This window comes from Xanthomonas sp. LMG 12459 (assembly GCF_009192905.1).
GTDB lineage: Bacteria > Pseudomonadota > Gammaproteobacteria > Xanthomonadales > Xanthomonadaceae > Xanthomonas_A > Xanthomonas_A sontii.
In genome coordinates, this window is sequence record NZ_NSGT01000004.1 from 1 (window position 1) to 115,343 (window position 115,343).

Sequence of the window (115,343 nt, forward strand, 5' to 3'; positions counted from 1 at the left end):
TTCCTGGTCGCCGCGCCGGAAGGCCTGCAGGCGCTGGAAGCGGCGCACCCGGACGTGGAGGTGTACACCGCCGCCATCGACGACCATCTCAACGAGAAGGGCTACATCCTGCCAGGCCTGGGCGACGCCGGCGACCGCATCTTCGGCACCCGTCTGGGCTAGGGCGTGTCACCGATCCCCGAGCATGCCGCGCCGCGGTTGCGCGTGCTTGTGGCAAGGAAGAGCGAGGAAGTGGACGTGCGTCCACGCCCGAGCGATGACGCGGCCACGGGCACGCGCAACCGCGGCCCTTCGGGTTGGGTCTGGCAGGCGCGCTGCCGACGCCGCGCGGCTTGACCTGACGGCCAGTCAGGCGCTGCGCCACGCAACGCCGGCAGCGCGCCTGCCAGACCCAACGCGGCGTACTCGGGGATCGGTGACACGCCCTAGACTAGGCGGATGCCCTCCCCCGCCGCCACGCTCCGCGTCGCCCTGCCCGTCCCCTTGCCGCAGCTGTTCGACTACCTGCCGCCGCCCGGCGGCACGGTCGCCGACGGCGACGTCGGCCGCCGCGTGCAGGTGCCGTTCGGCAACCGCGAACTGAGCGGGGTGGTGGCGGCGATCGGCCAGGTCGAGGATGCCGACGGCCTGCGCGCGGCGTTGGCCTGGCTGGACCCGGTGCCCCTGCTCCACGGCGAACTGGCCGAGTCGCTGCGCTGGCTGGCGCGCTACAGCCACGCGCCGCTGGGCGAGGTGCTGGCGACCGCCCTGCCGGTGCCGTTGCGCCGCGGCGAACCGCTGCCCGACACCCACGCCTGGGCCTGGCGCCTGACCGAGGCTGGCGCCAGCCACCGCGCCCGCGCCGGCACCCGCCCGCACCGCTTCGCCGCGCTGCTGGCGGACGGCGCCATGGACGAGGACCGGCTGGACCAGGCGATGGACGACTGGCGCAGCGCCGCGCGCGCGCTGGCCAAGCGCGGCCACGCCGAGCGCATCGCGGTGCCGGCCAGCGCTGCGGCGCCGCAGCCACAACCCGGTCCGATCCCCAATGCCGAACAGCAGGCCGCCATCGACGCGGTGGTCGCCGCCGCCGGGTTTGCCCCGTTCCTGCTCGACGGTGTGACCGGCAGCGGCAAGACCGAGGTCTACCTGCAGGCGATCGCCGCCTGTCTGGCGCGCGGGCGCCAGGCGCTGGTGCTGGTGCCGGAGATCGGCCTGACCCCGCAGACCCTGGCCCGCTTCCGTGCCCGCCTGGGGGTGCCGGTGCACGCGCTGCATTCCGGGCTCAACGACAACGAACGCGCGCGGGTCTGGGCCGCCGCCTGGCGCGGCGAGGCGCGGGTGGTGGTCGGCACCCGCTCGGCGGTGTTCGTGCCGCTGCCGCAGGCAGGATTGATCGTGGTCGACGAGGAACACGACGGCAGCTACAAGCAGCAGGACGGCATCCGCTACCACGCCCGCGATTTCGCCCTGGTCCGCGGCAAGGCGCTGGACGTGCCGGTGCTGCTGGGCAGCGCGACGCCGTCGCTGGAGAGCCTGCACAACGCCGCCAGCGGCCGCTACGCACACCTGCGCCTGACCCGCCGCGCCGGCGACGCCAAGCCGCCGACCGTGCGCGTGCTCGACGTGCGCAAGCGCCCGCTGCAGGACGGGCTGTCGCCCGAGGTGCTGGCCGGGATCGGCACGGCATTGGCCGACGGCGGCCAGGTGCTGGTGTTCAAGAACCGCCGCGGCTATGCGCCGGTACTGCTGTGCCACGACTGCGGCTGGACCGCGCCGTGCCAGCGCTGCAGCACCCCGCTGCACGCCACGCCGATGACCGTGCACGCCGGCGGCCGGCGCCTGCAATGCCACCACTGCGGCGCGCGCCAGCCGGCGCCGCTGGCCTGCCCGGACTGCGGCAGCCTGGCCCTGCAGCCGCAGGGCATCGGCACCGAACGCCTGGAGGAGCGCCTGGTGCAGGCATTCCCGGACGTGCCAGTGCTGCGCATCGACCGCAGCACCACCCAGCGCCGCGATGCGCTGGAGACGCAGTTGGCCACGCTCGGCACTGCGCCCGGCATCCTGGTCGGCACCCAGATCCTGGCCAAGGGCCACGACCTGCCGCAATTGAGCCGGGTGGTGGTGGTGGGCATCGACGAAGGCCTGTTCTCGGCCGATTTCCGCGCCAGCGAGAAGCTTGCGCAGCAGCTGATCCAGGTCGCCGGGCGCGCCGGCCGCGCCGCGCGCCCGGGCGAGGTCTGGCTGCAGACCCACCACCCCGCGCATCCGCTGCTGCAGACCCTGGTGCACGGCGGCTACCACGCCTTCGCCGCCGCGGAACTGGAGCAACGCGAGGCCGCCGGCTTCCCGCCGTTCGCGCACCTGGCGCTGCTGCGCGCCGAGGCCAAGCAGGTCGAGCACGCCAACACCTTCCTCGCCGCGGTACGCGCACTGCTGCCGGTGCAGGACGAGGTGCAGCGCTTCGGCCCGATGCCGGCGCCGATGCCACGCCGCGCGGGTTTCCAGCGCACCCAGTTGCTGCTGTCGGCCAACACGCGGCGCGCGCTGCACGCGTTGCTGGACGCGGCGGTGCCGGCGATCCACGCGCTGCCGCAGGCACGGCGGGTGCGCTGGTCGCTGGATGTGGATCCGCAGGATCTGTACTGACACGGCGAGTGGTGGCAGCTCGGCAGAACCGACGCGCTGTCCAATGCCGTAGAAACGGCTTCAGCCGCGATGAGGCGTTACCGGGAGTGCTTCGTCGCGGTTGAAGCCGCTGTTACGAGGCATGAGGCAATGGCGCGTATCGCGACACCACCCGTATTCCCCCCGGAGCCGCTCTAGAGGAACAGCGCATCCGCTTGACGCGTAGCGAGGCAGGCGGGCAACGCGCCAGCGGCCGTGACACCTCGTGCGTTGCTCAGCCCGCCAGACCCAAGGCGTCGATCACCTGCGCGCGCAGCGCAGCACTGTCGCCGGCCTCCACGCAGCGCCACGCGCCAGCGTCCGCGGACAGGCCGCAGGCGGCGGTGGCGATCACCGGTTTGCCCAGCGCCATGGCCAGCAACAGGCCGCGCGGCTGTTGCTCGATCCACGCCGGCAGCAGCACCAGGCAAGCAGCGTGCACGCCTTCGGCCATCGACGCGACCCGCTGCACCGCGATGCCGCTCCAGAAGTCCGGCGTCTCCTGCGCACCGGGCGGCAGCAGCAACACCAGCGGCAAATCACGCACCGCCTCACGCAGTTCGTAGGCGCCCTTGCGCGCCAGCGCCGAGGCCGCCAGCAGTACCCGCGGTACGGCGTCCGCCGTGATGGCCGCATGCTCCGCCGCGGCTGCCGGGAGCGCCGGCCGTTGCCATTCCAGCGCGAGGCCACGGCTGCCGGCCAGCGCCAGCAGTTCGCGGTGCGGGGTGATCCAGCGCCGCGCCTGCGCCAGTGCCGCACGCTCGGCGGCGACCAGCGCCGGATCGGCGCGGAAATCGCGCAGGGTGGGACTGTGCGGATGCCGCTGCGCGGCCACGTCCAGGCGCGCCTGCAGCAGATGCATCGGCAAGGCGGTCATGTACACGTCCCAGCGCCGGCCCTGCAACTCGCCGGCCAGCCATAGCTCCGGCAACAGGCTCTGCGGCACCACCAGGTCGACATCGCGCGCGCCCAGGCGCCGCCGCAGCGCCTGCAGGCGGATGCGCTGCGCGCGCTGGCGCGCCTGCGGCAACGGCATGCCGCGCCACAACCACCAACGCCGCAGCAGCGCCGCGCGCAAGGCCGCGACGCTGGTCCGCGGCAGCGCCAGCACGCGGTCGCCGGGTTGCTGCCGGCGTCGGCGGTCCGTGGCGAACTCCGGCCAGTCCTCGTCGACCAGCCAGGTGCGGTGCAGCCCATCGGGCACCGCTGGCACATGGCGATGGCAGGCGCTGCGGCCGCAGCGGGTGCAGTCGTTGGCGGCGTCGACACCGGCCGGCGCGGTGGGTCGCTGCAGCGGCGGCAACGGCAACGCCGCCGGCGCCACGGCACCGCCACGGATGCGCACGTGCAGCGCTTCGCCGTCCAGCCACACCTCCAGCCGCCACGGCGCGGCGGCGCGGCGGCGCGCAGGCGCAGGTCCACGTAGTTCCAGAACACCACCGCGTCGCGGTCGCGCTCGGCCAGGGAGCCGGCAATCACCTGGGTGTGGCGGTGCCGCTCGACGATCTCCAGGCCCTGCCGCAGCGCCGCGTCGTAGATCGCATTGGACACCTGGCACAGGCCACCGCCGATCGACGGCACCAGGCAGCCCTCGCGCAGTTCGCGGCCGGCGACGAAGCCGCGACGGCCGGTGGCGCGGCCGAGCTGGCGCCAGAAACCGAAGGTCGCCCCGGCTGGCACCTCCACGCCGTGCAGCGCACGCGCGGCCAGGCGCAGGTTGTGGATCTTGCCGGCCACCAGCTGCGGCGCGGTCTCCTCGCGGTCGGGCCACAGCGCGGTGACGGATTCGGCACAGGTGCCGTCGGCGATCGCCAGGCCGGCGTCGCGCCGATGCCGACGCGGTCCGCCGCGCAGATCGTGCAGCGCGCGGCGCAGTTGCAGCGTCCGCGTCTTGGCCCAGAACAGCAGGCTGCGCCAGCGCGACGGCAGCGGCGCCGGCGGCGGCGCCGATGCGCGCGCCTTCACTGTCGCTGGCATGAGCGTGCGTCCTCCCTGTCGCTGACCGCGCTTGGCATCGCGCTACTATACGGACATGCAGGTCCGGCCCTCGACGAGCGCGCAGCGCCTTTTCGGCAGCGCGCGTTCCGGCGGATCGGTGCGCGCGCGACTGCGAGGCGACCGCCGCGCCGATACCGGACGCTCTCCTCTTTCTCCCGCTCCTGGAGTCCTGCATGAACGACACACCCGTGCCGCACCTGATCGTGGTCGGCGGTGGCTTCGCCGGCTTGTGGGCCACCCGCGCCCTGGCCAGGACGCCGCTGCGCATCACCCTGATCGACCGCCGCAACCATCACCTGTTCCAGCCGCTGCTGTACCAGGTCGCCACCGCCGGCTTGTCGGCGCCGGACATCGCCGCGCCGCTGCGGCAGATCCTGCGCCACCAGGACAACGTCGAGGTGCGCCTTGGGGAAGTTGTCGACATCGACAAGCAGGCGCGGCAAGTGCGCCTGGCCGATGGCCAGGCGCTGGCCTACGACTACCTGCTGGTCGCCACCGGCGCCACCCACGCCTATTTCGGCCACGACGACTGGGCCGCGCACGCGCCGGGCCTGAAGACCCTGAACGATGCCCTGCAGTTGCGCCGGCACCTGCTGCTGGCGTTCGAGCGTGCCGAGGCGGAAACCGACCCCGCCGCGCGCGCGGCCTGGCTCAGCTTCGCCATCGTCGGCGGCGGCCCCACCGGCGTCGAACTGGCCGGCACCCTGGCCGAGATCGCCCGGCACACGCTCAAGCATGAGTTCCGCCACATCGACCCGGCCGAGGCGCGAGTGCGGCTGATCGAGGCCGGCCCGCGAGTGCTGTCCTCCTTCCCCGAACATCTCTCGGCCAAGGCGCAGCAGCAGTTGGAAAAGCTCGGCGTGGAAGTACTGACCGGGGTGCCGGTCGCCGACATCGACGCCCATGGTTATCGCCTTGGCGACGCCTTCGTGCCGGCGCGCACCGTGGTCTGGGCCGCCGGCGTGGCCGCCTCGCCGCTGGCGAAGACCCTGCAGACGCCGCTGGACCGCAGCGGCCGCGTGCAGGTGCAGCCGGACCTGAGCGTGCCCGGCCATCCGGAACTGTTCGTGGCCGGCGACCTGGCCGCGCTGCAGCAGGCCGACGGCCGCCCGGTTCCCGGGGTGGCACCGGCCGCCAAGCAGATGGGCCGGCACGTCGCCGACACCCTGCGCCGGCGGCTGCGCGGCGACACCGCCAGCGTGCCGTTCCGCTATGCCGACTACGGCAACCTGGCCACCATCGGGCGCATGGCCGCGATCGTGCACCTGGGCCGGCTGCAGCTCTCCGGGGTGCTGGCCTGGTGGTTCTGGCTGGCCGCGCACGTGTTCTTCCTGATCGGCTTCCGCAACCGCGTGGTGGTGCTGCTCAACTGGGCCTGGGCGTACTGGAGCTACCAGCGCGCCGCGCGCATCATCCTCGGCGACCCGCCCGCGGCGGAGGACACGCAGGCGCAGCCCTCACCGCCCGTGGACAGGTGACACTGCAAGGCCGGGCTGCGATCCTAGCCGGCCTTTTTGCTGCAGCGCAGTGCCGTTTTGGCCACCTTCCTGTTCCTGCTCGACCTGCTGGGCACCTTCGTGTTCGCGATCAGCGGCGCCACCGTCGGCGTGCGCCACCGCCTGGACCTGTTCGGGGTGCTGGTGCTGTCGTGCGCGGCCGCGGTCTCCGGCGGCATCGCCCGCGACGTGCTGATCGGCGCCACCCCGCCGGCGGCGCTGGCCGACGTGCGCTATCTCGGCGTCGCCTGCCTGGCCGGGCTGCTGGCTTTCTACAGCCACCACACGGTCGAGCGCCTGCGCAATCCGGTGCAGATCTTCGACGCGATGGGCCTGGCGCTGTTCGCGGTCTACGGCACCAGCAAGGCGCTGGCGTTCGGCCTGGGCCCGCTCAGCGCGCCGCTGCTGGGCATGCTCAGCGGCATCGGCGGCGGCATCGTCCGCGACCTGCTGGTGGCGCGCACGCCGGTGGTACTGCAGGCCGAGCTGTACGCGGTGGCGGCGCTGCTCGGCGGCGGCGTGGTGGCCGCGGCGCAGGTGCTGCACCTGCCGCAGCCCTGGGGCCTGGGGGTGGGTGCGGTGCTGTGCTTCGGCCTGCGCTTCATGGCGATCCGCTACGGCTGGCACCTGCCGGTGGCGCGTCCGCCGGAGTCGTGATCCAGCGGCGTGCGGACGGACTTCCGCAGCCGGCAGTCGCCAATCCGCGGGCAGCCCAGGACAAGAAAAAAGGCCCGGCAATGCCGGGCCTTTTCGCACGTTGCAATCGATCGCCGCAGGCGACTCAGGCGACGAACAGCGCCTTCATTTTCTTCAGCGCGTTCGCCTCGATCTGGCGGATGCGCTCGGCCGACACGCCGTACTCGTCGGCCAGTTCCTGCAGGGTGATCTTGCTGTCGGCATCCAGCCAGCGGCGCTTGATGATGTCGCGCGAACGCGCATCCAGTTCCGCCAGGCCTTCGCGCAGCAACTGCAGCTGGTTGTCCTCGCTGTCGGCGCGTTCGTAGGCCTGCGAGGGATCTTCCTCGTTGGCCATCAGATACGCGGCCGGCGACGGCGGCGCGTGGTCGTCGTCCTCGTCGGACGGCGCATCGAAACCGATGTCGCGACCGGACAGGCGCGACTCCATCTCCAGCACCTCGCGCTCGGACACGTTGAGGTCCTTGGCCACGGCGGTGACCTCGGCCGCGTTCATCCAGCCCAGGCGGGTCTTGGACTTGCGCAGGTTGAAGAACAGCTTGCGCTGCGCCTTGGTCGTGGCGACCTTGACGATGCGCCAGTTCTTCAGGATGTACTCGTGCATTTCGGCACGGATCCAGTGCACCGCGAAGCTGACCAGGCGCACGCCCATGTCCGGGTCGAAACGCTTGACCGCCTTCATCAGGCCGATGTTGCCTTCCTGGACCAGGTCGCCCAGCGGCAGGCCGTAGCCGTTGTAGCCGCGAGCCACGTGCACCACGAAGCGCAGGTGGGAATGGACCAGTTCACGGGCCGCGTCCAGGTCTTCCTGGTCGCGATACCGCACCGCCAGTGCACGTTCCTCGTCGGACGTCAGCACCGGGATCTGATGCACGGCGCCGATATAGGCATCCAGCGAACCGAGCGGACTGGGAATCGGGAGGTTGTTGGCAACCAATGCGTTGGAAGTAAGCGTCTGGCTCATAGGGCTCATCTTAGCAGTCTACTAATTGGACTGCTGGGTACAGTAAAAAGTTCCTGTGTTCTGTTTATGCAACATATGAATCAGGAATGACACTGCAGCACAAGCCACTGAAACAATCGGGACGCATCGTCATCCCGTTCTCTGACCGCAAAAGTAGCAGCCGGTTCGCGAAAATGGCGTCCACGTCAGGCGACAGCGTCGCCCTGTCCAACCACGGTTCAGGCGCCGCCCAGCGCCGCTTCCAGCTCCGCGCGCGGCGGCAGACTCCAGTCGATGGGGGCGGCACCCCGGCGCTTCAAGTACTCGTTGGCAGCGGAGAAATGCTTGCAGCCGAGGAAGCCGCGGTGCGCCGACAGCGGCGAGGGGTGCGGCGCCTTCAGCACGCGGTGGCGGCGGGTATCGATGACCTTGCCCTTGGCCTGGGCATAGCTGCCCCAGAGCAGGAACACCAGACCCTCGCGCTCCCGGTTGAGGGTCTCCACGACGTGGTCGGTGAAGCCCTCCCAGCCCTTGCCCTGATGGGCGCCGGCGCGGCCCTCCTCCACCGTCAGCACCGCGTTGAGCAGCAGCACGCCGCGCTGCGCCCACGGCAGCAGGCAGCCGTGGTCCGGCCGGCGGATGCCCAGGTCGTCCTCCTCGATCTCCTTGTAGATGTTCAGCAGCGACGGCGGCACCGGCACCCCCGGCAGCACCGAGAAGCACAGCCCGTGCGCCTGGCCGTAGCCGTGGTACGGGTCCTGGCCGAGGATCACCACCTCCACCTTTTCGAACGGGGTAGCGTCGAAGGCGGCGAAGATCTGCCGCCCCGGCGGGAACACCCGCGCGCCGGCGGCCTTGCGCTGGCGCAGGAAGGTGGCCAGTTCGCGCATCTCCGGACGCAGCAGCCAGTCGCCGACCTGAGCCTTCCATGACGGCTCCAGCTGGATCCGGCTTTCGTCTTCGTTGTTGCTCATCGCTTCCAGGCTCGGGACATCACATCGGTCAGAAGGTCACCGCGATCTCGTCGAGCCGCGCCAGGCGCAACTGGAACAGCACCTTGGTGACCAGCAGGCGCTCTTCGATCGGTTTCTGCACCAGGTCATTGGCGCCGGCGCGCAGCAGCTCGGACTGGGTGTGCGGGTTGCTGTCGCCGGTCATCACCAGCACCGGCATGCGTCGCTTGCCGTAGGCGAAGTCGACGCGGATGCGCTGGACCACGTCGCGGCCGTTGAGCTCGCCTTTCAAGGTGACGTCGGTCAGCACCAGGTCGATGCGGCGGGTGGTGCGGCCCAGCGACTCGGCGGTCAGCAGGGCGAACGCGTCCTCGGCGCTGAGCACGTGCACCACGTGCAGCTGCTGGCGCTCGAGCATGCGCTTGGTGGCTTCGGCCACCACCCGGCTGTCCTCGACGTAGAGCACGGTGGCGCCGGCCACCGGCTGCGGCTGCACGTAGCCGCGGATGAAGGTGGCCAGCGCCTCGTGGCCGAGCGCCTTGTCGAAGTAGTCGGTGACGTACTCGGTGAAGCGGCGCTCGACCAGGTGCTGCTGGGCGTCGCCGGAGACCACGATCACCGGCACGTAGGCCTGGCCGGCGGCCTCGCGCACGCTGCGGGCCAGGGTCAGGCCGTCGCCGTCGGGCAGCCCCAGCGAGGTGGTGACCAGGTCGACCGGGCCGGCCTCCAGCGCGGCGCGCGCCTCGGCGATGCTGGCGCAGCCGACCACGGTCACGTCGGGCAGTTCGCGATGCAGCACGTCGGCGATCAGCTTGCGCACCAGCTTCGAGCCATCGACCACCATCACCCGGGGGGCGGCGCTGATCAGATGCTTGAGCTCGTGCCCGGCCATGTGCGCCTCAGGTGTCGGTGGGCCGCGTCTGGCGCAGGAAGTGGCCGGTCACCAGCCAGGCGCCGAGCCAGCCCAGCAGCAGAGTGCCGAGCAGCACGAAGCCGGCGTGCAGCGCGTCCAGCCCGTGCAGCACGAAGTGGCTGCCGTAACTGTCGGCCAGCGCCGCCAGCGGCTGGCCCAGGGCCATGCCGGAGGCGGCGAGCAGGCCCAGCGCCAGCACCCCGGCGCCGAAACCGTACCAGGCGCCCAGGTACAGGAACGGGCGGCGGATGAAACCGTCGCTGGCGCCGAGCAGCTGCAGCACGCCGATCTCCTCGCGTCGCGACTGGATGTCCAGGCGCACCGTGTTGCCGACCACCAATACGGCGCCGGCGCCGAGCAGCAGCGACAGCACCTGCACCAGGCGTTCGCCGAAATGCAGCCAGCCGTCCAGGCGCTTGCGCCACAGCGCGTCGTGCTGGACCAGATCGGCCTGCGGCAGCGCGGTCAGCGCCGTCGCCAGCGGGGTGTCGTCGGCCGCGGCCGGGGTGACGATCAGCAGCGTCGGCAGCGGGTTGTCCTGCAGCGCATCCAGCGCTTCGCCGAGGCCGGCGCTGTCGCGCAGCTCGGCCATGCCCTCGGCCGGCGTGCGCAGCGTCACCGCGGCCACGTCGCCACGGCCGCGCAGGGTCTGCGCCAGCGCCTGCGCCGCGGCGGCGTCGACGTCGGTCTTCAGGAACACGTTGATGTCGCGCGACTGCTGCACGCTGCCGGCGAACTGCTTGAGGTTGTCCAGGGCGATCGACAGGCCCAGCGGCAGGGTCAGCGCCAGCGCCATCACCGCCATGGTCAGCAGCGTGGCCCACGGCTTGCGCATGGCGCGGCCGAGGCTGTAGACGATGCTGTGCAGGTGGTGGTCCCACCACACGCCCAGCCGCGAGGGCGCCGCGGCGCCGGCGTTGCGCGCGCTCATTCGGCCAGGTCCTGCGGCGAGATGTCGTCGATCAGGCGGCCGTGGTCCAGGATCAGCACGCGCTTGCGCATCTGCTTGAGCAGCGCCAGGTCGTGGCTGACCACCAGCACGCTGGTGCCGCGCGCCGGCAGTTCGGCGAACAGCTGCATGATCTCCGCGGCCAGGGTCGGGTCGAGGTTGCCGGTGGGTTCGTCGGCGACCAGCAGCCGCGGCTCGCCGACCATCGCCCGGGCGATGCCGACGCGCTGCTGCTCGCCGGCCGACAGCTGCGAAGGCAGCGCCTTCTCGCGATGGCCCAGGCCCATGCGCTCGAGCACCGAGCGCACGCGCTTGCCGATCTCGGCGCGGCGGGTGCCGCGCAGGATCAGCGGCAGCGCGACGTTTTCGGCGATGCTGCGGTCGGTGAGCAGACGGTGGTCCTGGTAGACCGCGCCGACCTCGCGCCGGTGCAGCGGCACGCGGCGGCCGCGTACCTTCAGCAGGTTGCGCTCGCCGAACAGCACCGCGCCGCGCGAGGGCCGCTCGCTCAGGTGGATCAGCTTGAGCAGGGTGCTCTTGCCGGCACCGGAATGGCCGGTGACGAACAGCATCTCGCCCTCCTCGACCTCGAAGCTGACGTCCACCAGCGCCGCGTGGCCGCCGGCGTACTGTTTGCTGACATTGTCGAACCGCAGAACGCTCATCCGGCGATTATGCCGGAGCGGCTGGGGTGTTCGTCCACCGCGCGCGTCGCACGCGGCGGACGGCCGGTCCGGCTCAGGAGCTGGACACCAGCGAGCGCAGCTTGCGGCCCAGGCGGGTCAGGAACGAATCGTTCTTCGCCGCCGCACCACGCTCGGCCTGGCGCGCAGCCTTGACCGGGGTGGCCACGACCTGCACCGGCTTGGCCGGGGCCGCGGTCGCCGGGGCGGCGCTGCCGTTGCCGGCCGGTGCGCCCTCGGCACCTTCCAGCGGACGCCCGCCGCGACGGCGACGGCGCTTGCGCGGCGCACGCTCGCCCTCGACCGCGGGCGCTGCGCCCTCGGCCGGCGCGGCACGCGGCGGCTTGGGGGCAGACGCTGGCGCGGCGGCAGCCGGCGCAGTGCCGTCGGCCGCCGCGGCGGTGGCATCGGCCGGACGCGGCGTGCGCGGACGCCGCGGCTTGCCGTCGGCGCTGCGCGACTCGCCACGGCCGCCCGGGCCGCTGCGACCGCCGCCGGGCTTGCCGCGACCGCCGCCGCGACGCTGCTCGTCGGCCTCGCGCTGGGCGCGGGCCTCGCGGAAGATCTCGCCGATGCTCTCGTCACCCTCGGCCTCGGCGGCCTCGCCCTCCACCGGCGCGCGCGGGGTGCGCGGCAGCGCCACCAGCAGCTCGGCGGTGACCGGCTCGACCGGGATCTTCTGCTCGATGTAGGCCTCGATGTCCGGCAGGCTCATCGCGTAGCGCTCGCAGGCGAAGCTGATCGCGTCGCCCTCCTCGCCCAGCCGCGCGGTGCGGCCGATGCGGTGCACGTAGTCCTCGGCGTCGAACGGCAGGTCGTAGTTGTAGACGTACTTGACCCCGTCGATGTGCAGGCCGCGCGCGGCCACGTCGGTGGCCACCAGGATCTCCAGCTGGCCCTTCTGGAAGCGGTTGAGCAGGGTCTCGCGCTTCTTCTGCGGCACGTCGCCGGACAGCACGCCGACCCGGTAGCCGTTGCGCTCCAGCGCCCGCGCCACGCGCTCGACGAACGCCTTGGTGTTGACGAACACCATGGTGCGCGCGCCCTCGCTGCGCGACAGCAGGCCCAGCAGCAGGGTCAGCTTCTCCTCGTCGGAAGGGAAGTAGATGCGCTGGCGCACGCGCGCGGCGGTGATGCTCTCGGTCTCGACGACGAGCTTTTCCGGCTCGTTCATGTGCTCGTAGGCCAGTTCCAGCACGCGGTGGCTGAGGGTGGCCGAGAACAGCAGGGTCTGGCGGGTGCCGCGCTCGGGCATGCGCCGCAGCAGGAAGCGGATGTCCTTGATGAAGCCCAGGTCGAACATGCGGTCGGCTTCGTCGAGCACGCAGATCTCGCAGGCGTGCAGCGACACCACCTTGTGCTGCTTGACGTAGTCGATCAGGCGGCCGGGGGTGGCGATGATCACGTCCACGCCCTGCTGCAGCAGTTCGCGCTGCTTGTCGTAGTCCACGCCGCCGTAGACCAGGGCGAAGCGCAGGCCCAGTTCGGAGCCGAACTTGACCGCGTCCTTGTGGATCTGGATCGCCAGCTCACGGGTCGGGGCCAGGATCAGCGCGCGCGGATCCTCCGGCTTGCGGTCGGCCAGCGCCGGGCGGCTGAGCAGGCGGTTCATCACCGCCACCAGGAACGCCAGGGTCTTGCCGGTGCCGGTCTGGGCCTGGCCGGCCACGTCGCGGCCGGGAAGGGCCACCGGCAGGGTCAGCGCCTGGATCGGGGTGCAGCGGGTGAAGCCGGCGCTTTCGAGGCCTGCGAGCAGCGCGGGCTGCAGGTCGAACGCGGAAAAAGTCACATCGGTCAGCGGTTTGTCGCTCATCATTCCATCTTCGTGAGGCCACCCCGCCCGAAGCGTAAGGTCGCGGCTTGCATCGGTCCCGGCAGCGTCGCACACTGGCGTCTTCCATGCCGGGTCGCGCGACAGGGGGAATCCCTTGAGATCGCCGCGCAATGCCCCAGTTTACCGCAATGCGGCGGCCACCCGGTCCGGCCAGTCGCATTGGCCCAGGAGAACCCCCAAAGTGAGCGACAAGGTCCTTTACGTCGGCGACGCCGATTTCGATGCCACGGTGCTGCAGTCCGACGAGCCGGTCCTGGTGGACTTCTGGGCCGAGTGGTGCGGCCCGTGCAAGATGATCGCGCCGGTGCTGGACGACCTCGCCGACGCCTACGACGGCCGCCTCAAGGTCGCCAAGGTCAACGTGGACGAGAACCGCGCCACCGCGATCAAGTACCACGTGCGCTCGATCCCGATGCTGCTGCTGTTCAAGAACGGCCAGATCCAGGCCACCCAGATCGGCGCGGTCGGCAAGGGCCAGCTGACCCAGATGATCGACAAGACCCTGGGCGGCAGCGCCGCCTGACGCCCGCTGCCGGCGTCCGCTCCGCAACCGGGGCGGCGCCGCGGCAGCCCGGCCGGCGCAGCATCGCCGGCGGCTGAATCGCCCACGAACGCCTGCTTGCCGTGCCTGCGTGGCGGTGATAGTGTCGATACATCCGGTGGCATTCGCACACCGCACCCCCTCTGGAAGATTCTCTCCCAGACCTCCTCCCAACCCCGTATGCCCCCACGCTGGGCGCTCGCACTCTTAGCGAGGAACACCACTTGTCCGATCACACCATGTCCGAACCCGGGAGCGCCGACGCCCCCGCCGAGAAGCGCGTGCGCAAGCCGCGCGTCAGCAAGGCCGCGAGCGGCGCGGAAGGCGCCGCCGAGCACGGCGCCCCGGCACAGCCGACCCTGCCGCTGAATCCCGCGCCCGCGCCTGCTCCCGTCCAGACCGAGGCGCCGCGCGCCGCGGCCCCGGAGTCGGCTCCGGCCCCGGCCTCAAGCGGCGGCCAGAGCCACGGCGGCGGCGACGCTCCGGCCCAGCAGGGCGGCGGCCAGGCGTCCGAAGGCGGAGAACCGCGCGAAGGCCGTGAGCCGCGCGACGGCGGCAACAACAACCGCTTCAACAATCAGAACCAGAACAACCAGAACAACCAGCAGGGCAACCGCCGCGATCGCTTCCGCAATCGCCGCGACCGCGACCGCAATCAGCGCGGCGGCGACCGCTTCCAGGACAACGGCCTGCCCAGCGACAACGGCGGCAACGAGCCATTCGTGCCGCGCCCGCACGCCAGCGTTCCGGAAGGCTTCCCGATCTACTCGCTGAGCGACCTGAAGAAGATGCCGGCGCAGAAGCTGCTGGACATCGCCGAGCAGCTCAACATCCAGGACGGCGTGGCCCGCGCGCGCAAGCAGGACGTGATCTTCGCCCTGCTGAAGGTGCTGACCCGCCACGGCGAAGGCGTCGCCGCCGACGGCGTGCTGGAAATCCTGCCGGACGGCTTCGGTTTCCTGCGCGCGGCCGAGGCCAGCTACCTCGCCGGCCCGGACGACACCTACATCTCGCCCAGCCAGATCCGCCGCTTCAACCTGCGCACCGGCGACCACCTGTCCGGCCGCATCCGCTTCCCGAAGGACGGCGAGCGCTACTTCGCGCTGTCGATCGTCGACACCATCAACGGCGAACCGCTGGAAGCGAGCAAGAACAAGGTCCTGTTCGAGAACCTGACCGCGCTGTTCCCGCGCAAGCGCTTCACCCTGGAGCGCGGCAACGGTTCCTCGGAAGACATCTCCGGCCGCATCCTCGACCTGATGGCGCCGCAGGGCAAGGGTCAGCGCGCGCTGATCGTGTCCCCGCCGAAGGCCGGCAAGACCATGCTGATGCAGCAGGTGGCCACGGCGATCACCACCAACCATCCGGACGTGCACCTGATCGTGCTGCTGATCGACGAGCGCCCGGAAGAAGTGACCGAAATGCAGCGCACCGTGCGCGGCGAGGTCATTTCCTCGACCTTCGACGAGCCGGCCGCGCGCCACGTGCAGGTCGCCGAAATGGTGATCGAGCGCGCCAAGCGCCTGGTCGAACACAAGAAGGACGTGGTGATCCTGCTCGACTCGATCACCCGCCTGGCCCGCGCCTACAACAACGTGGTGCCGTCCTCCGGCAAGGTGCTCAGCGGCGGCGTCGACGCCAACGCCCTGCACCGCCCGAAGCGCTTCTTCGGCGCGGCGCGCAACGTCGAGGAAGGCGGCTCGCTGACCATCATCGCCACCGCGCTGGTGGAGACCGGCAGCAAGATGGACGAGGTGATCTACGAAGAGTTCAAGGGCACCGGCAACAGCGAAGTGCACCTGAACCGCCGTATCGCCGAGAAGCGCGTGTACCCGGCCATCGACATCAACCGCTCCGGCACCCGCCGCGAGGACCTGCTGATCGAGCCGGAACTGCTGCAGAAGATCTGGATCCTGCGCAAGCTGCTGCATCCGATGGACGAGATCGCGGCGATGGAATTCCTGCTGGACAAGATGAAGAACACCAAGTCCAACGACGAGTTCTTCGGTTCGATGAAGCGCTGAGTCCAGCGCCGGCTCGACCGCAACGCCCCGCTTCGGCGGGGCGTTCGCGTTTGTGGCCATAGGCCATGCCCGGTGACGGGCCGATACAGGTTCCGACGGTCTTTCGACTTAGACGCGGGTGAGATGTGCGGCATTCGCCCCGCCGTGCCCGCCGCCATGCCCGTCACCGCCAACGCCGCCGTCAGCAAGGTCGCCCCGGTCACCCTCGGTTTCTGGGTGATGAAGATCTGCGCGACCACCCTGGGCGAGACCGGCGGCGATCTGCTGTCGATGACCCTGGATGTCGGCTATGCGCTGAGCAGCGCGCTGCTGCTGGCGGTCTTTCTGGTCTCGCTGTGGGCGCAGCTGCGCGCGCGCCAATTCCAGCCGTGGCGCTACTGGTGGGTGATCCTGACCACCAGCACCGCCGGCACCACGCTGTCGGACTACATGGACCGCAGCCTGGGCCTGGGCTACGCACAGGGCGCGCTGCTGCTGGTGAGCCTGCTGGTCACGGTACTGGCGACGTGGTGGCTGTGCGAACGCAGCCTGTCGGTCGCGCGGATCGGCAGCGTCCGCGCCGAGGTCTTCTACTGGCTGGCGATCCTGGTCTCCAACACCCTGGGCACCGCGCTGGGCGATTACCTGGCCGACAGTTCGGGGCTGGGTTTCGCCGGCGGCGCGCTGCTGATCGCGGCGCTGCTGGCGGCAATCGCCCTGGCCTACGCGTTCACCCGGGTCTCGCGCACGGCGCTGTTCTGGGCGGCGTTCGTGCTGACCCGCCCGTTCGGCGCGACTCTCGGCGATCTGCTCAGCAAGCCGGCCGGCAAGGGTGGCCTGGACCTGGGTACGGTCGGTGCGTCGCTGCTGCTGGCCGGACTGTTGCTGGCGGTGCTGGTCGTCTCGACGCGACGCCGCGACGACGACCGCCGCGCGGCGCGCTAACGTCGGCGGGTGGTCTACGCGGGGCAGCCCGGCCTGTAAGACCGGGCGAACACCGTCGCCGATCAACCGCCCTGCAGCGGCGTCAGCAGGCGCGGGCCGCCGTTGCCGGCCATGTACACGCCACCGGCCGGCAGCAGGTCCGGCGAGAAGCCGGCAGCATCCTCGTCGGCACTCCACGGCGCGCGCTGGCGCGGGCCAGGCACGTAGCTCATCCAGCGGCCGTAAGCCGACGGCGCACCCTGACGGGGCTGGTCGAGCAGCGCGTAATCGACTGGCACGCGCACGTTCCAGTACGGCGCATCCACGTGCTTGCCTTCGCTCGGAGGGCGGAAGGTCCACTTGCGCGCCGCGCCGAGCGCGCTCTTGCCCAGCAGGTCGCGCAGTTGCTGCATCTGCTGCTCGGACGCCACCACGCGCAAATTGACCTGCTCGACAACGGCATCGGCCACGCGGCCATCGCGGCCCACCTTGAGCACCAGATACGCCGAGCCCGCGGCACCGACGCTGTAGGCCGCTTGCGGATAGGCCGGCGGCTTCATCTGAATCGCGGTCACCACGCTGTGATCGCTCGGATCGTAGCGGGTAAAGTCGGCACTGCGGATCTCGATCTGATAGTCGTCGCCTTGCAGGCGTTTGGCGACCAGTCGCAGGGTCATCGGCGCGCGCGCCGGCACCGGCTTGCCATCGCGCATGCCCGGCTCGAACTTCCACTGCATCACGCTGTTGCGGACGAAGCCAACCACGCCCTCGGGCAGACGCTCCTGCTGGTCCAGCGCCAGCGCCGACACCGCGCCGCTGGGCTCGATGTCGATGGTGCCGCTCACCAGCATGCTGCTCTCGATCTGCTTGCGCACCGCGCCGGGGCCGACCCCGTCGGCGGCAACGGCAGTCGATGCCAGCAACAGCGACAGCACGGCGCTCCAGCGCCACCACGAACGGAGGGATCGACGGTGCATCGCGCATTCCTTTGCCTGAGATGAGGCGCCGATTACAACGCACTGGCGGCCCGCCGGCAACTCAGGCAAGGCGCAGCGCGTCCGGGTACGGCGGCGCGTCCGGATAATCGTCCTCGCGCAGCCGTGCCTGCAGGTCGCGCCACCACTGCGGATCGAACAGCTCGCCGTGCGCATGCCGTACCGCCTCCAGCGAGGCCGCGGGCAGGCCCATGAACATCGCGAAGCGCTCCGGGAACACATCGCGCGGGGCGACGTGGAACCATGGTTCGGCGGACATCGCCTCTTCCTCGTTGCGCGGCTGCGGCCAGTCGCGGAAGTTGCAATCGGTGACCAGGCACAGTTCGTCGTAGTCGTAGAACACCGCGCGTCCCTGCCGCGACACGCCGAAGTTCTTCAGCAGCATGTCGCCGGGGAAGATGTTGTTGCGGGCCATGTCCTTGATCGCCTGCGCGTAGTCCAGCGCGGCCTCGCGCGCGGCCTCGGCGCCCTGCTCGCGCAGGTACAGGTTCAACGGGCGCAGGCGCCGCTGCACGTAGCACAGCTCGACGATCAGGTCGTCGCCATCCTCGCGCAGGCTGCGCGCGCAGCCCTCCATCAACTCTTTCAGCAGCGCCGGCGCGAAACGCGTGCGTGGGAAGCGCAGCGAGCGGTACGGCTGCGCGTCGAGCAGGCGGCCGACGCGATCGAGGTTGAACACCAGCGCGTACTTCTCCTCCACTTCCTCGCGGCTCATCGTCTTCGGGTAGGCGAAACGGTCGCGGATCAGCTTGAACACCAGCGGATAGCTGGGCAGGGTGAACACCGCCATGACCATGCCCGGCGTGCCCTCGGCGTGCACCAGTTGTTCGTTGGGATGGGCCTGGAAGTGGCGGAAGAAGGTGCGGAAGCGCTCGGTCTTGCCCTGCTTGGCGCGGCCGAGCATGGTGTACAGCTCGTCGATCGGCTTGTGCGGCAGCAGGCTGCGCAGGAACACCACCGCATCGCCGACGGTGGCCAGGTCGGCCTGGAAATAGCTGCGCGAGATGCCGAACAGCTGCGCCACGTCGTTGCGCTTGGTCAGCACCGCTTCGGCGCGCAGGCCCTGTTCGTCGTTGACCAGGGCGATCACGCACGGCGAGAAGCGGTGTTCGCCGAACACACGGCCGATCAGGTAAGCGCGGCGCTCGCGATAGAACACCGTCTCCAGCAGTTCGATGCCGCGCACCGGGTTCTCGCCCCAGTGGGCGAGGTCGTCCTGCAGCCGCACCGCGATGGCCGCCGCGCAGCGCGTGCGGTGCGCGTACGGCATGTCGAAGCGGTAGTCGCCGAGCACACGCACGAACGCGTCCACCGGCCGCGCCTCGGACACCACGTAGTTGTGCCGCGCCACCGGATGGGTGATGGCGTCGGTGGGCTCGATGTCCAGCGCCACGAACTCGATCTGCGCGTCCACGCCCTGGGTGCGGAAGAAGCGCCGGGTCAGGGTGTTGTAGAAGGTCTTGTACAGCTCCTGGTCGATCAGCGCGGCGATCAGCTCGGCGTAGTGGTCGCGCGCACGGATCCACAGCGCGCGATCGTGCGCCTGGCCGAGCAACACCGCGCGCAGGCGCAGCATGCACTCGGCGATGCACTGGTCGTACAAGGCGATGCGTTCGATCGCGTCTTCGCGTGCCGCGCTCCAGTCGCGGGCCTCGAAGCGCTGGCGCGCACGCGACGAGATCTGCGCGAAGCGCGCGTGGTAGTCCTCGAACGCCTCGAAGACGATGCGGCCGATGACCAGGGCACGGCGTTCGGACGGCAGCGGCAGCGGTGTGGAGGGCATGCCCGCAGTGTACCCAGGTGGTGGCGTCGCGCGGGTGTCGGGCACCCTGCCACGCTCCGTCTCGTGCGCACATCCAGCGACCTGCTTCGCCAGGATCGAGCCGGACGCAGGTCGGCCGTAGAAGCGGCTTCAGCCGCGACCGGCCGTACCGGGAACGCCCTGTCGCGGCTGAAGCTGCTCCTACCGGACGCTTCCTGCGCCGGAAACGCAAAGGGCCGCCCCGAGGTGCGGCCCTTTGCGTCACATCCAGTTGGGCGATCAGGCGTTCAACGTCGCCAGGGCGTCGTTGAGGGTCTTGCTCGGCCGCATCGCCTTGCCGATCAGCTCCAGGTTCGGACGGTAATAGCCCTGGATGTCGACCGGCTGGCCCTGCACGCCGTTGAGCTCGGCGACGATGGTCGCTTCCTGCTCGGTCAGCTGCTTGGCCAGCGGGGCGAAGCGGGCCTTCAGCGCGGCGTCCTCGTCCTGTGCGGCCAGCGCCTGCGCCCAGTACATGGCGAGGTAGAAGTGGCTACCGCGGTTGTCCAGCCCGCCGACCTTGCGCGAGGGCGACTTATCGTTGTCCAGGAACTGGCCGTTGGCCTGGTCCAGGGTGCGCGCCAGCACGCCGATGGCGGCATCGTGGTGGCGCTGGCCCAGGTGCTCCAGCGACGCGGCCAGGGCCAGGAACTCGCCCAGCGAATCCCAGCGCAGGTAGTTCTCTTCGACGAACTGCTGCACGTGCTTGGGCGCCGAACCGCCGGCACCGGTCTCGAACAGGCCGCCACCGGCCATCAGCGGCACGATCGACAGCATCTTGGCGCTGGTGCCCAGCTCCATGATCGGGAACAGGTCGGTGAGGTAATCGCGCAGCACGTTGCCGGTGACCGAGATGGTGTCCTCGCCCTTGCGGATGCGCTGCAGCGAGAACGCGGTGGCTTCCACCGGCGGCAGGATGCGGATGTCCAGGCCGTTGAGGTCGTGGTCCTGCAGGTAGCGCTCCACCTTCTGGATCATCAGCGCATCGTGGGCGCGCTGCGGATCCAGCCAGAACACCGCCGGGGTGGCGCTCAGGCGCGCGCGCTCGACCGCCAGCTTGACCCAGTCCTGGATCGGCGCGTCCTTGGTCTGGCACATGCGCCAGATGTCGCCGGCTTCCACCGCATGCTCCAGCAGCACCGTGCCGCCGGCATCGGTGACGCGCACGCTGCCGTCGACCGGGATCTGGAAGGTCTTGTCGTGCGAACCGTATTCCTCGGCCTTTTGCGCCATCAGGCCGACGTTGGGCACGCTGCCCATGGTGGCCGGGTCGAACGCGCCGTGCAGCTTGCAGTCCTCGATCACCGCCTGGTACACGCCGGCGTAGCAGCGGTCCGGGATCACCGCCTTGGTGTCCTGCAGCTTGCCTTCGGCGTTCCACATCTTGCCGGAGTCGCGGATCATCGCCGGCATCGACGCATCGACGATCACGTCGCTGGGCACGTGCAGGTTGGTGATGCCCTTGTCGGAGTTGACCATCGCCAGCGCCGGACGCTGCGCGTACAGCGCCTGCAGGTCGGCCTCGATCGCAGTACGCTGCGCTTCGGGCAGGCTGGCGATGCGCGCGTACAGGTCGCCGATGCCGTTGTTGGCATCGAAGCCCACCTGCTTGAGCGTGGCGGCATGCTTGTCCAGCACGTCGCGGTAGAACGCTTCGACGACCACGCCGAACATGATCGGGTCGGAGACCTTCATCATCGTCGCCTTCAGGTGCAGCGAGAACAGCACGCCCTGCTGCTTGGCATCGGCGATCTGCGCCTGCACGAAGGCGGCCAGCGCACGCTTGCTCATCACCGCCGCGTCGATCAGCTCGCCGGCCTGCACCGCGGTCTTTTCCTTCAGCACGGTCACCGCGCCGTCCTTGCCGACCAGCTCGATCTTGACGCTGCCGGCCTGTTCGATCAGCGCCGAACGCTCGCTGCCGTAGAAATCGCCGGCGTCCATGTGCGCCACGTGCGACTTGGACTCGGCGCTCCATGCGCCCATGCGGTGCGGGTGCTTGCGCGCGTAGTTCTTCACCGAGGCCGGCGCGCGGCGATCGGAATTGCCCTCGCGCAACACCGGATTGACCGCACTGCCCTTGACCTTGTCGTAGCGCGCCTTGGCCTCCTTCTCCTTCTCGTCCTTCGGCTCGTCCACGTAGTCCGGCAGCGCATAGCCCTGCTGCTGCAGTTCCTTGATCGCGGCCTTGAGCTGCGGCACCGAGGCGCTGATGTTGGGCAGCTTGATGATGTTGGCTTCCGGCGTGGTCGCCAGCTGGCCCAGCTCGGCCAGGTCGTCGGCGATGCGCTGGTCGTCGCGCAGGTATTCGGGGAACTGCGAAATCAGGCGGCCGGCCAGCGAGATGTCGCGGGTCTCCACAGCGATGCCAGCAGTGCCGGCGAACGCGGCGACGATCGGCAGCAGCGACTGCGTCGCCAGGTACGGGGCTTCATCGGTGAGCGTGTACAGGATCTTGGGCGTATTCGACATGACGCGACGGATGACCTCTGGCAGGGGGAAATAGGCAGCACCGACAGTACGGCGGCGTATGTTTTCTTGTAGTTTCGCGATGCCGCCAACCGCCGGACATCGGCCGTCCATTGTCGCGTGTCTGCCGGCTGCGGGCAAAGCGCGGGGTCCGCCGTCCGCCAGCGCGGTTCATGCGCGCTCCATCACTGGGAGGGCGCTTCAATCCGCGGGGTGCCGATGGACGCCGTGCGTGGATCGACACCTGCGGCTCACGCCGCCGGACGAATGCCGGGAGCGGGCGTGAGCAGTAATGCGGCGCCACCCGTCTCTGCCGAATGACAGCACACCATGCGGCCGGGCTTTCTCTCTCGGCGCCCAAGATCATCTCCGCGATGACGCGCCGCCTGTGTAGATCGGATTCGCTCTACAGCTCGACCGCCAACCGGCGTGGCCGCGCTACGCCTTCCTGGGAGTCATCCGCCTAACTGGATAGCCGACCTCAGACGTACCCGAGCCCGCGCCAGTAGTCCAGCGGACGCCTGGCGGGCACGCCCAACGACGCCGCAATCTCGAGAATGCGCGGCACGTCGCGCCGGTAGACCACAAACAGGTGATTGTCTTCGGTGGTCATATCGTCGATTTCCACCACGTCGTAGCCGTCGCCTTCGTCCGTCCACTCGGCAAGGTGGCGGTCCAGCCAGGTGTAGTACTCGGTCTGCGTCCCCACGTTCTTGGGAAAGGCAGGGAATGCGTCGCCCATCATCTGGCAGAGCTCGTGGTGGACATCGATCATCTTGTCGCCGTTGGCGGAGTAACGCTCCATCGCCGCGGTGATCGCGACTGCATACGCCTGTTCCTCGCACTCGGTCCACTCCAGCTCCGGCAGGAAGGCTTCGATGTCCCGAACGATCTCGCTTCGTTCGTCGGGTTCGGTGCTGCCGGAAGAAAGAAGCTCGACGAGTTCCAAGAGGGGTGCGTTCATTGCGCTCACTGACGGCTAAAGGATGATCGACGCCCAGCCCAGGCCGGCCATCCACCCAAGGCGAATCGGCCCGACCGCAACACTGGACACGCAGAAAAAAGCGCGCCGGAGCGCACCACGCGCGGCACTATAGCCGCTGGTGTTTGACATGCAAGTGTCCGTGGAGCGAAACACCCGGCCGCCACCCGGCACGGATGCAAGGCGTGGAGTACCGGGGCGACCGCGCTCAGTACGTGCCGTCGAACGCAAAGATCGGCGTGCGCTGGCGCCACGCGCCCGCGGTGAAATCCGGGAATGCGACGGTCTGGAAGCCGCTGGCGATCGACTGTTCGGACAGCGGGGTGATCGCGCTCCAGGTCACGGCGTCGTAGATGTCGATCGGCATCGGTGCCCTCGCCTTCAGTGCTTCGACGAAGGCGTGGATGACGAACCAGTCCATGCCGCCGTGGCCGGCGCCGGCCGCGGTGGCGGCGTAGCGCGTCCACAGCGGATGCTCGTACTGGTCCTGGTAGGGCTTGAAGGCTTCCCATTGGTGCGGCGGGCTGCGGCCTTCGAGGTGGATCGACTGGTTGAGATCCATCCACAGGCCCTTGGTGCCCTGCACGCGGAAGCCCATCGAGTAGGGACGCGGCAGCGAGGTGTCGTGCTGCAGCAGGATGGTCTCGCCGTTGGCGCAGGCCAGGGTGGTGGTGACGACGTCGCCCAGCTTGAACGCCACCTTGGTGCTGGGATGGGTGTTGCCGCCGCTCTTGGCCACGGTGTAGTCGTGCAGGCCGCGGGCCTTGCTGGCGAAGGCGTTGAGATGGGTGATGCGGTTGCCGCGGTTGATGCCGGCGTACATCGCGCACGGGCCGATGCCGTGGCTGGGGTACAGCTCGCCGTTGCGCTGCACCGAATGCGCGGTACGCCAGCGCGCTTCGCTCCAGCCCTTGGCACCGAACTCCACGCCGCTGTCGTAGGGCTGGTCCGGGTCGCCGGAGTTGAACTTCACCCCGCGCAGATCGTGCTGGTAGCCGGCTTGCAGATGCACCAGTTCGCCGAACAGGCCCTGCCGCACCATCTGCAGCGCGGCCATCACGTCGCGGCGGTAGCAGACGTTCTCCAGCAGCATGTACGGGGTGCCGGTGGCGAGCTGGGCGTTGAGCACGTCCCAGTGGTCCTGCAGGGTGATGCCGGCCACCACCTCGCAGCCGACCGCCACGCCGGCCTGCATCGCCGCGATCGCCATCGGTGCATGCCACTCCCAGGGCGTGGCCACGATCACGCCATCCAGGCCCTTGTGTGCCAGTACGCGCTTCCATGCATTGGCGTCGCGGTCCTGGCCGTAGGCGGTGGGTGCGGGCTTGCCGGCCTTGGCGACCATGGCCATGGCGCGGCCGAGCATGATCGGCTCGCTGTCGCACAGGGCGACCAGGTCCACGTCGTCGCGGCGCAGCAGTTCGGTCAGCAGCACCTGGCCGCGCATGCCGGTGCCGATCATGGCCAAACGCAGGGTGCGCTTGCGCGCCCAGGCCGGTGTCTGCGGCAGCAGGCTGCTGGCGGCGATGGCGGCGCCAGCGGCGATGAAGTCGCGTCGTTTCATGATGTGCGGTCTCCTCTTGGATGCGCGCCGGCGTCGGCCGGCACGCATGCTGCTGCGGGTGCGCTCACTTGAAGCGGTAGCCGATGGTCACGCTGTAGCCGCGGCCGAAGATGGTGGCGTAGTCGCTGGAATCGCCCAGGAAGCTGTTCGGATCGTAGAACGGCAGGCGGTCGAACAGGTTCTTGACGGTGAAGCTCAGGTTCCAGGCATCGTCCGGGCGCCAGGTGACGCTGAGGTTGGCGGTCCACCACGACGGCGCGCCATCGCACTTGCTCGGCTGCAGCTTGAGGTAGCCGGCGGTGCAGGTTTGCGGGTTGTTGTCCTCGGCGTCGATCCGGTCGGTGGCCCACTTGGTGCCGCCGACGTAGTTGACGAACATGCTGGTGGTGACCTGGCGGTAGGTCCAGTCGGCGTTGAGCGTGGCGCGCAAGCGCGGGTTGTTGTAGTAGCCGACCACGTCGCCGTAGTACCAGCCGCTGTCCTGGTCCATGTAGAAGCGGTTGCGGTTGGCGATGGTGGCGGCCAGGCCGATGTTCAGCCCGCCCCACTGGCCGAGCGAGAAGCGGCTGCGCGCGTCGATGTCGAAGCCGTCGACCAGGGTCTTGCCGCGGTTGCGGTACTGCCCGACCACACTGGCGACATTGCCCACGCTGTAGCCCGGCAACGTGCCCGGGCAGGCCACGCCGCTGGCCGGATCGGCGCACATCGCCGCCAACTGCGCGAGGTTGGCGCGGTCGCTGTCGGTGATCGGCGAGCGGGTCATGGCGGTGATGTCGCCGGCGCGGCGGTAGTCCGGGGCGACGATCTCGTTGTCGCGGTAGATGAACCAGTAGTCGGCCGAGACCGACAGCCAGTTGGCCGGCTCGTAGACGAAACCGAGCGTGGCGATCTTGGCCTTCTCCGGCTTCAGGTCCGGGTTCGGCTGGGTCATGCGCGCCACGGTGCGGCTGCAGTCGGCATTGAGCAGGCTCTTGCCCAGATCCACGTCGCCGCTGCGGCGCGACTGCAGCAGCAGGTTAGCGATGGCATTGGTCTCGCCGCAGCGCACCTCGTCGCGGTAGCCGCCCAGCTGCGCATAGACGCCGCCGCTGCCGGACTCGGCCAGGCTGGGCGCGCGGAAGCCGGTGGAATAAGTGCCGCGCAGCAACAGTTGCTCGAAGGCCTGGTACTTGAAGCCGACCTTGGGCGCGAGGTTGGTACTGAAGTTCGGGTACTTGTCGGCGCGCAACGCGGCGTCGAGTTCCAGCTTGTCGGTGATCGGCGCGACGGTCTCGGCGAACAGCGCATAGGTGTTGCGCTTGCCGTCGAACCAGGAGCCGCCCTGCTGGGTGATCAGGCCGTTGGCCGCGTCCGGGTTGCCGGGGGTGTAGAAGGTCTCGCGGCTGGCGTTGAAGCCGAACGCGGCGCGCATCTCGCCGGCCGGCAACTGGAACAACGGGCCTTCGATCTTGCCGTCGAGGGTGTGCAGGCGCGTCCACGATTCGATGTCGAAGGTGGGGAATGCTTCGCGAATCAGCGCGGCGTTGGCGGCGCTGATCTCGCCGAACCTGTACGCCGGGTGGTCGGAGATGATCACCCGGCCGGTGCCCGGGTCGATGGTGAACGGGCCGAACGCCTTCTCGAAGCCTTTCACGTTGACGTTGACGGTCTGGTAGGTGACCGAGTGGGTACCGGCGGTGGCGAAGGCGGTTTCCCAGTTCCAGTCGCCGAGGCTGCCGCGCGCGCCGCCGAGCACGCGGTAGCTCTTGTCGGTGTTGCGCTGGCCGAAGTAGTCGGGGCCGGCGTCCTGCAGCAGGTACTGCAGGCCGACCACCCCGCCCATCATCGCCTTCAACTGCGGGCTGGCATGGTTGTACTCGTTGTTGGGCCCGAGGAACGGATACAGGAACTGGTTGACGGTGTTGCCGGTGTTGCGCGAGAACCAGCTGGTGGGGTTGCCGGTGGTGGTGTTGAACGCGCGCGGGGTGCCGCCGTTGGCGCGCAGGTCGATGTCGGTGTAGGTGGCCTCGGCGAACAGTTCGGTGCTGGCGCCGACCAGGAAGGTGCCGTTGAGGTAGGCGGTGTTGCGTTCGGACTTGGCGCCGGCGTCGATCTCGTTGTTCAACCAGGTTTCCCACACGCAGCGCGGGCCGGCGGCCTCGCTGGTCAGCACGTTCTGGCAGCCCGGTGCGGCTTCCTGCACGCGGCGCCCGGTGACCGGGTCGAAGGCGAAGTAGCTGCCCGGGTTGAACTGGCCCGGCTTGCTGCCCACGCCCAGGCGCAGGTTGGTCAGGTAGTTGGGATTGTTGACGTAGTACTGCGCCGGGCGCTTGTCGTAGAAGTCGCGCAGCGGGATCGCGTCGCGCCGGTACACGTTGACCGCGCCGTAGACGTTGAAGCGGTTCTCGGTGAGGTCGCCGAAGCCGGCGGTGATGCTGGCCTGGTGTTCGCCGTAGGACTCGATGCGGCTGGAGGTGTCGTTGCTGAAATTGATCTCCGCGCCCTGGAAGTTGCGCTTGGTGATCACGTTGATGACGCCGGCCACCGCGTCGGTGCCGTACACCGCCGAGGCGCCGTCGGTGAGCACTTCCATGCGCTCGATCGCCGCGGCCGGGATCGCATCGATGTTGACGAACTGGGTCTGGAAGCCGGCCGGCGCGCCGTAGTACGACAGGCGGCGGCCGTTCAACAGCACCAGCGTGCCCTGCGCGCCGAGGCCGCGCAGATTGGCCTGCGAGGCGCCATCGGAACCGGTGAACAGCGAGCGCGCGTCCTGTTGCGCCGGGCGTGCCGCGGGCAGGTTGTCGAGCACCTGCAGCAGCGTGCGCGCGCCCATCGCCTGGATGTCCTGCTTGCTGATCACCTGCACCGGCGAGGCGGTCTCCACGTCGGTACGGCGGATGTTGGAGCCGGTGACCTCGACCCGGGCCAGGTCGGTGGCGGCCTGACTGTCCTGCGCGGCGGCGGGCTGCAGGGCGGCGAGCAGGACACCGGCGATGGCCAGGGTCAACGGAGCGAGCGGGCGACAGCGGGGATGGCGGTGACGGGCGGGCAACATCGGGGTTCTCTCCTGGCAGGGTGCGGCGCGAACGCGGAATCGGCGGGCAAAGCGCTCCCGGGCCGCGGCCAGGCGGCCGCAGTCGGGAAAGGCGGGGGAGGAGCGGTGTTACGGGGCGGTCATGGGGCGACGAAGCTGGCGGTGTCGCCCTCCTGACCGATCAGTACGGCGTTGGCCCAATTGGCGCAGACCTGGGCAGGCTGCGGACCCTGCGCGCCGAGCGTGCGCAGGCTCAGCGTGGACAGGCCGCGGATATCCAGTTCCGGCTTGACCACGCCGGGCGCGCTGACCAGGCCGCTGTCGTAGAGCAGGCGGCCATCGCCCCAGACCTGGAACTGCAGACCGCCGGCGCTGCGGCAGGCGTCGTCGATGCCCAGGTCGGCGCGCAGCAGGCGCCAGTCGCCTTGCAGGCGCAGGTCGAGGCGGCTGTCGGCGCCCACGCCCAGGCCGCGGCGGAACTGCAGGCCGTTCATGCGCATGCCGGCATCGCCGTGCAAGGCCTGGTCGGCGCGCACGCGACCGGCCAATGCCGCCGGCAACGCCAGCTCGGACAGATAGCGCTGCTGCGCCGGCCGTTCCGGCGCCGGGTGCTCGAGGATGTGGAAGGTCGACAGCGCAATCGGGCCGACGTCGCGCGGCTGCAGCGCATCGAAGGCGCGCGGTCGGCGCTGCGCGGCGGTGACCATCGGATCGTTGCTGTCGGCGCCGTCGCCCTCGGGGTTCTGCACGCTCAGCACGCGGAAGCGCAGCAGGCGGCCGGCATGCGCCGGGAAGTCGATGCGCTGCACGCCTTCCTGCAAGCGCAGATGGCCGCGCGCCACCGGCTCGCCCCACTCGCCGTTGCTGTCGCCCAGGTAGACCTCGTAGTCGCGCACCTGGCCGTGCTTCCAGTTCTTGTCGTTGCGCGGCGCCAGCTCGATGCCGTCGATCATCTTGCGCTCGCCGAAACCGATCACCCATTCGTGCGCACCGGTGCGCACGGCCTGGTTGCGCACGCTGCGGAACCAGGTGCCCGGGTCGTCGTCGAAAGCGTTCTCCAGCGGGTGCCCGGGCTCCTCGGCCGGGCGGTTCACCACCAGCAGGCTGTCGGCGGGCAGCGCGCGGCCCAGCTCCGGCGCAGCCGGATAGGCGTCGTCGGCCGCAGCGGCGGCGACCGGGAAGTCCAACCGCAGCTGCAGCGGTTGGCGGATGTCCTGCACGGCGGTGCGCACGTGCACGGTGCCGCGGCGCTCCTTGGCGTCGAAGTACCAGCCTTCGCTGGCCTGGGCGAAGGCCGCGGCGTCGGCAACCGTCGGCAGCGCGCGTTCGCCGACCTGCACCGACCGCGGCGCCTGCCGCGCGAGCACGCGCAAGGCATAGCGGCGCTGCGGCAGCTGTCCGGCGTAGCGGCCTTGCACCGGATCGATCCACACCTGCACCGGGCCGCTACCCTGCGCCGGCGCCTGCATGCGCACCACCTGCGTGCTGGACTCGCCCTGCTGGTAGCGGCGGGTGTTGCCGTCGTCCTCGTACAGCGTGTACTGCGAGGCCCCCTGCGGATACAGGTCGAAGGTCACCTCGTCCAGCGGCTTCTCGCCGTCGTACAGCATCGCCGGGTACATCGGCAGGATCGCGCCGGCACGCACGAACAGCGGCAGCGTGGCCAGGTCGACCTGGCGGTCGAGCTGGCGGCCATCGGCGCCGGCCTGCACGCGGCGGCCGTCCCAGTAGTCGATCCAGCCGCCGGCCGGCAGATGGATGTCGCGCCGCCAGCCGCGGCTGGCCGCCTGGCTGCGGTACACCGGCGCCACCAGCAGGTCGCGGCCGAGCAGGAACTGGGTCTTGTAGGTCTCGTCCTGCGCGTGCGGATCGCGCGGGTCCTCCCACATCAGCCCGCGCACCGGCGGTGCGCCGGTCTGCGCGGCATCGTGCACCAGGCCGTACATGTACGGGGTCAGGCGCATTTTCAGCTTCAGGTAATCGCGGTTGATGCTGCGGTACGGCTCGTCGTACCACCACGGATGCTTGCGCGCGTTCGACGACCAGCCGCTCATGCCCATCAGCACCGGGGTGAAGGCCTTCCACTGCAGGTCGCGGGTGAAGGTCTCGGCGCTGCCGCCGAAGATCGCATCCACGTCGCCGGCGGCGTAGGCCATGCCCGACAGGCCGGAGCCGATCAAGGTCGGCACGTGCCAGCGGATGTAGTCCCAGCTACTGCTCTGGTCGCCGGTCCAGGCCACCGCGTAGCGCTGGATGCCGGCCCAGCCCATCACCGTCCACAGGAACGGGCGCGCATCGGAATTGGCGAGGATGCCGTCGTAGGCCTGGTGGTTGGCGTCCATCGCGAACTGGTAGCCCTTGCCAGTCCAGGCCACGTCCAGCTTCTGCACGCGGCTGCCGGCCTTGCCGACTTCCCAGGCGATCTTGTCCACGCCGTTCTCGGTCCACAGGCCGGTGCGGAAGCCATAGCGGGCCAGGCCCTGCACGGTCTCCGGCAGCCTGGTGTAGCCGCAGCCGTAGCCGTCGTTGGGCAGGATCCAGCCGCCGGGCATGTCGTGCTCGCGGTATTGCCGCGCCACGCTGTCGACCACGTCCGGGGTGGTGCCGGTGGGGCCGTCGTGCCAGCCGTCCGGCACGGTGCCGGGCTTCTTGGCGTTGTCGCCGTCGTTGTAGCAATCGGCATCGCCGTAGGACAGCGACCAGCGCGCCAGCATGCTCGGGCGGCCGGTCAACCGGGTATAGCGCTCGATCAGGGCCGGCAGGTCGGCGCCGACGAAGTAGTAGGCGTCGAAGCGGTCTTCGCGGTGCAGCAGCGTGGCCTGGTCGGGCTGGCGCAGATCGTAGCTGCCGTCGCTCCAGGTGTTGCGCAGCATGCCCCAGCCGCGGCTGCTGAGCAGCATCGGCGCCGGGCTCGGGCGATCGCCCTCCTCCCAGCCGCCGGAATACGACACTTCCAGTTCACGGCCCTTGAACTGATAGCGCCCGTTCTGCTGGCCGCCGCCGTAATAGGCTTCATCGGCCTGCGAGGACAGCACCTGCACGCTCTGCGTGGCATCCAGGTCAAGCGGCTGCAGTTCCTGCCACAGCGCGACGGCGCGGCCCTGTTCCAGCCGCTCCAGGCGCAGCCGCAGCGGTTGCCGCTGCACGTGCAGCACCAGCGCATCGGTACGCACGCGCAGTTCCTGCGCGTCGTCTTCCAGTTGCGCCTGCACCGCGGCCTTGGGTTGCGGCAGCACGATCGGGGTGGCCTTGTCGCCGGCGCCGGTGAGCGTGCCGTGGCGCCCGGCCTGCACGCGCACGATGTCCGCCGCCGGCAGTTCGATGCGCAGGCGCACGCCGCGGTCGGTCTGCAGGTCCCAGCCCTGCACGCCGTCGCGGCTGGTGCCGGCAGCGACCGTGCGCAGGTTGCCGACCGGCTCGGCGACGACGGTGGCCGCCACCAGCAGCAGGGCCGGCAGCGCGATCGCCGGCAACAGCGACGAGCGACGAACGCGGTTCTCCACACGACCCCCAAACCCGTTTCCCCGGGCGTTTCGAAAGCGTTGCGCCGACTCTAGGCCAGGGATTTGAAAGATGTCAATAAATTGAAAGCAAAAAACAAGATTTATTTTGGCAAAACGAAAGATATTGCCTCGCATGACTTTGCTTTCATATCACCGGAATCGGCTGATACGGCTTGCCATAGCGACATCCACTTGCACCTTTCGTTTTAGCGAGGGCGATCCGCAGACACATTGGGCACAGGTAAATACTTTCTTTTTTCTTTCGATGTTTGACATTTCGAAAGAAAAGCCGGATGGTGCGCTGGCCCAACAGGAACCACCGCATGGACCTCCTTCCGCTTTCCGATGCATCCGCCTGGCAGCGCCTGGGCGGGGCCGATACCGCCCGCGAGATCGCCCAGCAGCCGGCGCTGTGGCGGACCCTGGCGCAGGATCTGGCCCAGGCCGGCGGCCGCCTGCAGGCCTTCCTCGGCGACCGCCTCGCCGATCCGAACCAGCGCGTGCTGTTCACCGGCGCCGGCAGTTCCGGCTTCATCGCCGAGATGGTGGCCGACGCGATCAATGCGCAGTGGCCGGCCGAGGTGCGCGCGGTGCACACCACCAGCCTGCTGACCCATCCGGCGCTGTACCTGCAGCGCGCGCGGCCGACCCTGCTGGTGTCGTTCGGGCGCAGCGGCTCCAGCCCGGAAAGCGTGGCCGCGGTGGAGCGCGTGCGCAGCGACGTGGACGAGGCGCGCTTCCTCGACATCACCTGCAACGCCGATGGCGAACTGGCCCGCCGCGGCGCCGGCCGCACCGACACCTGCACCCTGCTGATGCCGCCGGCCAGCTGCGATCGCGCCTTCGCCATGACCAGCAGCCTGACCTGCATGCTGCTGGCGGCGCTGAGCGTGTTCGACCGTGCGCCGTGGGACGCGCGCAGCGCGCGCCTGCAGCGGCTGGCCGAACTGGCCGACCGCGGCCTGGCGCAATGGGATGGCGCGGTGGCGGCGCTGGCGCAGCGCCCGTTCGCACGGGTGATCTATCTCGGCAGCGGCCCGCTGGAAGCGCTGGCGCGCGAGGCCGCGCTGAAGGTGCTGGAACTCACCGCCGGCCGCGTGCTGGCGCTGGCCAACACGCCGCTGGGCTTCCGCCACGGCCCCAAGTCCACGCTCGACCGCAGCACCCTGGTGGTGATGCTGCGCAGCGTGCAGCCGCTGGCGCGCCGCTACGAACAGGACCTGCTCGACGAACTGCGTCGCGATGGCGTGGCCGGCCAGGTGCTGGCGATCGGCCCGCATGCGGACATCGGTGCCGGCGACGACCACACGCTCGCCGTCGCCGGCCTGGACGATCCGTGGCTGGCGCCGCTGTGGCTGGGCTTCGCGCAGCTGTTCGCACTGCAGCGTTCGGCCGCGCTCGGCCTGACCCCGGACAACCCGTTCCCCGACGGCACCGTCAACCGCGTGGTCCAGGGCGTCACCATCCACCATGGCTGAGCCCGGCGCGCCCACCTGCTACGGCCTGGACGTCGGCGGCACCAAGATCGAACTGGTGGCCTGCGACGCCGCGCTGCAGGTGCTGTGGCGGCGCCGCGTGGCCACGCCGCAGGGCGACTACGCCGGCTTCCTGCAGGCGGTGGTGACGCTGGTGGCCGCGGCCGATGCCGCGCTCGGCCACCACGACAGCCCGCTCGGCATCGCCCTGCCCGGCGTGCGCGACCGCCGCAGCGGCCGCCAGTTGAGCGCGAACGTGCCGGCGCTGACCGGCCAGTGCGTGGCGCAGGACCTGCAGGCGCGGCTGCCGCGTCCGCTGCGCATCGGCAACGACCTGCAATGCTTCGCGCTGTCCGAGGCGCACGGCGGTGCCGCCGACGGCTACCCCAGCATGTTCGGCGCCATCCTCGGCACCGGCGCCGGCGGCGGCTTCTGCGTGCAAGGCCGCCTGCTCGCCGGCTGCAACGGCATCGCCGGCGAATGGGGCCACTGGAGCGTGCCCGGGCACCTGCTGCAGCGCCACCGCCTGCCGCTGCTCGCCTGCGGCTGCGGCCTGCAGGGCTGCGTGGAGCGCTACGTGTCCGGCAGCGGCGTGGCGGCGATCGCGCGCCATCTCGGCAGCGACGCCGCCGACGCCAGCGCGGCGATCGCCCTGGCCGAGGCCGGCGATGCGCGCGCGCAGCAGGCGCTGGACATCCACCGCGACCTGCTCGGCCACAGCCTGGCCGCCGTGGTGCTGGCGCTGGACCCGCACGTGATCGTGCTCGGCGGCGGGCTGTCGCAATACCCGCCGCTGTACCGGCAACTGCCCGACGCCATCGCCGCGCACCTGTTCGCCGGCGTGCAGGTGCCGCCGATCGTGCCGCCGCGCTTCGGCGATGCCGGCGGCGCCCGCGGTGCCGCGCTGCTGGCCTGCCATCCCGCCTATTCCTGATCCGCCGGAGTGTCCATGTCGCCCTTGCAGACCCTGCTCGCCTCCCATCGCGCCGGCGCCAACGTCGGCCTGTACAGCGTCTGCTGCAGCAACGAACAGGTGCTGCGCGCGGCGATGCAGGTCGCGCTGGCCCACGACACGCTGCTGCTGGTGGAGGCCACCTCCAACCAGGTCGACCAGTTCGGCGGCTACACCGGCATGACCCCGGCGCAGTACCGCGACTATGTCGGCGCACTGGCCGACACGGAAGGCTTCCCGCGCGCGCGGCTGATCCTGGGCGGCGATCACCTGGGCCCGAACGCCTGGCAGAAGGGGCCGGCCGCCGAGGCCATGACGCATGCGCGCGTGCTGATCGAACAGTACGTCGCCGCGGGCTTCCACAAGATCCACCTGGATTGCAGCATGGCCTGCGCCGACGATCCGGTGCCGCTGCCCGATGCCATCGTCGCCGCGCGGTCGGCCGCACTGGCCGAGATCGCCGAGCGCACCGCCGCCGCGCATGGGCTGCCGCCACCGGTGTACGTGATCGGCACCGAGGTGCCGATTCCCGGCGGCGAAGCCTCGCTGGCCGGCGGCCTGCAGGTGACCACGCCGGCCGCGGCCGCGCAGACCCTGGCCATCCACCGGCAGGCCTTCGACACGCCGCCGCTGCGCGCCGCGTGGCAGCGGGTGATCGCGCTGGTGGTGCAGCCGGGCGTGGATTTCGACCACAGTAGCGTGCACGACTACGATCCGGCCGCCGCCGCCGCGCTGGCCGATTTCCTCGAGCAGCAACCGCGCATCGTGTTCGAGGCGCACTCCACCGACTACCAGCGCGAGGACGCGCTGCACGCGCTGGTGCGCGACCACTTCGCCATCCTCAAGGTCGGCCCGGCCGCCACCTTCGCCTATCGCGAGGCGCTGTGCGCGCTGGCCGCGATCGAAGCCGAACTGCTGCCCGCGGCGCAGTGCTCGCAACTGCCGCAGGTGCTGGACGCGGCGATGCAGGCGCAACCCGGATATTGGCAGTCCTACTATCCGGGCGACGCCGCCGCGCAACGCCTGCTGCGCCGCCATTCCTTCAGCGACCGCTGCCGCTACTACTGGGGCGAGCCGACGGTGCGCGCGGCGGTGGACACCTTGTTCGCCAACCTGGAACGGCATGCGCCGCCGCTGGTGCTGCTCAGCCAGTTCCTGCCCGAGCAGTACCGCGCGGTGCGCGCCGGCCAACTCGCCACTACCCCGGCGGCGCTGGTCCAGCACCGCATCGGCCTGTGCCTGGGCGAATACGCCCGCGCCTGCAACGCCAACCGCGCCGGCGCGCGCCGGCCACACGCCGAAGCGGCTGCCGGCGTCGCGGCGAACGGCTAATCTTCCCGGTCGCCCGCGAATCCGAGAATGGCCATGCGCAACACCCGCTCCCGCCGCCAGCAGATCCTGCAGTCGCTGCTCGAACACGGCACGGTGCAGGTTGCCGATCTGGTCGAACGCTTCGACGTGTCGGCGGTGACCATTCGCGCCGATCTCAACCATTTCGAGGCGCAGGGCCTGGCCACCCGCACCCACGGCGGTGCCACGCTGGTGCGCACGCCGCCGCAGGAGCAGGACATCCATGAAAAGGACGCGCTGAACCTGCCGCTGAAGGAATCGATCGGCGCCTGCGCCGCGCGCATGGTGCAGCCCGGCGCCAACATCATCATCGACTCCGGTTCTACCACGATGACCCTGGCCCGCCACCTGCGCGCGCACCGCGACGTCACGGTGATGACCAACGGCCTCAACATCGCCTGGGAACTGGCCAACGCGCCCGGCATCAACGTGCTGCTCACCGGCGGCCAGTTGCGCCAGCAATCGCTGTCGCTGCAGGGCAGCCAGGCCGAGGCCAGCCTCAACGCCTACGGCTTCGACACGCTGTTCCTGGGCGTGGACGGCCTGGACCTGCAGTTCGGCCTGACCACCCACGACGAGGCCGAAGCGCGGCTCAACCACCGCATGGTCGAGCGCGCGCGGCGCATCGTGGTGCTGACCGACGCCTCCAAATTCGGCCGGGTCAGCCTGCACCGCATCGCCCGCCTGGACCAGATCCACGCCATCATCACCGACGCCGGCATCGACGAAGCCACCCGCGAGGGGCTGCAGCGGCTGGGCATCGAGGTGATCGTCGCCGAGCCCGCGCCATGACCGACACCAATTCCCTGCACGGCCGCCTGCTCACCCCGCTGGGCTGGCGCCGCGGCCACGTCCACTTCGACACCCACGTGCGCCGGCTGCAGGTGGACGACCACAGCGGCGGCGACGATCCGCAATTGCCGCTGATCCTGCCGGGCTTCGTCGACCTGCACGTGCACGGCGCCGCCGGCGTGGACCTGATGCAGGGCGGCGACGCGGCGCGGCGCATCGCCCGCGCCCACCTGCGCTTCGGCACCACCACCCTGCTGGCGACCACCATGACCGCCGGCGTCGAGGAGATCGCGCACGCACTGCGCGGCGTCGCCGCGGCCATGGCCGCGCCCGATGCCGACGCCGCCTGCATCGCCGGCGTGCACCTGGAAGGCCCCTTCATCAGCCCGCAGCGGCTGGGCGCGCAACCCGACCGCACGATCGAGGCCAGCCTCGCCCAGGTCCAGCAGTGGCAGGCGCTGGCGCCGATCCGGGTGCTGACCCTGGCGCCGGAGATCGGTGCGCACACCGCGCTGATTCCGGCGCTGACCGCGCTGGGTATCCGCGTGCAGCTCGGCCACAGCGCCGGCAGCTACGAGGACGGCGTGGCGGCGCTGCAGGCCGGCGCGGCCGGCTTCACCCACCTGTTCAACGGCATGACCGGCGTAAACCACTACCGCCCCGGCATCGCCGCCGCGGCGCTGGCGCATGCGCAGTACGCCGAACTCATTCCCGACCTGCAGCATGTGCATCCCGGCGTGATTCGCCTTGCCGCGCGTGCGATCCCGCGCCTGTACGCGGTGACCGACGCCACCGCCGCCACCGGCATGCCCGACGGCGAATACGCACTGGGCGAGCAGCGCGTGCACAAGTGCGGCGGCTGCGTGCGCCTGGCCAGCGGCTCGCTGGCCGGCAGCGCACTGACCATGGACCAGGCGTTGCGCAACCTGGTGCAGGTGGGTCTGGAGCTGGCCGATGCCGCGCAGCGCGTGTCCACCTTCCCGGCCGACTACCTGGGCCTGGGCGACCGCGGCCGCATCGCCCCCGACGCCCGCGCCGACCTGGTGGTGCTGGACAGCGAGCTGCGCCTGCGCCAGGTGGTGGTGGGCGGACGCATGCTGGATCTGCACGTGCCGCACTGATCGCCGTGCGCGGCTGCGCGGTGCTGGCCAGCGGTGGTGCGCGCAGACGCCACCGAGTGGACGGCAAGGCATCGCCCAGGACGTGCGTCGGGATGGAAGAGCGCCGCTGATCCGCCGGATGCAGCTTGCGCCTCCGTGGTAGGAGCGGCGTCAGCCGCGACGGGCGTCCCGGTAAGGCCGGTCGCGGCCGAAGCCGCTCCTATGCCGGGTTTCCGGGCGATGGGAGTGTCCTGAAGCCCCCCACATCTTCTTCATCCACCGCATCGGCAGTACTGTCGGAGCATCGGGCCACGCATAAAAAAGGCGCAGCCTCGCGGCTGCGCCAGCGTGTCGCACGTGCCGGGAGAGAGGCGGCGCGTGCGACCCGTGACCGGGCCTCAGCCCTGGATCACTTCACCTCGAACGTCTGCGGCGTGCCCGCCGCCTGGCCGTTCACGGTGACCTCGGCCTTGTACTGGCCAGCCGGCCAGCCCTTGGGATTGGTGAACTCGAAGTTGGTGGTGTCGGCACCGCTGGTATTGAGCGTCTCAGTGCGCTCGCCGGCGGTCTGGCCGTCCTGGAACACCAGCTTGGCGCCGACGTTGGCGTTGGTCGCCGAGCCCTCGGTCTTCACCGAAACGATGATCTTGTCCTTGCTGGCGAGCGTGGTCATCGGCGCAACGGACTTGTCCGCGGCGGCGGTGTTGCCGACAGCGACGGCGGCCACGTTCACCGCATTGGCGCCTGCGGCGGCCGGCGCCGGCTGCTCCGCCGGGGCTGCGGCCGGACCCGGCATCTGCTCGGTCGGCGCGGACGAGGTGGGATCGGGCGACACGGTCTGTTGCTGCTCCTGCTTCTTGCAGCCGGCCAGCGCCAACGCGCCGACCAGGGCGATCATCAGGGGCGAAAACGCGGAGATCGAGCGGGTCTTCATCGGTGGGGACTCCTGTCGGAATAACGAAAGGTGGTGGTGGCGGCGCCTCAGGCGCCGGCGGGCAGCTTGAGGGTCTGGCCGGGATAGATCTTGTCGGGGTCGGCCAGCACGTCGCGGTTGGCCTCGAAGATGCGCGTCCAGGCGTTGCCGTCGCCGTAATGCAGCTTGGCGATCTTGGACAACGAATCGCCAGGCTTGACCACGTACACCTGCTGCACCTGCTCGGCGGTGCTGTCGACCTTGCTCTGCACGGCGGAAAAATCCGCCTTCTGTACGACGTCGGCGGTGGTGTCCACCTTGGCGGTGACCGCCGAGAAATCGGCGCGCTTGTCACTATTCATCGCGTGGCTTCCTGCGTGATGGGACACTGCCACGGTGTCACAGGATTTGTTAAAAAAGGATCGCGCGGCCGTGAACCGCGCGGCTGCGGTTCAGGCGCGCCGCGCGCATTGCAACGCGGCGAAATGTGTCGCTCGCACGCTCGGGACCGTGCATGCCAGCGGGACCGCGGGCACGCGCCACCATCGCCATGTGGGCGCATCGTCCAGGCGACGACTGCGCGAACCCCGGTCTGCCGCAGAGACGCTGACGACAGCGCTCCCCCCAGGGCGCTTCTTGTGGGAGGGACTTCAGTCCCGACTGCAGCACGCTCGGCCGCGTCGATGAAGTCGCGCGTCGCGGCCGATGGCGCAATCGCGGTGTCAGCGCTGGCCTACTGACGCAGATCGCGCAGGAAGCTCAGCGGCTCGGCCACGTCCGCGGTGGCGCGCCAGGGATTGATGTCCAGCCCGCCGCGGCGGGTGTAGCGCGCCTCCACCTGCAGCGACTGCGGCCGGCAGCGGGTCATCAGGTCGTGGAAGATGCGTTCCACGCACTGCTCGTGGAAGCCGGCGTGCTCGCGGAAACTGATCAGGTAGCGCAGCAGGCCTTCGCGGTCGATGCGGCCGCCGCGATAGCGCACATGCAGCGAGGCCCAGTCCGGCTGGCCGGTGACCGGGCAGTTGGATTTGAGCAATTCGCTGGTCAGGGTTTCCTCGACCACATCGCCATCGGCAGCGGACAGGAAGTCCGGACGCGGCGGACCGTAGCAGTCGATGGCGATGTCCAGCGCATCGAGCGACTCGCCCTCGCCCAGCGTGTCCATCGGCGGCAGGCCGAATTCCATCGCCACGTCGGCGCCGGCGCGCGCCGACAGATCGGTGACGATAAAACTGCGCAGCGCTTCGGCGCTGTTGAAGCGCATCGCATTGAGCGAGTTGAGATAGAGCTTGAGCGATTTGGATTCGATCAGGTTGGGCGAGGCGCACGGCACGTGCAGGGTCGCGGTGGCGACACAGGGCTTGCCCTGCGCATCGAGCCAGCTCAGTTCGTAGGCGTGCCAGCGGTCCACGCCGAAGAACGGCAGCGCCGCGGGGTCGAGACCGATCTCGGTGCGCGCCGCAGCGCGCGGGATGGGAAACAGCAGCGCGGGATCGTACTGCGACGGGTAGGCGACCTCGCGGCCGAGACTGGAATCCTGGGGGGTGTTCATGCCGTGCAGTGTAGCGGGCGCGTTCTGGCTGGGAGGTGTATGGGGCGGGGATTCGGGATTTGGGATTCGGGATTGGCAAAAGCAAAATCTGGCTCACTTGGATCGACGTGCTTGCGTCGATGCGAGGCGTTGCACGTCGCGACCGAGGTCGCTCCCACAAAGGCTCACCGCGAGCCCGCCGGATGCACTGTGGGAGGGACTTCAGTCCCGACGCATTGCGCCATCGGCAAGCGCGCCACATCGCGCCTCGCGCCTGCATGACGATTGACTCACCGGGGACGATCGAGCGCCGCTCCAACGGATATGCGATGGAGCAGCACCGATGACGATTCCCTAAGCCGCCGCACCCATGCGCTTACGAATCCCCAATCCCGACTCCCCAATCACTGCTTCAAATAATCCAGCGTCACCTGCAGCATCGCGCGCAGGCCGACGTCCAGGGCGGTCTCGTCGAGCAGGAACTGCGGCGAGTGGTTGCTGGGCGCAGTCGCCGGGTCGATGCCGGGGCCGGTGGCGCCGACGAAGAAGAACATCGACGGCACCTGCTGCGCGTAGAACGAGAAATCCTCCGCGCCCATCTGCAGCGGCGGTTCGTAGACGTTGCCGGCGCCGACCACCGCCTGCAGGCTGGGCAGCATGCGCGCAGTCAGCGCCGGGTCGTTGACCGTGGCCGGGTTGCCGTCCTGGTCGGGCACGTGCGCCTCGGCCTTGGCGCCGTGCGCGGCGGCGGTGTGCTCGGCCACGGTCCTGAGGTCGGCGAAGATCTGCTGGCGCATGCCCTCGTCGAAGGTGCGGATGGTGCCGACCATCTCCACGTCGTCGGGAATGATGTTGTAGCGGATACCGCCCTTGATCGCGCCGAAGCTGAGCACCGCCGGCTGCCTGGACAGGTTGGCGCGGCGGCTGATCACCGTCTGCGCCGCGCCGATCAGGTCGGCGCTGGTGACGATCGGGTCGATGCCGTTCCACGGCGCCGAGCCATGGGTCTGGCGGCCGATCACCTTGATGCTGAAACGGTCCGAGGCGGCCATCAGCGGGCCGCCGCGCACCGCGATCTTGCCGACCTGGACGCTGGAGAACACGTGCAGGCCGAACATCGCCTGCGGCTTGAAGTCGCGGAACAGGCCTTCCTTGAGCATCAGCGAGGCGCCGCCCTCCTCGTTGCCCGGGGCGCCCTCCTCCGACGGCTGGAACACCAGCATGACCTCGCCCGGCAGCTGCGCGCGCATCGCCACCAGCGCCTCGGCGACGCCGAGCAGGATCGCGGTGTGCGCATCGTGGCCACAGGCGTGCATCACCCCCACGGTCTCGCCGCGGTACTCGCTGGTGGCCTTGGAGGCGAACGGCAGGCCGGTCTGCTCGGTCACCGGCAGCCCGTCCATGTCCGCGCGCAGGGCGATCTTCGGCCCAGGCAGCGCGCCTTTGACGATCGCCACCACGCCATGATGGGCGATGCCGGTCTGCGGCTTCAGGCCCAGCGCGCGCAGCCGCTCGGCGACCTTGGCGGCGGTGCGCTCCTCGCGGTTGGACAGCTCCGGGTGCTGGTGGAAGTCGCGCCGCCACTCCACCACCTTGGCCTGCAGCCTGGCCGCGGCGGCCGTCACCTCCGGGCGCTCGGCGCTCTGCGCCCAGGCCAGGGCGGGGACGGCGAACAGCATCGCGGACAGCAGGCGGGACAGGCGCGGCATGGCAAGGCTCCAGATCGGGACGCAACGGGCGTTCAGTCACTGTAGTGCATCGGCTGCCGGCGAGGGGCGGCCACGGATCCCGCTGCGGACAAAAAACCCTTGCGAATCCGTGTCAACCGATGCGCCGCCTGCGCGTTGCGAGAGCGGACGACCGGCCTTGCCCGCCCGCAGGGTCTGTCCCTTCAGTCATGGTCCAATCGCAACGCGCCGGCGATATGCTTTCTCGCTCGTCACCAGCCACTGCGGGAGGGCCCTCCACCCCGCCTCGCCACAGGAGTTTCCCCGGATGTCGCGTTTCTGGAAGATTGCGCTGCTGATCCTCGCAGCGGTGGCCGTGGTGGTGGTAGGCATGCGCGTCATGCGCGGCGGACATCACAAGGGCGGCGGCCCCGGTGACGGCATGGGCGACGACAGCGACAACACGCCGGTCCCGGTGACCGTCGTCGCCGCCACCCACCAGGCGGTGCCGATCTACGCCACCGCCACCGGCACGGTGACCGCGCTGAGCACCGTCACGGTCAGCCCGCAGGTCGGCGGCCAGTTGATGAGCCTGAATTTCCGCGAAGGCCAGGAAGTGAAGAAGGGCGAGCTGCTGGCGCAGATCGACCCGCGCTCGCTGCAGGCCAGCTACGACCAGGCCGCGGCGAGCAAGCGCCAGAACCAGGCGCTGCTGGCCACCGCGCGTTCCACCTTCCAGCGCTCCGACTCGCCGGCCTACCGCCAGTACGTGGCCAAGACCGACCTGGACACCCAGCGCAACCAGGTGGCGCAGTACGAAGCGGCGGTCGCCGCCAACGACGCGCAGATGCGTGCGGCGCAGGTGCAGTTGCAGTACACCCGCATCCTCGCCCCCAGCGACGGCATCGCCGGCATCCGCGGCGTGGACGTGGGCAACATCGTCAGCACCAGCAGCACCATCGTCACCATCACCCAGGTGCACCCGATCTACGTGACCTTCAACCTGCCGGAGATCCAGCTGCAGGACGTGCGCCAGGCGCAGGCGGCGGCGCCGCTGCCGGTGACCGCGCTGGACCGCACCGATGCGCATCCGATCGCCAGCGACGGCCAGGTCGACGTGATCGACAACCAGATCAGCGCCGACACCGGCACCTTCAAGGTCCGCGCGGTGTTCCCGAACGACGACCGCGCGCTGTGGCCGGGCCAGTTCGTCAACGTGCGCCTGACCCTGCGCACCGTGGCCGACGGCGTGGTGGTCCCGACCCAGGCGGTGCAGCGCGGGCCCAACGGCGACTACGTGTACGTGGTGCAGGCCGACAACACGGTCAAGATGCAGACGGTGAAGCAGGGCGCGGAAGTGGGCGACAGCCACGTGCAGCTGACCGAAGGCCTGAAGGCCGGTGAGCGGGTGGTCACCGAAGGCCAGTTCCGGCTCAAGCCCGGCACCAAGGTGAACGCGCTGAAGCCGGGCGAAGCGCCGCCGGAGCCGACCGAGGCCGAACTGAAGGCGGCCGAGGGCAAGCAGCAGCAGCGCGGCGGCGGACGCCGCGGCGGCGGGCCGCGCTGAGCGTGCCGCGCACGCGGCGCGCGGCGGCAACGGCCCTGCCGCGCCTGCGTGGCGGGCGGCGGCCGGATCGCGCGCAGGCGGCGGCGTTCCCGCCCGGCGTCGCGATCGCGGCGCAGGGCCACGGCCCCCGCTGATTCCGCCGTCTTTCCCGGAGCCGGCCTGGCCGCGCCGGACTCTCACCAGCAAGGATCTTCCCCGTGGGCTTTTCGACGATCTTCATCCGCCGCCCGATCGCCACCACCTTGCTGATGGCAGGCGTGCTGCTGCTCGGCATCCTCGGCTACCGGCAGCTGCCGGTGTCGGCGCTGCCGGAAATCGACGCGCCCAGCCTGGTGGTGACCACGCAGTATCCCGGCGCCAACGCCAGCACCATGGCCTCGCTGGTGACCACGCCGCTGGAGCGCCAGCTCGGGCAGATCTCCGGGCTGCAGATGATGACCTCCGACTCGTCGGCCGGCCTGTCCACGATCGTGCTGCAGTTCGCGATGGACCGCGACATCGACATCGCCGCGCAGGACGTGCAGGCGGCGATCCGCCAGTCCACCCTGCCCTCCTCGCTGCCCTACCAGCCGGTCTACAACCGGGTGAACCCGGCCGACGCGGCGATCCTCACCCTCAAGCTCAGCTCCGACACGCTGCCGCTGCGCGAGGTCAACAACTACGCCGACTCGATCCTGGCCCAGCGCCTGTCGCAGGTGCCGGGCGTGGGCCTGGTGTCGATCGCCGGCAACGTGCGCCCGGCGGTGCGCATCCAGGTCAATCCGGCGCAACTGTCGAACATGGGCCTGACCCTGGAGGCGCTGCGCAGCGCGCTGACCCAGACCAACGTCAACGCGCCGAAGGGCTCGCTCAACGGCAAGACCCAGTCCTACAGCATCGGCACCAACGACCAGCTGTCCAGCGCCGCCGAGTACCGCGACACCGTGATCAGCTACCGCAACGGCGCGCCGGTGCGGCTGTCGGACGTGGCCAAGGTGGTGGACGGGGTGGAGAACGACCAGCTCGCCGCCTGGGCCGACGGCAAGCCGGCGGTGCTGCTGGAAGTGCGCCGCCAGCCCGGCGCCAACATCGTGCAGACGGTGGAGCAGATCCGCGCGATCCTGCCGCAGCTGCAGGGCGTGCTGCCGGCCGGCGTGCACCTGGACGTGTTCTCCGACCGCACCGAGACCATTCGCGCCTCGGTGCACGAGGTCAAGTTCACCCTGATCCTGACCATCGGCCTGGTGGTGGCGGTGATCTTCGTGTTCCTGCGCAGGCTGTGGGCCACGGTGATCCCGTCGGTGGCGGTGCCGCTGTCGCTGGCCGGCACCTTCGCGGTGATGGCCTTCGCCGGCATGTCGCTGGACAACCTGTCGCTGATGGCGCTGGTGGTGGCCACCGGCTTCGTGGTCGACGATGCGATCGTGATGATCGAGAACATCGTGCGCTACATCGAACAGGGCAAGAGCGGCCGCGAGGCCGCGGAGATCGGCGCGCGCCAGATCGGCTTCACCGTGCTGTCGCTGACCGTGTCGCTGGTGGCGGTGTTCCTGCCGCTGATCCTGATGCCCGGTGTCACCGGCCGCCTGTTCCACGAGTTCGCCTGGGTGCTGAGCATCGCGGTGGTGATCTCGATGCTGGTGTCGCTGACGCTCACGCCGATGATGTGCGCCTACCTGCTCAAGCCCGACGCCCTGCCCGAGGGCGAGGACGCGCACGAGCGCACCGCGGCGGCCGGCAAGACCACGCTGTGGTCGCGCACCGTGGGCGTGTACGAGCGCAGCCTGGACTGGGTGCTGGGCCACCAGAAGCTGACCCTGCTGGTGGCGCTGGCGACCATGGTGCTGACCGTGCTGCTGTACGTGGTGATCCCCAAGGGCCTGCTGCCCGAGCAGGACACCGGGCTGATCACCGGCGTGGTCCAGGCCGACCAGAACGTGGCGTTCCCGCAGATGGAGCAGCGCACCCAGGCGGTGGCCGAGGCGCTGCGGCGCGACCCGGCGGTGACCGGCGTGGCCGCCTTCATCGGCGCCGGCTCGATGAACCCGACGCTCAACCAGGGCCAGCTCAGCATCGTGCTGAAGCCGCGCAGCGACCGCGACAGCCTGGAAGACCTGCTGCCGCGGCTGCAGAAGGCGGTGGCCGGGCTGCCCGGCGTCGCCCTGTACCTGAAGCCGGTGCAGGACGTGACCCTGGACACCCGCGTGGCCGCCACCGAATACCAGTACTCGCTCTCGGACGTGGACAGCGCCGAGCTGGCGACCCAGGCCACGCGCCTGACCGAGGCGCTGCGCAAGCGCCCGGAACTGGCCGACGTGGACAACAACCTGGCCAACCAGGGCCGTGCGCTGGAACTGCACGTGGACCGCGAAAAGGCCAGCACCCTCGGCGTGCCGATGCAGACCATCGACGACACGCTGTACGACGCCTTCGGCCAGCGCCAGATCTCCACCATCTTCACCCAGCTCAACCAGTACCGCGTGGTGCTGGAAGTGGCGCCGGAGTTCCGCACCAGCACCGCGCTGCTCAACCAGCTGGCGGTGGCCAGCAACGGCAGCGGCGCGCTGACCGCCAGCAACGCCACCAGCTTCGGCCAGACCACTTCCAGCAACTCCTCCACCGCCACCGGCATCGGCGCGCAGAACACCGGCATCACCGTCGGCAGCGGCGGCACCGTGCCGCTGGCGGCGGTGGCCGAGGCCAAGCAGTCGACCACGCCGCTGGTGGTCAGCCACCAGCAGCAGCTGCCGGCGGTCACCGTGTCGTTCAACCTGGCGCAGGGCTACTCGCTGTCGCAGGCGGTGGCGGCGATCGAGGAAACCCGCGCGCAGTTGCAGTTGCCGCCGCAGCTGCATGCCGAGTTCATCGGCAAGGCCGCCGAGTTCACCGGCAGCCAGACCGACGTGGTGTGGCTGCTGCTGGCCTCGGTGGTGCTGATCTACATCGTGCTGGGCGTGCTGTACGAGAGCTACATCCACCCGCTGACGATCATCTCCACGCTGCCGCCGGCCGGCGTCGGCGCGCTGCTGGCGCTGATGCTGTGCGGGCTGAGCCTGTCGGTGGACGGCATCGTCGGCATCGTGCTGCTCATCGGCATCGTCAAGAAGAACGCGATCATGATGATCGACTTCGCGATCGACGCACGCCGCGAGGGCGCCAACGCCCACGACGCGATCCGCCGCGCCTGCCTGCTGCGCTTCCGCCCGATCATGATGACCACCGCCGCGGCGATGCTGGGCGCACTGCCGCTGGCGCTGGGCGACGGCATCGGCTCGGAACTGCGCCGCCCGCTCGGCATCTCCATCGTCGGCGGCCTGCTGCTGTCGCAGCTGGTCACCCTGTACACCACCCCGGTGATCTACCTGTACATGGAACGCGCCTCCGAGCGCGTGCGTCGCTGGCGCGAGCGGCGTGCGGCGCGGCAGGCGACGGCGGCGGAGGGAAGGGCGTGAGGGGCCGGGAATCGGGAATGGGGAATCGGGAATCGGAGAGCGCCGAGTCCGCGCGCTGCCGACTCGTTCACTCCATGCCGGATCCTCGAAAGACTGACACCGGGCGCGTACTGCGATTCCCGATTCCCCATTCCCCATTCCCGGCCCCATGAACATCTCCGCGCCCTTCATCCGCCGTCCCATCGGCACCGCGCTGCTGGCCATCGGCCTGTTCGTGATCGGCATGATGTGCTACCTGCGCCTGGGCGTGGCGGCGCTGCCGAACATCTCGATCCCGGTGATCTTCGTGCAGGCCAGCCAGGCCGGCGCCGATGCCTCGACCATGGCCGCCACGGTCACCGCGCCGCTGGAGCGGCACCTGGGCCAGGTGCCGGGCATCGACACCATGCGCTCCTCCAGCTCGGAGGGGAACAGCCAGGTGTTCATGGTGTTCCAGAGCAGCCGCAACATCGATTCGGCGGCGCAGGACGTGCAGACCGCGATCAACGCCGCGCAGGCCGACCTGCCCTCCGGCCTGGCCACGCCGCGCTACCAGAAGGCCAATCCCAACGACGACCCGGTCATCGCCATCGCCCTGACCTCGGACACGCAGTCGGCCGACGAGCTGTACAACGTCGCCGATTCGCTGCTGGCGCAGCGCCTGCGCCAGATCACCGGCGTGGCCTCGGTGGACATCGGCGGCGCCTCCACGCCGGCGGTGCGGGTGGACGTGAACCTGCGCGCGCTCAACGCCATGGGCCTGACCCCGGACGATCTGCGCAACGCGGTGCGCGCGGCCAACGTCACCTCGCCCACCGGCTTCCTCAGCGACGGCGCCACCACCACGGCCATCGTCGCCAACGACGCGGTGGCCAAGGCCGCCGACTTCGGCCAGGTGGTGATCAGCCAGCAACAGGGCCGCGCGGTGCGCCTGCGCGACATCGCCAACGTCTACGACGGCCAGCAGGACGCCTACCAGGCGGCCTGGTTCGGCGGCAAGCCGGCGGTGGTGATGTACGTGTTCACCCGCGCCGGCGCCAACATCGTGGAGACAGTGGACCGGGTCAAGGCCGAGATCCCGATGCTGCGCACCTACCTGCAGCCGGGCACGAAGATGACGGCGTACTTCGACCGTACCCCGACCATCCGCGCCTCGCTCAACGAGGTGCAGGCCACGCTGATGATCAGCCTGGCGATGGTGGTGCTGACCATGGCGCTGTTCCTGCGCCGGCTGGCGCCCACGCTGATCGCCGCGGCCACCGTGCCGCTGTCGTTGGCCGGCGCGGCGCTGGCGATGTACGTCATGGGCTTCACCCTCAACAACCTGAGCCTGCTGGCGCTGGTGATCGCGATCGGCTTCGTCGTCGACGATGCGATCGTGGTCATCGAGAACATCATGCGCCACCTCGACGAGGGCATGTCGCGGCTGGACGCGGCGCTGGCCGGCGCGCGCGAGATCGGCTTCACCATCGTCTCGATCACCGCCTCGCTGGTGGCGGTGTTCATTCCGATCCTGTTCGCCAGCGGCATGATCGGGGTGTTCTTCCGCGAGTTCACCGTCACCCTGGTCGCGGCGATCTGCGTCTCGGCGGTGGTCTCGCTGACGCTGACCCCGGCGCTGTGCAGCCGCTTCCTGTCCGCGCACGCCGAGCCGGAGCAACCCGGCCGCTTCGGCGCCTGGCTGGAGCGCATGCACGATCGCATGCTGCGCCTGTACACCGTGGCCCTGGACTTCTCGCTGCGCCACGCGCTGCTGCTGGCGCTGACCCCGCTGCTGCTGATCGCGGCCACGGTGTTCCTGGCCGGCGCGGTCAAGAAGGGCTCGTTCCCTGCGCAGGACACCGGCCTGATCTGGGGCCGCGCCACCTCCAGCGCCACCGTGTCCTTCGCCGACATGGTGAACCGCCAGCGCCGCATCACCGACATGCTGATGTCCGACCCGGCGGTGAAGATCGTCGGTGCGCGCCTGGGCAGCAGCCGCCAGGGCTCCAGCGCCAGCTTCAACATCGAACTCAAGCGCCGCGACGAAGGCCGCACCGATACCACCGCGCAGGTGCTGGCGCGGCTCAGCGCCAAGGCCGACCGCTACCCCGACCTGCAGCTGCGCCTGCGCGCGATCCAGGACCTGCCCAGCGACGGTGGCGGCGGCACCAGCCAGGGCGCGCAGTACCGCGTCTCGCTGCAGGGCAACGACAACGCGCAGTTGCAGGAGTGGCTGCCCAAGCTGCAGGCCGCCCTGAAGCAGAACCCCAAGCTGCGCGACGTCGGCACCGACGTGGACAACGCGGGCCTGCGCCAGAACATCGTCATCGACCGCGCCCTGGCCGCGCGCCTGGGCGTGTCGATCGGCGCCATCGACGGCGCGCTGTACGGCGCGTTCGGCCAGCGCCAGATCTCCACCATCTACTCCGACCTCAACCAGTACAGCGTGGTGGTCAACGCGCTGCCGGACCAGACCGCCACGCCGGCGGCGCTGAACCGCATCTACGTGCCCACCCGCAACGGCACGATGATCCCGCTGACCGCGGTGGCGCGTCAGGTGCCGGGGCTGGCGCCGTCGCAGATCACGCACATGAACCAGTACACGACCATGGACCTGAGCTACAACCTGGCGCCAGGCGTGAGCACCGGCGAGGGCGATGCGATCATCGCCGCCACCGTGGCCGGGCTGCGCATGCCCGGCGATATCCGCATCGCCGACGGCGGCGGCTTCGGCGTGCAGCTGCAGCCGAACTCGATGCTGGTGCTGGTGCTGGCCGCGATCGTGGTGGTCTACATCGTGCTGGGCATGCTCTACGAGAGCCTGGTGCACCCGGTGACCATCCTCTCCACCCTGCCGGCCGCCGGCATGGGCGCCCTGCTGGCGCTGTGGGTCACCGGCACCGAGCTATCGGTGATCTCGATGATCGCGCTGGTGCTGCTGATCGGCATCGTCAAGAAGAACGCGATCATGATGATCGACTTCGCCCTGGTCGCCGAGCGCGAGCACGGCAAGACCCCGCTGGAGGCCGCGCGCGAAGCCTGCATCGTGCGCTTCCGCCCGATCATGATGACCACGATGGTGGCGATCCTGGCCGCGGTACCGCTGGCGGTGGGCCTGGGCGAAGGCTCGGAGCTGCGCCGCCCGCTCGGCATCGCGATGATCGGCGGCCTGCTGATCTCGCAGAGCCTGACCCTGCTCAGCACCCCGGCGCTGTACGTGATCTTCTCCTGCCTGCGCGAACGCTGGTACGCCCGGCGCGCGCGCCGGCGCGAGCGGCGGCAGCTGCGGGTGGCCTGACGGCCGGGAATCGGGAATAGAGAATGGGGAATCGGAAAAGCGAGGAGCAAAGAGCGGTCATGCGCCACTGAGGCGAAAGCGGCACCAGTTGCCTCAGTCACTCGACCCTCATGCTCTTCCCATTCCCCACTCCCGATTCCCTATTCCCGGCTTCTCAGCCACACCCTTCCACGTAATCCACCTGCGGCGGCAGGCCCACGCGCCAGGCGACGGCCTTGCTGGCTGCGTCGGTCTCGAACACCAGCACGCCAGGCTGGCCGGACTCGCCGCGCACGCGCAGCACCTTGGCGCCTTCGACGTACTTATGCGGCTGCTCTTCCACGCGACCGGCGTACAGCGCGCGCAGTTGCGCCAGGTCCATGCCGACCTTGCCGCCGCCGGGCGCGGTCTCCTTGGGGGTGCGCACGTCGTAGCGCACCAACTTGTCGTCTTCGATCATCAGGCCGAACCGGTTGTTGCCCTTGGCCCAGCGCGGACGCAGCACGTAGCAGCTGCTGCCGGCGCTGGGCTGGCCGTCGAGCTCGCCGCCCCAGGCGGCGCGTGCCTGCGCCGCCGACATGCCCAGGCGCAGGTCGCCATAGCCATCGATGCGGGCCAGTTGCCGGTCGTCCGCGGCCAGTTCCGGCGGCAGCGCCGAGGCCGGCGCCTGTGCCGGCGGCACGTCGCTATCGGGCTGGTCGATGTCCGGCGGCGGCAAGGCGCCGTCGTCGGCCGTGACGGGTGCCGCGGTCGGCGCCTGCGCCGGCTCAGAGGGTGCGGGAGGCGCGGCCGGCGGCGCGGGCGGCTGCCGGTCGCAGGCGGCGAGCGCGAGCAGCAACACCGCCACGCCTGGTTGAATCGGCTTCATCGCACTTCCTCGCTGGACCAGCGCATAGGCTAGCGTGCATGCGCTTGCGCTGCACGGCGCTGCGGCGACGACACGCAGCGCGCAGCCGCGGCTCGGCACAGCGCCCTGAACCGGGCGTTCGATCACGCAGATGACAAGACGGCTGCAGGCACCGACACGCCGACGCATCGCCCCTGTCATCGGCATTTCACCGCACTGCGCCACGCTGCGCGCCTACCGACCCCGCCGCCATGCACCCGCGCAAGACCGCCCTCGCCCTTGCGGCACTGCAATCGCACGATGCGCCGCTGGACATGCGCCAGCGACGCGTGCTGATCCTGGCCGACGGCCAGCGCAGCGTCGAGGAACTGGCCACGCTGGGCGGCCGCGGCGCCGATGCGATCGTGCAGGGGCTGCTGGAGCAGGGCTACCTGGACGATGGGCGCGGCGTCGCCGCCGCAACGGTGGCCGCGAGCGCGCCACCACCACCGGCCGACCCGCGTCGCGCCCTGCTCAATGCACGCATGTATCTGCTGGACCTGCTGCAACTGCAGCGGCATCCGGCCTCGCCTGCCCTGCAGCTGCAGTTGCGCGCCGCGCGCGAGGAGCAGGACACCCTGCGCGCGATCGCGCTGGCGCTGCGCGCCATGCCGGAGATGACCTCCGAGCGCTACGCGCAGCGCATCCGCGAGCGCGTGTTGGAGATCCTGCCGGCATCGCTGCACGGCGCGCTGACGGCCGCGGCGGAGGCCGCCTGACGGGCAGCGCCGCCGTGCGTGGCAGCGGCAGCCCCGACACCAGCCTGAGCGGCGCGGCCGCGCCGGCGCCCGCTCAGGGCGCGCGGAAGTGCCGGCGCAGGCCCTGCCAGCACTGCTGGTAGTCGCGCTGGCGATGCGCGGCGTCCAGCGCCTGTGCGGTCGGGCGCAGCACCGCACGGGTCTCGAACATGAAGGCCATGGTGTCGGCGATGACGTCCGGCCGCGACAGGTCGGCCTGCGAGGCCTTGTCGAAGGTGGCCGCATCCGGGCCATGCCCGCTCATGCAGTTGTGCAGCGACGCGCCGCCCGGGGCGAAGCCGTCGGCCTTGGCATCGTAGACGCCGTGCACCAGGCCCATGAACTCGCTGGCCACGTTGCGGTGGAACCACGGCGGCCGGAAGGTGTGCTGCGCGACCAGCCAGCGCGGCGGGAAGATCGCGAAATCCATGTTGGCGGTGCCGGGCGTATCGCTGGGCGCGGTCAGCACGGTGAAGATGCTGGGATCGGGATGGTCGAAACTGATCGAGCCGATGGTGTTGAAGCGGCGCAGGTCGTATTTGTACGGGGCGTAGTTGCCGTGCCAGGCGACCACGTCCAGCGGCGAATGCCCGATCGGCGCGCGCCACAGATGGCCCTGGAACTTGGCGATCAGTGCGAAGTCGCCCTCGTCTTCCTCGTAGGCGGCGACCGGCGTGAGGAAATCGCGTGGGTTGGCCAGGCCGTTGGCGCCGATCGGCCCCAGGTCCGGCAGCCGCAGCAGGCCGCCGAAGTTCTCGCACACGTAGCCGCGCGCGGGGCCGTCGGGCAGTTCCACGCGGAAGCGCACGCCGCGTGGGATCACCGCGATTTCCTGCGGCGCCACTTCCAGCGTGCCCAGTTCGGTGCACAGGCGCAGTTGCCCGAGCTGCGGGACCAACAGCAGTTCCGCATCGGCGTTGTAGAAGAACCGGCCCTGCATCGACGCGTTGGCCGCATACAGGTGCACCGCCACGCCATGCTGCGCTTCGGCCGAACCGTTGCCGGCCATCGTGTACAGGCCATCGACGAAGTCCACCGGCGTCTCCGGCAGCGGCAACGGGCTCCAGCGCAACTGGTCCGGCGGCACCGGGCCACGCTGGAAGTCGTTGTGGAACGCGCCGGCACGGTCGTAGGCGACGAAGCCGCCGTGCATCACCGCCGGGCGGATGCGATACAGCCAGCTGCGCCGGTTGGCGCCGCGCGGCGCGGTGAACGCGGTGCCCGACAACTGCTCTGCGTACAGGCCGTGGGCCACGCGCTGCGGCGAGTTCTGCCCGACCGGCAACGCGCCGGTCACCGCCTCGGTGGCGAATTCGTTGCCGAAGCCGGACATGTAGCCGTTGGGTTGGATGTTCATGACGAAGGCTCTTCTGCTTGAAGCCCCTCTCCCGCCGGGAGAGGGGTTGGGGTGAGGGTACGGGCACCGACGAAGTACAGAATCGTCTCCAGGACCGCATCAGCTTGCAGCATCACATCGTTGTTCCAGAAACGCAGTACGCGCATTCCTTGCGACTGCAGGTAACGAGTTCGCTCGGCGTCGGCCGCTTCCGAATGTTGCGAGCCATCCAGTTCAACGACAAGCTTCAAGGCCTCGCAATAGAAATCGACCACGTACGGCGGCATTGGGTGCTGCCTGCGGAACTTCAGCCCAAGCAGGCCTCCGTTTCGCAGGTGTCGCCAGAGTTTTCTTTCCGCATCGGTCATGTCACGGCGCAAACCGCGGGCGTTTCTCAATGTGGTTGTGGGCAATGGCGGCCTGAGTTCCATGCCCCCACCGTACCCTCACCCCAACCCCTCTCTCCCACAGGGACTTCCTTCGGTCGCCGATGGGAGAGGGGCTAATGCCGCTGTCCGGACTCTCCGCGCTGCGCTGTCAGCATCTGCCCTCAGAGCACGCCACGCTTCATCTGGTCGCGCTCGATGCTCTCGAACAGCGCCTGGAAGTTGCCTTCGCCGAAGCCCTCGTTGCCCTTGCGCTGGATGATCTCGAAGAAGATCGGGCCGATGCAGTTCTGGGTGAAGATCTGCAGCAGCTTGCGCTGCTTGGTCTCCAGGTCGGCGTCGATCAGGATCTTGTTGCGCGCCAGCCGCGCCACGTCCTCGCCGTGATTGGGGATGCGCTGGTCGATCACTTCGAAATAGGTGTCCGGCGTGTCCAGGAACTCGACACCGGCCGCGCGCATGCGCTCGACCGTTTCGTAGATGTCGTCGGTGAAGCAGGCAATGTGCTGGATGCCTTCGCCGCGGTAGGCGTCCAGGTACTCGTTGATCTGGCTCTTCGGATCGGACGATTCGTTGAGCGGGATGCGCACCACGCCGTCCGGCGCGGTCATCGCCTTGGACACCAGCCCGGTCTTGGCGCCCTTGATGTCGAAGTAGCGGATCTCGCGGAAGTTGAACAGGCGCTCGTAGTAGTCCGACCAGCGCTGCATGTTGCCGAAGTACAGGTTGTGGGTCAGGTGGTCGATGAAGGTCAGGCCGAAACCGGCCGGATGCTGCTCGGCACCGGGCACCGGCTCGAACTCGGTGTACACCGAGCCCTTCTCGCCGTACTGGTCGACCAGGTACAGCATGCAGTCGCCGATGCCCTTGACCACCGGTGCCGGCACCGCGCGGGTGTCGGCCTTGTCGGCGATCGCTTCGCCGCCGTTCTCCAGCACCTTGGCGAACACGTCGTCGGCCGGGTGCCGGAAGCGGATCGCGAAGCCGCAGGCGCAGGGACCATGTGCGGCCGCGAAATCGGCGGCGAAGGAATCCGGTTCCTCGTTGACCAGGAAGTTGACCCCGCCCTGGCGGTACACGGTGATCGCGCGCTGGCGATGGCGCAGCACCGCGGTGAAGCCCATGCTGCGGAAGTACGCGTGCAACTGTTCGCCCTGCCCGGCCGGCGCGGCGAATTCCACGAACTCGAAACCGTCGATGCCCATCGGGTTCTCGAAGGTGGTGACCTGCATGCCGAGGTTGGTCGGCTGCGACGGATGCTGCGCTTGTGCATTCATGACGCGTCTCCTGGAGGGGGGAGTCGCGGCGGCCGGGCCGAAATTTCGGATGCGGACGGGCGCCAGACTCGCGAGAATGGACCGTAGTATCCTCCGTTATAGTTACAAGTGAAACCACCAGCAAGGTGCAATGCAGCATGACGATCGCCACGCCCGCTCCCACGCCCGACTCGCCCTCCCTGGATCTGGAACGGTTCCTGCCGTACCGGATCAGCGTGCTGTCCAACCGCATCAGCAGCAACATCGCCCGCGTCTACGGCGAGCGCTACGGCATGGCGGTGACCGAGTGGCGGGTGATGGCGGTGCTGGCGCTGTATCCGGGGCTGTCGGCCGGCGAGGTCTCCGAGCGCACCGCAATGGACAAGGTGGCGGTGAGCCGGGCGGTGGCGCGGCAGCTGGAGCGTGGCTTCATCCAGCGCGAGACCCACGGCGACGACCGCCGCCGCTCGGTGCTGCACCTGACCGCGGCCGGGGTGGAGGTGTACCAGGTGGTGGCGCCGATGGTGCTGGAATGCGAGCGGCGCCTGCTGGCGCCCTTCAGCGAGGACGAGCAGCGCCTGCTGAACCGGCTGATCGACCGCCTGGCGGCCGAGGGCCTGCCGAGCATGACCGGGCGCTGAGGCGCCGGGGCCCGTGACACCGGGGCCTCGAACACCGCAGGAGCGGCTTCATCCGCGACCGGGCATTCCTTGGAAGCCCGGTCGCGGCTGATCCCACAAAAGGGGACAAGACCCGCTCCTACGAGAACTGCGCTTCGCGACCGCTCAGGCCTTCGGCGGCGCCCATTCCTTGAGGAAGTCCGAGAACTTCCTGCGATCGTAGTCCTTGCCCTTCTGCAGGTCGGCGAGCACCTGCGAGTGCAGCAGCTTGCCGTCGGCGTCGAGCACCAGCAGGTGCGGGAAGTCGACGATCTTCGGGTACTGCGCCATGAACGCCTCGTTCTTGTTGGCGTCGCTGACGTTGACCTTGACCCAGACGAAGTTGGCGTCGCGGAAGCTGCGCAGCTCCGCATCGCCCTCGATGAAGGTGTCCAGGGTGTGGCACCAGTCGCACGCCTCGTTGCCCACGTCGAGCAGGATGCGCTTGCCGCCGCGCTTGGCCTCGACCATGGCGGTCTCCAGGTCGTCGCCCGGGTTGCGCTGCGGATCGAACTGCGCGCCCAGCGCCTTGGCCGCGGCGATGTCGGCGGCGGCCGGGGTATTGCCCGAGGCCACCGGCTGGTTGGGATCGGCCACCGGCGGCTTCTGCACCGAGGTGTCCAGCGGCTTGGCCGGCGCCTGGTCGTCGGGCGGCGGCGTCTGGCTGCAGCCGCCCAGGGCCAGGATCGCCGCCAGGGCAGCGCAGATCGTCTTGTTCATCGCCATTGCTTGGTCCTCACCTTACTTCACACCGTGCATCAGCTTGCTGATCAGCGGCGCGATCAGGAACAGCACCACGCCGGCGCCCAGCAACGCCCAGAAGCCGAAGGTATACCCGCCCAGCGCGGACGCCACGGTCATGCCGCCTTCGCCGCTGACATGGCTGGCGAAGATGCCGGACAGGTTGTTGCCGATGCCGGTGGACAGGAACCAGCCGCCCATGCCGAAGCCGACCAGCCGCAGCGGTGCCAGCTTGGTGACCATCGACAGCCCGATCGGCGACAGGCACAGCTCGCCCACCGACTGGATGACGTAGACCATGAACAGCGTCCAGAACGGGATCTTGCCGGCGTCGTTGACCAGGCTCGACAGCGCGAACATCAGCAGCAGGAAGGCCAGGCCGTTGAACGCCAGGCCGAGCGCGAACTTGCGCGAGATCGACGGGTTGAAGCGGCCGGCCTTGACCCAGATCCAGGCGATGACCGGCGCCAGGGTGATGATCGCCAGCGAATTGACCGACTGGAACCACGCGGTCGGGAAGGTCCAGTCGCCGAACTGGCGGTTGACGATCTCGTCGGCGAGGAAGGTGAAGGAACTGCCGGCCTGCTCGAAGAACATCCAGAACAGCACGTTGAAGGCGAAGATGATCAGCATCGCGATCACCTTGTCGCGCGCGACCTTGCCGTTGCGGATGCCTTCGACCAGCAGCATCACCGACAACCCGACGAAAATCGCGCCGAGGATCCAGGCCAGCACGGTCGCGGCGGCAAGCGTCTTCTCGTAGTCGAGCGCGCCCTGCACATACACCGGCTTCAGCCAGCCGAGCGCCATCAGCGCATCGGCCACGTACCGGGCCAGCCCGCCGCCGAGCACGAAATAGATGACCGGGACCGCCAGCACGCACCCCAGCAGCACCGCGACGACACGGCCGCCGGTGCCGGGCTCGGCCGCGCCGATCCCCTTGAGCTGGGCGCGACCGACCAGGAACCACAGCAGGCTGATCAGCATGCCGACGCCGGAGGCGATGAACACCATCTTGTACGACGGCATCGCGACGGTGCCGAACACTTTCTCGGCCAGCATCTGGGTCAGCACCGGCGAGACCATGGCGCCGATGTTGATGCCCATGTAGAAGATGGTGAAGCCGCTGTCCCGACGCGGATCGGCCACGCTGTAGAGCTTGCCGACCATGGTCGAGATGTTCGGCTTGAACAGGCCATTGCCGACGATGATCGTGGAGAGCCCCAGCTCGAACACCTGCTGGTTGGGGATGGCGATCATGAAAAGACCGGTCGCCATCACCGCCGCACCGACCAGGATCGAGCGCTGGTACCCGAGCACCCGATCGGCGATGTAGCCGCCGAAGATCGCCGCCGCGTACACCAACGCCAGGTAGGCCCCGTACGTGGCGCTGGCCGGCGCCTGGCCGGCGCCCTGCCCGTCGTAGAACTGCGCCACGATGTACAGCACCAGCGCCCAGCGAATGCCGTAGAACGCGAAGCGTTCCCAGAATTCGGTCATGAACAGCATCCACAGGGGGCGCGGATGCCCCAGCAGGGTCTTGAATTCGGGCGGTTGCGCTGACGGCGGTTGCGGTGAGGCGGGGTGGTTCGACGCGACGACGTCAACGCTCATGCAGTGTTCCCTTGCGTATTCAGGATGGGCTGGGGCGGTGCGGCCGGCCAGGCCGGGCAACGGGCGAGGATCACCGAGCGACGGCGTGGCGTCAAATGCGCGGACGGGCCGGGACTCGGGACCCGGAGCCCGGGACCCGGAAAGGCGGGCCCTCGAAGGCCAGGGATTCCGGGCGAGAAGGCGATGTGCGCATGCGCTACGCCCGGGTCCACGCGGAACGCCCCACGGAAAGACCAACGCCTCCGACCACGACGCAGCGCAGCAAGGCCGAGCGGCGCCTGCCAGCGCGCTCCACTACGGCGCTTGCGACGCCCCATCCGGGTCCCGGGTCGCGAGTCCCGGGTCCCGGCTTTCCAGCCCCACCGACGTCCGCACCTCGAACAACTCCGGAAAGAAGGTCAGCGCCAGCGCCTGCTGCAGGAAGCCGACGCCGCTGGAGCCGCCGGTGCCACGCTTGAAGCCGATCACCCGCATCACCGTGCGCATGTGGCGAAAGCGCCACAGCTGGAACTGGGTCTCCAGGTCCACCAGGTCCTCGCACAGCGCGTACTCGCGCCAGTAGCGGTCGGTGTTCTCGTAGATGCGCTCGAACACCGGGCGCAGCAGCGGGTCGCTGACGTGCGGCTGGCGCCAGTCGCGGGCGTGATACGGCGCCGGCACCGCGTGGCCGAAGCGGGCCAGGTAGCGCAGGAATTCCTCGTACAGGCTGGGCGCCTCCAGCACCGCCTGCAGCGCCGCCTGGCCCTGCGGGTCGTGGTCGAACACCGGCAGCATCTGCGCGTTCTTGTTGCCGAGCATGAATTCGATGGTGCGGTACTGCAGCGACTGGAAGCCGGAGGACGGACCCAGCACGTCGCGGAAGCCCATGTACTCGGACGGGGTCAGGGTCTCCAGCACCGACCACTGCTCGGTCAGCAGGCGCAGCACCTGCTTGCTGCGCGCCAGCACCTTGCGGCACTGCCACACCTGGTCGCGCTGCAGGTGCGCGATCGCCGCGCCCAGCTCATGCGCCAGCAGCTTCAGCCACAGCTCGGAGGTCTGGTGCTGGACGATGAACAGCAGTTCGTCGTGGTGCGGCGGGTTGGACAGCGGCTGCTGCGCCGACAGCAGCCGGTCCAGGCGCAGGTAGCCGCCGTAGGTCAGGCGGCCTTCCAGGTCGGTGTGGATGCCGGCTTCGAGCGGGCGCTGGTTCTGTTCGACGGGCATGGGCGGCGTGGGCGTTCCGGGCCGGCAAGGGTACCGCAGCGACGAATGTCACACATTCGTCAGCACCGGCTGACAAACTCCGGCACAATCGTCGGCGGCGCCTGGGGGGTGCCGTCGGTTCATCTGCGTAAGAGCGGCTAACGAAACTACTGCGCAGCCACCAGGCGGGCGCGGACGGTGCTCGGAATCCTCATGTACCACTCGTACACTGCGGTTCCTCCGCGCCGTCCGCACCCACCTGGCGACTGCTCGCTACGTTTCGTTCGCCACTCTTCGTCCACGTCTTCAAGGATTGGGGAGATCTTGTTCATGCGAACCATGCTGCTTCGAGCTGCAGTGCTGTCGTGCGCGCTGGGTGGTGCCGGGTACGCCCAGGCCCAGGTGGTCATCAGCCAGGTCTATGGCGGTGGCGGCAACAGCGGCGCCACCTACAAAAGCGATTTCGTCGAATTGCACAACAACGGCAGCGAGGCGGTGAGCCTGGCCGGCTGGTCGGTGCAGTACGCCTCGGCCGCCGGCAGCAGCTGGCAGGTCACCACGCTCAGCGGCAGCATCGCGCCGGGCGGCTACTACCTGGTCAAGCAGGCCGACGGCAGCGGCGGCAGCACCGCGCTGCCCACGCCCGACGCCACCGGTACCATCGCCATGAGCGGCAGCGCCGGCAAGATCGCGCTGAGCAAGAGCAGCGCCGCGCTGAGCGGCGCCTGCCCGGCCGGCAACGCCGACTTCGTCGGCTACGGCAGCAGCGCCAGCTGCGCCGAGGGCAGCGCCCCGACCGCCGCGCCCAGCAACACCCTGGCGGTGCTGCGCGGCAACGGCGGCTGCACCGACAGCGACAACAACAACGCCGACTTCGCCACCGGCGCGCCGACCCCGCGCAACAGCGCCGCGCCGGTCAGCCTGTGCGGGGGCGGCAACCAGCCGGTGGCCAGCGTGGCCAACGTCAGCCGCGCCGAAGGCGACAGCGGCAGCAGCGCATTCGTGTTCACGGTGACGCTGAGCCAGCCGGCCGGCAGCGCCGGCGTGAGCTTCACCGTCGCCACCCGCGACGGCACCGCCACTGCCGGCAGCGACTACCACGCACTGGCCGCGACCCAGGTGACCATCCCGGCCGGCGAAAGCAGCGCCGAGGTGCGCGTGCTGGTCAACGGCGACACCAGCAACGAACCCGACGAGACCTTCTACCTCGACATCACCGGCGTCAGCGGTGCGCTGCCGTCCACGCTGACCGCCAGCGGAGTGATCCTCAACGACGACTTCAACCTGGTGCCGATCCACAGCATCCAGGGCAGCGGCGCTCGCTCGCCGCTGGTCGGCCAGGTGGTCGCCACCAGCGGCATCGTCACCGCGCGGCGCAGCGCCGGCTTCTTCCTGCAGACGCCCGACGCCCAGGCCGACGCCGACCCGCTCACCTCCGAGGGCATCTACGTCTACACCGGCAGTGCGCCGCCGGCCGAGGCCGCGGTGGGCAATTCGGTGCGGGTGCAGGCCACGGTGGTCGAATACGTGCCCAGCACCGACCCCAGCCAGCCGCCGCTGACCGAACTGACCTCGCCGACGGTGCTGCTGCAGTCCACCGGCAATCCGCTGCCGGCCGCGGTCGAGCTGACCACCCGCTTCCCGGACCCGAATGGCGCCTACGACCAGCTCGAGCGTCTGGAGGGCATGCGCGTCACCGTGCCCAGCCTGACCGTCAACACGCCGACCCTGGGCAACGTCAACGAGACCAACGCCAGCGCCACCAGCAATGGCGTGTTCCATGCCGTGGTCACCGGCCTGCCGCGCGCCTGGCGCACCGCCGGCGTGCAGCAGCCCGACGCGCTGCCGGCCGGCTCGCCGGCCGACGTGCCGCGCTGGAACACCAGCCCGCAGGTGATCGCGGTCGGCAGCGCCGGCCTCGGCGGCCAGCGCATCGACGTGGCCGCCGGCTGCACCGTGCTCGGCGTCAGCGGCCCGCTGGACTACAGCTTCCGCCGCTACACCATCTACCCGGAAACCGCGCCCACCGTGCAGTGCGACGGCGCCGACCAGCCCAAGCCGGCCCCCGCGCCGCAGGCCGACGACGTCAACATCGCCACCTACAACATGGAGCGCTTCTTCGACGACCAGAACGATCCGGCGATCGGCGAACCGGTACTGACCGCGGCCGCCTACCAGGCGCGGCTCAACAAGGCCTCGCTGGCGATCCGCAACTACCTCAACACCCCCGACATCCTCGGCACGGTGGAGATCGAGAACCTGAGCGTGCTGCAGACCCTGGCCGACCGCGTCAACCGCGACGCGGTGGCCGCCGGCCAGCCCGATCCGCAGTACGTGGCCTACCTGCAGGAAGGCAACGACGTGGGCGGCATCGACGTCGGCTTCCTGGTCAAGACCGCGCAGATCGGTGCCGGCATCGCCCGCGTCGAGGTGGTCTCGGTGAGCCAGGAAGGCAAGGCCGCCACCTGGACCGAGCCCAGCGGCACCGTCAGCCTGCTCAACGACCGTCCGCCGCTGCTGCTGAAGGCGGTGGTGCATTTCGCCGACGGCCGCGCGCTGCCGCTGACCGTGGTCGAGGTGCACCAGCGTTCGCTCAACGGCGCCGAGACCGACGACGCCAGCGGCCAGCGCATCCGCGCCAAGCGCCAGGCGCAGGCGGTGTTCCTGGCGAACCTGCTGCAGGCGCGCCAGGCCGCCGATCCGACCGAGCAGCTGCTGGTGATGGGCGACTTCAACGCTTTCGAGTTCAACGACGGCTACGTCGATGCGATGGGCACCATCACCGGCCTGCCGGCGCCCGATGCGCAGACCGTGGTCGGCGGCGACGGCGCCACCCTGGTCGATCCGGCGCTGTACAACCTCACCCTGCTGTCGACGCCGGACCAGAGCTACTCCTACGCCTACGACGGCAACGTGCAATCGCTGGACCACATCCTGGCCAACCGCGCGCTGATGCGCTCGGCGCAGATCGCCGGTCTCAGCGAAGCCCATGCGCGGCTCAACGCCGACTTCCCGGCCGTGGCCCGCAACGACGCCAACTCGCCGGCGCGGCTGTCCGACCACGACCCGGCGGTGGTGCTGATCAAGCTCAAGCCGCTGGAGCGCGCCGACCTGAGCCTACGCGTGAGCGCCGCCAACGCGTCGGTCTATGCCGGCGACACCATCCGCTACAGCGTGGAACTGGCCAACGCCGGTCCGGACGCGGCGCGTGCGGCGGCAGTCGCCTTCGCCCTGGACGCGGCGGTGGCCCCGAGCATGACCGCCGCCCCGGGCTGGGACTGCGCCGCGCCGGAGGTGGCTGCGCAGACCGTGGTCACCTGCAGCACCGCGCAGTTCGCCGCCGGCACCACGCCGCGCTTCGAGGTGGCGGTGCCGGCCGGCACCGCCCTGGTCGGGCGCAGCCTGAGCCTGGCCGCGTCGGTGACCTCGCAGACCGAGGACCCCAACCCCGGCGACAACGGTGGCGGCGCCACCGTGGCGGTGCAGGCGCGTCCGGCCGGCGACCTGGCGGTGTCGATCGACGGCCCGGCCACCCTGCCGTTCTTCGCCTTCTTCGCCGACTACCGCATCGACGTGCGCAACCACGGCAATGCGCCGGTGCAGGGCGCCAGCCTGGAGATCGACGGCAGCACCCTGTCGGCGCTCACCGCGCTGGTGCCGCCGCGCGGCTGGCAGTGCGTGCGGCAGAACCACGGCCTGCGCAGCGCGCGCTTCCAGTGCCGCAGCGGCGCCGACTTGGCGCCGGGCGCCAGCGCCGCGTTCCGCCTGAGCCTGGCGACACGGCCGCTGCCGGCCGACCGCCAGATCGTGATCGGCGCCAGCGCCGGCTCGACCTCGGCCGATGCCGACCCGAGCGACAACAGCGCGCGCTTGAGCACCCGCGTGGAGGGGCTGCGCCTGTTCGGCCGCTGATCGCGGCAAGCGATGCAGACGAAAGGGCGTGGCCGCAAGGCCACGCCCTTTTTGCTTGGGGCAACGCCACCCGGCGCCGATCACGCGCTGCCGAAAGCGCTATCGCGCAGGAGCGGCGTCAGCCGCGATGGAGTATTCCCGGTAACGCCCGTCGCGGCTGAAGCCGCTGTTACGAGGCGACGTCCATGCGGCTTGAGGGTGCGTAGCGGGCGATGCGCGATGCCCTTGCGCTGTTGCTGCACGTGTGCGCCTTCTGTCCTTGTCCGACACCCTCGCCTCCAGCGCGCGCACCGCACCGCTGGCATGTACCACCGCCACCGGTGGACACCCACGCGCACATGAACGGCATGCATCGCAGTGCAACATCGGCGATACCCAACGCCATCAATCGGCAACGCGGCGCGACCACGCTTTTCTTGTGCGATACGGCATCGCCGCGTGCTGCGGTGCACGACGGCTTTTGTGCACGGCTTCCTTAACATGCCGACTCATATCATTTGAAACTTGTTGTCGAGAGCGCCATCGCCATGAGCATCGCCGCCCAGTTCGAAATTGAGTTCCTGCAGTACCTCGACGCGGGCGGCCAGCCGGTCCGCGACGCGCTTCCGGCCGACTCGGCCAACCCGCAGACGCTGCTGGCGCTGTTCAAGCAGATGCTCTACGTGCGCACCTTCGACAGCAAGGCGGTGGCCCTGCAGCGCACCGGTAAGCTGGGCACCTACGCCTCCTGCCTGGGCCACGAGGCCACCCACATCGGCATCGGCGCGTCGATGCGCCGCGGCGACGTGCTGGCGCCCAGCTACCGCGAGTACGGCGCCATGTTCATGCGCGGCGTGCGCCCGCGCGAGATCCTGCTGTACTGGGGCGGCGACGAGCGCGGCAGCGACTTCCAGCGCGATTCCGACGCCGCCCGCGACTTCCCGATCTGCGTGCCGATCTCCACCCAGTGCCTGCACGCCGCCGGCGCCGCGCTGGCGTTCAAGCTGCGCGGCGAACCCCAGGTGGCGGTGGCCACCTGCGGCGACGGCGGCTCGTCCAAGACCGACTTCTACGCCGCGCTCAACTCCGCCGGCGCGTACCAGCTGCCGCTGATCCTGTGCGTGATCAACAACGGCTGGGCGATCTCGGTGCCGCGCAACGCGCAGACCGGCGCGCAGACCCTGGCGCAGAAGGGCCTGGCCGGCGGCCTGCACTGCCTGCAGGTGGACGGCAACGACCTGATCGCCGTGCTCGAAGCGATGCGCCAGGCGCGCGAGCGCGCGCTGGCCGGCCAGGGCGGCACGGTGATCGAGTTCATGACCTACCGCCTGTCCGACCACACCACCGCCGACGACGCGCGTCGCTACCGCGACGACGCCGAGGTCAAGCAGGCCTGGGAACGCGAGCCGCTGCTGCGCCTGCGCACCTGGCTGAGCGCGCAGGGCCTGTGGAGCGAAGAAGAGGAAGCGGCGTGGAAGCAGGAATGCGCGCGTCTGGCCGACATCGAACTCAACGCCTACCTGGAAACCCCGGTGCAGCCGGTGGAAGCCATGTTCGACTACCTGTACGCCGACCCGCCGCCGGACCTGCTCGCGCAGCGCGCCGAGGCCATCGCCCTGGAGCAGCGCCATGGATGAGTTGAGCCCCCGCCTCGCCGACCACGCGGCCGCGTCTGCGGCCGGCACCGCCCACAGCGCCGCCACCGCGCGCGGAGACAGCCCGATGACCAGCACGCCCATTACCCTGATCGAAGCGGTGACCCAGGCGCTGGCCTGGGAACTGCAGCACGACCCCTCGGTGCTGGTGCTGGGCGAGGACGTGGGCGTCAACGGCGGCGTGTTCCGCGCCACCGCCGGCCTGCAGCAGCGCTTCGGCGCGCAGCGCGTGCTCGACACCCCGCTGGACGAGACCACCATCGCCGGGCTCAGCGTCGGCCTCGCCGCGCAGGGCATGAAGCCGGTGGCCGAAGCGCAGTTCGACGGCTTCGTGTACCCGATGGTCGATCACCTGATCTGCCACGCCGCGCGCCTGCGTACCCGTACGCGTGGCCGCCTGCACTGCCCGATGGTGCTGCGCGTGCCGTGGGGCGGCGGCATCCGCGCGCCGGAGCACCACAGCGAAGCCAACGAATCCATCTTCACCAACGTGCCGGGCCTGCGCGTGGTGCTGCCGTCCTCGCCGCAGCGCGCCTACGGCCTGCTGCTGGCGGCGATCCGCGAGCCGGATCCGGTGATCTACATGGAACCCAAACGCATCTACCGGCAGTACAAGGAAGTGGTCGCCGACGATGGCGAGGCGTTGCCGCTGGACGTGTGCTTCGTGCTACGCGACGGCACCGACGTGACCCTGGTCGCCTGGGGCGCGCAGGTCAAGGAAGCGCTGGAGGCCGCCGACCGCCTCGCCGCCGACGGCATCAGCGCCGAAGTGATCGACGTGGCCACGCTACGCCCGCTGGACTTCGACACCATCGCCGAGTCGGTGGCGCGCACCGGCCGCTGCGTGATCGTGCAGGAAGCGCCGCGCAGCGCCGGCTTCGGCGCCGAGATCGCCGCGCGCCTGGCCGAGCAGTCGATGTACGACCTGGTCGCGCCAGTGCAGCGCGTGACCGGCTACGACACCCACATCCCGCTGTTCAGGCTGGAAATGAAGTACCTGCCGAGCACCGACAAGATCGTCGCGGCGGCCAAGCGGGCGATGGCCGCGGGTTGATATGCAGGCACGTCTGATCAGCGATTACCGCGCCGCCTATCCGCATCCGATCCGCATCGCCGCCGGCGAGCGGGTCGCGCTGGGCGTGCGCGACGAAGAGTGGCCGGCGTTCGTCTGGATCACCGGCACCGCCGGCAGCGCCGGCTGGGCGCCGCTGGCCTGGCTGCAGCCGACCGGCGACGGCCATGCCGTGGCGATGCGCGACTACGATGCGCGCGAACTCGATGCCGCGCAGGGCGACACCGTCGTCCTGCATCACGAATACGGCGACTGGTGGTGGGCCGAGCGCGCCGACGGCACGCAGGGCTGGCTGCCGGCACGCGACCTGGAACTGCTGGAAGAGACCACATGAGCCAAACCAAGAATTTCAATCTGCCCGACCTGGGCGAAGGCCTGCCCGACGCGACCATCGTCGAGTGGTTCGTCAAGGAAGGCGACACCATCCGGCTGGACGAGCCGCTGGTGTCGATGGAAACCGCCAAGGCGGTGGTCGAAGTGCCGTCGCCGGTCTCCGGCAAGGTGCTGAAGCTGGCCGGCGCGCCGGGCGACATCGTCGTCACCGGCAGCATGCTGGCGCAGTTCGCGCCCGACCCGAACCTGCCGCAGCGCGCCGAAGGCCAGGACACCGGCCATCACCATGGCGGCGCGGCACCAGCCGCGTCCGGCAAGGGTGCCGGCGCGGACACCGCTGCGGCCGATGACCGCGTGGTCGCCTCCGACGACGGCGGCGAACCGCACGACGCCGATAACGCGCAGGTCGCGGGCGAGCGCGACGATGCCGGCACCGTGGTCGGCGCGATGCAGAGCTCCAACACCGTGCACAGCGAGCAGGCAGTGTCGGTCGGCGGCGTACGCGCGATGCCGGCGGTACGCGCCTTGGCCAAGAAGCTCGGCGTGGACCTGGGCCGCGTGCGTGCCAGCGGCGCCGACGGCGCAGTCACCCTGGCCGACGTCAAGCAGGCCGCGGCCGATGGTTCGGCGAAAACCGGCGCCGCTGCAGGAACGGCTTCGGCCGCGACTGCACGGAGCCCTGCCGTCGCGGCTGAAGCCGCTCCTGCGCCGGCCCGCACATCCCAGGCCGCACCCGCGCGCACCCTGCTCTCCGCCGCCGGCAAGCCGATGCGCACGCAGCCGCCGGGCGTGGCCGTGCAGGGGCAGCCCGAGCCGCTGAAGGGCGTGCGCCGCAACATGGCGCGGGTGATGGCCGAGGCGCAGCGCCAGGTGGTGCTGACCACGCTCAACGACGATGCCGACCTGCACGCATGGACGCCGGGCAACGACACCACCGGGCGCCTGGTGCGCGCGATCGTCGCCGCCTGCCAGGCGGTGCCGGCGCTCAACGCCTGGTTCGACGGCGAGGCGCTGACCCGCACCCTGCACGCGCACGTGGACATCGGCATCGCCGTGGACACCGACGACGGCCTGTTCGTGCCGGCCCTGCGCAATGCCGACATGCTCGATGCGCGCGGCGTGCGCGAAGGCATCAACCGCCTGCGCCAGCAGGTGGAGGCGCGCAGCATTCCGGCCTCGGAGCTGAGCGGCTACACGATCTCGCTGTCCAACTTCGGCATGTTCGCCGGCCGCTACGCCACCCCGATCGTGGTGCCGCCGTGCGTGGCCATCGTCGCCGCCGGCCGTGCGCGCCATCAACTGGTGCCGGTGATGGGCGGCGTGGAAACGCACAAGATCCTGCCGCTGTCGCTGAGCTTCGACCATCGCGCCTGCACCGGCGGCGAAGCGGCGCGCTTCCTGCGCGCGATGATCGACGACCTGGCGCTGCCGGGCTGAGCGCCGGCCCTCTTGCAGATCGGCCGACCTGCCTGACGCCAGATGGTGCATCTCCTGTGTTGACGCAGTAGATGCACCGCCATGGTGGTATGCACCCCATTGTGGGAGGGACTTCAGTCCCGACGCGACGAACTAAAGGCATTGGGATTGAGCCCGTTCTGCAGCGCAGGCCTCAGCGGCGACATAGAGGGGCGCGTGTTTTCTACGGTCTTCTACACACTTCGGGATGCTCTCCCTAGCAACTCCAGCACAGCGCGTCGGGGCTGAAGCCCCTCCCACAGGGCAGTGACGAAGCGCTACCGGCGGTCCGGGATTAGTGCTGCCGATCACTTCGCATGCATTCGGTGCACATCAGCCGATCTGCATAAAACCAGACGGTGCATCTGCGCACCAGGTACAGCAGATGCGTCCCGTGCGGGAGGGACTTCAGTCCCGACGCGACGAACTAAAAGCACCGCGATTGAGGCCGTTCTGCATTGGATGCCTCGGAGTCCACGCAGAGGCGCGCGTGGTCTCTGCAGTCTTCTACACACTACGGGATGCTCTCCCGAGCAATTCCTGCACAGCGCGTCGGGGCTGAAGCCCCTCCCACAGTGCAGGGACCAAGTGCTACCGGCGGTCCGGCATTGGTGCTGCGATCGCTTCGCAAGCATTCGGTGCACATCCGCCGACCTGCATGCACCGTGATGGCGAACCGCTTGGCGCGATTGCGCATCACACGTCGCAGCTACGGCGATACCGCATCTGCTCGATGCAAAAACCCTGAACGCAACCTGTCTACCACGCGACGCGACGCCGCCGTTATGGTCGCTGCACAGGGGGAGGCACTGCGCCGATCGGCCGCACTGCCCTGAACGTCATGCCACGCATCGCGCCACGGCCGCTCCGCTGCCGCGACGGCGCGCCCTTCCTTCTTGCGTTCGAGGATTCCGCTCATGACTCTGCCACGTCATCATCGTCCGTCGGTGCTGCTGCCCTCCCTGCTGATTGCGCTCGCCGCCACCTCCGCCAGCGCCGCGCAACGCGTGGATCTTCACGCCAAGAATCCGGACACGCTCGGTACCCAGTACCGTAGCGCCGCCGCCCGCGTCGGCGGCATCCCGGCCGCGGCCGCGGTGCGCCATGCCGAACTGATCGGGCTGGACGCCGAGTCGGCGCTGACCCTGCTCGGCAGCAGCGAAGATGCCGACGGCACCGTGCACCGCCGCTACCAGCAGACCTTCCGCGGCATTCCGGTGTGGGGCGAGCAGGTGATCGTCAGCGAGCGCGCCGACGGCAGCGTGCGCAGCCTGTTCGGCCGCTCGGTGGCCGGGCTGGCCAGCGAGTTGCCGGCGACTGCCGCCAATGCGCCCAGCGCCACGCTGACTGCCGACCGTGCGTTGCTGCTGGCCCAGCGCGTCGCGCTTGGCACCGCCCAGGCCGAGCGCCGCATCGAACGCGCGCAGGCGCCGCAGATGATCTATCTCGACGACAGCGACCGCGCGCACCTGGCCTACGTGGTGTCGTTCTTCGCCGATGCGCCGAACGGCGGCGCGCCGAGCAGGCCGTTCGTGATCGTGGATGCGCGCAGCGGCGCCATCCTCAAGCAGTGGGACGCGCTGACCACGCGCGACGCCACCGGCCCCGGCGGAAACGCCAAGACCGGCCAGTACGAGTACGGCAGCGACAGCATCCATGGCTTCCTGGAGGTGGACGACAACTGCCGCATGCAGAACAGCAACGTCAAGTCGGTGAACCTCAACGGCGGCAGCTCCGGCACCACCGCGTACCAGTTCACCTGCCCGCGCAACACCTACAAGGCCATCAATGGCGCCTATTCGCCGATCAACGACGCGCACTACTTCGGCGGCGTGATCGAGAAGATGTATCGCAGCTACGTCGGCGTGGCGCCGCTGACCTTCCAGTTGGTGATGCGCGTGCATTACGGCACGCGCTACGAGAACGCGTTCTGGAACGGCTCGACGATGAACTTCGGCGACGGCAACACGCGGTTCTATCCGCTGGTCAGCGCCGACGTCGCCGGCCACGAGGTCTCGCACGGCTTCACCGAGCAGCATTCCAACCTCACCTATTCCGGCCAGTCCGGCGGCATCAACGAGGCGTTCTCGGACATGGCCGGCGAGGCCACCGAGTACTACCTCAAGGGCACGAACGACTTCAAGGTCGGCACCGAGATCTTCAAGGCCAACGGTGCGCTGCGCTACATGGCCAACCCGACGCAGGACGGCAGCTCGATCGACAACGCCGCCAACTACCGCAGCGGCCTGGACGTGCATTACTCCTCGGGCGTCTACAACAAGGCGTTCTACACCCTGGCCACCACCTCCGGCTGGAACACGCGCAGCGCGTTCGAGGTATTCGCCCGCGCCAACCAGCTGTACTGGACGCCCAGCACCAGCTTCAACAGCGGCGCCTGCGGCGTGCAGACCGCCGCGAGCGACCTGAGCCGCTCGGTGACCGCGGTGCGCAATGCCTTCGCCGCGGTCGGCGTGAGCTGCCCGCAGTAAGGCCTGCACGGACGCGCACGGCCATCCGCGTGGATGGCCGTGCGTTGCAGTTCGGGATGGGGATTGGGGATTGGGGATTGGCAACAGCTGCTCTCGCCGATCGTCGCGTAGGAGCGGCGCTTGTCCCCTTTTCGGGATCAGCCGCGACGGGCGAAGCGGCGTGCTTTCCGATGCCGCAATGCGTCGGGACTGAAGTCCCTCCCACAGTGCACCCGGCAAGCTTGCCGCACGCCCTTGTGGGAGCGGCGCTTGTCCCCTTTTCGGGATCAGCCGCGACGGGCAAGCGGCGTGCTTTCCGGTGCCGCAATGTGTCGGGACCGAAGTCCCTCCCACAGTGCACTCGGCGAGCTCGCCGCACGCCCTTGTGGGAGCGGCGCTTGTCCCCTTTTCGGGATCAGCCGCGACGGGCGAAGTGGCGTGCTTTCCGATGCCGCAATGCGTCGGGACTGAAGTCTCTACCAAAGTGCATCCGGCGAGCTTGCCGCAAGCCCTTGTGGGAGCGGCTCTTGTCCCCTTTTCGGGATCAGCCGCGACGCGCGATGGCCAGGCGCGTCAACGAAGGAAGCCGCGCGTGCGCCGGGTCGGCGATACTGTCCAGTCTCACCTTCGCTGCCCCTCCCGATGCCGTTCGCTTCCCTCGGCCTGTCGCCCGCGCTGTATCCCGCCTTCGCCGCCGCGCTCGCGCGCGTCGGCTGGCAGACGCCCACGCCGATCCAGCAGCAGGCCGTACCGCTCGTCGTCGCCGGCCACGATCTGCTGGCCATGGCGCAGACCGGTTCCGGCAAGACCGCGGCGTTCGCGCTGCCGTTGCTGCAGGCCTGCGCGCAGGCGGCCAGGCCGGCGCGCTCCACCCGCGTGCTGGTGCTGGTGCCGACCCGCGAACTGGCGGTGCAGGTCGCCGACACCTTCGTCGCGCTGGGCCTGGAATTGCCGCGGCGGCCGCGGGTGGTGGTGACGGTCGGCGGCGTCTCGATCAATCCGCAGATGCTGGCGCTGCGCGGCGGCGCCGACGTGGTGGTGGCCACGCCCGGGCGCCTGCTCGACCTGCTGGCGCAGCGCGCGCTGCAACTGGACGCGGTGGCGCACCTGGTGCTGGACGAGGCCGACCGCCTGCTCGACCTGGGCTTCGGCGCCGAACTGGAGCGGCTGCTGCAACTGCTGCCGCCGACGCGGCAGACCCTGTTGTTCTCGGCCACCCTGCCAGCCCCGATCGCGGCGCTGGCCACGCGCCTGCTGCGCGCGCCGCGACGCATCGGCGACGCCGCCGACGCAGCACCGATCCCGGCGACGCTGCGCCAGCGCGCGATCGAGGTCGACGACGGGCGTCGCCTGGCCTTGCTGCAGCATTTGCTGGAACAGGAAGCATGGCCACGCGCACTGGTGTTCGTCGCCAGTCGGCGCAGCGCCGAGCAGGTCGCCACGGCGCTGGCCAAGGCCGGCATCGCCGCGCAGCCACTGCACGGCGACCTCGCACAAGGGCGGCGCCTGCGCACCCTGGAGGCGTTCCGCCAGCAGCAACTGCGCGTGCTGGTGACCACCGATCTGGCCGCGCGCGGCATCGACATCGCCGCGCTGCCGGTGGTGGTGAACTACGACCTGCCGCGTTCCACCGCGGACTACACCCATCGCATCGGCCGCAGCGCACGCGCCGGTGCCGAGGGCCAGGCGCTGAGCTTCGTCGACGCGGCCAGTGCGGCGCATCTGCGCCTGATCGAAAAGCGGCAAGGCGTGCGCGTGCCGCGCGAACGCATTCCCGGTTTCGAGCCGAAGCAAGCGCCACCCCCGGCCGCCGCGCCGGCCACAGAGGCGGCCGCCTCCACCGGCGGCATCAAGGGCAAGCGACCGAGCAAGAAGGACCGGCTGCGCGCGGCGCGTGCGCAGGACGGGGAGCCGCCCGCGAGCGGCTGAGCGGCGCCGCGTGGGCTGTACCACGCTTTACTGCGGCATCCGTCGCCACACAGACGCGTGCCGAGATCAGGCACGTTTCCGGCCAGAACATCAGAACGACCGCGTCGCCATGCTACGCGTGCTTGTCGGACGGATCCGACCAAGGACGCCAGGAGCGTCCGCGCCAACGCGTGCCGCAGTCGGCCCTCCGGCCAGAAACGCCTGGAAGGCCTGGCGCACCGCGGCAAGCGCTGCGGCGATGCCAAAGGGCGCGGGCAGTGGCCTGGCGTCGCACGTCGATGCCACGGCGCCGCCCCCGGCGCGACAGGCACGCCGAATCGCGCTCAGTCCTCGAAGGGATCGTGCTCGCTTTCGTCCTGGCCGCCCTTGGCCCGCGGCGGCCGCGTGCACGCGCGGCTGCGGATTTCCACGTAGAACTGCTCGCCGCCGGCGGCGACCAGCGCGTCGACCGCACGCAGCAGTTCGGCCGGCGGCAGCACCGCGGCGGTGGCTTCCTCGGTGCCGAACAGGGTGTCGAAATCCCAGTAGTCCGCACCGGCCGGCAAGGTCTTGCGGCGTTCGCGGCGGATGTACTTGCGGATGTCGTGCTTGGCGGCATCGAGCAGGCGGTCGGGATGCTTGCCTTCGATGCGGAGCCGGTAGGTCTTCTTCACTGCGGGAAATCCTGGAAAGGGAATGCGGCGGTCATCGCAGGGCGACGGCGCGGCGGGCGCACCGACAGACGGCGCGTACGACGGCCGCCATGGTGCCAGAAGCGGCCGCGCGCTGCGGATTGCGCGGATAATCGACGCACGCCCCACCGCCACGCAGGAGCCACCGATGACCGATCCGTCCGCTTTCGCGGGATACCGCGTGCTCGTCGCCGGCGCCAGCCGCGGGATCGGCCTGGCGATCGCCGATGCCTTCGCCCGCCATGGCGCCGCAGTGGCGATCTGCGCGCGCAGTCCCGCGCCGCTGGCCGACGCCGCCGCGCAGCTGCAGCGCCACGGCCACCCGGTCGCGGCGCAGTGCTGCGATCTGGCCGACGCCGCGCAGATCCAGACCTGGGTGGCCCAGGCCGCGGACGCACTGGGTGGCATCGACGTGATGATCAACAACGCCTCCGGCTACGGCCATGGCGACGACGATGCGAGCTGGCAGGCCGGCTTCGACATCGACCTGATGGCCGCGGTGCGCTGCAATCGCGCCGCATTGCCACAGCTGCGCGCCAGCGGCCGCGGCTGCATCCTCAACATCAGCTCGATCAACGGCCTGCGGCCGACGCCGCGGGTGCCGGCGTACTCGGCGGCGAAGGCGGCGCTGAACTACTACACGACCACCCTGGCGACGCAACTGGCGCGCGAGCGGATCCGGGTCAATGCGATCGCACCCGGTTCCATCGAGTTCCCCGGCGGCCTGTGGGAGCAGCGTCGCCAGCAGCAGCCCGAGCTGTACCGGCAGATCCGCGCGAGCATTCCGTTCGGCGCCTTCGGCGCGATCGACGACGTCGCCAACGCGGCACTCTTCCTGGCCTCGCCGCAGGCACGCTGGATCACCGGCCAGGTGCTGGCGGTGGACGGCGGGCAGTCGCTGGGCGCTTGAGGAAGGTCGCGCCCGGCCTGGTCCAGGCACACGAGGCACCGCGGCGAAGAACTGCGTGACTGCTCGCGGTGCAGACGCGGGCGCCTACATCGCGCACGAACGTCCGCCCCATCGCAAAGCGGCTTCAATGTGCATCGCACGCAATGCTATGCACTCGCGCGCTCCAATCCCGAATCCCCAATCCCCAATCCCAGCCCCTAAACCAACTGCGCCGCATCGACGATCTGCACGCCCGACCGCGGCCGCAGCGCGGCATCGACCAGCGCCGCGGCGATACGTTCGGCCGGGTTGATCCGGTAGCGCCGCGGCAGCAGCGGCCCGAGCGCGCGCAACACCACGCTGGCGGCATGCTCGCCGCGGCGGCGTTGCGCACGCTCGCCACCGATCAGGCCGGGCCGCACCAGGGTCAGCGACGGAAAGCCGAGCGCGCGCAGGTCGTGTTCCAACTCGCCCTTGACCCGGTTGTAGAAGGCCCATGACCGCGGATTCGCGCCCAGCGCGGAGTTCAGCGCGAAGGCCTCGGTGCCGTGCTGGCGCAGCAGCCGCGCGATCGCCAGCGGATAGTCGTGATCGACCCGGCGGAACGCCTCCCGCGAGCCGGCCTGACGCATCGTGGTGCCGAGCGCGCAGATCGCCGCCTGCACTTGCCACCAGGGTGCACGTGCCGGCAGCGCGTCGAAGTCGAGCACCGGGTTGTGCAGCTTGGGATGGGTCATGGCCAGCGCGCGCCGGGTCGGCGCGATCACCGCGCTGCAGGCGGGGGCGGCCAGCAACTGGCGCAGCGCGTGGCCGCCGACCAGGCCGGTGGCGCCGGCGAGCAGGATTTTCATGGGGCGTCCTTGGAGGCTGGCTGGGGGAGGCGGCGACTATCGCAGGGGCGGCGGCAAGGCGTTGTGGGTGGGGTGTGCGGTCCATGAGGCGCTGCGCGCCCGTACCCTCACCCCAACCCCTCTCCCGACGGGGGAGGGGCTATGGCTTTTCCCTTCTTCCACTGGGAGAAGGTGCCCCGCAGGGGCGGATGAGGGTTCGCGGCGCCAGCCAGCCTGGTCCTCGCATGCTCCTGCCTACCCCACACACGGTCGCCGCGCCGCAGCAGGTACGCCACAATAGCCGCCCCATCGCGCCGGCCGGCGCGCTGCAACCTGACGAGGAGCGGTTCGATGTTCGTGGTGTGCGGAGAGGCCTTGTACGACATCTTCATCGACGGCTACGCCGGCACCTCGGTCGGGATGACCGCGCGCCAGGGCGGTTCGCCGTTCAACGTGGCCATCGGCCTGGCCCGTCTGGGCGCGCCGTCGGCGCTGTTCACCGGCCTGTCCACCGATCCGCTGGGCCGCCAGCTGCGTGCCACCCTCGAAGGCGAAGGTGTGGCCCTGGACTACTGCATCGACAAGCGCGAGGCCACCACCCTGGTGATGGTCGCGCTGGACGCGAGCGGCGTGCCCAATTACGCCTTCTACGGCACCGGCTGCGCCGACCGCGCGCTGACCGAGGCCGACCTGCCCACGCTGGACGCGCGCGTCGGCGGCCTGCATTTCGGCTCCTACACCCTGGTCGCCGAGACCACCGCCAGCACCTTCCAGGCGCTGGCCGAGCGCGAGCGCGGGCAGCGGCTGATCTCGCTGGACCCGAACGTGCGGCCGACGGTGGAGCCGGACATGGCGGTGTGGCGCGCGCGGCTGGCGCGCTGGATCGCGCTGGCGCACGTAGTCAAGGTCAGCCAGGAGGACATCGAACTGCTGTATCCGCAGCAGGATCCGTTCGCCATCGCCCGCAGCTGGCTGCAGCAGGGGCCGTCGCTGGTGGTGATGACCCTGGGCGGCGACGGCGCGGTGGCCTGGCGCGGCGACAGCGAAGCGCGTGTGCCCGGCCGCGTGGTGCAGGTGGTCGATACGGTCGGCGCCGGCGACAGCTTCCAGGCGGCGCTGCTGCAGCAGTTGCCCGATCCGGCCGCGCTGGCGGCGCTGGGCAGCGAGCCGGCCGCGCTGGAGCGCCTGCTGCAGTTCTGCGTGGCCGCCGCAGCGATCAACTGCACCCGCGCCGGCGCCAATCCGCCCAGCCTGGACGAGGTCCGCGCCGCGCTCTGAGGCCAGCCGACGGCATGCACGCGGCGCCCGCGGCCGGGTTGCCTATGATGGGCCGGCCGCCTGCGGCGACACATCCACCGGGAGACCTGCCTTGACCGACCTGTCCGAGATCGCCGTGCGCCTGGGGATCGCCGCCCTCGCCGGCGCGGCGATCGGGTTGAACCGCGACCTGCACGGCAAGCCGATCGGCATCCGCACGCTGGGCCTGGTCGGCCTGGCCACCGCGATGGTGGTGCTGCTGGCCGACCCGCTCGGCAAGGGCGGCTTCACCGATGCCGGCAGCCGCGTCATCCAGGGCATCCTCACCGGCATCGGTTTCCTCGGCGCCGGCGTCATCTATCACACCCAGAAACATGTGCGGGTGCATGGCCTGACCAGCGCCGCCTGCGTCTGGCTCACCGCCTGCGTCGGCATCATGTGCGGCGCCGGCCAGTGGCAGATCGTGGCCGTGTCGCTGGCCATCGCCTTCGTCATCCTGTTGTTCGGCGGCCGCGTCGAACGCGCCCTGCACGCACTCCTGGGCGGCAGGCCGGCGCATGACGCCACGCCGGATCAGTCGTCGGACAGCGGCCCGCACCAGCCCGGCAAATAGCTCGCCTCCTTGCTCTTGGCGAGCGCGAGCGCGGTCTCCATGGAACGGGCGAAATCCTCCTTGACGTCGCGGCGCCGCAGCCGGCGGCGGAACAGGTCGGCCCACAGAAACTCGCTGAACGGCGTGGTGTCCTTGGCGTAGCCGCCCGCGCGGCGCACCTCGCCGGCGAGGCTGCGGTAGGGATCGTCCTTCAGGTCGGCGATGGAGGTGGGCATGTCCTTGAACGGGCGGCGCTCGCCCTTGGCGTCGTAGGGATAGGCCCAGCGGCGATGATCCAGCACGCTCCACAGCGCGGCCTTGTCGACCATGCTGAGGTCGGCGATCACCGTGACCAGGATGTCCTCCACCCCTTCGTCGAGCAGCGCCCGCGCCAGATGGTGGTGATCGACCACGTAGTAGCGGCCATCCGGTCCCAGCACCACCGGGATCATGTGCGTGCCGAGCAGTTCGGCCTGCTTGTGCTTGGACGCGTGCGCGCGCCAGCGCTTGCGCTTCTCCTTCACCTCGCGCATGCCCACGGTCATCTGCGTGGGGCGCAGGGACAGGATCGGAACGGGATGCAGCAGCGGTTCGCGGGGATCGGCCATGCTCAGTCTCCGTGGAAGTGTGCGCGCCGGCGGCAGGCGCGGCCGCCAGAGTGCCAGCGTCGTGCGCGTTCTGCACAGCGCCGCGGCACACGCGATCTTTCGGGAGCCAGGTGTTGCTCCCCTCTCCCTCCGGGAGAGGGGTTGGGGGTGAGGGTGCGACGGCTAGGGAACCTCTTCCCCCAGACACGTCCATAGCGCCCCAACCCTCATCCGCCCCTTCGGGGCACCTTCTCCCGGTGGGAGAAGGAAGCAAGGGGCCGGGGGTGAGGGTACGGCCGCCATGGAGTCCTCTTCACAGACACGGCGCCCGCCGGCTCAAGCGCACGCCGCCAGCGCCGATATCCAGTTCCTGAGCGCCAGCATGGGCGGCGCCTTGACCTGGGGAGGAGCCGGCTGGCATGTCGGATCAACGCGACGAGCCGCCGATCAGCGGACTGCGCAAGCTGCTGTCGCCACGTCGGCGCGATCCCGCGCCGACGACGGCCGCGGGGCTGCCGGCGCGCGCGCAGGCCCACGGCCATGGGCACAAGCACGGCCCTGCGGCGACGCCTGCAGAGGCGGCGACCGATCCGGCTGCCGCCACCGCCGCGCTGATCCGCCTGTTCCAGCAGGCGCACGAGCCGCAAGGCCTGCTCGGCGCCTTCGCCGACGGCATGGCCTCGCTGCACGGCGAGTTGGGCGACATGGGGCGGCGCCTGCAGTCGGCGGCGAGCAGCGGCGACTGGCCCAGCTACGGCCGCGCACTGCGCCAGTTGATCGACAAGTACATCCGCACCATCGACGTCGAAGATCCGCTGGCCGGGCCCAGCGACAGCGAGCGCCTACGCGACCTGCTGCGGCAGACCGTGGCCGGCGCGCTGGCGGCGCTGCTGCACACCCTGCCCGAGCTCGCCGGCGAGGCCGAGGCCAGCGGCGAGGCGCTGCGCCAATGGCGTCCCGGGCAGCCGCTGGAACCGGTGGCGCAACAGGTGCGCGAGCTGTGCCACCAGATCGCGTTGCGCGCCAACGACGGCCAGGAGCAGCAGGCGCTGTTGCTGAGCCTGTTCGACCTGCTGCTGGAGAACGTGGGCGAACTGCTCGACGACACCAGCTGGCTGCAGGGCCAGATCGCGGTGGTGCGCGACCTGATCGCCGGGCCGCTGGACCGCTACTCGATCGAGGAGGCGCGCGGCAGCCTGCGCGAGGTGATCTACAAACAGGGCCTGCTCAAGCAGGGCATCGCCGAATCCAAGGAGGCGATGAAGGAGCTGATGCTGAGCTTCGTCGCGGACCTGGACGGCATGGCCGCCAGCACCGGCGAATTCCACGACCGCATCGCCGACTACTCGCAGACCATCCGCGACGCGCGCAGCATCGCCGACCTCAACCGCCTGCTGCAGGAAGTGCTGCAGGACACCAGCCACGTGCAGGAGCAGGCGCTGCGCGCGCGCGATCACCTGATCGCCGCTCGCCAGGAGGTGGAGGCGGCGGAGCAGCGCATCCTGCGCCTGGAGCAGGAACTGCAGGACGTCAGCGGCCTGGTGCGGGTCGACCAGCTCACCGGCGCGCTCAATCGCCGCGGCCTGGACGACCTGTTCGTGCGCGAACTGGTGCGCACCGAGCGCAGCGCGCAGCCACTGTGCGTGGCGATGCTGGACCTGGACGATTTCCGCAAGCTCAACGAGACCTACGGCCACCCCGGCGGCGACAGCGCGCTGCGCCACGTGGTGGAGGTGGCGCGCACCACGTTGCGCGCCAGCGATGCCATCGCCCGCTTCGGTGGCGAGGAGTTCGTGCTGCTGATGCCGGACTGCACGATCTTCGAGGCCAGTGCGGCGGTGACCCGCGTGCAGCGCGCGCTGGCCCAGCGCGCGGTGGTGCACGAAGACCAGCGCGTGTTCGTCAGCTTCAGCGCCGGCGTCGCCCTGCGCCAACCCGGCGAAGCGCAGGACGCGCTGATCCGCCGCGCCGACCGTGCGCTGTACGAGGCCAAGAAGGCCGGCAAGAATCGGGTGGTGTCGGCGGACTAGCTGGCGCCGGCGTGGCCGGCGCGGGATTGGGGAGTCGGGATTGGGGATTGGCAAAAGCGGGAATGCGCGCCGCTGTTACGAATCCCGAATCTCCAATCCCGAATCCCTATTCCCGCACCTTCTTGATGCCCAGCACCACCGCCAGCACCACCGCGCCGGCCACGATACCCACCACCGCATTGCCCACCGCAAGCACCAGGCTGCCCAGCCCGCCGGTTGGGGCAATGCCCTCGATGGCGTGGTGCAGCGGGCCGATGCTGTGCACCAGGATGCCGCCGCCAACCAGGAACATCGCCGCGGTGCCGGCGATCGACAGCGTGCGCATCAGCCACGGCGCCAGCCACAGGATGCCGCGGCCGATCGTCGCGGCGGCGGCACCCTTTCGGCTCAGGTACAGGCCCAGGTCGTCGAGCTTGACGATGCCAGCGACCAGCCCGTAGACGCCGGCGGTCATTGCCACCGCGATCGCCACCAGCACCGCGACCTGCTGCACGAACGGCACGCCGGCGACCACGCCCAGCGACAGCACGATGATCTCCGCCGAGAGGATGAAGTCGGTGCGGATCGCGCCCTTGACCTTGTCCTTCTCCAGCGCCACCACGTCCACCTGCTGGTCGGCCAGCGCCTGCACCTGCTGCGCGTGACGTGCCGCATCCTCTTCCTTCGAATGCAGGAAACGGTGCGCCAGCTTCTCCACGCCCTCGAAGCACAGGAACGCGCCGCCGATCATCATCAGCGGGGTGATCGCCCACGGCAGCCAGGCGCTGATCGCCAGCGCCGCCGGCACCAGGATCGCCTTGTTGAGCAGCGAGCCCTTGGCCACCGCCCACACCACCGGCAGTTCGCGGTCGGCGTTCACCCCGGTCACCTGCTGCGCGTTCAGCGCCAGGTCGTCGCCGAGCACGCCGGCGGTCTTCTTGGCCGCGACCTTGGTCAGGATCGACACGTCGTCGAGCAGGGTGGCGATGTCGTCGAGCAGGGTGAACAGGCTGGCGCCGGCCATGCGGGGATTCCGTTCGGGGTGAGCGGCGATTCTCGCCGATTCCGCCGACCAGGTGCGTGAGCAGGCCGGCCTCAACCGCGCGTAACGCCGGCCCGGCTATCGTGTGCCACACCGCCGCACGGCCTGCACAGGACACCCGCATGGACCAGTTCCTCACCGCCCCCCGCGCCATCGTCGACGACGTGCTCGCAGCCGCGGCCATGCTGCAACCGCTGCTGCTGTCGGAAACCGGCAGCGGCACCCGCATCGTGCTGCAGGCCGAGCGCGATCCGCGCCAGGTCGCGGTGCTGTCCGGCGGTGGCGCCGGGCACGAGCCGGCGCATGCCGGCTTCGTCGGCCCGGGCATGCTCAGCGGCGCCATCGCCGGCGACCTGTTCGCCTCGCCCGGCGTGGAGGCGGTGCTGGCGGCGATCCGCGCCTGGGCCGATGCGCCCGGCGTACTGCTGGTGATCAAGAACTACACCGGCGACCGGCTCAACTTCGGCCTGGCCGCCGAGCGCGCCCGTGCCGAGGGCATCGACGTGGCCAGCGTGCTGGTCGCCGACGACATCGCCCTGCCCGACGCCGCGCAGCCGCGCGGCATCGCCGGCACGGTGCTGGTGCACAAGTACGTGGGCCACCTGGCGCGCGAGGGCGTGCCGCTGGCCGAACTGGCGCAGCGCGGCCAGGCCTTCGCCGACCGCCTGCTGTCGCTGGGCATGGCGCTGTCCAGTTGCAGCGTACCCGGCCAGCAGGTCGGCCGCCGCGCGCCGGAACTGGGCCTGGGCATCCACAACGAGCCGGGCGCGCGGCCGGTGCAGCCCGGCACGGTGGAAGAGGCGTTGGCGCTGGTGCTGGACCCGCTGCTGGCGCAGGCCGATGCCCGCCTTGGCGCCGACGCGCCGCTGGTGCTGATGCTCAACGATCTCGGCGGCTGCTCGACGCAGGAACTGGGCGTGCTGACGCGGCTGGCGCTGCAGCGCATCGGCGTCGCGCGGGTCGCGCTGATGCCGGTGCCGGCAGCGCTGATGACCTCGATAGACATGCACGGCTTCTCGATCACCCTCGCCCCGGCCGACGCCGACGTGCTGGCCGCACTGCAGGCGCCGGTGCAGACCCTGGGCTGGCCCGGCGTGCGTGTGCCGCATGCGGTGCAGACCTTTGCGCCGGCACTGAAGCGCGACGACAGCCACCGCGATGGCGCGCGCGATGCGCAGTGCGCAGCGGCCCTGGGCCGGGTGGCGCAAGCCCTGATCGCCGCGCAGGCCGAGCTGGACGCGCTGGATGCGCGCAGCGGCGATGGCGACGCCGGCAGCACCTTCGCCGCCGGCGCGCGCGCCCTGCGGCAGGCGCTGGACACCGATGCGCTGGCCACCGGCGACGCTGCCGCAATGGCGCGCGGCCTGGCGGCGACGATCGAACACAGCATGGGCGGCTCCAGCGGCGTGCTGCTGTCGATCCTGTTCACCACCGCTGCCGGTGCGCTGGCGGACGGCCGCGACTGGGTGCAGGCGCTGCAGGCCGGCGTGGCGCGGATGCAGCACTACGGCGGCGCGCAACGCGGCGACCGCACCCTGCTCGATGCGCTGCTGCCGGCACTGGACGCCCTGGCGCAGGGCGCCGACGTGGAGGCCGCCGCGCGCGCCGCCCGCGCAGGCGCCGATGCCACCGCACAGCTCACCCGCGCCGGCGCCGGCCGCGCGGCCGCGGTGCCCGCGGACGCCTTACGTGGCGTGATCGATCCCGGCGCCGAAGCGGTGGCGCGGGCGTTCGCGGCGTGGCGGTGAGGCGGCCGGTCGGGTCGGCCGATGCGGTGCGAGGCAGGTATGGGTCAATCGGGACGGCAGGCGTGTTCGGCAACGCCGGTCGCGGCTGAAGCCGCTCGTACGAGGCTTGCGGCGAGCTGTCCGAGCGCACTGTGGGAGGGACTTCAGTCCCGACGCGCGCAAGCCAAAATCGCCAGTTGCTTCGGAGCAACGCCCCGTCGCCCCCCTACTCCGCCGACGCCGCGTCCAGCACCTGCGCCACCGCCTGCAACGAGCCATGCACCGAGCCGGGCTGCAGCGCCAGCGGCTGGGTCTTGCCGCGCACCACCAGCTCCATGCGCTGCGGCACGCCCTGCGCGTTGCCGACGATGCGGTAGGTGGTGTCGCCACGCGCGAAGCTGAGCAGATGGCGGTCGGCGTCGTAGTCCATCGCCTCGCCCTGCGCGTCCGGATACAGCAGGTCCACCCGCTGCTGCGCGCCAAGCGCCGCGTAGTACGGCGCGCCGCTTGCGCCGTCGCCAACATTGGCGAACACCACGATGCGCTTGCCGGCCGGCGCCAGGCGGAACTCGAGCAGGATCTTGCGCTGGCCCACCGCCGTCTCGCCTTCCTCGTCCCACAGGTAGTGCATGTCGGGCACGCGCTTGCCGCCACGGTCGCGATACACCGTCTCCTGCGCCAGTCCCGGCCCGTCGCCGCGCGCGTCCTCGACCGTTTCGCTCTCCAGCAGTGGCGCGCCATCGCGGATCGAGTATGTCGCGAACTGGTGCCAGCAGCAGCCGTCCTTGGTCATGGTGTGGAGTTCGCGCGCCTGCGCATCCACCTCGAACAGGCCGCAATTGCTCTGCGCCAGCTCGGTGAAGTCCGCATCGGCCTCGAAGCCGTCGGTGGTGCCCAGGTACACCTGGTAGGACGGGCCGTGATAGCAGCTGTTCTGCCCGTCCATCACCGCCAGGTCTTTGATCCCGTCGAAATTGAAATCGTCGTAGATCAGCACGCTCTGCTCGCCGTACGGCAGTTCGTGCACGTTGGCCTTGACCTTGCCGCTCTTCGCATCGGTGTCCAGCACCAACTCCGGCGAGGCCACCTCGAGCAGCGGCGTGGCGTTGCCGCGGGCGAACACGCGCACGATGCCGGGACGGAACACCTCGCCGCTGTCCTCGATCTCCAAGGTGGCGCGGTAGCGATCGGAGAAGTCCTGCAGATCGTAACGGCGGTGCGTGCTGGCGGCGAAGGCCTTGGCGTCGAAGTCGTCGCCGGCATACCGCTGGGTCTGCGTCGCGGCGGTCGCGGTCGACGACAGCAGCACAAGCAGCAAGGCCAGGCGTGCACGCGCCGACAGCACACGGGCATGGCCAACGGCATGCGAGACGATGAAGGACATGGTGGCGTTCCTGGCAGCGGGCAGCGAAAGCCAAGGGTAAGGCCGGCCGCGGTGCCCGAAAAGGGGAGGCAGGACGCCTGACCTCGGCGCGTCAGAACAGCGCGCGTGCCAGCGCCCGCAGCGCCGTGCGTGCCTCGGTGGCGATGCCGCCGCCGTCCTCGCCCAGCCAGGCCACCACGAGCAGCACCACGACCACCCCAGCCGCCAGCAGCGCGAGCCGACGCCACCTCATCGGTCGAGAGCCCTGCCGAACAGGCAAGATGCCGGTGCAGCACGTCGCGTGGCTGGCGTCATCTGCCATCGGTCGACGCACCACGACCGTCCGTTGCATCCCTGCCCACTCACCGCCATCGCCACTCACCCTGCTGCACTGCGCGCTGTTCTCTGGCTCTCGTTGCGGGGCAGGATACGCCGTGGGTGCGTCGTCCCAGCAACGGCCGCCGCCGGGCTGGCCGACAGCGCCGTCGCCGACCTTGCCGCCGGCACCACGCCCGAGCACCTGCGATCCACGACGCGCAGCGGGATTCACCACGCGACGACCAAGCCGTCGCCACACTCGAGCGCGCCCATCCTTGCCCGGAGCCCACCTTGAGCGCGACGCCCGACGCTGCGGCCACCCCGCACGTGATCGGCGGCCTCAGCCGCCGTACCCAGATCCTGCGCCTGCTGCTGCGCTACCGCAGCTCCGGGGTGTTTTCCGGCATGGACATGGAGACCGCCCAGGGCGAGCACGAGCTGCCGCCGGAAGGCACGCCCGAACAGTTCGTCACCGACCTGGAGGCGCTCGGGCCGACCTTCGTCAAGCTCGGGCAGATGCTGTCCACGCGCCCGGACGTGGTGCCGCCGGAGTTCGCCACCGCCCTGGAGCGCATGCAGGAGAACACCACGCCGATTCCGAGCGAACGCATCCGCGAGATCGTCGAGGCCGAGCTGGGCGTCGGCATCAACAAGGCCTTCTCCGCCTTCGACGACACCCCGCTGGGCAGCGCCTCGCTGGCGCAGGTGCACCGCGCCGCGCTGCGCGACGGCACCCCGGTGGCGATCAAGGTGCAGAAGCCCGAGGTCGCCGCGCAGGTGCGCGCGGACCTGGAGGTGCTGCGCAGCTTCGCCAGCGCCGCCGACAAGCTGACCGGGCTGGGCCGGCGCATCCGCTTCGCCGACTGGCTGGCCGAGTTCGGCAAGGCGCTGCTGGCCGAACTGAACTACGAGGCCGAGGCCGAGAACCTGGCGCGCTTCGGCGAGCACCTGCGGCCGTTCCCGCAGCTGTGGGTGCCGCAGCCGGTGTGGGACCTGAGCAGCCGCCGCGTGCTGACCATGCAGCTGGCCGAAGGCGTGCGCGTGGACAAGATCTCCGGGCTGCGCCGCACCGAGCAGCCGATGGACGACCTGGCCGCGGCGCTGGTGCGCGGCTACCTGGACCAGATGTTCGTGCACGGCGAGATCCACGCCGATCCGCATCCGGGCAACCTGCGCGTGCTCGCCGACGGACGCCTGGCGATCTTCGACCTGGGCATGGTCGCGCACGTGCCGCCGAAGCTGCGCGAGCGCCTGCTCAAGCTGCTGTTCGCCGCGGTCGACGGCCGCGGCGAGGAAGTGGCCGAGGAAACCATCGCGCTGAGCACGCGCCTGGAGGACTTCGACGAGGAGCGCTACCAGCGCGAGACCGGGCAGATGATCGCCCGCTACGCGGCGCACGACGCGATGTCCGAAGGCCGGGTGGTGCTGGACCTGGTGCGCATCGCCACCGCCTACGGCCTGCGCACGCCGCCGGAGCTGAGCCTGCTCGGCAAGACCCTGCTCAACCTGGAAGCGGTGTGCCGGGCGCTGTCGCCGCACCTGGACACGCGCGTGGTGGTCGAGGACCAGTTGCAGCACGTGATGCGCGCGCGGCTGAAGAAGTCGCTGTCGGCGGCCAACCTGGCCAGCGAGGCGATGGAACTGCAGGCGCTGCTGCGCGAAGGCCCGCGCCGCATCTCCGACATCCTCACCCTGGCCGCGGAGAACCGCCTGCAGGTGCGCGTGGCCGGGCTGGAGGAATCGCGGCTGATGGAGAGCCTGCAGAAGATCGCCAACCGCGTCGCCGCCGGCATCGTCACCGCCGCGCTGATCCTGGCCTCCACGCAGATGATGCGCATCGACACCGGCAGCAAGCTGTTCGGCTACCCGGCGATCGCGATGGTGCTGTTCCTGCTCGGCGTGATCCTGGGCCTGGGCATCGTGGTCAGCGCCGTGCTGTTCGACCGACGCATCCGCGCGCGCGAGGAACGCGGGAGGCGCTAGAAGCCGGGAGTGGGGAATCGGGAATGGGGAATCGCAGGAGCGGCTTCAGCTGCGACCTGCGGCGCCGGTAGCTGGCGGCCAAAGTCGCTTCGCGCTCCACCACTCCCCGATCCGGCTACTCCTGCGGATCGCGTAAAAGCTTCACCTCCTGCGGCGACTCCAGGGCGATGCCCTCCTCGGCCAGGCGCTGCAGCAGGGCGAAGAACAGTTCGCTGCGGGTGCCGTAGGTCAGCCGCGGCGAGGCCACGTAGGCGAAGCTGTTGAGGGTGACGTGGCCGTTGGCGATGGAGTCGATGAACACCGACGGCGCCGGGTCGTCCAGCACGCCCTGATGCGACGCGTACAGTTCCAGCAGGATGGCGCGCAGCTTGACCACGTCGGTGCCCAGCGACACCGCGAACTGGATCTGCACCCGCCCCAGCGGCCCGGCCAGGGTCATGTTGCGCAGGGTCTTGGTGATCAGTTCGGAGTTGGGCACGATCAGGGTGGAGCGGTCGCCGACCTGGATCTCGGTGGCGCGCACGCTGATCCGGCGCACGTCGCCTTCCTGGTCGCCGATCTTGATCCAGTCGCCGATCTTGACCGGGCGCTCGGCGAGCAGGATCAGGCCGGACACGAAGTTCTGGGTGATCGACTGCAGGCCGAAACCGATACCGACCGACAGCGCGCTGACCACCAGCGCGATCCGCTCCAGGCCGATGCCCAGCGCGGCCAGCGCCCACAACGCCGCCAGGATGATGCCGACGTAGCGCGCCACCGTGCTGATCGAGTTGCGCGAGCCGTCGTCCAGTTCGGTCTTGGGCAGGTAGGTCTGGGTCAGCCAGCGATGCAGGTACTGCATGACGCCCAGGCCGAGCAGCAGCACCAGCACCGCGCGGGCGATCGCGCCCGGATACAGCACCACCTTGTCGCTGAGGCGGATGCCATCGGACAGCAGCGAGAACCAGTCCGAGACGATCGAGACGTTGGTGCCGAACGGCATCAACAGCGCGCCGACGCCGATCAGCAACAGCACCACCCGTATCAGTGCCGAGGTCAGCACCCCGGCCTGCTCCAGGCTGCTCGAGCGCACCCCGAACGCGCCATTGGCGGCGCGGCCGATGCGGCCTTCGCTGGCGAACAGCCACAACGCGAAGTCGTCGGCGAAGGTCATCAGCAGGCGGATCGCGCCGACGATCATGGTGATCCAGATGATCTGCCGGGTGATGAACAGGCCCAGGTGCAGATAGCCCAGCAGCGCCGCCAGCAGCGCCACCACCACCGCGACCTTGACCAGCACGCCGATCAACGCCAGCGCGCCGCCGTGCTGCCCGGGCGGCGGCGGTTGCGCATTGGCCAGGGCCTGCGCCGCCGCTTCGGCGTACTGGCGCCGGCGCAGCCGCGACAGGCTGGTCAGGGTGGCCAGGATCAGCACGCCGTAGACCAGCGCGATCACCCCGTCGGCGGCGACGGTGGCCGAGTCGCTGGTGCGCGCGGCCTGGTTGATCACCAGCAGCATGCTGCTGAGCCAGGCCAGCGCCGCGGTGGCCCAGGTGTACTTGCGCAGGCGTCGCGCGGTGGCGTCGTCGATCGGGAACAGCCGCCAGCTCGGCTGGTTCGGCAGCAGCACGCTGGCGCCGAGCGAGCCCATGAAGGCCGCGGCGAAGCTGACCACCACGAAGCCGTTGAGCACTGCGTCCAGGCGCTCCGGTACCGCATCGATGCTGCGCAGCGCCTCGGCCAGGGCCAGCGCGGCCAGGCCCGGGGTCAACGTGCCCAGCAGCAGGAACCAGATCGCCAGACCCGACCGGCGCAGGCGACTGCCCGGCGCGCGCGACACCGCATAGCGCTTGCCCAGCCAGCGCAGCAGGTAGCGCAGCGGGAACAGCAGGATCAGCGCGATGGCGATGCCGACGCCAAGCGCGCCGCTGCCATGCTCGGCGATCGCGTCCTGCAGCGACTGCATGCCGAGCGTGTACAGCGCCAGCAGCTTGGCCTGGTCGTCGGGGAAATCGGCGGCGATCTGCTTCCACAGCGCCGGCGACAGCGGCGACGGCGAGCGCAGCGACAGCTCCTGGCTGAAATGCTCGGCGCGCGCGCGTTCGATCTCGTCGGCCAGCTGCCGCGCCTCCACCACCATCAGCTTGCCGCGCTTGACCCCCGAGTCCAGGCTGTCGCGTTGCTTGGTCAGCGCCTTGCGCTGCGCAACGATGTCGGGGGAGTCGCCGGTGGCGGCCGCACCGAGTTGCTGCAGGCGTGCATTGACCTGCGCCAACTGCTGCGAGAGCGCATCGGCGGCAGTCTGCGCATCGTTGGAGGCGTCGGAGACCTGCGTGACCAGGTCCTGGAAGGCGGCCTGGTTGCCGGCATCCACTTCCTTGCCGCGCGCGTCCTTCAGCGACTTTGCGGCGTTGTCCAGCAGGGCCTGCGGGTCCGGCGGTGCGTCGGCGGCGTCCTGCGGCTGGGCCGACGCCACCGCCGCGCACAGCCACAACAGCAGCAGGGCGTAACGCAACAGGGAAGATGGAGACGCGGAACGGGGCAGCAGGCGCACGCAGGGACCGGCACGGGCAAGCGCGGACCACCGCGCGTGCGGCGCACTATACGGCGCGGTGCTTGAACCGGGCCAGCGGCGGGCGCGGTCACGCGTGCCGTGTGGGCGCGCCGGCGCCTGCGCCGGCTGCCTGTCGCGACCGAAGCGCGCCGCTCCTACGACGGCAGGCCGGTCGCCACGACCGATATCCGGTTCACCGCGCGTCCGTCGTCAGCACGATCTTGCCGATATGCGCGCTGGATTCCATCAACGCATGCGCCTGTGCCGCCTCCTGCAGCGGGAAGCAGCGGTCCACCTGCGGCTTGATCCGGCCCTGCGCCAGCAGCGGCCACACCTGCTGCTCCAGTTCGCGCGCGATCGCCGCCTTTTCCATCACCGAGCGCGGACGCAGGGTCGAGCCGGTATGGGTCAGCCGCTTGGCCAGCAGCGGCATCAGGTCCAGTTCGCGCACCTTGCCCTGCTGGATGCCGATCTGCACGATGCGCCCGTCCAGCGCCGCGGCCTGGTAGTTGCGCGCCAAGTAGTCGCCGCCGATCAGGTCCACGATCACGTCGGCGCCGCGGCCCTCGGTGAGGCGCTTGGTCTCGGCGACGAAGTCCTCCTCGCGATACAGGATCGCCGCCTCCGCGCCCAGCGCCAGGCTGGCCGCGCGCTTGTCGGCCGAGCCGACAGTACTGATCACCCGCGCGCCGAAGGCCCGCCCGAGCAGCGTGGCGACGCTGCCGATGCCGGAGGTACCGCCGTGCACCAGCAGGGTCTCGCCGGACTGCAGGCGGCCGCGCTGGAACACGTTGGTCCACACGGTGAAGAAGGTTTCCGGCACCGCCGCGGCCTCGGTCAGGCTCAGCGCCGCCGGCACCGGCAGGGCGTTGCGCTCGTGCACCACCGCGTATTCGGCATAGCCGCCGCCGGCGACCAGCGCGCAGACCTGATCGCCCAACCGGTAGCGCTCCACGCCCTCGCCCAGGCCGACCACCTCGCCGGCGAACTCCAGCCCCGGCAGCGGCGAGGCGCCCGGCGGCGGCGGATAGCTGCCCTGGCGCTGCATCACGTCGGGCCGGTTGACGCCGGCCGCGGCCACCCGCACCAGCAGTTCGCCGCGCCCGGGGTGCGGCAGCGGCACGCGCACCGGCACCAGCACCTCGGGCGCACCGGGCTGGCGGATCTCGATCGCGGTCATGGTGTCGGGCAACGCGGCGGCGTGGGTCGGGGACATGGCGGGGTCCTGGCAAAGAGCGCGGCGCACGCAGGCGCAGGCGCGTGGGGGAACCGCGATGATCGACCTTCCGCGCTGAGGGGTCCGTGACGGCGGGCGATGTTCGCGATGAAGTGCACGAAAGACCTGCCTGGTCCTCTCAGGCCGTCTGCAGTCGCGACGGAAGTCCCTCCCACAGTGCACCCGGCGGGCTCGCCGCACGCCCCTGTGGGAGCGACTTCAGTCGCGACGCGCGTGACGATGACCGCCAGTCACTTCCAACGCCAAAGGTGTCGAGGCGTAACGCTCCGCTCACGCAAGCGCTCAAGGTAGGCGGCGCCTACTCGCCCACTGACGCCGCCTGCGCCGGCCACTCGGTCATCGCCGGCACGGCAGCCTCGACCCGCTGCGGATCCAGCCGCGCCTGCAGCGCAGGCAGCGCGATCGCCAGCGGGCAGCGCAGGCGGCCGCCGCAGCCGGGCAACGGCCAGCGCCGCTCGCGCAGGCTGCGACCGTCGAAGCGATTGGCCCGTAGCGCCGGCAAGGTCGGCACCACGCTGCGCAGTTGCAGGAAGTCCTGGCCGTCCTGCCGCACCAGGTCCAGCAGCAGCGCACCGCCGGGCGGATACGCGTCCGGCTGGCCGCGCACGATGGGATCGATGCCGAACAGGCCGGCCAGATGCGCCAGGTTGGTGTCGTGGCCCAGCAGCACCAGCGCGCGCGTGTCCGCCGGCGCCAGCGGCGCCACCGCCGGCGCCTGCCCGGCCGCCGCCTGCAACGTCGCCAGCAGGTGCGCGAGCAGGTTGGAGCCGCCGGCACGCGCCGCCGGCAGCGCCCGCTTGCTGTAGGCGAAGGAGGCGTTGTGCAGGCCGATCAGCCGCTGCAGCGCTGCGGCATCGGCGCGCCCCCAGGCCACCTGCGGCAATGGCAGGCCCTGCGCGTATTCCAGCATCAGGTTCTCGGCCAGGCTGCCGGCGGTCTTCAAGACCTTGGCCGCCTGCACCGGATCCTGCAGCCGCTGCGGATCGTCCAGGCGCGGCGACTCCTGCGCAGCGCAGGCCGACCCCGCGCAGCCGGACAGCACCCGCTGCAGCGCGCGCAGCCGCGTGCGCGTAGCCGCGTCCAGGTGCAACGGCGGCGCGGGCGCATCGTCGTCCTTGTCCTCGTCCTTGCCGAAATGGAACAGCGGGTTGTTCCGCGTCGTCGGCAACGCCAGGTAGTGCGCCTGGCATCCCGGCAGCAGCCCCTCGGTGAAGGCCGCCGCGCTGTCGTGGTTGCGCGGCGTGCTGTCGGCGATCACCACCGCGCCGGACGCGGCGCAGTCCGGCGCCAGCGCCGACATGGACAGCCAGCGCTGCCGGTAGCGCGCACCCAGCGCCTGCATGCCGGCGGCGCCGTGCGCCGTGAGCTGGCCGGGTGCCACCGGCCATTGCGGCCAGGGTTGCGCGGCGTACTTGGCCAGGTCGTCTGGCGATTGCGTCGGTGCGCGCACGCCGTGGCGCATCACCACGATCGTCAGGCGCAGCTCCGCCGCGTTTGGTTCGGCGGCCGCTGACTGCTTGGGCGATGCCGCCGCCGGCCAGGCGGCGCTGGCGACGCAAAGCACCACGGCCAGGCGCCATCCGCTGCGCACGCGTGCGAATTGGGAAGCGGACATGGCGGGCCTCAGAACTTCAGCGACAGATCGAGGAACACGCCGCGCCCGGCCAAGCCGAAGTACAGCGGCTGGTTGTCGGAAGAGCGGGTGCCGGCGTAACCGATCAGCGCATGCCGGTTCAGCAGGTTGTTGACGTCCATGCTGATCGAGTAGCCCTTCAGGCCGTACGGCCCGTGCGTGCTGCGATAACCCAGCGCCGCATCCAGGCTGGCATAGCCGCCCAGGCGCTGGTCGTTGCCGAACACGGTGGCGCCGTTGGCCGCGGTGGTGTTGTCCACGCCGTACTGCGCGCCCACCACCTTCTCCATCAGCGAACCGAAATAGCCGGTGCCGCTGTTGTACAGCAGGCCCAGGGCGGCGGTCACCCGCGGCGTGCCGGCGACCTGGGTGCTGCTGTGCTTGTAGGTGGCGTCGTTGTAGCTGGCGTTGGCGTACAGGCTCAGGATCGGCGTCAGCGCGTAGGTGGCCTCGGCCTCGGCGCCGCGATACACCGCACCGCCGCCGTTGACGAAGGCGCTCTCGGTGCCGCTGTCGGTGTTGATCAGGGTCTGGCTGATGTAGTTGCTGAAGTCGATGTAGTAGACGTCGGCGCCGAAAGTCAGGCCGCGCGCGGCATAGCTGGTGCCGAGTTGGTAGTTGCTGGTCAGCTCCGGGCGCAGGCCACGGGCGCCGTTGAGTTCGATCACGTCGATCGGCGGCGCCAGGAAGCCGCGCGCGGCCTGCACATAGCCGCTCCAGTGCTCGTTGAAGCTCTGGTGCAGGCTCAGCGACGGCAGCGTGGCGTCGTAGCTGGCGTCGCTGTGTGCCGGCGCCGGCGGGGTGCTCTTGTTGAGTTCGGCATCGAGCTGGCGCTGCACCCGCGCGTAGCGCAGGCCCGGACTGAGGGTCAGGCTGTCGCTGAGCTTCCAGTCGTACTGCAGGTACGGCTGCAAGGTGTCGGTGCGGTCGTGCAGGTTGTAGTTGTACAGTGGGCCGTACTTGGTGCCGCTGGCCGCGCCGGTGGTCATGTCCACCGGCAACTGCTGGCGCTCGTCCAGGTTGCGCTCCACCCACACGCCGGTCTGCAACTGGCCCGGTCCCAGGTCGCGCGCCAGACGCAGCACGTCGCCGAAGGCGCGGAAGTCGTTGTCCGAGAGCTTGCCCGGCACGTCCTTGGCGGCCTTGGACAGCTTCTTGCCAGTCGCGCTGTAGAAGGTCACGCCGTTGTCGGCAGCGCTCTCGCTGGTGGGGATGCTGGTCTTGGAAGCGGTGTGGTCGAAGCTGTTGTAGTAGACCTTGTTGTCGAGATCCCAATCGCCAAGGCGCGTGCTCAGGCCCAGATAGGTGAAGCTGGAGTAGTAGGCCGCGGCGTTGTAGCCGGTGTAGTTCTGCAGGGTCGGATCGTTGCCCAGGCCATAGCGCCAGCCATGCTGCGCGATCTGCGCGCGGGTGGCGCCCTGCACGGTGTTCTGGTGCTCCTGGTTGTAGCTGCTGACAAAGGTCAGCGTGGTCGCCTCGCCCAGGTCGGTGACGGTCTTGAGGAAGGCGTGCTCGCGGCGGTCGTCGGTGCCCTTGAGGTAGGTATCGCTGGCTTCCTTGGACAGATCCGCGAACAGGCGCGTGTTGCCGATGTGCTCGTCGGCGCTGACGCCGCCGGCCCAGGTGTTCCAGCTGCCGCCGGTGCCGTACACGGTCACGCCATCCACCTGGCTGGGGTTGCGCGTGCGCAGCGCCAGGGTGCCGCCGAAGGTGGCGTTGCCGATGGTGGCGCCGCCGCCGGGGCCGCGGTCGATCTCGGCCTGGCCGAGCACGTGGTTGTTGAAGTAGGCCGAGGTGGTGTGGTGCAGATCGCTGGCATCGCCGAAGGGAATGCCGTCGAAGGTGATGTTGAACTGGCCGTCCTGGAAGCCGCGGATGCTGACGCCTTCGTTCTTGCCCAGGCCCGGACCTTCCGGCGAAGTAGTGACCACGCTGGGCGCGTACTTGATGATGTCGTCGTAGTTCGAGTTCAGGCGCAGGCCGTCGCGGATGAAGCGCTCGTCGATCACCGAGGTCGGCTGGCTCGCCTCCAGCGGCGCGGCGCTGGGCGCCAGCGTGTCGACGCTGTTGGCGGTGACGTTGATCGGCGCCAGTTCGCGCGGGCCGTCGTGTTCGCCGTCGGCCTCGACATGCGCCGGAGCGGCGCTGCGCGGCGCCCGTGGGGCGGCGACCGGCGCGGCGGCGACGCTGCTGCGCACGATGGCGACCGAGCCGGGCGTCAGCATGCGGTAGTCCAGGCCGGTGCCGGCGAGCAAGGCATGCAACTGCTGCGGCGGCGCCAGGCCGGCCGGGGCACCGCTGCTGCGCAGGCCTTCGGCCAGCGCCGGGTCGTACATCAGTTGCAGCCCGCTGCTGCGCGCGAACTGGTCCAGCGCCTGCGCCAGCGGCATGGGCGCGATGGCCGAGGCGGTGGCGGCGGGCGCCGACCAGGCCGGCAACGAGGACGTGCAGCCCAACAGCAGGGCGATGGAGACGACGAGAGGCTTGCGCATGACGATCACACCGGAGGGGAGGAAGGGCGGGCCCGCGCGTGCTGCGCGACGGCCATGCTTCCTAGGAGTGCCCCGGTGCGCCGTGCGGCTACCGTCGATTGCATGAATTTTTTCTTACAGCGGTGCCGGTGCGTGGCGGATGGTCACCGCGTGCGCATCGCGCTGCACCTGCACGTCCGGCAGGCTGCCGAGATAGGCGACGAAGGCCTCCGGATCGCGCAGATGGAACACGCCGCTGACCCGCCGCGCCGCCAGCGCCGGATCGGCGATGCGCAGCGGCTGCGTGGTGTAGGCGTTGAACAGGCGCGCCACTTCGCCCAGGCTGCGATCGTGCACGCCGACCTGCGCCGGCAGCCAGGCAGTGGCGTCGGCGATGTCGGCATGGTCGCGCCGCGCCAGCACGCGGCCCTGCGCATCCACCCGCGCCTGCTGGCCGCCGCCCAGGTCGGCCAGCGTCGTCCCCTCCGACGGCAGGTCGCCTCGGTGCCACCACGCCGGGGTATCGCGCGACACCTGCACCCGCCCCTGCAGCACGGTGACGCGGGCGCCGCCGGCCTGTGGGTCGACCCCGAACACGGTGCCGACGTCGCGCAGCACCAGCGCGCCGACGCTGACCCGCAGCGGCCGCGCCGGATCGTGGCCGAGATCGAACACCGCCTTGCCGCGCAGCAGGGCGATGTCGCGACGCTGCGTGCCGTAGCGCACCGCGATCGCGCCGCCGCGCTCCAGTTGCACCACGCTGCCGTCGTCCAGCGCGACGCTGCGCGGCGCGTCCGATGGCGCTGCGTACACCGTCGCCGGCACCTGCTCCGGCGCGCTCAGGCGCAGCGCCACACCCGCGGCGGCCAGCGCGAGCACGGCGGCGGCCGCCAACGGCCAGCGCCTGCGCCGTGGCAGGACACGACGCGGGTGGGGCACCGACGTCGGCGTGTCCACATCCGGACGCAACGGCACTACTACTGCCCCGCTGCGCAAGGCATGCGCGCGCAGCTGCGCACTGCTGGCCTGCTGCGCCTGCGCCGCGGACGGCAGGTCGGCGTGCATCCGCGCGATGTCGAAATAGGCGGCCACGTGCGCCGGCGAGTGCCGCAGCCAGGCCAGGAACTCGGCCTGCCGCGCCGGCGGCAGCGCGGTCTCGCGCTGCGCCAGGTACCAGTCCGCGGCCGCCTCGGCGACGCGCTGCGGATCCTCACGCATAGCGCGCCATGCCCTGCCGGCACACCGCCAGGCCCTTGATGATGTATTTCTTGACCATGTGGCTGGAGATCTGCAGTTGCTCGGCGATTTCCTGGTAGCCCAGTTCGTCGCGGTAGCGCAGCGTCATCGCCGCGCGACACTTCGGCGGCAGCCGTGCCATCAGCTCGGCCAGGCGCTGCCGGCGCTGCGCGCGGTGCACCTGTGCATCGGCCTCGCAGGGCACCGCCAGCCGCTCCAGCACATCGTCCAGGCAGGTGTCGCGCTGGCTGTTGCGCTGGTGCAGCAGCGCGTGCTCGCGCATCAGGTTGGCGGCGATGGTGAACAGGTAGGCTTCGGGATTGGCGATCTCCGGCGCATGCGCCTCGCTGCGCTGCAGCCGCAGCCACACTTCCTGCAGCAGGTCGTCGGCATCCCAGGCCGCGGCGCGACGCTTGCGGAAATAGCGGCTCAGCGACGGCCGCCATTGCAGGAACAGCCGCGACAACGCCGGCAGGGGTTCGGAACGCACCAGCCACTCGCAGTACCGGCGCCATCGGCGGCCGGCGGATTCGGAAAGGCTGCGATGCTGGTCGCCGTCGATGACAGTCCGATGACGCACGGGTCGTGCGGGCGCGGAGGAGCGGTTGCGCCCCAGCAGGCATTCAGTGCATGCCGCTGACTGCCGGGTTCGCTCGCTCGGCGCATGCAACGCGGCCGGTCACTGCGCCATGGCCATGGACGCGGCGGCGGCGCATCCCAGCGTTTCCCGTGCGGGACAGGATGTCTCTCGGAGCGGCCTTCCGTTCCGTCGGCATCGCCCCATATCGTGAAGGTTGCCGCGTCCAATCTTGGGCGGCGTTCGCATGAAGGATCTCTCCATGACCGACCCCATCGTCCAGATCAAGCCGCTTGGCTTCCCTTGGGACACGATCGACCCGTTCCTGTTCTGCGTCTACCACGACGATGCCTACCCCGCCGGCAACGGCGCGATGGGCCCGGCGGCGCCCCTGCACGGCCGCGCCATCGGCCAGGACTTCAGCCGCAAGGACGGCTGGAGCATGTATCACGGCGAAGAGATTCCCGGCTTTCCCTGCCATCCGCACCGCGGCTTCGAGACCGTGACCATCGTGCGCAAGGGCCTGATCGACCATGCCGACTCGCTCGGTGCGGCGGCGCGCTTCGGCGCCGGCGACGTGCAGTGGGTGACGGCCGGCGCGGGCATCGTCCATTCGGAGATGTTCCCGCTGCTGGACACGGCGGCACCCAACCCGCTGGAACTGTTCCAGATCTGGCTCAACCTGCCGGCGCGCAACAAGCTGGCTGCGCCGCACTTCACCATGTTCTGGTCGGAAGACCTGCCGCGCTTCACCGCCACCGACGATGCCGGCCGCACCACCGAGGTGGCCTGCGTGGCCGGCCGCATCGACCCGGTCGACGCCGCGCCCGGCAGCGCCGGCGGCCCGCTCGCGCCGCCACCGGATTCATGGGCCGCGCAGGACGATGCCGATGTGGCCATCTGGACGATCCGCATGGCACCCGGCGCACGCTGGACCCTGCCCGCCGCGCAAGGCCGCGGCACGCGCCGCAGCCTGTACTTCTTCAAGGGCGCAGCGGTGACGGTGGGCGGGCGCCCGGTGACCCGCCACGCGGCGATCGAGCTGCGCGCCGATCAGGCGGTCGAGTTGGTCAATGGCGACGGCGAGGCCAGCGAATTCCTGGTGCTGCAAGGCCGACCGATCGCCGAACCGGTGGCGCAACACGGTCCGTTCGTGATGAACACGCAGGCCGAGATCGCCCAGGCCATGGCCGACTATCGCCGCACCCAGTTCGGCGGCTGGCCATGGCGGGACGAGGCGCCGGTGCACGGCAGCGACCCGACCCGCTTCGCGCGACATCCCGATGGGCGCGAGGAACGGCCGGCGTCGCGCGCGGGCGCCGCCGACGGCTAGGGCGTGTCGCCGATGCGAGAGGACGCCGCGTTCCCAGCCTCGTACCCACCAATTCTGCGCGTCGCTCCGCGCCGCACCCCCAACCCCGCTCCGCGCCCCGGCCCGCGCTTGCGGCGCGGGCGCTCCAGGTGCGCGCGCCAGTGGCGCGCAGGCCGCGCCCTGTCGCCCCAACGGGAGAGGGACCAGGTGCTCAGTAGCGCGCCGAGGCCAGCGCCTGCGCGCGCTCCAGTTGCTCGGCGATGCGCTTGCGCGCCTGCTGCAGTTCCTGGCGGGTGGCGTCTTCCTTGGCCGCCGGCACCAGCTCGGCATCGATCACCGACAGCGCGTCGGAGTACTGCCGCACCACTGCCGCCGCGTAGGCGTTCATGTAGGCGGAGTCGTCCTTCTCATCGCCCAGCGCCTGCAGTTGCGCGCGGCCCTTGGCCACCTGCGCGGCGATCTTCTCCGCATCGCCGGGGCCGCCCTTGCCGGCCGTGGCCGGGTCGGCATCGTGGTGCACGGCGATGGTCTCGCGGGCGAAGTCGGCCACGGTCTTGCTGACGTTGCGCGACAGCGCCTGCTTGGACAGCGCCACCACGTTGCCCTCCAACACCTGCAGCATCGCCTTGGCCGAGGCGTCGCCGCCGATCGGTGCGCGTCCGCTTTCGCCACCCACCGGCGCGGCGGTGGGCTCAGGCGAGGTGGCCGGTGCGGTGCGCGAGGCCTGGTCGCCGGGCTTGCCGCAGCCGCTCAGCGCCGCGGCGGTGAGCGCGGCGAGCAGGGTCAGGCGGACGGGATGAAGAGGTGAGGTCATGGAACGCTCCTGGTTGGTCTGCGTTCCACCATGCCCAGCCAGCGCGCAAACCTGCGTGAATCGGCGGCGGCTGGCAAGGATGCAGGGCGCAATCGCGCGTACCGGGAGCGACTTGCAGGTTGGCGGAGTGATGACGGAGTCGCACCGCGGCAGATGCTCACTGCGATCCCTGATCGCCGCCATCGCGCCCCCCGATGCCGGAGCCGGCCTGGTGCGACCGGCTCCGGAAACGGCTCAGCCGCAGCAGTAGCAGACCAGCGGCTTTCCGGGCCCGCCCGGCCCCAACTCGCCGCCGAACGGTGCGCACTCCTGCTGGCAGGCCCAGGCGCTGCAGGCCGCCTCCTTCTCGATGCCGTCGCCGGCGGTCGCCTGCACCGCGCCGAAGCCCATGCTGGCCAGGAACACGGCCGCAAGCATCCCGTTGCGTAACGCTGTCCAACGCTGTTTCATGGCTTACTCCTCGATGGTTGCCAAGGCCGGCGGCGCATCCGTGCGACGCACTGCGGCCATCAGGTCCTGCATCCGCTCCGTGGTCTCGAAAACGCCGACGCGTGCGTAGCGCACGCGTCCTTCGTGGTCCAGCGCCAGCAGCGTCGGCACGTTGCGCGCGCGAAACAGCATCAGCGCGCGGCGGTCGGTCAACGTGGTCACCGGAAACGTAAAGCCGTGCTCGGCGGCGTAGCGCTGCGCCTGTGCGGGGCTGCACTGGCACACGCCCAGCACCTGCACGTCGGGCTGCTGCGCGGCCAGACGCTGGGCCGCCTGCACCATATGCGGCGCCGAGCGCTTGCAGTACGGGCAGGTGGTGGTGAAGAAGAACAGGACCTGCCGCTCGGCCGCCGGCTCGCCGAGCGTCAGCGGCGCACCCTCCAACGTGGTAGCGGCAATGCGCGGCACATACATGCCCAAATACGGCTCGGTGGTGCGGGTGACGAACCAGCGCCGTTCCTCGCGCAGACCGCGGTTCTGCCAGGCCAGCACCAGCACCAACGCGCATGCCGCCAGCACCGCCAACCAACTCCAGGGAAACCGCCGTGCCATGCCGTGTGTCCATGTCGCCGTGTTCCCTGCAGGCTGCGCAGCGGTGGCGCACAGGTCAACGCTTTGCGCGCACGCGCAGCGACTGCGTGATCAGGCTGGGGATCGAGTCACGTGCACCGTGGGCGCACATTCCAGCGGTGTGGCGCATATGTGGGCATGCAGCGCAGGCGCAGGCATTTGCTGACCTTGCCGCGTGCTCGGCGCGTGCAGCGCGAGAACAGCGGCACGGGGGATGCTTCGCGTGGTCGACGCACCGGTGGCGGCACGTCAGTGAGGCCTCCCGAGCGCTGTACGTCGCAGACGGGTCAGGCGGCCTACCCTGCGTTAAGCCACGCCACGAAGTGGCGCCGGCTTGGATCGATTGTTAGGCAGCAGCCCTTGATCTGCAGTAGGAACGGTTGCCAACCTTCTTGTGTTCAAGCACGCCTTGATCTTCGAGCACCCTGGCGAGGATGGCGAACAGCCAGCCCTTCGGGCCGTACTGCCGTCCTTGCTGCGGCGTGGCGACAAAGTTGAGCTCCAGGGCGTCTTTGACGTGAACCGTGGGAACCCATCGTTCGACGTAGTCCGCCTCACAGCTGCGCACAAAGGCGAGGAGCTCATCGGCAGTGGCTTGGATGTGCGCGTGAATTTTTTTCTTATGATCCACGATAGCCTCGTTCTCCGTGCTGCCTAACACCTGAGTTAATCTACATAGCGAGACGGCATCGTCTTGGACGAATTGTTAGGGTGCACCATTGGGATACCACGCTTCCAAGCCGGTGACCGCCCAGCCGTCTCGGCCGCCAGGACCGCAGCTAGCCACCGAATAGTTGTCGTAGTTCACGCTCATTTTACAGTTGAACGCTGGCTCGTTCGCGTAGCGGATCTGCAACAGATGGACTTCGTCTGGCCCGCATGCCACCGGCGTAGCCACACCGCGCACGCTCTTGCCGCCGACAACTCTGACCAACTGGTAGTGGCTTCCAACCCGCTGTACGCGCAGGGTGCCGGAGTAGAGCTTTCCGGTGCGACGCTGCTGGCCGATCACGTGGTAGTCCTCATCAACCTGAAATTTGGCAAGCTCCGGCTGAACCGGGGTGCAGAACCCGCGGACAGCCGGCGGCGGCATAGGTGGCGTACCAGTCGCCATCTGCATCAAGAGCCAAAGAATCATGTGTGTGCCCTAACGCCAGAATTGGCCAGCGCCGCGAAGCGGCTTCGACTTGGGAGTGCTGTTAGGCGGCACAGCCTCTGGACCAGGACCGCCGCCTGGAGGATAGCTGCGCTCCATGATTTCCCGGTAGCCCAGACCGTGCAACGCCTTTCGACAGGGTGCGAGATCTACCTGCCCGCCAAGCTGATGCTCCACGAAGGAATCGGCATGCGCCTGACGCCTGCCCAAGCACTGCCTTGATTCGAGATAGACGATCTCCGCGAGGCTGAGCCGCAGCCGCTGTTGCGGAGAAAGAGACGCGACGAGCTCGGCATGCGAGCGCTCGAAGCGATCCGGTGAACTCCCATCGATTCTGACCACCGGCGCAGCATTCGCCGAAAGCGCGGCGAGCGCGACCCAAGTCGAACACAATGCGCGTGCAATGTTCATATGCCGCCTAGCACCTGAGTTAACCGCACCACGACGCGGGTTCGGCTTGAATGAATGGCTAGCCTCGAACCGACACAAACACGGCTGCTATGCCAACGCATGGACCATGCCCCCCAGCACCGTCACCGGGCGCTGAGCATGCCACGGATCGCGATCGCGGGGACTTACGCGCTCCACTCGCTTCTTGCACACCGCCATCGCATCCCAGCCCCGGACTCGCCAGGATCACGGCACCTACGCCAACGCCGCACTGATCTGCGCCGCGGCATCGCACACCGCGCGCATCGCCGCCTGTGCGTCGATCGGTTGCGGGCGGCGTTCGATGAAGGGCACGGTCAGGGTGTAGCGGGCGATGCCGTGCTGCAGGATCGGCGCGGTGAGGTCGATCACCCCGACCACCGCCTCGCTGGGATGGATGCTGTAGCCCAGCGCGTGCACCTCCTGCGCCGCGGCCAGGAACGCGGCGCGATCGTAGGCCACCTCGCTGGCATCCAGACGCTGCAGCAACTGCGCCTGCGCATCGGCCGGCTGGAACGCGAACAGCACCAGGCCGGAGGTGGAATGCGCGAACGGGCGGCGGTGGCCGGGGCGCACCACCAGGCCGAGGTCGCTGGGCACGTCCATCTGCGCGATGACCACGATCTGGTCGTCCGACGGCGCCACCAGGTGGCAGGGCTGGCGAATCGCGTCGGCCAGCGCGCGCATCACCGGCAGCGCCACCTCGGTGACGTTCTGCACCCGCGGCTGCTGCATGCCAAGCATGAACAGGCGATTGGTCAGCGTGTAGCCGCCCTCGCCCGCGGTGCGGGTCAGGTAGCCGCGCTCTTCCAGCACCTGCAGCATGCGGAAGATCTCGCCGCGCGAGCGGCCGATGCCCTGCGAGATCTCGCCCATGCTCATCGGCCGCCCGTCGCGCGCCAGCAACTCCAGGATGTCCAGCCCCTTGTCCAGGGCGGGCGCGCGGTACTTGGGCAAGGGGGTGGTCATTCCGTCGAGGGCCCGGCAGCAGGTGAAGAGGACTAGGGTACAGGGAGGCCGCGCCCGCTCGCACCGGCTGGGACCCCGCAGCCCACGCGTCGATGCTGCATTGCAATCCACATATGAACTCAAATTTTATATTTGCATGGCACTCGCCGGCGCAGTACGCTCCGCCGACAATCCGAACGCGACGCGGCACACCTTGGGAGGGGTAGGCGGCAATGCACTACAGCAGCGAATCCGCCACACCGGCGTCCGCCAGTCTCACCCGGACCGCGCTTGCGCCGTTGGTCCTGATCGTCAGCCTGTTCTTCCTCTGGGGCATGGCGAACAACCTCAACGACATCCTGATCAAGCAGTTCAAGAAGGCCTTCGAGCTGAGCGACCTGCAGGCCGGGCTGGTGCAGAGCGCGTTCTACCTGGGCTACTTCGTGTTCGCGATCCCGGCGGCGATGTTCATGCGCCGCTACAGCTACAAGGCCGCGGTGGTGCTGGGCCTGCTGCTGTACGCGGTCGGAGCGTTCCTGTTCTACCCCGCCGCGCAGGTGCACACCTACTGGCTGTTCCTGCTGGCGCTGTTCGTCATCGCCAGCGGCCTGGCCTTCCTGGAAACCACCGCCAACCCGCTGGTCACCGTGCTCGGCCCGGCCGAGGGCGCGGCGCGGCGGCTGAACCTGGCGCAGGCGTTCAACCCGCTGGGGTCGATCACCGGCATCCTGGTCGGCCAGCACTTCATCCTCTCCGGCGTGGAGCACACGCCGCAGGAGCTGGCGGCGATGGCGCCGGCCGCGCGCGAGGCGTTCTTCGCCACCGAGTCGCTGGCGGTGCAGACGCCGTACCTGATCATCGGCGCGGTGGTGCTGCTGTGGGCGCTGCTGATCGGGCTGACCCGCTTCCCGGCCACTCGCGCCGGTGGCGATGGCGCGCGCGCCGGCGGCTTCGGCCAGTTGCGGCGCAATGGCCGTTTCGTGTTCGCGGTGATCGCGCAATTCTTCTACGTCGGCGCGCAGGTGGGCATCTGGAGCTACCTGATCCGGTACCTGCAGGACGGCGTGCCCGGCACCCCGGAGAAGACCGCCGCCGATTTCCTCACCCTGTCGCTGGTGCTGTTCATGGCCGGCCGCTTCATCGGCACCGCGCTGCTGCGCTTCCTGGCGCCGGCGCGGCTGCTGGGCGTGTTCGCCCTGCTCAACCTGCTGCTGTGCGCGGTGGCGGTGGCGCTGCCGGGCTGGATCGGCCTGTATGCGCTGGTCGCCAGCAGCCTGTTCATGTCGGTGATGTTCCCGACCATCTTCGCCCTGGGCCTGGACGGACTGGACGACGACGCGCGCAAGCTGGGGGCCTCGCTGATCGTCATGGCGATCATCGGCGGCGCCGCGTTGACCGCGGTGATGGGCGCGGTGTCCGACCACGCCGGTATCCACTGGGCGCTGGCGGTGCCTGCGATCGGCTTCGCGGTGATCCTCGGCTTCGCGCTGCATGCGGCGCGAAACCGCGTGGCGCCCCTTCCCTCTGCCCGCGGAGCCTGAACCATGCCGCGCCATTGCTACCTGCTGGACCTGCACGACGACCCGGCGCTGATCGCCGAATACGAACGCTGGCACCGTCCCGACACCGTGTGGCCGGAGATCGTCGCCTCGCTGCGCGCCGCCGGCATCCGCGCGCTGGACATCCACCGCTGCGGCGACCGCCTGGTGATGCTGATGGAGGTGGACGAGGACTATTCGCCCGCCGCCAAGGCCGCCGCCGATGCCGCCGATCCGCGCGTGCAGGCGTGGGAGGAGTTGATGTGGCGCTTCCAGAAACCCCTACCCGGTTCGGCGCCCGGCGAGAAATGGCGCGAAGCGCTGCAGATCTTTTCCTTGCAGGCGGCGCTGGCCGCGCAGGAGCGCAACGGCACGGGCTGAGGTATTGCGTGGGCGTATGCGTGTGTTGGAAAGCCGGTGCCGAGCGCGCGCGAGACCGGTTGGTTTACCGCTTCGCTCGTCGCGGCTGAAGCAGCTCCCACGGTTGCAGAGAGTGCGGCAGGTGCGGTTGCAGAGGTCGTGGCAGGCGCGGCGGATGCTGTGCGACGTTGTGGGAGGGACTTCAGTCCCGACTGCTGCCGAAGCTGGTGCGTGCACAGGTTCGTGCGTCGCGACTGAAGTCGCTCCCAAAGCGAGCGATCCAGCACCGCTGACGCCGCCGTCGCAGGAGCGGCTTCAGCCGCGACAGATGCACTGGCAACCACCGCAACCGGCGCGCTTCCTTCGGCGGAAGCGCACCAAGGTCGCTGGCGTCAGCCGCCCTGCGCGGCCAGATCCGCGCTCCAGAACGGACCGTCCGGATACAGGAACTGGGTGACCGAGGCGGCGTGCATCTCGGCCGAGAAGCCCGGCGTGGTCGGCGCCAGATAGCGGCCGTGGACGATCCGCACCGGATCGACGAAGTGCTGGTGCAGGTGGTCGACGAACTCGATCGCGCGGTCTTCCATCTTGCCGGTGATGGCGACGAAATCGGCCATCGCCAGATGCTGCACCAATTCGCACAGGCCCACGCCGCCGGCATGCGGAAACACGCGCACGCCGAACTTGGCCGCCAGCAGCAGGATCGCCAGGTTCTCGTTGACGCCGCCCACGCGCGCAGCGTCGATCTGGATCAGGTCCACCGCGCCGGCCTGCAGCAACTGCTTGAACACCACCCGGTTCTGGGTGTGCTCGCCGGTGGACACCGGCACAGGGGCGATGCCGCGGCGGATCGCGGCGTGGCCGAGCACGTCGTCGGGGCTGGTCGGCTCCTCGATCCAGGCGATGTCGAATTCGGCGAGCTGGCGCATCCAGGCGATCGCCGGGCCCACGTCCCAGCGCTGGTTGGCGTCCACCGCCATGGCGACGTCCGGGCCGATCGCGGCGCGCGCCAGGCGGCAGCGGCGGATGTCGTCCTCCACGTTGGCGCCGACCTTGAGCTTGATGGTGCGGAAGCCATCGGCCACCGCTTCCTTGGCCAGGCGCACCAGCTTCTCGTCGGAATAGCCGAGCCAGCCGGGCGAGGTGGTGTAGGCCGGATAGCCCTGTTCCAGCAGCGTCTGGATGCGTTCGGCGCGCAGCGGTTCGGCATCGCGCAACATGGCCAGCGCCTGGTCGGGGGTCAGCGCGTCGCTGAGGTAGCGGAAGTCGATCGCGGCCACCAGTTGCTCCGGCGACAGCTCGGCGATGAAGCGCCACAGCGGCTTGCCGGCGCGGCGCGCGGCCATGTCCCAGGCGGCGTTGACCACGGCGCCGATGGCCATGTGCATCACGCCCTTCTCCGGGCCCAGCCAGCGCAGCTGCGAGTCGTCGGTGAGGCTGCGCGCGAACCCGCCCAGGTCGCCGATCACCGTCTCCACGTCGCGGCCGACCACGTGATGCGCCAGCGCCGCCACCGCCGCGCTCTGCACGTCGTTGCCGCGGCCGATGGTGAAGGCCAGGCCGTAGCCGGCGAGGCCGTCGTCGGCGTCGGTGCGCAGGCGCAGATAGGCGGCCGAATAGTCCGGATCCGGATTCATCGCATCGGAACCGTCCAGTTCGCGCGAGGTGGGGAAACGGACGTCGAAGGTCTCGAGCGCGACGATTTTGCTCATGGGGATCCTGGTCGGTGAGGCGGAAAGAGAAACAGTCGAAAACAACGATGGAGCAGCCCCTCTCCCCCCGGCGACCGAAGGGAGTCCCCTTCTTGGGAGAGAGGGGTTGGGGTGAGGGTGCGGTGGTGCAGTGATGTCACCGACCCTGCAAAACAAGAACGAAGTCAGAGCACGTCGCGGTGTCGCTCACGCGCGAGCGAAAGCCGGAGCAGGATGCATGGCGAGGTGGCTTCGCCCCGGACCCTCACCCCAACCCCTCTCCCGAGGGGAGAGTGGCTTACATCTCGCGCGTTGCTTACTGCGCGTCGCGCGGATGCGCGACCACGGCCTGGCGTTGCTCGCCCAGGCCTTCGATGCCCAGCCGCATCACGTCGCCCGGCTTCAGGTACACCTGCGGCTTCTGCCCCAGGCCCACGCCCGGCGGCGTGCCGGTGCTGATCACGTCGCCCGGCAGCAACGTCATATAGCGGCTGATGTGGCTGACCAGCTCGGCCACGCCGAACACCATCGTGCGGGTGCTGCCGTTCTGGTAGCGGTGACCGTTGACCTCCAGCCACATCGACAGGTTCTGCGGGTCCGGCACCTCGTCGGCGGTGACCAGCCAAGGGCCGATCGGGCCGAAGCCGTCGCAGCTCTTGCCCTTCACCCACTGCCCGCCGTGCTCGAGCTGGAACGCGCGCTCGGACAGGTCGTTGATCACCGCATAGCCGGCGACATGCGACAGCGCCTCGTCCACCGACACGTCGCGCGCGGTATCGCCGATCACCACGCCCAGCTCCACTTCCCAGTCGGTCTTGAGCGAACCGCGCGGAATGGTCACGGTGTCGTTGGGGCCGCTGATCGCGCTGGTGGCCTTCATGAACAGCACCGGCATCTCCGGCACCGCCATGCCCGACTCGGCGGCATGGTCGGCGTAGTTCAGCCCGACGCAGATGAACTTGCCGACGCGGCCGACGGCGGCGCCGTAGCGCACCTCGCCGTCCACCTGCGGCAGCGTGGTCGGATCGAGCGCGCGCAGCCGGGCCAGGCCGGCGGCGGTGAGATGCTCGCCGGCGACGTCGTCGATCACCGCCGAAAGATCGCGCAAGTGGCCGTCGGCATCGAGCAGGGCCGGGCGTTCGTGGCCGGGTTCGCCGTAACGCAGCAGTTTCATGGGGAAATCCTCTGTCGAAAAGGGGAAGGCGCGGTCAGTTCGACCAGCCTCCGTCGATGATGTGGGTCTGGCCGGTGGTGAACGAGGAGTCGTCCGAGGCCAGGTACACCACCAGCTGCGCGATCTCGCGCGGGTCGCCCAGGCGGCCCATCGGCTGGCGGTCGGTGAAGCTCTTCCACACCGCCTGCTCGTCGCCGCCCAGTGCCTTGACCCGCTCGCCCAGCGACGGCGTCTTGATCGTGCCCGGGCAGATCGCGTTGCAGCGGATGCCCTTGGCCACGTAGTCGGCGGCGATGGCCTTGCTCAGGCCGATCACCGCCGCCTTGGTCACGCCGTAGGCGAAGCGGTTGGGCACGCCCTTGATGCTGGACGCCACCGAGGACATGTTGACGATGCTGCCGCGCCCCTGCGCGAGCATGCCCGGCAGCACCGCCTGGCACAGGTAGTACATCGCATCGACGTTGATCGCGAACGAGCGCTTCCAGGCCGGCGTGTCGCAATCGAGGATGCTGCCCTGGTGCACGTAGCCGGCGCAGTTGAACAGCACGTCGAAGGTCGGCTGCGCCGCCACCAGCGCCTGGATCGCGGCGGGATCGGTGACGTCCAGCGTCTGCGTGACGATACCGTCGGCCTCGGCGGCCAGCGTCTGCAACGCGGCGGCATCGATGTCGGTGGCCAGCACCTGCGCGCCTTCACGCGCGCAGGCCAGCGCGCTCTCGCGGCCGATGCCGGCGCCGGCGGCGGTGATCAGGCAGCGCTTGCCTTGCAGACGGCCGCTCATGCGCGGCTCCCGAAAATGCACGCGAAGATGGTCATGGGGCGGGACTCCAGGTGGGGGAGGAAGCAATCGGATCGGACAGGCGATAGACGCGCCGCGCAGTGCCGGCGAACACCGCCTCGGCAGCGCCGGCGGCATGCTGCGCGACCCAGGCCTGCGCCAGCGCCATCCAGGCGGCGTAGTCGGCGCGCTGGGTCAGCACCGGCCAGTCGCTGCCCCACAGCAGCCGCTGCGCGCCGAAGCAGGCGAACAGGTGCGCCACGTAGGGGGCAAGCGCAGGATCGTCAATGGCGGCGGTGGCCGGCAGTTCGGTGAGCAGGCCGGACAGCTTGCACACCACGTTGGGGTGCTGCGCCAGTTGCGCCACGCCGTCGGCCCAGGCCTGGAAATCTGCCCCGCCGATGGACGGCTTGGCGGCGTGGTCCAGCACCACGCGCAAGTGAGGGTGGCGCTGCAGCCGTGCCAGCAGCGCCGGCAGGTGCAGCGGACGCACCAGTGCGTCGAACGCCAGGTCGTGCTGCAGCAGCGCGTCGAACGCCGCATCCAGCTGCGGCCGCGCCAGCCACTGCGGATCGGCCAGGTCCTGCACCATCGGTCGCAGCCCCTTGAGCAGGCCGGCGCTTTCGGCGCACAGCGCGGCGATGCGCGCGGCAACGTCAGCGGCCTCGAAATCGACCCAGCCGACCACGCCGACGATGCGCGGCTCGGCACGCGCCAACTGCAGCAGGTAGCGCGTTTCCGCCTCGCTCTGCGCCGCCTGCACCGCCACCAGCGCGGTCACGCCCTGCGCCTCCAGCGTCGCGGCCAGGTCCTCGGGCAGATAGTCGCGGTACAGCACGCCCAGGTCCGGGGTCAGCCAGGCATAGTCGCCACGCGCCAGGCGCCAGAAATGCACATGGGCGTCGATGATGGTCACGGCGTCGGCACCGGCGCGCGCAGCAGGCCGTCGTCGCGCAGTTGTTGCCACAGCGCCGCTGGAATCGCCGCGCGCAGGCGCGTGGCGGCGCTGGCCACTTCCGCCGGCGTGCGCATGCCGGCGACCACCGCACTCACCGCCGGATGGGCGAGCGGGAACTGCAGCGCCGCCGCGCCCACGTCCACGCCGTGCGCGGCACAGGCCGCGAACAGGCGCTGCGCGTGCTGCAGCGTGGCCGGATCCACCGGCGCGTAGTTGTAGGTCTCGCCCGGCCCGCGCGCATCGCTCAGCAGGCCGGAACTGTACGGCCCGGCCACCAGGATGCCGACCTGCCGCTGCAGCGCCTGCGCCATGATCCGCTGCGCGGCGTGCTGTTCGAGCAGCGTGTAGCGGCCGGCCAGCATCACGCAGTCGAGCGGGAACAGCGGCATCAGTTCCACCGCCACGTCTTCCTCGTTGACGCCGATGCCGATCGCCCGGCACGCGCCCTGTGCCTTCAGCGCGGCCATCGTCGGCAGCGCTTCGTCCAGCGCCTGTCGCAGCATCGCCGGATGGCGCTCGCCGTGGGTCAGGCGGCCAATGTCGTGCAGCAGCAGCACATCGATGTGATCGGTGCCGAGCCGCTGCAGGCTGCTCTCGAAGGCACGCAGCACGCCGTCGCGGCTGTAGTCGAACTCGGCGCGGCGGCCGGCCACGGCGAAGCCCTCCCGCCCCGGCGCGGCCGCGGCATCGTCGTAGACGCAGCGGCCGACCTTGGTCGAGAGCGTGTAGCTGGCGCGCGGCAGCCCACGCAGGCCCTGCCCCAGGCGTTGCTCGCTCAGCCCGTAGCCGTAGTACGGCGCGGTGTCGAAATGGCGGATGCCGGCGGCATAGGCATCGGCCACCGCAGCCAGCGCCACCGCGTCGTCCACCTCGGCGTACAGATTGCCGATCGGCGCCGCGCCGAAGCCCAGGGTGGACAGCTGCACGCCACTGCGGCCCAGCGCGCGCGGCGCCAGGGTGGCGTCGGCGGCGACAGCGCTCAGCGCCATGCGCGCACATCCGGAACGACAGCCACAACGGATCGCCCACGGACGCGCGAGGGACGGAAGTGGCTGGGGTCACGCATGGCACGCCTCTGCCCGGGATCGGGCGCGATGAAGGAAGGTCGCAGCATGCACGCCCAGGACGGCGATGGGCACGGCGACTGTTCGCATATGAATATAGCAATCACAAGTGAACAATCAACCTGCAGCGCAGCAATTCCGCTCGGCGTCCGGCCGAGCCAGCCGGCGCATGGCGGGGCCGAGGCCCGATGGCACTCGATGCGCCCCTGGATTCCGCGGCGTCGGTCATGGCGCATGCCACCGGGCACGCCGAGGATAAAGGGGCGGCGCGAGGACGCGATCGACAGGTCCCTTCGCGCCGTGCGCGCCTGGCTGCCTCGCTCGGGTCGTTGGACTCAGCGCGCAGCCGACCGCGTGCCGAAGGCCAGGCGGGTCGCCTTGCGGTCGAACTGCAGCGCCACGCGCATGCACCCCTCGATCATCGGCCGCACGATCCAATGCACCTGCGCCTTGCCGAAGCCGGACGTCACCACCGGAATGGCCAGGAACCCGCTCGGTCCCGGCCCGACGCAGTACCAGAACGCGTCGGCGGTCTGCAGCGCGGCACCGGGTGCGATCGAATACAAGTGGCCGTCGCTGCTTTCGATGGTCTGCCTGGATCGCCTGACCACGGTCAGGTCGCTGCCACGCAACGGCCCGTGCTCGCCCGGAAACGCCTGCTCACGGAACGAAGACTCCAGCAGGTCCGTCACCTGGCGGCGCCCATGCGATACAACGCGCCGATCAGCAGCGCGGCGCTGCCCAGGAAATCGCGTCGGGCAGCCACATCAGGCGTCGCTACCCATGGCAGCGCAGGTACCGCACGCATCTGCCTGCAGCGCAGGCGGCTGCGTGCGGTCACCAGGACCAAGCACCAGCGCGCGCAGCGCGTCCGGCCGCTGCAGCAACGGCAGCGGCGTGTGCGGCTGCAAAGCCGCCGGCAAGGTGTAGCCCCAGGCCACGCCGGCAAACGCAATGCCGGCCTGGCGCGCGGCCTCGGCATCGCGGATCTCGTCGCCCACGCACAGCGCCCGCGCGGCGGGAACGCCGCAGGCACGCAGGCTGGCGCGCAACTTGCGGCGCTTGCCCAGCACCGCCGCGCCGCAGCGCACGTCGCGGAACTGCGCGAGCAGCGCCGGGCCGAACACGCGCGCGACGTTGGCGTGGCTGTTGGACGTGACCAGGGCCAGCTGCACGCCGGCCTGCGCCAACTGCGCGAGCAACTCGGCGACGCCGTCGAACAGCGCGATGCGCTCGATCTGCACGCTCATCAGCGTGCGCATGCGTTGCGCCACCGCCGGCACCCGCCACCACCGCAGGCCGCTGCGCGCCATCAGCTCGCGGGCACTCAGGCTGCGGATCTCATCCAGCCGCGCCACGTCGAAGCGGCGGAAGCCGAATTCGTCGGCGACGCCGTTGATGGTCGCCAGGAACCAGGGAAACGAGTCGGCCAGGGTGCCGTCGAAATCGAAGATGACCAGGTCGTAGTGGCGCATGCGGCGCCAGCATGCCGGAGCGCTGGAGTCGGCGCCAGCGGCGAGCGTGCCAATCGCGATGGCAAGGCGCACGCATCGGCCCGTCTTTCATCCGTCCTTGGCATGCGCTTCACCCGCACGCGCTGCCATGGCGCGCACGCTGGAGCGCCATCGCACGGAGAGGCTCATGCACATGCAATCCCCCAATCCTGGCCAGGACCCGCAGCAGCCGCCGAACGAGGTGCCGGGCCAGGTGCCGAATCCGGGCGTGGATCCGACCCCGGACCGCCCGATCGATCCGATCCCCGACCAGCCGACCGATCCGACCATCCCGCCGATCCAGGACCCGGTCGGCGACGCCCCGGTGCCGGGTCCGCACGGACCGACGCAATACGTCTGAACCATCGCTGGGCGGAGAGAATCCACCGTCGCAGGAGCGGCTTCAGCCGCGACCAGACTTTCCCAGGAACGCCCGATCGCGGTTGAAGCCACGCCTACGTGTTTTGCTCGCCTCAGCGAATCCGGAACCCCATCGTCGCCTCCACCGCCTGCTGCCAGCCGGCATACAGCGCTTCGCGACGCTCGGCCGGCATGTCCGGCTCGAAACGACGGTCCACCGCCCATTGCTGGGCGATCTCCGCACGGTCCTTCCAGAAGCCGGTGGCCAGGCCGGCCAAGTAGGCCGCGCCCAGCGCGGTGGTCTCGGCCACCTCCGGGCGCAGCACCGGCACGTCCAGGATGTCGCTCTGGAACTGCGCCATGAAGTCGTTGGCGATGGCGCCGCCATCGGCGCGCAGTTCCTTCAGTTCGATGCCCGAATCGACCTGCATCGCGGTCAGCACGTCGCGCGTCTGGTACGCCATCGATTCGATCGCCGCGCGAATGAAATGTTCCTTGGTCGTACCGCGGGTCAGGCCGAACACCGCGCCACGGATGTCGCTGCGCCAGTACGGCGCGCCCAGGCCGACGAAGGCCGGCACGAAGTACACGCCGTCGTTGTCGCCGGCGCGCTCGGCGTAGGCCTGCGAGTCGCTGGCCTTGCCGAGCATGCGCAGGCCGTCGCGCAGCCATTGCACCACCGAGCCGGCGACGAAGATCGCGCCTTCCAGCGCGTACTCGACCTTGCCGTCCACGCCCCAGGCAATGGTGGTGAGCAGGCCGTTCTTCGACGCCACCGCCTTCTCGCCTGTGTTCATCAGCATGAAACAGCCGGTGCCGTAGGTGTTCTTGGCCATGCCCGGTTCGAAGCAGGCTTGGCCGAACAGCGCCGCCTGCTGGTCGCCGGCGATGCCCGCGATCGGCACCGCATGCCCGTAGAAATACTGGCCCTGGGTGTTGCCGTAGATCTCGCTGGACGAGCGCACCTCCGGCAGCATCGAGGTGGGGATGTCGAGCAGTTGCAGCAGTTCCTCGTCCCAGCGCAACTCATGGATGTTGTACAGCAGCGTGCGCGAGGCGTTGGTGTAGTCGGTGACGTGGACCTTGCCGCCGGTGAGGTTCCAGATCAGCCAGCTGTCGATGGTGCCGAAGGCCAGTTCGCCGCGCTGCGCGCGTTCGCGCGCGCCCTCGACGTGATCGAGGATCCACTTGACCTTGGTGCCGGAGAAGTACGCATCGATCAGCAGGCCGGTCTTGGCCCGCACCATGTCCTCGTGACCGTCGGCCTTGAGCTGGTCGCAGATGTCCTTGGTCTGCCGCGACTGCCAGACGATGGCGTTGTAGATCGGCTGGCCGGTGGCGCGGTCCCATACCACCGCGGTCTCACGCTGGTTGGTGATGCCGATGCCGGCGATCGCGCTGGCGTCCACCTGGTGGTTGTTGAGCAGTTCGGTGATCGTGGTGTAGACGCTGGTCATGATCTCGCGCGGGTTGTGCTCGACCCAGCCCGGCTGCGGGAAGATCTGCGAGAACTCGCGCTGGGCCATGCCGACGATGCGGCCCTGGCGGTCGAACAGGATCGCGCGCGAACTGGTGGTGCCCTGGTCGATGGCCAGGATGAACTGCTTTTCCATCGGAGACTCCTGCAGGATGCACGCCGCGCGCACGGGCGCGGCGCCAACGGGGAATGGGGACGCGCGCGCAGCGCGCGGAAACGAAGGCACTGCCGGCGCGCTAGCCGCGGCGCGCGGCGGCCTGTTCTTCCTCCAGCGCTTTCACCCGCGCCGGCAGGAACGGATAGATCAGCCACTGGTAGGCGGCACCGCCGATCACGCCACCGATCAGCGGGCCGACGATCGGGATCCACCAGTAGTTGTCGGCCGACGGCAGCGCCGAGGAGCCCCAGCCGGCGACGTAGGCGAACAGGCGCGGGCCGAAATCGCGGGCCGGATTGATCGCCCAGGCTTCCAGATAGCCCATCGAGGCGCCGATGGTGGCCACCAGCAGGCCGATGATCAGCGCACCGGAGTTTGCGGTGGGAGCGGCCTCGTTGTAGCGCTCGGTGATGGCGAAGATGCCGAAGATCAGGAACGCGGTCAGGATCACCTGGTCGCGCAGCGCGTGCATCGGCGTGATCGCCAGGCCCGGCGCGGTGAAGAACACCCCGGCCGCGCCGCCGCCGGCGCGGGTGAGATGCTGGGCCTGGTTGTAGTGGTCGATCACTGGCGCGAACAGCAGGTAGACGATCCACGCGCCGAGAAACGCACCGATTACCTGCGCCACCCAGTACGGCAGCACCTTGGGCCAGGGAAACCCGCGATACAGCGCCAGCGCCAGGGTCACCGCCGGATTGGCGTGGGTGCCGGACACCGAGCCGGTGACGTAGATGGCGATGGTCACCGCCAGGCCCCAGGCGATGCACACGCCCCAGTAGGCGTGCTGGTAGGGGCTGGGGTCGTAGAGCACGTACATGCACGCCACCGAACAGCCGAAGGCGATGATGATCAGCATCGCGATCGCCTCGGAAATCAGTTCGCCCACCAGTTGCCGGCTCATGCCCATGCCTCCCGGCCTGCCGTCGTTGCCGCTGTCGATCCACCCATGCCTGCCACCCTCCACGGTTGCGTCCAGGTTCCTGCGCCGCGGCGGGGGCCGGGCGCAGCGCGATTGTGCACGCGCCGCCGCGGCCCGAACCGGGCCGGCGGCAGCGTTTTGATCATGCCGGTGCCGCGGCCAGGGTGGCCGGCGCCTGTTGCAGGTAGGCGACCAGGCGCTGGCGGCCGGCGGCATCCACGCGCAGGCCGAGCTTGCTGCGCCGCCACAGCAGGTCCTCGGCCTCCACCACCCATTCGTGCTCGCGCAGGTAGTCGACCTCGGCCTGGTACAGGTCGGCGCCGAAGTGCTGGCCCAGGTCCTGCAGCGAGGCGGCATCGCCCAGCAGTGTGTCCGCGCGGGTGCCGTAGTTGCGCGCCAGCCGCTGCGCGGTGGCCTCGGGCAGCCACGGCCGCGCCGTACGCAACTCGCGCGCCAGCGTGGCGATGTCGCTGCGCTCGCCGCCCGGCAGCGGCGCACCGTGCGCGGTCCAGGCCGGCACCTTGCGCCCGGCATGCGCGGTCAGCCGGTCCACCGCCTCCTCGGCGAGCTTGCGGTAGGTGGTGAGCTTGCCGCCGAACACATTGAGCAGGGCCGCACCATCGCGCGTGTCCAGTTCCAGCAGGTAGTCGCGGGTGACCTCGGCAGCGTTGTCCTCCTCGTCGTCGAGCAGCGGGCGCACGCCGCTGTAGCTCCACACCACGTCGTCCGGGGCGATCTGCTTGCGGAAGTAGCGGTTGGCCGCCTCGCACAGATAACGCGTCTCCTCGCCGTCGATGCGCGGTGCGGCTGGGTCGGCGTGGTAGTCGACGTCGGTGGTGCCGATCAGGGTGTAGTCCTGCTCGTAGGGAATGGCGAAGACGATGCGCCGGTCCGGCTGCTGGAAGATGTAGGCGTGGTCGTGCTCGAACAGCCGCGGCACCACGATGTGGCTGCCCTTGACCAGGCGCAGCGCGTGGTCGTGGCCGACGTGCGCCACCTCGTCCAGGAACTGCACCGCCCACGGCCCGGCGGCGTTGACCAGCGACCGCGCGCGCAGTTCTTCGCGGCGGCCGTCTGCGTGCTGCAGTTGCACCTGCCACACACCATCGACGCGGCGTGCGCCGACGCAGCGGGTGCGGGTGAGGATGCGCGCGCCGCGCTGGGCGGCGTCCATCGCATTGAGCACCACCAGCCGCGCGTCCTGCACCCAGGCGTCGGAATAGACGAAACCGGTGCGGAACTCCTCGCGCAGCGGCGCGCCCACCGGATGGGTGCGCAGCGCCAGGCGCCGCGAGCCCGGCAGGGTGCGGCGGCCGCGGCCGAGGTGGTCGTACAGGAACAGGCCGGTGCGGATCATCCACGCCGGGCGCAGGTGCGGCTGGTGCGGCAGCAGGAAGCGCAGCGGCCAGATGATGTGCGGAGCCAGCCGCAGCAGCACCTCGCGCTCGGCCAGGGCCTTGCCGACCAGGGCGAACTCGTACTGCTCCAGGTAGCGCAGGCCGCCATGGATTAGCTTGGTGCTGGCGCTTGAAGTATGCGCGGCCAGGTCGTCGCGCTCGCACAGGCACACCGATAGGCCGCGGCCCACCGCGTCGCGGGCGATGCCCACGCCGTTGATGCCGCCACCGACCACCAGCACATCGTAGGTCTCACGCATAGCCGACTCCGGAAGTGTCGTGTCCGGCTCGGCAACAGTGGCCGAGCGCAGAACTGAGGACGAAAAGATCGTAAACGAACATTTTCGAACATATCACGCTGCACTGCAGCGTGGCGTTGACGGCATCCTGCAAACCGGCCGTAACCGGCCAGCGGCTTAGCTCATAGACAGCCAGGTGGTCGCGCGGGGCCGCTGCGGCGCGATGACCGCGCCACATCACGCAACATTAACGAAACAATCCGAACACACGCCCTGTGGTCACCCCGGCGGCGGCAAGGCCGACCTCGTTCAGTCCGCGGCCGCGTCCAGCGCCGGCGCACCCTGGTCGGCCGCATCGCCCTCGGCGACGAACACGCGGGTGCCGGCCGCCTCCAGCACCGCGGCCAGCTCGGCCGGCGGCGCGCGATCGGTGAACCAGGCGTGCACCCGCCCGATCGGCCCCAGCCGGACCATGGCGTTGCGGCCGAGCTTGCTGTGGTCGGCAGCCAGGAACACCTGCCGCGAGTGCTCGATGATCGCCTGCGCCACCCGCACCTCGTGGAAGTCGAAATCCAGCAGGGTGCCGTCGGGGTCGATGCCGGAGATGCCGATCACGCCGAAATCCACCTTGAACTGGCGGATCAGCTCGATGGTCGCCTCGCCGGTGACGCCCTGGTCGCGGCCGCGCACGCGCCCGCCGGCCACCATCACCTCGAAGCTGGGGTTGGCGCTCATCATCACCGCGACGTTGAGGTTGTTGGTGATTACGCGCAGGCCGCTATGGCCCATCAGCGCGCGCGCCACGTCCTCGTTGGTGGTGCCGATGTTGATGAACAGCGAGGCATCGTCGGGAATGTGCTGCGCCAGCAGCGTGGCGATGCGCCGCTTCTCCTGCGCCTGCAGCGACTTGCGCGCCGTGTAGGCCAGGTTCTCCACGCTGGACGGCAGGCTTACCCCACCGTGGTAGCGGCGCAGCACGCCGGCCTCGCACAGCAGGGTCAGGTCGCGGCGGATGGTCTGCGGCGTCACCTCGAAGCGCGCCGCCAGCCCTTCCACCTCGGCATAGCCCTGCTGGCGCACCAGCGCCACCAGTTGCTCCTGGCGCGGATTCAGCGCGGACACCGCGCTCGGCTTGGGAATCGAATGGTCCATGCATGGATGATGGCGCATGCGCCCGCGGATGCAACCGCGCCGCGTGCACACCCTCGGTGAACCGCAGCCATGGCCCGGGCCTGCGCGGTCTACGCGCCGATGCGGGCCAGCGCCTAGACTAGCGCCCCTCGCCGGGCCTCCCGCACTCCCACACCCGCCATGCTCAACAACGACATCCTGCGCTCCATCCGCTACATGCTCGACCTGAGCGACCAGAAGATCGTCGATCTGGCGCACCTCGCCGATCCCGCATTCCCGATCGACAAGGCGCAGATCCCGGCGTGGCTGAAGAAGGAGGACGAAGACGGCTTCGTCGAATGCAGCGACGCGGTGCTGGCGCATGTGCTGGACGGGCTGGTGTTCCACTACCGCGGCCGCGACGAGAGCCTGCCGCCGCGCCCGGTGGAAGCGCGCATCACCAACAACGTGGTGCTGAAGAAGCTGCGCGTGGCGTTCCAGCTCAAGGACGTGGACATGCACCAGATTTTCGACGCCGCCGGTTTCCCGGTGTCCAAGCCGGAACTGTCGGCGCTGTTCCGGCAGCCGGAGCACAAGAATTTCCGCCTGTGCGGCGACCAGTTGCTGCGCAACTTCCTCAAGGGCCTGACCCTGCGCGTGCGCAGCGCCGGCTGAGCCGCGCGCTCCGCTGCACCAGGGCGCGGCCGTCGCCGCGGGACCGGTCTTCCACACGCCGGCCATCGCGAATCGGTAGGATGCGCGCATTCCGCCACCGTGGCGGCGCGGCCGGCTTCCGGTCCTGCCGCCTCCCGTTTCGTTCCGAGGGTCCCCATGAAGCTAGAGGCGCTGTTCGACCAGTTGCACACCCTGCCGACCATTCCCCAGGTGGCGCAGGACCTGATCCTGCAGTTCGATGCGCCGGGCACCAGCCTGGACGCGGTGGCGCGCAACATCGAGCGGGACCCGGTGATCGCGGCCAAGGTGCTGCGGCTGGCCAATTCGGCGCGCTTCCGCGGCGCGCGCGACTCCACCACGGTGGAAGACGCGGCGCTGCGCCTGGGCTTCAATACCTTGCGCACCCTGGTGCTGGCCTCCTCGGTGACCGGCGCGTTCCATGCCCCGGCGCATTTCGACCTGCGCGCGTTCTGGCTGCACAGCTTCGAAGTGGCCGGCGTGTGCCGGCTGCTGGCGCGGCAGAAGGGCCTGGACGCGGAGACCGCCTTCACCTGCGGCATGATGCACAACATCGGCGAACTGCTGATCCAGACCGGCGCGCCCGACTACGCCGCGCAACTGCACCCGGACGCCTCCTCCAGCGGCCGTGCCGCCGACGAGACCGTGCAACTGGGCTTCGGCTACCCGGAAGTGGGCGCCGAGCTGGCGCGGCGCTGGCATCTGCCGCAGGTGATCCAGAGCGCCATCGCCTT

Annotated in this window: 91 protein-coding genes, 1 other RNA gene and 1 pseudogene (1 of these 93 running past the window's edge); 37 read left to right on the plus strand and 56 right to left on the minus strand. The window is 70.0% G+C overall.

Annotated elements, in window-relative coordinates; translation table 11 throughout:
* On the plus strand, positions 1–162 hold a 162-nt coding region (locus CEK65_RS00925), incomplete at its 5' end, for a uracil phosphoribosyltransferase (RefSeq protein WP_304951733.1).
* 276 nt (positions 163–438) lie between these two features.
* Complete coding sequence (locus CEK65_RS00930; RefSeq protein ID WP_152180475.1) at positions 439–2,628, plus strand: primosomal protein N'; 2,190 nt, start codon at positions 439–441, stop codon at positions 2,626–2,628.
* A 253-nt stretch (positions 2,629–2,881) separates the two neighbouring features.
* On the opposite strand, the gene CEK65_RS00935 is transcribed toward CEK65_RS00930, so the two are convergent.
* Together CEK65_RS00935 and CEK65_RS21085 are read right to left on the minus strand one after the other, a co-directional pair.
* Positions 2,882–4,018 carry a glycosyltransferase family 4 protein gene (locus CEK65_RS00935; protein ID WP_226980442.1) on the minus strand — a complete coding sequence of 379 codons (1,137 nt, stop codon included), beginning with the start codon at positions 4,016–4,018 and terminating at the stop codon, positions 2,882–2,884.
* Between the two features lie 89 nt (positions 4,019–4,107).
* A pseudogene (locus tag CEK65_RS21085) lies at positions 4,108–4,623 on the minus strand (VanW family protein); the annotation flags it as partial.
* A gap of 194 nt (positions 4,624–4,817) precedes the next feature.
* On the opposite strand from CEK65_RS21085, the gene CEK65_RS00940 reads away from it, so the two are divergent.
* Together CEK65_RS00940 and CEK65_RS00945 are read left to right on the plus strand one after the other, a co-directional pair.
* Positions 4,818–6,122: an NAD(P)/FAD-dependent oxidoreductase gene (locus tag CEK65_RS00940; RefSeq protein WP_152180476.1), complete on the plus strand. Its 1,305-nt coding sequence runs from the start codon at positions 4,818–4,820 to the stop codon at positions 6,120–6,122.
* A 57-nt stretch (positions 6,123–6,179) separates the two neighbouring features.
* On the plus strand, positions 6,180–6,797 hold the full coding sequence (locus CEK65_RS00945) for a trimeric intracellular cation channel family protein (protein WP_026143642.1): 618 nt from the start codon (positions 6,180–6,182) through the stop codon (positions 6,795–6,797).
* A gap of 124 nt (positions 6,798–6,921) precedes the next feature.
* On the opposite strand, the gene rpoH is transcribed toward CEK65_RS00945, so the two are convergent.
* The 6 genes from rpoH to rhlB all read right to left on the minus strand — a co-directional run bounded on the left by rpoH (position 6,922) and on the right by rhlB (position 13,090).
* A complete protein-coding gene (gene rpoH / locus CEK65_RS00950) occupies positions 6,922–7,800 on the minus strand; it encodes an RNA polymerase sigma factor RpoH (protein ID WP_026143641.1) in 879 nt (292 codons plus the stop codon).
* A gap of 218 nt (positions 7,801–8,018) precedes the next feature.
* A complete protein-coding gene (gene ung, locus CEK65_RS00955) occupies positions 8,019–8,753 on the minus strand; it encodes a uracil-DNA glycosylase (RefSeq protein ID WP_152180477.1) in 735 nt (244 codons plus the stop codon).
* Positions 8,754–8,781: 28 nt separating this feature from the next.
* Positions 8,782–9,624 carry a response regulator gene (locus tag CEK65_RS00960; protein WP_017909425.1) on the minus strand — a complete coding sequence of 281 codons (843 nt, stop codon included), beginning with the start codon at positions 9,622–9,624 and terminating at the stop codon, positions 8,782–8,784.
* Positions 9,625–9,631: 7 nt separating this feature from the next.
* The gene (gene ftsX, locus CEK65_RS00965) at positions 9,632–10,576 is read right to left on the minus strand and encodes a permease-like cell division protein FtsX (protein WP_017909424.1); all 945 of its coding nucleotides are present in this window, start codon (positions 10,574–10,576) and stop codon (positions 9,632–9,634) included.
* Positions 10,573–11,259: a cell division ATP-binding protein FtsE gene (ftsE, locus tag CEK65_RS00970; protein ID WP_017909423.1), complete on the minus strand. Its 687-nt coding sequence runs from the start codon at positions 11,257–11,259 to the stop codon at positions 10,573–10,575. The genes ftsX and ftsE overlap by 4 nt, the downstream gene beginning before the upstream one ends.
* Before the next feature lie 73 nt (positions 11,260–11,332).
* Entirely contained in the window at positions 11,333–13,090 is a 1,758-nt protein-coding gene (gene rhlB, locus CEK65_RS00975; protein ID WP_152180478.1) for an ATP-dependent RNA helicase RhlB, read from the minus strand.
* A gap of 202 nt (positions 13,091–13,292) precedes the next feature.
* On the opposite strand from rhlB, the gene trxA reads away from it, so the two are divergent.
* The 3 genes from trxA to CEK65_RS00990 all read left to right on the plus strand — a co-directional run bounded on the left by trxA (position 13,293) and on the right by CEK65_RS00990 (position 16,600).
* Positions 13,293–13,634 carry a thioredoxin TrxA gene (gene trxA, locus CEK65_RS00980; RefSeq protein ID WP_017908556.1) on the plus strand — a complete coding sequence of 114 codons (342 nt, stop codon included), beginning with the start codon at positions 13,293–13,295 and terminating at the stop codon, positions 13,632–13,634.
* Between the two features lie 242 nt (positions 13,635–13,876).
* Positions 13,877–15,676, plus strand: coding sequence for a transcription termination factor Rho (rho, locus tag CEK65_RS00985; protein WP_152180479.1), 1,800 nt, complete (start codon positions 13,877–13,879; stop codon positions 15,674–15,676).
* 123 nt (positions 15,677–15,799) lie between these two features.
* Positions 15,800–16,600: a hypothetical protein gene (locus CEK65_RS00990; RefSeq protein WP_152180480.1), complete on the plus strand. Its 801-nt coding sequence runs from the start codon at positions 15,800–15,802 to the stop codon at positions 16,598–16,600.
* A gap of 62 nt (positions 16,601–16,662) precedes the next feature.
* Here the strand turns inward: CEK65_RS00990 and CEK65_RS00995 are convergent, their stop codons facing one another.
* The 7 genes from CEK65_RS00995 to CEK65_RS01025 form a co-directional block, all read right to left on the minus strand.
* Entirely contained in the window at positions 16,663–17,556 is an 894-nt protein-coding gene (locus CEK65_RS00995; RefSeq protein WP_153753178.1) for an energy transducer TonB, read from the minus strand.
* A 61-nt stretch (positions 17,557–17,617) separates the two neighbouring features.
* Positions 17,618–19,357, minus strand: coding sequence for a bifunctional isocitrate dehydrogenase kinase/phosphatase (aceK, locus tag CEK65_RS01000; protein WP_152180481.1), 1,740 nt, complete (start codon positions 19,355–19,357; stop codon positions 17,618–17,620).
* 258 nt (positions 19,358–19,615) lie between these two features.
* A complete protein-coding gene (locus tag CEK65_RS01005) occupies positions 19,616–21,847 on the minus strand; it encodes an NADP-dependent isocitrate dehydrogenase (RefSeq protein WP_152180482.1) in 2,232 nt (743 codons plus the stop codon).
* A gap of 478 nt (positions 21,848–22,325) precedes the next feature.
* Complete coding sequence (locus tag CEK65_RS01010) at positions 22,326–22,808, minus strand: hypothetical protein (RefSeq protein ID WP_152180483.1); 483 nt, start codon at positions 22,806–22,808, stop codon at positions 22,326–22,328.
* Positions 22,809–23,034: 226 nt separating this feature from the next.
* The gene (locus tag CEK65_RS01015) at positions 23,035–24,390 is read right to left on the minus strand and encodes a Gfo/Idh/MocA family oxidoreductase (protein WP_043094521.1); all 1,356 of its coding nucleotides are present in this window, start codon (positions 24,388–24,390) and stop codon (positions 23,035–23,037) included.
* Positions 24,391–24,454: 64 nt separating this feature from the next.
* Positions 24,455–27,427, minus strand: a complete 2,973-nt coding sequence (locus CEK65_RS01020) for a TonB-dependent receptor (protein ID WP_043094519.1) — start codon at positions 27,425–27,427, stop codon at positions 24,455–24,457.
* A gap of 119 nt (positions 27,428–27,546) precedes the next feature.
* Entirely contained in the window at positions 27,547–30,909 is a 3,363-nt protein-coding gene (locus CEK65_RS01025) for a TIM-barrel domain-containing protein (RefSeq protein WP_152180484.1), read from the minus strand.
* Between the two features lie 323 nt (positions 30,910–31,232).
* Here CEK65_RS01025 and CEK65_RS01030 point away from each other — a divergent pair, with 323 nt between their 5' ends.
* From CEK65_RS01030 to CEK65_RS01050, 5 genes are read left to right on the plus strand one after another with little or no spacing between them, the layout of a single operon-like run.
* Positions 31,233–32,387: an SIS domain-containing protein gene (locus tag CEK65_RS01030; RefSeq protein ID WP_152180485.1), complete on the plus strand. Its 1,155-nt coding sequence runs from the start codon at positions 31,233–31,235 to the stop codon at positions 32,385–32,387.
* Complete coding sequence (locus tag CEK65_RS01035) at positions 32,380–33,318, plus strand: ROK family protein (RefSeq protein WP_152180486.1); 939 nt, start codon at positions 32,380–32,382, stop codon at positions 33,316–33,318. Before CEK65_RS01030 ends, CEK65_RS01035 begins: the two co-directional genes overlap by 8 nt.
* A gap of 15 nt (positions 33,319–33,333) precedes the next feature.
* Positions 33,334–34,668 (plus strand): D-tagatose-bisphosphate aldolase, class II, non-catalytic subunit, encoded by a 1,335-nt coding sequence (locus tag CEK65_RS01040; RefSeq protein WP_152180487.1) that lies wholly within the window; start codon positions 33,334–33,336, stop codon positions 34,666–34,668.
* Positions 34,669–34,701: 33 nt separating this feature from the next.
* Complete coding sequence (locus tag CEK65_RS01045; protein WP_026143390.1) at positions 34,702–35,478, plus strand: DeoR family transcriptional regulator; 777 nt, start codon at positions 34,702–34,704, stop codon at positions 35,476–35,478.
* On the plus strand, positions 35,475–36,599 hold the full coding sequence (locus tag CEK65_RS01050) for an amidohydrolase family protein (protein WP_152180488.1): 1,125 nt from the start codon (positions 35,475–35,477) through the stop codon (positions 36,597–36,599). Before CEK65_RS01045 ends, CEK65_RS01050 begins: the two co-directional genes overlap by 4 nt.
* Positions 36,600–36,987: 388 nt before the next feature.
* On the opposite strand, the gene CEK65_RS01055 is transcribed toward CEK65_RS01050, so the two are convergent.
* From CEK65_RS01055 to CEK65_RS01070, 4 genes are all read right to left on the minus strand, one after another.
* A complete protein-coding gene (locus tag CEK65_RS01055; RefSeq protein WP_017912389.1) occupies positions 36,988–37,512 on the minus strand; it encodes a hypothetical protein in 525 nt (174 codons plus the stop codon).
* A gap of 47 nt (positions 37,513–37,559) precedes the next feature.
* Positions 37,560–37,853 carry a LysM peptidoglycan-binding domain-containing protein gene (locus CEK65_RS01060; protein ID WP_017911040.1) on the minus strand — a complete coding sequence of 98 codons (294 nt, stop codon included), beginning with the start codon at positions 37,851–37,853 and terminating at the stop codon, positions 37,560–37,562.
* 371 nt (positions 37,854–38,224) lie between these two features.
* Positions 38,225–39,043: an NADPH-dependent 7-cyano-7-deazaguanine reductase QueF gene (gene queF, locus CEK65_RS01065; RefSeq protein ID WP_152180489.1), complete on the minus strand. Its 819-nt coding sequence runs from the start codon at positions 39,041–39,043 to the stop codon at positions 38,225–38,227.
* Positions 39,044–39,426: 383 nt separating this feature from the next.
* Entirely contained in the window at positions 39,427–40,731 is a 1,305-nt protein-coding gene (locus CEK65_RS01070) for a M20 family metallopeptidase (protein WP_152180490.1), read from the minus strand.
* Between the two features lie 286 nt (positions 40,732–41,017).
* Between CEK65_RS01070 and CEK65_RS01075 the strand changes: the two genes are divergently transcribed.
* The 3 genes from CEK65_RS01075 to CEK65_RS01085 all read left to right on the plus strand — a co-directional run bounded on the left by CEK65_RS01075 (position 41,018) and on the right by CEK65_RS01085 (position 48,946).
* The gene (locus CEK65_RS01075) at positions 41,018–42,256 is read left to right on the plus strand and encodes an efflux RND transporter periplasmic adaptor subunit (RefSeq protein ID WP_017912391.1); all 1,239 of its coding nucleotides are present in this window, start codon (positions 41,018–41,020) and stop codon (positions 42,254–42,256) included.
* A 197-nt stretch (positions 42,257–42,453) separates the two neighbouring features.
* Entirely contained in the window at positions 42,454–45,687 is a 3,234-nt protein-coding gene (locus CEK65_RS01080) for an efflux RND transporter permease subunit (RefSeq protein ID WP_043094504.1), read from the plus strand.
* A 148-nt stretch (positions 45,688–45,835) separates the two neighbouring features.
* The gene (locus tag CEK65_RS01085; protein WP_152180491.1) at positions 45,836–48,946 is read left to right on the plus strand and encodes an efflux RND transporter permease subunit; all 3,111 of its coding nucleotides are present in this window, start codon (positions 45,836–45,838) and stop codon (positions 48,944–48,946) included.
* A 154-nt stretch (positions 48,947–49,100) separates the two neighbouring features.
* Here the strand turns inward: CEK65_RS01085 and CEK65_RS01090 are convergent, their stop codons facing one another.
* Positions 49,101–49,793: a lectin gene (locus CEK65_RS01090; protein ID WP_193314655.1), complete on the minus strand. Its 693-nt coding sequence runs from the start codon at positions 49,791–49,793 to the stop codon at positions 49,101–49,103.
* A gap of 230 nt (positions 49,794–50,023) precedes the next feature.
* On the opposite strand from CEK65_RS01090, the gene CEK65_RS01095 reads away from it, so the two are divergent.
* On the plus strand, positions 50,024–50,530 hold the full coding sequence (locus tag CEK65_RS01095; RefSeq protein ID WP_017913118.1) for a hypothetical protein: 507 nt from the start codon (positions 50,024–50,026) through the stop codon (positions 50,528–50,530).
* A 73-nt stretch (positions 50,531–50,603) separates the two neighbouring features.
* Here CEK65_RS01095 and hmgA read toward each other — a convergent pair whose 3' ends face one another.
* The 3 genes from hmgA to hppD form a co-directional block, all read right to left on the minus strand.
* Positions 50,604–51,905 (minus strand): homogentisate 1,2-dioxygenase, encoded by a 1,302-nt coding sequence (hmgA, locus tag CEK65_RS01100; RefSeq protein WP_152180492.1) that lies wholly within the window; start codon positions 51,903–51,905, stop codon positions 50,604–50,606.
* Positions 51,902–52,315, minus strand: a complete 414-nt coding sequence (locus CEK65_RS01105; protein ID WP_152180493.1) for an endonuclease domain-containing protein — start codon at positions 52,313–52,315, stop codon at positions 51,902–51,904. Before CEK65_RS01105 ends, hmgA begins: the two co-directional genes overlap by 4 nt.
* Before the next feature lie 119 nt (positions 52,316–52,434).
* The gene (gene hppD / locus CEK65_RS01110; RefSeq protein ID WP_087963682.1) at positions 52,435–53,502 is read right to left on the minus strand and encodes a 4-hydroxyphenylpyruvate dioxygenase; all 1,068 of its coding nucleotides are present in this window, start codon (positions 53,500–53,502) and stop codon (positions 52,435–52,437) included.
* A gap of 182 nt (positions 53,503–53,684) precedes the next feature.
* On the opposite strand from hppD, the gene CEK65_RS01115 reads away from it, so the two are divergent.
* The gene (locus tag CEK65_RS01115; protein ID WP_010341302.1) at positions 53,685–54,167 is read left to right on the plus strand and encodes a MarR family winged helix-turn-helix transcriptional regulator; all 483 of its coding nucleotides are present in this window, start codon (positions 53,685–53,687) and stop codon (positions 54,165–54,167) included.
* 144 nt (positions 54,168–54,311) lie between these two features.
* Here CEK65_RS01115 and CEK65_RS01120 read toward each other — a convergent pair whose 3' ends face one another.
* The 3 genes from CEK65_RS01120 to CEK65_RS01130 form a co-directional block, all read right to left on the minus strand.
* Positions 54,312–54,911: a thioredoxin family protein gene (locus tag CEK65_RS01120; RefSeq protein WP_152180494.1), complete on the minus strand. Its 600-nt coding sequence runs from the start codon at positions 54,909–54,911 to the stop codon at positions 54,312–54,314.
* Positions 54,912–54,926: 15 nt separating this feature from the next.
* Positions 54,927–56,540, minus strand: coding sequence for an oligopeptide:H+ symporter (locus CEK65_RS01125; protein ID WP_152180495.1), 1,614 nt, complete (start codon positions 56,538–56,540; stop codon positions 54,927–54,929).
* A 294-nt stretch (positions 56,541–56,834) separates the two neighbouring features.
* The gene (locus CEK65_RS01130; RefSeq protein ID WP_152180496.1) at positions 56,835–57,746 is read right to left on the minus strand and encodes a tryptophan 2,3-dioxygenase family protein; all 912 of its coding nucleotides are present in this window, start codon (positions 57,744–57,746) and stop codon (positions 56,835–56,837) included.
* 192 nt (positions 57,747–57,938) lie between these two features.
* Here CEK65_RS01130 and CEK65_RS01135 point away from each other — a divergent pair.
* The 8 genes from CEK65_RS01135 to CEK65_RS01170 all read left to right on the plus strand — a co-directional run bounded on the left by CEK65_RS01135 (position 57,939) and on the right by CEK65_RS01170 (position 70,528).
* Positions 57,939–58,014, plus strand: a non-coding RNA gene (locus CEK65_RS01135) — sX9 sRNA.
* A 41-nt stretch (positions 58,015–58,055) separates the two neighbouring features.
* Positions 58,056–61,637: a lamin tail domain-containing protein gene (locus CEK65_RS01140; protein WP_152180497.1), complete on the plus strand. Its 3,582-nt coding sequence runs from the start codon at positions 58,056–58,058 to the stop codon at positions 61,635–61,637.
* Between the two features lie 527 nt (positions 61,638–62,164).
* Positions 62,165–63,253, plus strand: a complete 1,089-nt coding sequence (gene pdhA, locus CEK65_RS01145) for a pyruvate dehydrogenase (acetyl-transferring) E1 component subunit alpha (protein WP_017916506.1) — start codon at positions 62,165–62,167, stop codon at positions 63,251–63,253.
* Positions 63,246–64,325 (plus strand): alpha-ketoacid dehydrogenase subunit beta, encoded by a 1,080-nt coding sequence (locus CEK65_RS01150; RefSeq protein WP_017916507.1) that lies wholly within the window; start codon positions 63,246–63,248, stop codon positions 64,323–64,325. The genes pdhA and CEK65_RS01150 overlap by 8 nt, the downstream gene beginning before the upstream one ends.
* Position 64,326: 1 nt before the next feature.
* Positions 64,327–64,677, plus strand: a complete 351-nt coding sequence (locus CEK65_RS01155; RefSeq protein ID WP_017910228.1) for an SH3 domain-containing protein — start codon at positions 64,327–64,329, stop codon at positions 64,675–64,677.
* Positions 64,674–66,113 carry a dihydrolipoamide acetyltransferase family protein gene (locus tag CEK65_RS01160; protein WP_152180498.1) on the plus strand — a complete coding sequence of 480 codons (1,440 nt, stop codon included), beginning with the start codon at positions 64,674–64,676 and terminating at the stop codon, positions 66,111–66,113. The genes CEK65_RS01155 and CEK65_RS01160 overlap by 4 nt, the downstream gene beginning before the upstream one ends.
* Before the next feature lie 935 nt (positions 66,114–67,048).
* Positions 67,049–68,620: a M4 family metallopeptidase gene (locus CEK65_RS01165; protein WP_152180499.1), complete on the plus strand. Its 1,572-nt coding sequence runs from the start codon at positions 67,049–67,051 to the stop codon at positions 68,618–68,620.
* A gap of 621 nt (positions 68,621–69,241) precedes the next feature.
* The gene (locus CEK65_RS01170; RefSeq protein ID WP_152180500.1) at positions 69,242–70,528 is read left to right on the plus strand and encodes a DEAD/DEAH box helicase; all 1,287 of its coding nucleotides are present in this window, start codon (positions 69,242–69,244) and stop codon (positions 70,526–70,528) included.
* 323 nt (positions 70,529–70,851) lie between these two features.
* On the opposite strand, the gene CEK65_RS01175 is transcribed toward CEK65_RS01170, so the two are convergent.
* Positions 70,852–71,181 (minus strand): DUF6172 family protein, encoded by a 330-nt coding sequence (locus CEK65_RS01175; protein WP_017909718.1) that lies wholly within the window; start codon positions 71,179–71,181, stop codon positions 70,852–70,854.
* A gap of 166 nt (positions 71,182–71,347) precedes the next feature.
* Here CEK65_RS01175 and CEK65_RS01180 point away from each other — a divergent pair, with 166 nt between their 5' ends.
* Positions 71,348–72,109, plus strand: coding sequence for an SDR family NAD(P)-dependent oxidoreductase (locus tag CEK65_RS01180; RefSeq protein ID WP_152180501.1), 762 nt, complete (start codon positions 71,348–71,350; stop codon positions 72,107–72,109).
* Between the two features lie 197 nt (positions 72,110–72,306).
* Here CEK65_RS01180 and CEK65_RS01185 read toward each other — a convergent pair whose 3' ends face one another.
* Positions 72,307–72,939 (minus strand): NAD-dependent dehydratase, encoded by a 633-nt coding sequence (locus tag CEK65_RS01185; protein WP_017916801.1) that lies wholly within the window; start codon positions 72,937–72,939, stop codon positions 72,307–72,309.
* Between the two features lie 330 nt (positions 72,940–73,269).
* On the opposite strand from CEK65_RS01185, the gene CEK65_RS01190 reads away from it, so the two are divergent.
* A complete protein-coding gene (locus CEK65_RS01190; protein WP_152180502.1) occupies positions 73,270–74,196 on the plus strand; it encodes a carbohydrate kinase in 927 nt (308 codons plus the stop codon).
* 91 nt (positions 74,197–74,287) lie between these two features.
* Positions 74,288–74,788, plus strand: a complete 501-nt coding sequence (locus tag CEK65_RS01195) for an MgtC/SapB family protein (RefSeq protein ID WP_017907901.1) — start codon at positions 74,288–74,290, stop codon at positions 74,786–74,788.
* On the opposite strand, the gene CEK65_RS01200 is transcribed toward CEK65_RS01195, so the two are convergent.
* Entirely contained in the window at positions 74,749–75,375 is a 627-nt protein-coding gene (locus tag CEK65_RS01200; RefSeq protein ID WP_017914002.1) for a ParB-like protein, read from the minus strand. The genes CEK65_RS01195 and CEK65_RS01200 overlap by 40 nt on opposite strands.
* A 398-nt stretch (positions 75,376–75,773) precedes the next feature.
* Here CEK65_RS01200 and CEK65_RS01205 point away from each other — a divergent pair, with 398 nt between their 5' ends.
* A complete protein-coding gene (locus CEK65_RS01205; protein WP_150410154.1) occupies positions 75,774–77,384 on the plus strand; it encodes a GGDEF domain-containing protein in 1,611 nt (536 codons plus the stop codon).
* Between the two features lie 106 nt (positions 77,385–77,490).
* On the opposite strand, the gene CEK65_RS01210 is transcribed toward CEK65_RS01205, so the two are convergent.
* The gene (locus tag CEK65_RS01210) at positions 77,491–78,387 is read right to left on the minus strand and encodes a DUF808 domain-containing protein (protein ID WP_152180503.1); all 897 of its coding nucleotides are present in this window, start codon (positions 78,385–78,387) and stop codon (positions 77,491–77,493) included.
* Positions 78,388–78,527: 140 nt separating this feature from the next.
* Between CEK65_RS01210 and CEK65_RS01215 the strand changes: the two genes are divergently transcribed.
* A complete protein-coding gene (locus CEK65_RS01215) occupies positions 78,528–80,153 on the plus strand; it encodes a dihydroxyacetone kinase subunit DhaK (protein WP_152180504.1) in 1,626 nt (541 codons plus the stop codon).
* Positions 80,154–80,358: 205 nt separating this feature from the next.
* Here CEK65_RS01215 and CEK65_RS01220 read toward each other — a convergent pair whose 3' ends face one another.
* The gene (locus tag CEK65_RS01220) at positions 80,359–81,516 is read right to left on the minus strand and encodes a hypothetical protein (protein WP_152180505.1); all 1,158 of its coding nucleotides are present in this window, start codon (positions 81,514–81,516) and stop codon (positions 80,359–80,361) included.
* A gap of 91 nt (positions 81,517–81,607) precedes the next feature.
* Positions 81,608–81,748 carry a hypothetical protein gene (locus CEK65_RS20905; RefSeq protein WP_017908462.1) on the minus strand — a complete coding sequence of 47 codons (141 nt, stop codon included), beginning with the start codon at positions 81,746–81,748 and terminating at the stop codon, positions 81,608–81,610.
* A gap of 356 nt (positions 81,749–82,104) precedes the next feature.
* Between CEK65_RS20905 and CEK65_RS01225 the strand changes: the two genes are divergently transcribed.
* The gene (locus CEK65_RS01225; protein WP_017908463.1) at positions 82,105–83,796 is read left to right on the plus strand and encodes an AarF/UbiB family protein; all 1,692 of its coding nucleotides are present in this window, start codon (positions 82,105–82,107) and stop codon (positions 83,794–83,796) included.
* A 115-nt stretch (positions 83,797–83,911) separates the two neighbouring features.
* On the opposite strand, the gene CEK65_RS01230 is transcribed toward CEK65_RS01225, so the two are convergent.
* The 6 genes from CEK65_RS01230 to CEK65_RS01255 form a co-directional block, all read right to left on the minus strand.
* On the minus strand, positions 83,912–86,290 hold the full coding sequence (locus CEK65_RS01230; protein WP_152180506.1) for a DUF3772 domain-containing protein: 2,379 nt from the start codon (positions 86,288–86,290) through the stop codon (positions 83,912–83,914).
* A gap of 232 nt (positions 86,291–86,522) precedes the next feature.
* Positions 86,523–87,545: an NAD(P)H-quinone oxidoreductase gene (locus tag CEK65_RS01235; RefSeq protein WP_148828765.1), complete on the minus strand. Its 1,023-nt coding sequence runs from the start codon at positions 87,543–87,545 to the stop codon at positions 86,523–86,525.
* 319 nt (positions 87,546–87,864) lie between these two features.
* Positions 87,865–89,181 carry a histidine-type phosphatase gene (locus tag CEK65_RS01240; protein WP_152180507.1) on the minus strand — a complete coding sequence of 439 codons (1,317 nt, stop codon included), beginning with the start codon at positions 89,179–89,181 and terminating at the stop codon, positions 87,865–87,867.
* An 8-nt stretch (positions 89,182–89,189) separates the two neighbouring features.
* Positions 89,190–91,691 (minus strand): TonB-dependent receptor, encoded by a 2,502-nt coding sequence (locus tag CEK65_RS01245; RefSeq protein WP_152180508.1) that lies wholly within the window; start codon positions 91,689–91,691, stop codon positions 89,190–89,192.
* Between the two features lie 114 nt (positions 91,692–91,805).
* Entirely contained in the window at positions 91,806–92,888 is a 1,083-nt protein-coding gene (locus CEK65_RS01250) for a FecR domain-containing protein (protein ID WP_152180509.1), read from the minus strand.
* A complete protein-coding gene (locus CEK65_RS01255; RefSeq protein WP_026143698.1) occupies positions 92,881–93,396 on the minus strand; it encodes a sigma-70 family RNA polymerase sigma factor in 516 nt (171 codons plus the stop codon). The genes CEK65_RS01250 and CEK65_RS01255 overlap by 8 nt, the downstream gene beginning before the upstream one ends.
* A 349-nt stretch (positions 93,397–93,745) precedes the next feature.
* Between CEK65_RS01255 and CEK65_RS01260 the strand changes: the two genes are divergently transcribed.
* Positions 93,746–94,816 (plus strand): pirin family protein, encoded by a 1,071-nt coding sequence (locus CEK65_RS01260; RefSeq protein ID WP_226980430.1) that lies wholly within the window; start codon positions 93,746–93,748, stop codon positions 94,814–94,816.
* A 190-nt stretch (positions 94,817–95,006) separates the two neighbouring features.
* Here the strand turns inward: CEK65_RS01260 and CEK65_RS01265 are convergent, their stop codons facing one another.
* The 7 genes from CEK65_RS01265 to CEK65_RS01295 form a co-directional block, all read right to left on the minus strand.
* On the minus strand, positions 95,007–95,609 hold the full coding sequence (locus CEK65_RS01265; RefSeq protein WP_152180511.1) for a hypothetical protein: 603 nt from the start codon (positions 95,607–95,609) through the stop codon (positions 95,007–95,009).
* Positions 95,610–95,843: 234 nt separating this feature from the next.
* Positions 95,844–96,059 (minus strand): hypothetical protein, encoded by a 216-nt coding sequence (locus tag CEK65_RS01270; protein ID WP_026143700.1) that lies wholly within the window; start codon positions 96,057–96,059, stop codon positions 95,844–95,846.
* Positions 96,060–96,062: 3 nt separating this feature from the next.
* Positions 96,063–96,623, minus strand: coding sequence for a TlpA disulfide reductase family protein (locus tag CEK65_RS01275; RefSeq protein ID WP_193314662.1), 561 nt, complete (start codon positions 96,621–96,623; stop codon positions 96,063–96,065).
* Between the two features lie 391 nt (positions 96,624–97,014).
* On the minus strand, positions 97,015–97,299 hold the full coding sequence (locus CEK65_RS01280) for a hypothetical protein (protein WP_226980431.1): 285 nt from the start codon (positions 97,297–97,299) through the stop codon (positions 97,015–97,017).
* 75 nt (positions 97,300–97,374) lie between these two features.
* On the minus strand, positions 97,375–97,806 hold the full coding sequence (locus CEK65_RS01285; protein WP_152180514.1) for a hypothetical protein: 432 nt from the start codon (positions 97,804–97,806) through the stop codon (positions 97,375–97,377).
* A gap of 9 nt (positions 97,807–97,815) precedes the next feature.
* Entirely contained in the window at positions 97,816–98,235 is a 420-nt protein-coding gene (locus CEK65_RS01290) for a hypothetical protein (RefSeq protein WP_152180515.1), read from the minus strand.
* A 234-nt stretch (positions 98,236–98,469) separates the two neighbouring features.
* Entirely contained in the window at positions 98,470–99,222 is a 753-nt protein-coding gene (locus tag CEK65_RS01295; RefSeq protein ID WP_152180516.1) for an IclR family transcriptional regulator, read from the minus strand.
* Between the two features lie 212 nt (positions 99,223–99,434).
* Here CEK65_RS01295 and fucP point away from each other — a divergent pair, with 212 nt between their 5' ends.
* Both fucP and CEK65_RS01305 read left to right on the plus strand, forming a co-directional pair.
* Positions 99,435–100,742 (plus strand): L-fucose:H+ symporter permease, encoded by a 1,308-nt coding sequence (gene fucP / locus CEK65_RS01300; RefSeq protein WP_017911550.1) that lies wholly within the window; start codon positions 99,435–99,437, stop codon positions 100,740–100,742.
* A 3-nt stretch (positions 100,743–100,745) separates the two neighbouring features.
* Entirely contained in the window at positions 100,746–101,120 is a 375-nt protein-coding gene (locus tag CEK65_RS01305; RefSeq protein WP_152180517.1) for an L-rhamnose mutarotase, read from the plus strand.
* A gap of 371 nt (positions 101,121–101,491) precedes the next feature.
* On the opposite strand, the gene CEK65_RS01310 is transcribed toward CEK65_RS01305, so the two are convergent.
* The 7 genes from CEK65_RS01310 to CEK65_RS01340 form a co-directional block, all read right to left on the minus strand.
* Complete coding sequence (locus tag CEK65_RS01310; RefSeq protein WP_017916375.1) at positions 101,492–102,811, minus strand: L-fuconate dehydratase; 1,320 nt, start codon at positions 102,809–102,811, stop codon at positions 101,492–101,494.
* Positions 102,812–103,106: 295 nt separating this feature from the next.
* Positions 103,107–103,964, minus strand: a complete 858-nt coding sequence (locus tag CEK65_RS01315; protein WP_017911553.1) for a fumarylacetoacetate hydrolase family protein — start codon at positions 103,962–103,964, stop codon at positions 103,107–103,109.
* Between the two features lie 34 nt (positions 103,965–103,998).
* Positions 103,999–104,745 carry an SDR family oxidoreductase gene (locus CEK65_RS01320; RefSeq protein ID WP_017916376.1) on the minus strand — a complete coding sequence of 249 codons (747 nt, stop codon included), beginning with the start codon at positions 104,743–104,745 and terminating at the stop codon, positions 103,999–104,001.
* Positions 104,746–104,776: 31 nt separating this feature from the next.
* The gene (locus CEK65_RS01325) at positions 104,777–105,658 is read right to left on the minus strand and encodes an amidohydrolase family protein (protein WP_017916377.1); all 882 of its coding nucleotides are present in this window, start codon (positions 105,656–105,658) and stop codon (positions 104,777–104,779) included.
* Entirely contained in the window at positions 105,655–106,689 is a 1,035-nt protein-coding gene (locus tag CEK65_RS01330) for an aldo/keto reductase (RefSeq protein WP_017916378.1), read from the minus strand. The genes CEK65_RS01325 and CEK65_RS01330 overlap by 4 nt, the downstream gene beginning before the upstream one ends.
* 410 nt (positions 106,690–107,099) lie before the next feature.
* Positions 107,100–107,456 carry a hypothetical protein gene (locus CEK65_RS01335; RefSeq protein ID WP_226980432.1) on the minus strand — a complete coding sequence of 119 codons (357 nt, stop codon included), beginning with the start codon at positions 107,454–107,456 and terminating at the stop codon, positions 107,100–107,102.
* Positions 107,457–107,531: 75 nt separating this feature from the next.
* Positions 107,532–108,239: an HAD hydrolase-like protein gene (locus CEK65_RS01340; protein ID WP_152180518.1), complete on the minus strand. Its 708-nt coding sequence runs from the start codon at positions 108,237–108,239 to the stop codon at positions 107,532–107,534.
* 166 nt (positions 108,240–108,405) lie between these two features.
* On the opposite strand from CEK65_RS01340, the gene CEK65_RS01345 reads away from it, so the two are divergent.
* Complete coding sequence (locus CEK65_RS01345) at positions 108,406–108,618, plus strand: hypothetical protein (protein WP_226980433.1); 213 nt, start codon at positions 108,406–108,408, stop codon at positions 108,616–108,618.
* Positions 108,619–108,730: 112 nt separating this feature from the next.
* On the opposite strand, the gene glpK is transcribed toward CEK65_RS01345, so the two are convergent.
* The 4 genes from glpK to CEK65_RS01365 all read right to left on the minus strand — a co-directional run bounded on the left by glpK (position 108,731) and on the right by CEK65_RS01365 (position 113,976).
* On the minus strand, positions 108,731–110,230 hold the full coding sequence (gene glpK / locus CEK65_RS01350) for a glycerol kinase GlpK (protein ID WP_152180520.1): 1,500 nt from the start codon (positions 110,228–110,230) through the stop codon (positions 108,731–108,733).
* A gap of 100 nt (positions 110,231–110,330) precedes the next feature.
* Positions 110,331–111,152, minus strand: a complete 822-nt coding sequence (locus CEK65_RS01355) for an MIP/aquaporin family protein (RefSeq protein WP_017916383.1) — start codon at positions 111,150–111,152, stop codon at positions 110,331–110,333.
* Between the two features lie 160 nt (positions 111,153–111,312).
* Complete coding sequence (glpD, locus tag CEK65_RS01360; RefSeq protein ID WP_152180521.1) at positions 111,313–112,827, minus strand: glycerol-3-phosphate dehydrogenase; 1,515 nt, start codon at positions 112,825–112,827, stop codon at positions 111,313–111,315.
* A 288-nt stretch (positions 112,828–113,115) separates the two neighbouring features.
* Entirely contained in the window at positions 113,116–113,976 is an 861-nt protein-coding gene (locus CEK65_RS01365) for a DeoR family transcriptional regulator (protein ID WP_051067875.1), read from the minus strand.
* Positions 113,977–114,117: 141 nt separating this feature from the next.
* Between CEK65_RS01365 and CEK65_RS01370 the strand changes: the two genes are divergently transcribed.
* Both CEK65_RS01370 and CEK65_RS01375 read left to right on the plus strand, forming a co-directional pair.
* Positions 114,118–114,591, plus strand: a complete 474-nt coding sequence (locus CEK65_RS01370) for a DUF1456 family protein (RefSeq protein WP_017907478.1) — start codon at positions 114,118–114,120, stop codon at positions 114,589–114,591.
* Between the two features lie 156 nt (positions 114,592–114,747).
* On the plus strand, positions 114,748–115,343 hold the 5' portion of the coding sequence (locus CEK65_RS01375) for an HDOD domain-containing protein (protein ID WP_017913176.1). 223 nt of this gene lie beyond the right edge of the window; the window shows 596 of its 819 coding nt (coding positions 1–596); its start codon is at positions 114,748–114,750; the stop codon falls past the right edge of the window.

What these genes read in the sequence shown, in the direction of transcription:
- CEK65_RS00930 (WP_152180475.1), top strand. Translation starts at nt 439, where the DNA reads ATGCCCTCCCCCGCCGCCACGCTCCGCGTCGCCCTGCCCGTCCCCTTG.
- CEK65_RS00940 (WP_152180476.1), top strand. Translation starts at nt 4,818, where the DNA reads ATGAACGACACACCCGTGCCGCACCTGATCGTGGTCGGCGGTGGCTTC.
- rpoH (WP_026143641.1), bottom strand. Translation starts at nt 7,800, where the DNA reads ATGAGCCAGACGCTTACTTCCAACGCATTGGTTGCCAACAACCTCCCG.
- ung (WP_152180477.1), bottom strand. Translation starts at nt 8,753, where the DNA reads ATGAGCAACAACGAAGACGAAAGCCGGATCCAGCTGGAGCCGTCATGG.
- CEK65_RS00960 (WP_017909425.1), bottom strand. Translation starts at nt 9,624, where the DNA reads ATGGCCGGGCACGAGCTCAAGCATCTGATCAGCGCCGCCCCCCGGGTG.
- ftsX (WP_017909424.1), bottom strand. Translation starts at nt 10,576, where the DNA reads ATGAGCGCGCGCAACGCCGGCGCCGCGGCGCCCTCGCGGCTGGGCGTG.
- ftsE (WP_017909423.1), bottom strand. Translation starts at nt 11,259, where the DNA reads ATGAGCGTTCTGCGGTTCGACAATGTCAGCAAACAGTACGCCGGCGGC.
- rhlB (WP_152180478.1), bottom strand. Translation starts at nt 13,090, where the DNA reads ATGAGCGACAAACCGCTGACCGATGTGACTTTTTCCGCGTTCGACCTG.
- CEK65_RS00990 (WP_152180480.1), top strand. Translation starts at nt 15,800, where the DNA reads ATGTGCGGCATTCGCCCCGCCGTGCCCGCCGCCATGCCCGTCACCGCC.
- CEK65_RS00995 (WP_153753178.1), bottom strand. Translation starts at nt 17,556, where the DNA reads ATGCACCGTCGATCCCTCCGTTCGTGGTGGCGCTGGAGCGCCGTGCTG.
- aceK (WP_152180481.1), bottom strand. Translation starts at nt 19,357, where the DNA reads ATGCCCTCCACACCGCTGCCGCTGCCGTCCGAACGCCGTGCCCTGGTC.
- CEK65_RS01005 (WP_152180482.1), bottom strand. Translation starts at nt 21,847, where the DNA reads ATGTCGAATACGCCCAAGATCCTGTACACGCTCACCGATGAAGCCCCG.
- CEK65_RS01010 (WP_152180483.1), bottom strand. Translation starts at nt 22,808, where the DNA reads ATGAACGCACCCCTCTTGGAACTCGTCGAGCTTCTTTCTTCCGGCAGC.
- CEK65_RS01015 (WP_043094521.1), bottom strand. Translation starts at nt 24,390, where the DNA reads ATGAAACGACGCGACTTCATCGCCGCTGGCGCCGCCATCGCCGCCAGC.
- CEK65_RS01020 (WP_043094519.1), bottom strand. Translation starts at nt 27,427, where the DNA reads ATGTTGCCCGCCCGTCACCGCCATCCCCGCTGTCGCCCGCTCGCTCCG.
- CEK65_RS01030 (WP_152180485.1), top strand. Translation starts at nt 31,233, where the DNA reads ATGGACCTCCTTCCGCTTTCCGATGCATCCGCCTGGCAGCGCCTGGGC.
- CEK65_RS01035 (WP_152180486.1), top strand. Translation starts at nt 32,380, where the DNA reads ATGGCTGAGCCCGGCGCGCCCACCTGCTACGGCCTGGACGTCGGCGGC.
- CEK65_RS01040 (WP_152180487.1), top strand. Translation starts at nt 33,334, where the DNA reads ATGTCGCCCTTGCAGACCCTGCTCGCCTCCCATCGCGCCGGCGCCAAC.
- CEK65_RS01045 (WP_026143390.1), top strand. Translation starts at nt 34,702, where the DNA reads ATGCGCAACACCCGCTCCCGCCGCCAGCAGATCCTGCAGTCGCTGCTC.
- CEK65_RS01050 (WP_152180488.1), top strand. Translation starts at nt 35,475, where the DNA reads ATGACCGACACCAATTCCCTGCACGGCCGCCTGCTCACCCCGCTGGGC.
- CEK65_RS01055 (WP_017912389.1), bottom strand. Translation starts at nt 37,512, where the DNA reads ATGAAGACCCGCTCGATCTCCGCGTTTTCGCCCCTGATGATCGCCCTG.
- CEK65_RS01060 (WP_017911040.1), bottom strand. Translation starts at nt 37,853, where the DNA reads ATGAATAGTGACAAGCGCGCCGATTTCTCGGCGGTCACCGCCAAGGTG.
- queF (WP_152180489.1), bottom strand. Translation starts at nt 39,043, where the DNA reads ATGAACACCCCCCAGGATTCCAGTCTCGGCCGCGAGGTCGCCTACCCG.
- CEK65_RS01070 (WP_152180490.1), bottom strand. Translation starts at nt 40,731, where the DNA reads ATGCCGCGCCTGTCCCGCCTGCTGTCCGCGATGCTGTTCGCCGTCCCC.
- CEK65_RS01075 (WP_017912391.1), top strand. Translation starts at nt 41,018, where the DNA reads ATGTCGCGTTTCTGGAAGATTGCGCTGCTGATCCTCGCAGCGGTGGCC.
- CEK65_RS01085 (WP_152180491.1), top strand. Translation starts at nt 45,836, where the DNA reads ATGAACATCTCCGCGCCCTTCATCCGCCGTCCCATCGGCACCGCGCTG.
- CEK65_RS01090 (WP_193314655.1), bottom strand. Translation starts at nt 49,793, where the DNA reads ATGAAGCCGATTCAACCAGGCGTGGCGGTGTTGCTGCTCGCGCTCGCC.
- CEK65_RS01095 (WP_017913118.1), top strand. Translation starts at nt 50,024, where the DNA reads ATGCACCCGCGCAAGACCGCCCTCGCCCTTGCGGCACTGCAATCGCAC.
- hmgA (WP_152180492.1), bottom strand. Translation starts at nt 51,905, where the DNA reads ATGAACATCCAACCCAACGGCTACATGTCCGGCTTCGGCAACGAATTC.
- CEK65_RS01105 (WP_152180493.1), bottom strand. Translation starts at nt 52,315, where the DNA reads ATGGAACTCAGGCCGCCATTGCCCACAACCACATTGAGAAACGCCCGC.
- hppD (WP_087963682.1), bottom strand. Translation starts at nt 53,502, where the DNA reads ATGCAGGTCACCACCTTCGAGAACCCGATGGGCATCGACGGTTTCGAG.
- CEK65_RS01115 (WP_010341302.1), top strand. Translation starts at nt 53,685, where the DNA reads ATGACGATCGCCACGCCCGCTCCCACGCCCGACTCGCCCTCCCTGGAT.
- CEK65_RS01120 (WP_152180494.1), bottom strand. Translation starts at nt 54,911, where the DNA reads ATGGCGATGAACAAGACGATCTGCGCTGCCCTGGCGGCGATCCTGGCC.
- CEK65_RS01125 (WP_152180495.1), bottom strand. Translation starts at nt 56,540, where the DNA reads ATGAGCGTTGACGTCGTCGCGTCGAACCACCCCGCCTCACCGCAACCG.
- CEK65_RS01130 (WP_152180496.1), bottom strand. Translation starts at nt 57,746, where the DNA reads ATGCCCGTCGAACAGAACCAGCGCCCGCTCGAAGCCGGCATCCACACC.
- CEK65_RS01140 (WP_152180497.1), top strand. Translation starts at nt 58,056, where the DNA reads ATGCGAACCATGCTGCTTCGAGCTGCAGTGCTGTCGTGCGCGCTGGGT.
- pdhA (WP_017916506.1), top strand. Translation starts at nt 62,165, where the DNA reads ATGAGCATCGCCGCCCAGTTCGAAATTGAGTTCCTGCAGTACCTCGAC.
- CEK65_RS01150 (WP_017916507.1), top strand. Translation starts at nt 63,246, where the DNA reads ATGGATGAGTTGAGCCCCCGCCTCGCCGACCACGCGGCCGCGTCTGCG.
- CEK65_RS01155 (WP_017910228.1), top strand. Translation starts at nt 64,327, where the DNA reads ATGCAGGCACGTCTGATCAGCGATTACCGCGCCGCCTATCCGCATCCG.
- CEK65_RS01160 (WP_152180498.1), top strand. Translation starts at nt 64,674, where the DNA reads ATGAGCCAAACCAAGAATTTCAATCTGCCCGACCTGGGCGAAGGCCTG.
- CEK65_RS01165 (WP_152180499.1), top strand. Translation starts at nt 67,049, where the DNA reads ATGACTCTGCCACGTCATCATCGTCCGTCGGTGCTGCTGCCCTCCCTG.
- CEK65_RS01170 (WP_152180500.1), top strand. Translation starts at nt 69,242, where the DNA reads ATGCCGTTCGCTTCCCTCGGCCTGTCGCCCGCGCTGTATCCCGCCTTC.
- CEK65_RS01180 (WP_152180501.1), top strand. Translation starts at nt 71,348, where the DNA reads ATGACCGATCCGTCCGCTTTCGCGGGATACCGCGTGCTCGTCGCCGGC.
- CEK65_RS01185 (WP_017916801.1), bottom strand. Translation starts at nt 72,939, where the DNA reads ATGAAAATCCTGCTCGCCGGCGCCACCGGCCTGGTCGGCGGCCACGCG.
- CEK65_RS01190 (WP_152180502.1), top strand. Translation starts at nt 73,270, where the DNA reads ATGTTCGTGGTGTGCGGAGAGGCCTTGTACGACATCTTCATCGACGGC.
- CEK65_RS01200 (WP_017914002.1), bottom strand. Translation starts at nt 75,375, where the DNA reads ATGGCCGATCCCCGCGAACCGCTGCTGCATCCCGTTCCGATCCTGTCC.
- CEK65_RS01205 (WP_150410154.1), top strand. Translation starts at nt 75,774, where the DNA reads ATGTCGGATCAACGCGACGAGCCGCCGATCAGCGGACTGCGCAAGCTG.
- CEK65_RS01210 (WP_152180503.1), bottom strand. Translation starts at nt 78,387, where the DNA reads ATGGCCGGCGCCAGCCTGTTCACCCTGCTCGACGACATCGCCACCCTG.
- CEK65_RS01215 (WP_152180504.1), top strand. Translation starts at nt 78,528, where the DNA reads ATGGACCAGTTCCTCACCGCCCCCCGCGCCATCGTCGACGACGTGCTC.
- CEK65_RS01220 (WP_152180505.1), bottom strand. Translation starts at nt 81,516, where the DNA reads ATGTCCTTCATCGTCTCGCATGCCGTTGGCCATGCCCGTGTGCTGTCG.
- CEK65_RS20905 (WP_017908462.1), bottom strand. Translation starts at nt 81,748, where the DNA reads ATGAGGTGGCGTCGGCTCGCGCTGCTGGCGGCTGGGGTGGTCGTGGTG.
- CEK65_RS01235 (WP_148828765.1), bottom strand. Translation starts at nt 87,545, where the DNA reads ATGTCCCCGACCCACGCCGCCGCGTTGCCCGACACCATGACCGCGATC.
- CEK65_RS01240 (WP_152180507.1), bottom strand. Translation starts at nt 89,181, where the DNA reads ATGTCCGCTTCCCAATTCGCACGCGTGCGCAGCGGATGGCGCCTGGCC.
- CEK65_RS01245 (WP_152180508.1), bottom strand. Translation starts at nt 91,691, where the DNA reads ATGCGCAAGCCTCTCGTCGTCTCCATCGCCCTGCTGTTGGGCTGCACG.
- CEK65_RS01250 (WP_152180509.1), bottom strand. Translation starts at nt 92,888, where the DNA reads ATGCGTGAGGATCCGCAGCGCGTCGCCGAGGCGGCCGCGGACTGGTAC.
- CEK65_RS01260 (WP_226980430.1), top strand. Translation starts at nt 93,746, where the DNA reads ATGACCGACCCCATCGTCCAGATCAAGCCGCTTGGCTTCCCTTGGGAC.
- CEK65_RS01265 (WP_152180511.1), bottom strand. Translation starts at nt 95,609, where the DNA reads ATGACCTCACCTCTTCATCCCGTCCGCCTGACCCTGCTCGCCGCGCTC.
- CEK65_RS01270 (WP_026143700.1), bottom strand. Translation starts at nt 96,059, where the DNA reads ATGAAACAGCGTTGGACAGCGTTACGCAACGGGATGCTTGCGGCCGTG.
- CEK65_RS01285 (WP_152180514.1), bottom strand. Translation starts at nt 97,806, where the DNA reads ATGATTCTTTGGCTCTTGATGCAGATGGCGACTGGTACGCCACCTATG.
- CEK65_RS01290 (WP_152180515.1), bottom strand. Translation starts at nt 98,235, where the DNA reads ATGAACATTGCACGCGCATTGTGTTCGACTTGGGTCGCGCTCGCCGCG.
- CEK65_RS01295 (WP_152180516.1), bottom strand. Translation starts at nt 99,222, where the DNA reads ATGACCACCCCCTTGCCCAAGTACCGCGCGCCCGCCCTGGACAAGGGG.
- fucP (WP_017911550.1), top strand. Translation starts at nt 99,435, where the DNA reads ATGCACTACAGCAGCGAATCCGCCACACCGGCGTCCGCCAGTCTCACC.
- CEK65_RS01305 (WP_152180517.1), top strand. Translation starts at nt 100,746, where the DNA reads ATGCCGCGCCATTGCTACCTGCTGGACCTGCACGACGACCCGGCGCTG.
- CEK65_RS01310 (WP_017916375.1), bottom strand. Translation starts at nt 102,811, where the DNA reads ATGAGCAAAATCGTCGCGCTCGAGACCTTCGACGTCCGTTTCCCCACC.
- CEK65_RS01315 (WP_017911553.1), bottom strand. Translation starts at nt 103,964, where the DNA reads ATGAAACTGCTGCGTTACGGCGAACCCGGCCACGAACGCCCGGCCCTG.
- CEK65_RS01320 (WP_017916376.1), bottom strand. Translation starts at nt 104,745, where the DNA reads ATGAGCGGCCGTCTGCAAGGCAAGCGCTGCCTGATCACCGCCGCCGGC.
- CEK65_RS01330 (WP_017916378.1), bottom strand. Translation starts at nt 106,689, where the DNA reads ATGGCGCTGAGCGCTGTCGCCGCCGACGCCACCCTGGCGCCGCGCGCG.
- CEK65_RS01340 (WP_152180518.1), bottom strand. Translation starts at nt 108,239, where the DNA reads ATGCGCCACTACGACCTGGTCATCTTCGATTTCGACGGCACCCTGGCC.
- CEK65_RS01345 (WP_226980433.1), top strand. Translation starts at nt 108,406, where the DNA reads ATGCACATGCAATCCCCCAATCCTGGCCAGGACCCGCAGCAGCCGCCG.
- glpK (WP_152180520.1), bottom strand. Translation starts at nt 110,230, where the DNA reads ATGGAAAAGCAGTTCATCCTGGCCATCGACCAGGGCACCACCAGTTCG.
- CEK65_RS01355 (WP_017916383.1), bottom strand. Translation starts at nt 111,152, where the DNA reads ATGAGCCGGCAACTGGTGGGCGAACTGATTTCCGAGGCGATCGCGATG.
- glpD (WP_152180521.1), bottom strand. Translation starts at nt 112,827, where the DNA reads ATGCGTGAGACCTACGATGTGCTGGTGGTCGGTGGCGGCATCAACGGC.
- CEK65_RS01365 (WP_051067875.1), bottom strand. Translation starts at nt 113,976, where the DNA reads ATGCGCCATCATCCATGCATGGACCATTCGATTCCCAAGCCGAGCGCG.
- CEK65_RS01370 (WP_017907478.1), top strand. Translation starts at nt 114,118, where the DNA reads ATGCTCAACAACGACATCCTGCGCTCCATCCGCTACATGCTCGACCTG.